The 81475-nt window shown below is 72.5% G+C and carries 71 protein-coding genes, 1 tRNA gene and 3 pseudogenes; 37 read left to right on the forward strand and 38 right to left on the reverse strand.

What is annotated here, in order from left to right:
* The 7 genes and pseudogenes from UW392_RS60065 to UW392_RS60095 form a co-directional block, all read left to right on the forward strand.
* Nucleotides 1-496 (forward strand): annotated as a pseudogene (locus UW392_RS60065) (prenyltransferase); the annotation flags it as partial.
* Nucleotides 493-1365: pseudogene (locus tag UW392_RS60070) on the forward strand (sugar phosphate isomerase/epimerase family protein); the annotation flags it as partial. The pseudogenes UW392_RS60065 and UW392_RS60070, both read left to right, overlap by 4 nt.
* Nucleotides 1366-1913: 548 nt before the next feature.
* Nucleotides 1914-2618 carry an EboA domain-containing protein gene (locus UW392_RS60075; RefSeq protein ID WP_414497593.1) on the forward strand — a complete coding sequence of 235 codons (705 nt, stop codon included), beginning with the start codon at nt 1914-1916 and terminating at the stop codon, nt 2616-2618.
* Entirely contained in the window at nt 2618-3472 is an 855-nt protein-coding gene (locus tag UW392_RS60080; RefSeq protein WP_320783962.1) for a TatD family hydrolase, read from the forward strand. Before UW392_RS60075 ends, UW392_RS60080 begins: the two co-directional genes overlap by 1 nt.
* A 3-nt stretch (nt 3473-3475) precedes the next feature.
* The gene (eboE, locus tag UW392_RS60085; protein WP_320783963.1) at nt 3476-4648 is read left to right on the forward strand and encodes a metabolite traffic protein EboE; all 1173 of its coding nucleotides are present in this window, start codon (nt 3476-3478) and stop codon (nt 4646-4648) included.
* Nucleotides 4645-6057: an alkaline phosphatase family protein gene (locus UW392_RS60090; protein ID WP_320783964.1), complete on the forward strand. Its 1413-nt coding sequence runs from the start codon at nt 4645-4647 to the stop codon at nt 6055-6057. Before eboE ends, UW392_RS60090 begins: the two co-directional genes overlap by 4 nt.
* Nucleotides 6058-6242: 185 nt before the next feature.
* On the forward strand, nt 6243-7400 hold the full coding sequence (locus tag UW392_RS60095; RefSeq protein ID WP_320784026.1) for a sugar phosphate isomerase/epimerase family protein: 1158 nt from the start codon (nt 6243-6245) through the stop codon (nt 7398-7400).
* 80 nt (nt 7401-7480) lie between these two features.
* Here UW392_RS60095 and UW392_RS60100 read toward each other — a convergent pair whose 3' ends face one another.
* The 4 genes from UW392_RS60100 to UW392_RS60115 all read right to left on the reverse strand — a co-directional run bounded on the left by UW392_RS60100 (nt 7481) and on the right by UW392_RS60115 (nt 14070).
* On the reverse strand, nt 7481-8866 hold the full coding sequence (locus UW392_RS60100) for an OFA family MFS transporter (RefSeq protein WP_320783965.1): 1386 nt from the start codon (nt 8864-8866) through the stop codon (nt 7481-7483).
* A gap of 122 nt (nt 8867-8988) precedes the next feature.
* The gene (locus UW392_RS60105) at nt 8989-11133 is read right to left on the reverse strand and encodes an acetate--CoA ligase family protein (RefSeq protein ID WP_320783966.1); all 2145 of its coding nucleotides are present in this window, start codon (nt 11131-11133) and stop codon (nt 8989-8991) included.
* A 4-nt stretch (nt 11134-11137) separates the two neighbouring features.
* Complete coding sequence (gene frc / locus UW392_RS60110) at nt 11138-12370, reverse strand: formyl-CoA transferase (protein WP_320783967.1); 1233 nt, start codon at nt 12368-12370, stop codon at nt 11138-11140.
* 11 nt (nt 12371-12381) lie between these two features.
* Nucleotides 12382-14070 carry a thiamine pyrophosphate-binding protein gene (locus UW392_RS60115; protein WP_320783968.1) on the reverse strand — a complete coding sequence of 563 codons (1689 nt, stop codon included), beginning with the start codon at nt 14068-14070 and terminating at the stop codon, nt 12382-12384.
* 206 nt (nt 14071-14276) lie between these two features.
* Here UW392_RS60115 and sucC point away from each other — a divergent pair, with 206 nt between their 5' ends.
* The 9 genes from sucC (at nt 14277) to UW392_RS60160 (ending at nt 23229) form a co-directional block, all read left to right on the forward strand.
* On the forward strand, nt 14277-15407 hold the full coding sequence (sucC, locus tag UW392_RS60120; protein WP_320783969.1) for an ADP-forming succinate--CoA ligase subunit beta: 1131 nt from the start codon (nt 14277-14279) through the stop codon (nt 15405-15407).
* Between the two features lie 14 nt (nt 15408-15421).
* The gene (gene sucD / locus UW392_RS60125; RefSeq protein ID WP_320783970.1) at nt 15422-16306 is read left to right on the forward strand and encodes a succinate--CoA ligase subunit alpha; all 885 of its coding nucleotides are present in this window, start codon (nt 15422-15424) and stop codon (nt 16304-16306) included.
* 24 nt (nt 16307-16330) lie between these two features.
* Entirely contained in the window at nt 16331-17938 is a 1608-nt protein-coding gene (locus UW392_RS60130) for an aldehyde dehydrogenase family protein (RefSeq protein ID WP_320783971.1), read from the forward strand.
* Nucleotides 17939-18039: 101 nt separating this feature from the next.
* A tRNA-Leu gene (locus UW392_RS60135) sits at nt 18040-18124 on the forward strand.
* 324 nt (nt 18125-18448) lie between these two features.
* The gene (locus UW392_RS60140) at nt 18449-19180 is read left to right on the forward strand and encodes a methyltransferase domain-containing protein (RefSeq protein ID WP_320783972.1); all 732 of its coding nucleotides are present in this window, start codon (nt 18449-18451) and stop codon (nt 19178-19180) included.
* Nucleotides 19177-20094 (forward strand): 1,4-dihydroxy-2-naphthoate polyprenyltransferase, encoded by a 918-nt coding sequence (locus UW392_RS60145; protein WP_320783973.1) that lies wholly within the window; start codon nt 19177-19179, stop codon nt 20092-20094. Before UW392_RS60140 ends, UW392_RS60145 begins: the two co-directional genes overlap by 4 nt.
* Nucleotides 20091-21596 (forward strand): NAD(P)/FAD-dependent oxidoreductase, encoded by a 1506-nt coding sequence (locus tag UW392_RS60150; protein WP_320783974.1) that lies wholly within the window; start codon nt 20091-20093, stop codon nt 21594-21596. Before UW392_RS60145 ends, UW392_RS60150 begins: the two co-directional genes overlap by 4 nt.
* A 47-nt stretch (nt 21597-21643) precedes the next feature.
* A complete protein-coding gene (locus UW392_RS60155) occupies nt 21644-22054 on the forward strand; it encodes a DUF2834 domain-containing protein (protein ID WP_320783975.1) in 411 nt (136 codons plus the stop codon).
* The gene (locus UW392_RS60160) at nt 22039-23229 is read left to right on the forward strand and encodes a 3-hydroxybenzoate 6-monooxygenase (RefSeq protein WP_320783976.1); all 1191 of its coding nucleotides are present in this window, start codon (nt 22039-22041) and stop codon (nt 23227-23229) included. The genes UW392_RS60155 and UW392_RS60160 overlap by 16 nt, the downstream gene beginning before the upstream one ends.
* Nucleotides 23230-23293: 64 nt before the next feature.
* Here UW392_RS60160 and UW392_RS60165 read toward each other — a convergent pair.
* The 3 genes and pseudogenes from UW392_RS60165 to UW392_RS60175 form a co-directional block, all read right to left on the reverse strand.
* Nucleotides 23294-25238 (reverse strand): annotated as a pseudogene (locus UW392_RS60165) (anthranilate synthase family protein).
* 13 nt (nt 25239-25251) lie between these two features.
* Complete coding sequence (locus tag UW392_RS60170) at nt 25252-25920, reverse strand: isochorismatase family protein (protein WP_320783977.1); 669 nt, start codon at nt 25918-25920, stop codon at nt 25252-25254.
* A 20-nt stretch (nt 25921-25940) separates the two neighbouring features.
* Nucleotides 25941-26711, reverse strand: coding sequence for a 2,3-dihydro-2,3-dihydroxybenzoate dehydrogenase (locus UW392_RS60175; protein WP_320783978.1), 771 nt, complete (start codon nt 26709-26711; stop codon nt 25941-25943).
* 229 nt (nt 26712-26940) lie between these two features.
* Here UW392_RS60175 and UW392_RS60180 point away from each other — a divergent pair, with 229 nt between their 5' ends.
* The 4 genes from UW392_RS60180 to UW392_RS60195 all read left to right on the forward strand — a co-directional run bounded on the left by UW392_RS60180 (nt 26941) and on the right by UW392_RS60195 (nt 30347).
* Entirely contained in the window at nt 26941-27942 is a 1002-nt protein-coding gene (locus tag UW392_RS60180) for a carbohydrate kinase family protein (RefSeq protein ID WP_320783979.1), read from the forward strand.
* Nucleotides 27939-28820, forward strand: a complete 882-nt coding sequence (metF, locus tag UW392_RS60185; RefSeq protein WP_320783980.1) for a methylenetetrahydrofolate reductase [NAD(P)H] — start codon at nt 27939-27941, stop codon at nt 28818-28820. Before UW392_RS60180 ends, metF begins: the two co-directional genes overlap by 4 nt.
* Nucleotides 28821-29236: 416 nt before the next feature.
* Nucleotides 29237-29857, forward strand: coding sequence for a response regulator transcription factor (locus UW392_RS60190; RefSeq protein WP_320783981.1), 621 nt, complete (start codon nt 29237-29239; stop codon nt 29855-29857).
* A gap of 40 nt (nt 29858-29897) precedes the next feature.
* The gene (locus UW392_RS60195; protein ID WP_320783982.1) at nt 29898-30347 is read left to right on the forward strand and encodes a nitroreductase/quinone reductase family protein; all 450 of its coding nucleotides are present in this window, start codon (nt 29898-29900) and stop codon (nt 30345-30347) included.
* A gap of 61 nt (nt 30348-30408) precedes the next feature.
* Here UW392_RS60195 and UW392_RS60200 read toward each other — a convergent pair whose 3' ends face one another.
* The 12 genes from UW392_RS60200 to UW392_RS60255 form a co-directional block, all read right to left on the reverse strand.
* The gene (locus UW392_RS60200) at nt 30409-32187 is read right to left on the reverse strand and encodes an acetyl/propionyl/methylcrotonyl-CoA carboxylase subunit alpha (protein ID WP_320783983.1); all 1779 of its coding nucleotides are present in this window, start codon (nt 32185-32187) and stop codon (nt 30409-30411) included.
* Nucleotides 32188-32265: 78 nt separating this feature from the next.
* The gene (locus UW392_RS60205) at nt 32266-32721 is read right to left on the reverse strand and encodes a hypothetical protein (protein ID WP_320783984.1); all 456 of its coding nucleotides are present in this window, start codon (nt 32719-32721) and stop codon (nt 32266-32268) included.
* 21 nt (nt 32722-32742) lie between these two features.
* Nucleotides 32743-33924 (reverse strand): FAD-dependent monooxygenase, encoded by a 1182-nt coding sequence (locus UW392_RS60210; protein ID WP_320783985.1) that lies wholly within the window; start codon nt 33922-33924, stop codon nt 32743-32745.
* 10 nt (nt 33925-33934) lie between these two features.
* Nucleotides 33935-34270 (reverse strand): antibiotic biosynthesis monooxygenase family protein, encoded by a 336-nt coding sequence (locus UW392_RS60215; protein ID WP_320783986.1) that lies wholly within the window; start codon nt 34268-34270, stop codon nt 33935-33937.
* Nucleotides 34267-34608 carry an antibiotic biosynthesis monooxygenase family protein gene (locus UW392_RS60220; RefSeq protein ID WP_320783987.1) on the reverse strand — a complete coding sequence of 114 codons (342 nt, stop codon included), beginning with the start codon at nt 34606-34608 and terminating at the stop codon, nt 34267-34269. The genes UW392_RS60215 and UW392_RS60220 overlap by 4 nt, the downstream gene beginning before the upstream one ends.
* Nucleotides 34605-34829, reverse strand: a complete 225-nt coding sequence (locus UW392_RS60225) for an acyl-CoA carboxylase epsilon subunit (protein WP_320783988.1) — start codon at nt 34827-34829, stop codon at nt 34605-34607. Before UW392_RS60225 ends, UW392_RS60220 begins: the two co-directional genes overlap by 4 nt.
* Nucleotides 34817-35137, reverse strand: a complete 321-nt coding sequence (locus UW392_RS60230) for a TcmI family type II polyketide cyclase (RefSeq protein ID WP_320783989.1) — start codon at nt 35135-35137, stop codon at nt 34817-34819. Before UW392_RS60230 ends, UW392_RS60225 begins: the two co-directional genes overlap by 13 nt.
* A gap of 145 nt (nt 35138-35282) precedes the next feature.
* Nucleotides 35283-35747 (reverse strand): SRPBCC family protein, encoded by a 465-nt coding sequence (locus UW392_RS60235; RefSeq protein ID WP_320784027.1) that lies wholly within the window; start codon nt 35745-35747, stop codon nt 35283-35285.
* A 336-nt stretch (nt 35748-36083) separates the two neighbouring features.
* Nucleotides 36084-37304 (reverse strand): ketosynthase chain-length factor, encoded by a 1221-nt coding sequence (locus UW392_RS60240; protein WP_320783990.1) that lies wholly within the window; start codon nt 37302-37304, stop codon nt 36084-36086.
* A 4-nt stretch (nt 37305-37308) separates the two neighbouring features.
* Nucleotides 37309-38583: a beta-ketoacyl-[acyl-carrier-protein] synthase family protein gene (locus UW392_RS60245; protein WP_320783991.1), complete on the reverse strand. Its 1275-nt coding sequence runs from the start codon at nt 38581-38583 to the stop codon at nt 37309-37311.
* The gene (locus UW392_RS60250) at nt 38580-39023 is read right to left on the reverse strand and encodes a cupin domain-containing protein (RefSeq protein WP_320783992.1); all 444 of its coding nucleotides are present in this window, start codon (nt 39021-39023) and stop codon (nt 38580-38582) included. The genes UW392_RS60245 and UW392_RS60250 overlap by 4 nt, the downstream gene beginning before the upstream one ends.
* Before the next feature lie 56 nt (nt 39024-39079).
* Entirely contained in the window at nt 39080-40651 is a 1572-nt protein-coding gene (locus tag UW392_RS60255) for an acyl-CoA carboxylase subunit beta (protein ID WP_414497594.1), read from the reverse strand.
* A gap of 281 nt (nt 40652-40932) precedes the next feature.
* On the opposite strand from UW392_RS60255, the gene UW392_RS60260 reads away from it, so the two are divergent.
* The 3 genes from UW392_RS60260 (at nt 40933) to UW392_RS60270 (ending at nt 43751) form a co-directional block, all read left to right on the forward strand.
* On the forward strand, nt 40933-41562 hold the full coding sequence (locus UW392_RS60260) for a cupin domain-containing protein (RefSeq protein ID WP_320783993.1): 630 nt from the start codon (nt 40933-40935) through the stop codon (nt 41560-41562).
* Nucleotides 41563-41565: 3 nt separating this feature from the next.
* Nucleotides 41566-42855, forward strand: coding sequence for a cation:proton antiporter (locus UW392_RS60265; RefSeq protein WP_320783994.1), 1290 nt, complete (start codon nt 41566-41568; stop codon nt 42853-42855).
* A 137-nt stretch (nt 42856-42992) separates the two neighbouring features.
* The gene (locus UW392_RS60270; protein ID WP_320783995.1) at nt 42993-43751 is read left to right on the forward strand and encodes an SDR family oxidoreductase; all 759 of its coding nucleotides are present in this window, start codon (nt 42993-42995) and stop codon (nt 43749-43751) included.
* 66 nt (nt 43752-43817) lie between these two features.
* On the opposite strand, the gene UW392_RS60275 is transcribed toward UW392_RS60270, so the two are convergent.
* The 8 genes from UW392_RS60275 to UW392_RS60310 all read right to left on the reverse strand — a co-directional run bounded on the left by UW392_RS60275 (nt 43818) and on the right by UW392_RS60310 (nt 51793).
* Entirely contained in the window at nt 43818-44483 is a 666-nt protein-coding gene (locus tag UW392_RS60275) for a response regulator transcription factor (protein ID WP_320783996.1), read from the reverse strand.
* A 73-nt stretch (nt 44484-44556) separates the two neighbouring features.
* Entirely contained in the window at nt 44557-45663 is a 1107-nt protein-coding gene (locus tag UW392_RS60280; RefSeq protein WP_320783997.1) for an LLM class flavin-dependent oxidoreductase, read from the reverse strand.
* Between the two features lie 142 nt (nt 45664-45805).
* On the reverse strand, nt 45806-46456 hold the full coding sequence (locus tag UW392_RS60285; protein WP_320783998.1) for a hemerythrin domain-containing protein: 651 nt from the start codon (nt 46454-46456) through the stop codon (nt 45806-45808).
* A 114-nt stretch (nt 46457-46570) separates the two neighbouring features.
* Complete coding sequence (locus tag UW392_RS60290) at nt 46571-47620, reverse strand: methyltransferase (RefSeq protein WP_320783999.1); 1050 nt, start codon at nt 47618-47620, stop codon at nt 46571-46573.
* Nucleotides 47621-47643: 23 nt separating this feature from the next.
* Nucleotides 47644-48429 (reverse strand): AfsR/SARP family transcriptional regulator, encoded by a 786-nt coding sequence (locus UW392_RS60295; protein ID WP_320784000.1) that lies wholly within the window; start codon nt 48427-48429, stop codon nt 47644-47646.
* A gap of 33 nt (nt 48430-48462) precedes the next feature.
* Entirely contained in the window at nt 48463-48978 is a 516-nt protein-coding gene (locus UW392_RS60300) for a flavin reductase family protein (protein WP_320784001.1), read from the reverse strand.
* 289 nt (nt 48979-49267) lie between these two features.
* Nucleotides 49268-50053 carry an SDR family NAD(P)-dependent oxidoreductase gene (locus UW392_RS60305; protein ID WP_320784002.1) on the reverse strand — a complete coding sequence of 262 codons (786 nt, stop codon included), beginning with the start codon at nt 50051-50053 and terminating at the stop codon, nt 49268-49270.
* Between the two features lie 33 nt (nt 50054-50086).
* Nucleotides 50087-51793, reverse strand: a complete 1707-nt coding sequence (locus tag UW392_RS60310; protein WP_320784003.1) for an MFS transporter — start codon at nt 51791-51793, stop codon at nt 50087-50089.
* Nucleotides 51794-51929: 136 nt separating this feature from the next.
* Here UW392_RS60310 and UW392_RS60315 point away from each other — a divergent pair, with 136 nt between their 5' ends.
* A complete protein-coding gene (locus UW392_RS60315; RefSeq protein ID WP_320784004.1) occupies nt 51930-52406 on the forward strand; it encodes a MarR family transcriptional regulator in 477 nt (158 codons plus the stop codon).
* Nucleotides 52407-52608: 202 nt separating this feature from the next.
* On the opposite strand, the gene UW392_RS60320 is transcribed toward UW392_RS60315, so the two are convergent.
* Complete coding sequence (locus UW392_RS60320) at nt 52609-54192, reverse strand: multicopper oxidase family protein (RefSeq protein ID WP_320784005.1); 1584 nt, start codon at nt 54190-54192, stop codon at nt 52609-52611.
* Nucleotides 54189-54614: a hypothetical protein gene (locus UW392_RS60325; protein ID WP_320784006.1), complete on the reverse strand. Its 426-nt coding sequence runs from the start codon at nt 54612-54614 to the stop codon at nt 54189-54191. The genes UW392_RS60320 and UW392_RS60325 overlap by 4 nt, the downstream gene beginning before the upstream one ends.
* A gap of 297 nt (nt 54615-54911) precedes the next feature.
* On the opposite strand from UW392_RS60325, the gene UW392_RS60330 reads away from it, so the two are divergent.
* From UW392_RS60330 to UW392_RS60360, 7 genes are all read left to right on the forward strand, one after another.
* Complete coding sequence (locus tag UW392_RS60330; protein ID WP_320784007.1) at nt 54912-55685, forward strand: thioesterase II family protein; 774 nt, start codon at nt 54912-54914, stop codon at nt 55683-55685.
* A 300-nt stretch (nt 55686-55985) separates the two neighbouring features.
* Nucleotides 55986-56789, forward strand: a complete 804-nt coding sequence (locus UW392_RS60335; RefSeq protein ID WP_320784008.1) for a methyltransferase domain-containing protein — start codon at nt 55986-55988, stop codon at nt 56787-56789.
* Nucleotides 56786-57220: an ester cyclase gene (locus UW392_RS60340; protein WP_320784009.1), complete on the forward strand. Its 435-nt coding sequence runs from the start codon at nt 56786-56788 to the stop codon at nt 57218-57220. Before UW392_RS60335 ends, UW392_RS60340 begins: the two co-directional genes overlap by 4 nt.
* A 24-nt stretch (nt 57221-57244) precedes the next feature.
* Nucleotides 57245-58927, forward strand: a complete 1683-nt coding sequence (locus tag UW392_RS60345) for an NAD(P)/FAD-dependent oxidoreductase (RefSeq protein WP_320784010.1) — start codon at nt 57245-57247, stop codon at nt 58925-58927.
* 19 nt (nt 58928-58946) lie between these two features.
* Nucleotides 58947-59291: a DUF6059 family protein gene (locus tag UW392_RS60350; protein ID WP_320784011.1), complete on the forward strand. Its 345-nt coding sequence runs from the start codon at nt 58947-58949 to the stop codon at nt 59289-59291.
* Nucleotides 59292-59377: 86 nt separating this feature from the next.
* Nucleotides 59378-60544 (forward strand): methionine adenosyltransferase, encoded by a 1167-nt coding sequence (gene metK, locus UW392_RS60355; protein WP_320784029.1) that lies wholly within the window; start codon nt 59378-59380, stop codon nt 60542-60544.
* Nucleotides 60545-60892: 348 nt separating this feature from the next.
* Nucleotides 60893-62137 carry an acyltransferase gene (locus UW392_RS60360; RefSeq protein ID WP_320784012.1) on the forward strand — a complete coding sequence of 415 codons (1245 nt, stop codon included), beginning with the start codon at nt 60893-60895 and terminating at the stop codon, nt 62135-62137.
* A gap of 104 nt (nt 62138-62241) precedes the next feature.
* Here UW392_RS60360 and UW392_RS60365 read toward each other — a convergent pair whose 3' ends face one another.
* The 3 genes from UW392_RS60365 to UW392_RS60375 all read right to left on the reverse strand — a co-directional run bounded on the left by UW392_RS60365 (nt 62242) and on the right by UW392_RS60375 (nt 66515).
* Nucleotides 62242-62925, reverse strand: a complete 684-nt coding sequence (locus UW392_RS60365) for a response regulator transcription factor (protein WP_320784013.1) — start codon at nt 62923-62925, stop codon at nt 62242-62244.
* On the reverse strand, nt 62922-64310 hold the full coding sequence (locus UW392_RS60370; RefSeq protein ID WP_414497592.1) for a sensor histidine kinase: 1389 nt from the start codon (nt 64308-64310) through the stop codon (nt 62922-62924). The genes UW392_RS60365 and UW392_RS60370 overlap by 4 nt, the downstream gene beginning before the upstream one ends.
* Nucleotides 64311-64424: 114 nt before the next feature.
* Nucleotides 64425-66515 (reverse strand): MMPL family transporter, encoded by a 2091-nt coding sequence (locus UW392_RS60375; protein ID WP_320784014.1) that lies wholly within the window; start codon nt 66513-66515, stop codon nt 64425-64427.
* Between the two features lie 251 nt (nt 66516-66766).
* Between UW392_RS60375 and UW392_RS60380 the strand changes: the two genes are divergently transcribed.
* Nucleotides 66767-67708: an NAD-dependent epimerase/dehydratase family protein gene (locus tag UW392_RS60380; RefSeq protein ID WP_320784015.1), complete on the forward strand. Its 942-nt coding sequence runs from the start codon at nt 66767-66769 to the stop codon at nt 67706-67708.
* A complete protein-coding gene (locus UW392_RS60385) occupies nt 67708-71115 on the forward strand; it encodes an aminotransferase class I/II-fold pyridoxal phosphate-dependent enzyme (RefSeq protein WP_320784016.1) in 3408 nt (1135 codons plus the stop codon). The genes UW392_RS60380 and UW392_RS60385 overlap by 1 nt, the downstream gene beginning before the upstream one ends.
* Nucleotides 71116-71143: 28 nt before the next feature.
* Here the strand turns inward: UW392_RS60385 and UW392_RS60390 are convergent, their stop codons facing one another.
* The 5 genes from UW392_RS60390 to UW392_RS60410 form a co-directional block, all read right to left on the reverse strand.
* Nucleotides 71144-71722, reverse strand: a complete 579-nt coding sequence (locus UW392_RS60390; RefSeq protein ID WP_320784017.1) for a toxin — start codon at nt 71720-71722, stop codon at nt 71144-71146.
* Nucleotides 71719-72177 carry a helix-turn-helix domain-containing protein gene (locus tag UW392_RS60395; RefSeq protein WP_320784018.1) on the reverse strand — a complete coding sequence of 153 codons (459 nt, stop codon included), beginning with the start codon at nt 72175-72177 and terminating at the stop codon, nt 71719-71721. The genes UW392_RS60390 and UW392_RS60395 overlap by 4 nt, the downstream gene beginning before the upstream one ends.
* Before the next feature lie 245 nt (nt 72178-72422).
* Nucleotides 72423-73607, reverse strand: coding sequence for an MAB_1171c family putative transporter (locus tag UW392_RS60400; RefSeq protein ID WP_320784019.1), 1185 nt, complete (start codon nt 73605-73607; stop codon nt 72423-72425).
* Nucleotides 73604-74323, reverse strand: coding sequence for a TetR-like C-terminal domain-containing protein (locus tag UW392_RS60405; RefSeq protein WP_320784020.1), 720 nt, complete (start codon nt 74321-74323; stop codon nt 73604-73606). Before UW392_RS60405 ends, UW392_RS60400 begins: the two co-directional genes overlap by 4 nt.
* A 137-nt stretch (nt 74324-74460) precedes the next feature.
* Nucleotides 74461-76302: a coagulation factor 5/8 type domain-containing protein gene (locus UW392_RS60410; RefSeq protein ID WP_320784021.1), complete on the reverse strand. Its 1842-nt coding sequence runs from the start codon at nt 76300-76302 to the stop codon at nt 74461-74463.
* Between the two features lie 228 nt (nt 76303-76530).
* On the opposite strand from UW392_RS60410, the gene UW392_RS60415 reads away from it, so the two are divergent.
* Genes UW392_RS60415 through UW392_RS60430 form a run of 4 tightly spaced genes read left to right on the forward strand, consistent with a single transcriptional unit; the run spans nt 76531 to nt 81154 of the window.
* Nucleotides 76531-77844 (forward strand): sugar ABC transporter substrate-binding protein, encoded by a 1314-nt coding sequence (locus UW392_RS60415; RefSeq protein ID WP_320784022.1) that lies wholly within the window; start codon nt 76531-76533, stop codon nt 77842-77844.
* A gap of 5 nt (nt 77845-77849) precedes the next feature.
* A complete protein-coding gene (locus UW392_RS60420) occupies nt 77850-78857 on the forward strand; it encodes a sugar ABC transporter permease (protein WP_320784023.1) in 1008 nt (335 codons plus the stop codon).
* Between the two features lie 19 nt (nt 78858-78876).
* On the forward strand, nt 78877-79716 hold the full coding sequence (locus UW392_RS60425; RefSeq protein WP_320784031.1) for a carbohydrate ABC transporter permease: 840 nt from the start codon (nt 78877-78879) through the stop codon (nt 79714-79716).
* Between the two features lie 46 nt (nt 79717-79762).
* Nucleotides 79763-81154, forward strand: a complete 1392-nt coding sequence (locus tag UW392_RS60430; RefSeq protein WP_320784024.1) for a GH1 family beta-glucosidase — start codon at nt 79763-79765, stop codon at nt 81152-81154.
* 30 nt (nt 81155-81184) lie between these two features.
* Here the strand turns inward: UW392_RS60430 and UW392_RS60435 are convergent.
* Nucleotides 81185-81475: hypothetical protein (locus UW392_RS60435; RefSeq protein ID WP_320784025.1), on the reverse strand; the 291-nt coding region annotated here is incomplete at its 5' end.

An 81475-nucleotide genomic window follows, 5' to 3' on the forward strand; every position in this document is an offset into this window, starting at 1 on the left:
CGCGGCCACCGCGGGCCGCACGCGCCCGGCGCTGCCCTCGGCGGCGCTGCTCGGCAGCCACACCCTCGCCGTCACCGCCGTCTCCCGCCGCGAGACCACGGGCGGCTCCGCCCTCGCCCCGCTGGCGGCGCTGGCCACCACCGGCCTGCTGGCCCGACTGGTCTCCGGCCGGCCCCACCGACTCCCGGCAGGCCGGCGGGCAGCAGCCGCTCCCGGCCTGCCGGGCCCGGGGCGACCGGTTCCCGTTCCGCCGGGGGCCGCGATCACCGCGGGGCTCTCCGCCGTCTACGCCCTCACGGCAGCCGGGCCCTACGCGCACGCCGCCCTGAACCCCTCACCCCCGCTCACCCAGCGCGCCGTCGGCGGCGGAATCCGCGCCACCGTCCCGCTCCAGGCCGCCCTCACCGCCCGCTCCGGGGCGCACGCCACCGCGCTGCTCGTCGCCGCCCTGGCCCCACTGGGCCGGCGTCTCGGACGGAAGGTGAGCATCACATGAGCGACCCGCAGCGGCCTCCGGCCACCGCGCCCCTCCGTCTCGGCTACGGCACCAACGGGCTCGCCGACCTCCGTCTGGACGACGCCCTCGGTCTCCTCGCCGACCTCGGCTACGACGGCGTCGGACTCACCCTCGACCACATGCACCTCGACCCGCTCGCCCCGGACCTCGCCGCCCGCACCCGCCGCGTCGCCCACCGGCTGGACTCCCTCGGCCTGGGCGTCACGGTGGAGACCGGCGCCCGCTACGTCCTCGATCCGCGCCGCAAACACGGACCCTCCCTCCTCGACGCCGACCCGGACGACCGGGGCCGCCGCACCTACCTGCTGCTGCGGGCGGTCCGGGTCGCCGCCGACCTCGGCGCCCACGCCGTCCACTGCTTCAGCGGGATCACCCCCGACGGCACCGCCACAGAGACGGCCTGGGACCGCCTGGCGGCGGCCCTCGCGCCCGTCGTCGACGCCGCGACGGCCGCCGGAGTCCCGCTCGCCGTCGAACCCGAACCCGGTCATCTCCTCGCCACCCTTGCCGACTTCCACCACCTCCGTCAGGCTCTCGGCGACCCCGAGGCCCTCGGCCTCACCCTCGACATCGGCCACTGCCAGTGCCTCGAACCGCTCCCTCCCGCCGACTGCGTACGCGCCGCCGGACCCTGGCTGCGGCACGTCCAGATCGAGGACATGCGCCGCGGCGTCCACGAACACCTTCCCTTCGGCGACGGGGAGATCGACTTCCCGCCGGTCCTCGCGGCCCTCGCCGCCACCGGCTACCAGGGCCTGACGGTCGTCGAACTGCCCCGCCACTCCCACGCCGGCCCCCACTTCGCGGCCCACTCCCTCGGCTTCCTGCGGAGGACGTCACCGGCTTCGGCGAATGCCGGACCGGCCACCTCCGCGAGGGCTGAACGGGTCGCCTCAGGGAATGCCGGACCGGCCGTCTCAGCGGTTGCCGGACCGGCCGCCTCAGCCGATGCCGGACCAGCCGCCTCAGCGGGTGGTTGGCCGGGTGCCTCAGCGAGGGCCGAACGGGTCGCCTCAGCGGATGCCGGCCCGGATGCCCCCGTGGGTGCCGACCCGGGTGTCTCCGCAGGTGTCTCCCTAACCGGGTCACCGCCCCCCGCCGGCACCACTCCCGTTGATCCTCCCGCCGCGACCGATCTCCCGGTGCGGGCCGCCCCACCTTCAGGCGTGCCCTCCGCCACCCCACAAGGGAGCCCCAGATGACACACCCGCGAGCCGCCGGGCCGCCCCGGCACCCGGACGTCACCGCCCGCGCCGCCGCCGACGTCGATGACACCACTCCCGCCACCGCCGCCGACGGCACCGCCCCCGCCGACGGCGCCCCCGTCACCACCGAGGACGCTCCCGCCGCCGACACCGGCGCCGCACCGAACGCCGCTGACTCCCGTACCGGCGCCCTGCGCGACGCCCACCACCGGCGTGACGATGCCGCCTCCCTCCCGCTCTCCGACTCCCTCGCCGACCTGCGCGCCACCCTCACCTCCCGGCTCGACGCCTCCGCCCGCACCTGGCTCGCCCGAGCCCTGGACGAGGCGTCCGCCCGCCCCGGCACCCACGGACCTATCTCCGCATGGGAGCTGCGCCTCGCCGAGGCGGGCCGCCGTTGCGGTCCCGCCCGCGCCGACGCCGCCCGCGTGCTGATCCTGCACGCGGCCCGCGCCGACACCGCCGACCTCACCCGGGTGTACGACCAGGGCACCGCCGACGAACGCCGAGCCGTCCTGCACGCCCTGCCCCACCTCGTGTCCGGCCCCGACGCCCTCCCGCTCGTGGAGGACGCCCTGCGCACCAACGACACCCGGCTGCTGGCCGCCGCCGTCGGCCCCTACGCGGCCCGGCACCTCGATCCCCACCAGTGGCGGCACGCGGTGCTGAAGTGCCTGTTCACCGGTGTGGCCGTCGACCACGTGGCGGAGCTGGACCGGCGGGCCCGCGGCGACGCCGAACTCGCCCGCATGCTCGCCGACTACGCCGCCGAACGCACCGCCGCCGACCGGCCCGTCCCCGGAGACCTGCACCGCGTCCTGGCCCTGACCGAGCCCGCGACCTCGTCGCCGCCCCCGTCGCCCGGCCCGGCAGACCCCCACGGCAAGGAGTCCTGATGCGCATCTTCGACCCCCACATCCACATGACCTCCCGCACCACCGACGACTACGAGGCCATGCACGCCGCCGGCGTCCGCGCCGTCGTCGAACCCGCCTTCTGGCTCGGCCAGCCCCGCACCTCCGTCGACTCCTTCCGTGACTACTTCGACTCCCTCCTCGGCTGGGAACCCTTCCGCGCCGCCCAGTACGGCATCGCGCACCACTGCACGATCGCCCTCAACCCCAAGGAGGCCAACGACCCCCGCTGCCTCCCCGTCCTCGACGAACTGCCCCGGTACCTCGTCAAGGACAGGGTCGTCGCCGTGGGCGAGATCGGCTACGACTCGATGACCCCCGCCGAGGACACCGCTCTCGCCGCACAGCTCCAGCTCGCCGCCGACCACGGCCTGCCCGCGCTGGTGCACACCCCGCACCGCGACAAGCTCACCGGCCTGCGCCGCACCCTCGACGCGGTCCGCGCCTCAGCGCTGCCCCTCGACCGTGTCCTGGTCGACCACCTCAACGAGACCACCGTCAAGGAGGCCAAGGACAGCGGCGCCTGGCTCGGCTTCTCCGTCTATCCCGACACCAAGATGGACGAGGCCCGCATGGTCGCCGTGCTGCGCGAGTACGGACCGGAACAGGTCCTGGTCAACTCCGCCGCCGACTGGGGCCGCAGCGACCCCCTCAAGACCCGCAAGGTCGCCGACCTGATGCTCGCCGAGGGCTTCGACGAGGACGACGTGGACCGCGTGCTGTGGCGCAACCCGGTCGCCTTCTACGGCCTGAGCGGACGCCTCGACCTCGACCTCGACGTCGGCCGGCCCGACGCCACCCACGAGGGCAACTCCATCCTGCGCGGCGGTGAGTGAGCGATGCGCTTCCGGCACCCCGACGGCTCCGTCGTCCACCTCGCCTACTGCACCAACGTGCACCCCGCCGAGACCCTCGACGGCGTCCTCGCCCAGCTCCGCGACCACTGCGAGCCCGTCCGCCGCCGCCTGGGCCGCGACCGCCTCGGCATCGGCCTGTGGCTGGCGCGCGACGCCGCCCACGCCCTCGTCACCGACCCGGCGGCGCTGCGCGGCCTGCGCGCCGAACTCGACCGGCGCGGCCTGGAGGTCGTCACCCTCAACGGCTTCCCCTACGAGGGCTTCGGCGCCGAAGAGGTCAAGTACCGCGTGTACAGACCGGACTGGGCCGACCCCGAGCGCCTGGAGCACACCACCTCCCTGGCCCGCGTCCTCGCCGGGCTGCTCCCCGACGACGTCACCGAGGGCAGCATCTCCACCCTCCCCCTGGCCTGGCGCACCGCCTACGACGACGCCCGCGCCGAGAAGTCCAGGGCCGCCCTGGTCACCCTCGCCGAACGCCTCGACGCCCTGGAGGAGCTGACCGGCCGCTCCATCCGCGTCGGCCTGGAACCCGAACCCGGGTGCGTCGTCGAGACCACCCACGACGCCATCGCCCCGCTCACCGCGATCGCCCACGACCGCATCGGCATCTGCGTCGACACCTGTCACCTCGCCACCTCCTTCGAAGAACCGGACACCGCCCTCGACGCCCTCGCCGCGGCCCGCGTCCCCGTGATCAAGTCGCAGCTCTCCGCCGCCCTGCACGCCGAACACCCCCGTTCGCCCGAGGTCCGCCAGGCCCTCGGAGCCTTCGCCGAACCCCGCTTCCTGCACCAGACCCGCACCACCACCGCCACCGGCGAGCTGCACGGCACCGACGACCTGGACCAGGCCCTGACCGGCACCGAGCTGCCCGACACGGCGCCGTGGCGCGCCCACTTCCACGTCCCGCTGCACGCGGCCCCCGCCGCGCCCCTCACCTCCACCCTCGACGTCCTCACGACCGTGCTGACCCGCCTCGTCGGCGGCCCGCATCCCCTCACCCGCCACCTGGAGGTGGAGACCTACACCTGGCAGGCCCTCCCGCCCGAGCTGCGGCCCCGGGTCCGCGCCCAGCTCACCGACGGCATCGCCGCCGAGCTGACCCTCGCCCGGGAACTCCTCACCGACCTCGGCCTGAAGGAACTGCCGTGACAGCCGCCGCCACCGGGACCGCGCCCGGCACGGACCCCACACCCCTCCTCGTCCTCGACGTCGTGGGCCTCACCCCCCGTCTGCTCGACCACATGCCGCACCTCAAGAGGCTCGCGCAGGCCGGCACCCGCGCGCCCCTCGGCACCGTCCTGCCCGCCGTCACCTGTGCCGCCCAGTCCACCTTCCTCACCGGCGCGCTCCCCGCCGAACACGGCATCGTCGGCAACGGCTGGTACTTCCGCGAACTCGGCGACGTCCTGCTGTGGCGCCAGCACAACGGCCTCGTCACCGGCGACCGCGTGTGGGACGCCGCCCGCCGCGCCCACCCCGGCTACACCGTCGCCAACATCTGCTGGTGGTACGCGATGGGCGCCGACACCGACTTCACCGTCACCCCCCGCCCCGTCTACTACGCCGACGGCCGCAAGGAACCCGACTGCTACACCCGGCCCCCGGACCTGCACGACGAACTCACCGAGAAACTGGGCACCTTCCCCCTCTTCCACTTCTGGGGACCCGGCGCCGACCTGGTCTCCAGCCAGTGGATCATCGACGCCACCCGGCACATCCTGCGCACCCGCCGGCCCGACCTGGCCCTGTGCTACCTCCCTCACCTCGACTACGACCTGCAGCGCTTCGGCCCCGACGACCCGCGCTCCCTCAAGGCGGCGGCCGACCTGGACGCGGCGGCGGCCCCGCTCCTCGACGACGCCCGCGCCGAGGGCCGCACCGTCGTCGTCCTGTCCGAGTACGGCATCACCCGGGTGGAGCGGTCCGTCGACATCAACCGCGCCCTGCGCCGCGCCGGCCTCCTGGAGGTGCACACGCAGGACGGCATGGAGTACCTCGACCCGATGGCCTCCCGCGCCTTCGCGGTCGCCGACCACCAGATCGCCCATGTCTACGTGCGCCGCCCCGAGGACCTCGCCGCCACCCGAGCGGTCCTGGAGGAACTGCCCGGGATCGACCGGCTCCTCGACGACGAGGGCAAGAAGGCCCACCACCTCGACCATCCGCGCGCCGGTGAACTCGTCGCCGTCGCGGAGCCGGACGCCTGGTTCACGTACTACTACTGGCTCGACGACGACCGCGCGCCCGACTTCGCGCAGCTCGTCGAGATCCACCGCAAACCCGGCTACGACCCGGTCGAGCTGTTCATGGACCCGCTCGACCCCTACGTCAAGGTCAAGGCGGCCACCGCCCTGGCCCGCAAGAAACTCGGCATGCGCTACCGCATGGCGGTCGTGCCGCTGGACGCCTCACCTATTCGCGGCAGCCACGGCCGCCTTCCCGCGAGCGACGACGACGGTCCGCTCCTCATCTGCTCCACCCCCCGCGCCTTCGGTGACCGCGTCGCGGCCACCGATGTCAAGCAACTCCTGCTCCGGCTGGCCGGACTCGACCGGTGAACGGCCGGGTACGGCCGTGAGTTCCAGCTACGGAAAGTGAAGCACGCACCACTGACAGTGGCCCGTCCCGCACCGTCGGAACGGGCCCCGACAGAAGGCAGGCACCCGTGACCCGCAGCCCCGACAGCCCACGCACCGATGCCACCGCCACCGCCCTCGCCGCCACCGACGGCCCCGGCGAGGCCCTGCGCCGCAGCCTCGGTGTCGGCCGCCGCCGCTTCCTGACCACCTGCACCGCCGTCGCCGGCGCCGCGATAGCGGCCCCGGTCGTCGGCGCCTCCCCGGCCCTGGCCGGGAGCGAGAACAGAACCCCCGGCCGCGACCAGGACCACGGTCACGGTCACGGACATGGCCACGGCGGCGAGGTCCTCGTCCCCGCCGGCAAGCGCGGCATCATCCTCTACACCGTCCGCGACGCCACCGCCCGCGACCCGCTCGCGAGCGACCTGCCGTCGGGCTTCCGCGAGGTGTTCAAGCAGCTCGCCCGGCACGGCTACCGCCAGGTCGAGTTCGCCGGCTACAACCAGCACGCCAACGCGCCCGGCGGCGCGAGCCTGGAGTCCGTCGAAGGCGCGAAGCTGCTGCGCCGCTGGCTGGACGAGTACGGGCTGCGCGCCCAGGGCAACCACGGCTTCATCCCGCCGTCCTGGCCGCTGACCACCGCCGACCTGGACACCTTCAAGAAGCACCTGGAGATCGCCAACATCCTCGGCATGGACCACATGGGCACCGGCGGTGACCCCACCGGCAGCGCCTACCGCGCCGACTGGGACGTCGCCGCCGACAAGTGGAACGCCATGGGGAGGATCGCCCGGCGCGAGGGCATCAAGCTCTACACCCACAACCACGACGCCGCGTACGGCTTCCTGCTCGACGGCGGCCCGCTGGACGACCAGGGCCGGCCCACCCGCTCCTCCGGCATCCGCAAGCTGGAGTACTTCCTGAAGGTGACCGACCCCGCGTACGTCTGGCTGGAGATGGACATCTTCTGGGCGCACGTGGCCCAGTACAAGTTCCACACGTACACCGCCCACGACGGCTCCACCCGCAAGCGGGTCTTCGACCCGGCCGGTGTCGTCGAACGCCACAACAGGCGCTTCCCGCTGTTCCACGCCAAGGACGGCGTCGTCAGCACGACCAACGGCATGGGCTACGACATGGTGCCCTTCGGCACCGGTGTCATCGACTACACGACGTTCTTCTCCCGGGTCGGCGAGCGGGACTACCGCAACCCGATGATCGAGGACGACAACTCGCCGAGCGCCACCGACCCCGCGCAGTCGCTGCGCGAGGCGAAGATCAGTTACGACAACCTCGCCGCCCTGCGCAAGCGCCGCCGCTGACCCCGCGGACCCGGAAACCGGGCGGCCCCTCCCGTACAGCTCGGGAGGGGCCGCCCGGTTCCGTGCGGGCACTGTACGGGTCAGGACATCTCCTCACCGAGAGGCTGCGGGTTGGGGCGGACACCACGCGGCCTCGGCCTGCCGGGCGGCGTCAGGAACAGCGCGATGAAACCGGCGAAGAACGAGATGCACCCCGCGAGGATGAAGGCACCGGAGTGCCCCCAGGCGCCGACCACCACGGAGCCCATGCCGGCGCCGAGACCGGAGACCAGCTTGGAGCTGTAGACCATGCCGTAGTTGGTCGCGTTGTTGTTCTCACCGAAGTAGTCCGCGGTGAGCGCCGCGAACATGGGGAAGATGGCGCCTCCGCCGAAGCCGGAGACCGCCGAGAAGATCAGGAACATCGGCAGGATCTTGGCCTCGGCCGACCAGATGATGCCGAACTGGGCGAGCCCCAGGATGACGCAGACGGCGAGCAGGCACTGCTTGCGGCCGTAGCGGTCGGAGAGCCAGCCGATGACTCCGCGCCCGGTGCCGTTGACGATCGCCTTGAGGGACATCGCGGTGGCCACGATGCCGCCCGCGAAACCCGCCTCCTCACCGATGTCGACCTGGAAGGCGATACCGAAGATGTTCACGCCCGACGTACAGGCGAGGCAGAACCACATCAGCGCCACCCGGCCGGTGCGCCAGGCCTCCAGCGGGGTGTACTGCTTGACCGCCGGCGGGTTCTTCTCCAGGGAACGACGCGCGCGCGGGTCCTCCGGCGGGTGCAGCGGGTCGATGCTCGCGGGCCACCAGTTCTTCGGCGGGTCCTTGAAGAACGAACCCGCCACCGCGACCATCGTGGCCAGCAGGACACCCACACCGACCAGCACCCAGCGGAAGTTGGTCAGGTCCATGTAGCCGGTGAACAGGAAGACGAACGGCACCGAGCCGTAGGCGAAGCCGCCGTTGACGAAGCCCGTCTTGCCGCCCCGGCGCTCCGGGTACCACTTGCCCACCATGTTGACGCAGGTGGCGTACACCATGCCCGCGCCCATGCCGCTGAACATGCTGAAGCCGATGTAGGCGAAGACGACGTGCGGCGCGAAGGCCAGCGACAGGTACCCAAGGAGTGTCCCGGCCGCGCCGAGCATCATCGCCCAGCGGGCGGGCAGCCTGCCGCTCTCCCGCAGCCTTCCCGCCGGGAAGGCCACCGCGGCCTGGAAGAACACCCAGACGGTCATCATCCAGAAGATGTGGCCGCTGTTCCAGTGGTGCGCGGTATGGAGGGTGTCCTCCGCGGAGGCGAACGCGTACTCGGCGGAGGAGATCCCCATCATGCCCACCCAGGGCAGGATCACCATCCATTTGCGCTTGCGCCCCATGATGTCGATATCGGTCTCACCAACCCGGTAGACCCGGCCGTTGGCGTCCGTCACCTCCCGGTACGGGACGGAGGTGGGTAGGTCGGTTGTGGTCATGACGGTCGCACCCCTTGCGTCGAAAGATCTGGCCAGCGCCCCCTGCCCAAATGGCTTCCGTGTGCGCACGGGACCTGGGTCCGGCCGACGCGCACCGCCGGCCGGACCCGCCTGAGGTCACCTCATCGACCGCCCCCCAACAGTCCCGCCGCCCTGGCCCAGCGGTACTTCGCACCGAGCACGGCCACCGGTTTCTCGGTCGTGTACGGGTACGCCACGACCCCCCGCTCGAAGAGGTACTGGGACGCCTCCTCCACCTCCACGTCACCCGCGAGCGAGGCCACCACGGGTTTCTCGACGCCCCGTTCGCGGAATTCGGCCACCACGCGCGCGGTGAGTTCCGCGAACACCATGGGAGGCGTGACGATGGTGTGCCAGTAGCCGAGGACCAGCGCGTGGACGCGCGGGTCCTCCAGGCCGAGGCGGATCGTCGCCTCGTACGTCGACGGCGGCTCGCCCCCGGTGATGTCCACCGGGTTGCCCGCGGCGCCGAAGGGCGGGATGTGGCGCCGGAAGGCCGCGTCCAGGTCCGGCGGGATCTCCATCAGCGACAGCCCGTTGTCGGTGACCGCGTCCGACAGCAGTACCCCGCTGCCCCCGGCGCCGGTGATGATGACGACGTTGTCGCCCTTCGGGGCGGGCAGCACCGGCAACGCGCGCGCGTACTCCAGCATGTCGTTCAGACCGGGCGCCCGGATCACCCCCGCCTGCCGCAGGATGTCGTCGTAGACCGCGTCGTTCCCGGCGAGCGCCCCGGTGTGCGAGCCGGCGGCCCTCGCGCCCGCCGCGGTACGGCCCGCCTTCAGCACCACGACCGGTTTCCTCGCGACCGTCGCCCGCGCGGCGTCCACGAAGGCTCGGCCGTCCTTGAGGTCCTCCAGGTGCATGGCGATGCACTCGGTGTGCGGGTCCTCGCCGAACCAGGTGAGCAGGTCGTCCTCGTCCAGGTCCGCCTTGTTGCCGAGCCCGACGATCGCCGACACACCGGTCTTCGTGGCCCGCGCGAAGCCCAGGACGGCCATGCCGATGCCGCCCGACTGGGAGGTCAGCGCGACACCGCCCTTGACGTCGTAGGGCGTGCAGAACGTGGCGCACAGGTCCTGCCACGTCGAGTAGTAGCCGTAGATGTTCGGACCCAGCAGCCGCACGCCGTACCGTTCGGCGACGGCCACGATCTCGTCCTGGAGGGCGTGCTCGCCGGTCTCCGCGAACCCGGAGGGAATCAGCACGGCGTTCGGCACACCCTTGCGCCCCACCTCCTCCAGAGCCGCGGCCACGAACCGCGCGGGTATCGCGAAGACCGCCACGTCCACCTCACCGGGCACGTCCGTGACACTCCGATACGCCTTGCGGCCCAGGATGTCATCGGCCCTGGGGTTCACCGGGTGGATGTCCCCGGCGAATCCGCCGTCGACGAGGTTGCGCATCACCGAGTTGCCGATCTTGCCGGCCTCGTTGGAGGCGCCGATCACGGCGACGGAGCGCGGCTGCATCAGCCGGCGCATCGACGTGAGGATCTCCTCGCGCGAGTAGCGGCGGCGGGGTTTGCCGGGCGCATCGCAGAGAAGCACACGGATGTCGGCGGCGACGGCCCCCTCCGCCGTCGCGATCACCGGATTGAGGTCGACCTCCGCGATCTCGGGGAAGTCCGCGACGAGTTCGGAGACGCGGCGGATCTGCTCCGCCACCGCCCACCGGTCCACGCCCTCCTGCCCGCGCACCCCGCGCAGCACCTCCGCCGCCCGGATCGAGTCCAGCATGGACAGCGCCTCGTCGGCGTCGACCGGCGCCAGCCGGAACGTGACGTCCTTCAGGACCTCGACGAGCACACCGCCGAGTCCGAACGCCACCACCTTCCCGAACGTCGGGTCGGTCACGGCGCCGACGATGACCTCCTGCCCGCGCGGCAGCAGCTCCTGCACCTGCACGCCATGGACGCGCGCCGTCGCGTCGTACGCGCGCGCGTTGGCGACGATCCGGTGGAACGCGGCGCGGACGTCGGCGGCCCCCTCGACACCGACGACCACACCCCCCGCGTCGGTCTTGTGCAGGATGTCCGGCGACACGATCTTCATCACGACGGGTCCGCCGAAGCGCGCGGCGCACGCCACCGCCTCCTCGACGTCGGCCGCCAGCTCCTCGCCGGGTACGGCGATCCCGTACGCGTCGGCGACCACCTTGCCCTCGGGCGCGGTGAGCGACGTCCGGCCCTCGGCGCGCACGGCGTCCAGCAGCGCGCGGACCCGTACCGTCCGGTCCTCGGCCATCACCTCAGATCACCCCGCTCGACTTCAGCAGGCGCAGTTCCTCGTCACCGAGGCCCAGCTCGCCGACGTAGACCTCCGCGTTGTGCTCGCCGAGCAGCGGTGAGCTGCTGACCTCGACGGGGGAGTCGGAGAGTTTGAGCGGGCTGCCGACGGTGACGAACTCGCCGCGCTCGGGGTGCGGCACGCGCACGACCATCTCGTTGTCGGCCAGCGACCGGTCCTCGATGATCTCCTTGGTGGACAGGATCGGCCCGCACGGGATGTTGCGCGCGTTGAGCCGCTCCAGCACCTCCCACTTGGGCAGCGTGGACGACCACTCCTCGATCAGCTGGAACATCTTGTTCAGCCGCGGCAGGCGCGCCCGCGGCGTCGCCCACTCGGGGTCGTCGGCCAGCTCCGGCCGGCCGATCAGCTCGGTGAGCGGCTGCCAGCCGACCGGCTGCACGATGACGTACACGTAGTCGTTGGGGCCGCCCGGCGCGCACTTGACCGCCCAGCCCGGCTGGCCGCCGCCGGACGCGTTCCCGGACCTGGGAACCTCGTCGCCGAAGTCCTCGTTGGGATATTCGGCGAGTGGACCATGGGCCAGGCGCTGCTGGTCGCGCAGCTTCACCCGGCAGAGGTTGAGCACGGCGTGCTGCATGGCCACGTTCACCCGCTGACCGCGCCCGGTGCGCTCCCGCTGGTACAGCGCCGCGAGGATGCCCGCCACGGCGTGCACGCCCGTGCCCGAGTCCCCGATCTGGGCCCCCGTCGCCAGCGGCGGCCCGTCCTCGAAACCGGTGGTGGACATCGATCCGCCCATGGCCTGCGCGACGACCTCGTACGCCTTGAACGCGATGTACGGGCCCTCGCCGAACCCCTTGATGGAGGCGTAGACGATACGCGGGTTGATCTCCTTGATCCGGTCCCAGGTGAACCCCATGCGGTCCACCGCGCCCGGCCCGAAGTTCTCGACCATGACGTCCGAGCGCCGGATCAGCTCGGTGAGGAGTTCCTTGCCGCGCTCGGTCTTGGTGTTGAGGGTGATGCTCCGCTTGTTGCAGTTGAGCATCGTGAAGTAGAGGGAGTCGACGTCCGGCAGATCCCGCAGCTGTGTGCGGGTGATGTCACCGGTGGGCGCCTCCAGTTTGACCACATCCGCGCCGAGCCAGGCGAGCAGCTGGGTCGCGGAGGGACCGGACTGGACGTGCGTCATGTCCAGGACGCGGATGCCCTCAAGAGCCCTGTCGGTCATGGGGGTTCACCTCACTTGTACATGGTCTGGTTCATGGTTCCGGGGGCGTACGCGTCCGGGTCGACCCATACGTTGATCAGCGACGGCTTGCCGGACTCGCGGGCCCGCAGCAGCGCGGGGCCGATGTCGGCGGGGTCGCGGACCTCCTCGCCGTGTCCGCCGAGCATCCGGGCGAACTCGTCGTAGGGGACGTCGCCGAGGGTGTTGCCGACCCGCTCGCGCGCCTTGCCGTACTTGGCGGCCTGGCCGTAGCGGATCTGGTTCATGGAGGAGTTGTTGCCGACGACGCCGACGAAGGGGAGGTCGTAGCGGACGAGGGTCTCGAAGTCCCAGCCGGTGAGGGAGAAGGCGCCGTCCCCGAAGAGGGCGACCACCTCCTTGTCCGGACGTGCCTGCTTGGCGGCGAGCACGAAGGGGACACCGACGCCGAGGGTGCCGAGCGGTCCCGGGTCCATCCAGTGCCCGGGTGACTTGGGCTGCACGACCTGCCCGGAGAAGGTGACGATGTCACCGCCGTCGCCGATGTAGACCGAGTCCTCGGTGAGGAAGTCGTTGATCTCGCTGACCAGCCGGTAGGGGTGGATGGGGCAGGCGTCCGACCGGAGCTGCGGCAGCCGCTTGTCCAGCGCGGCGCGCTCGGCGGCGCGCAGCTCGTCCAGCCACTCCTTGCGCTTCGCCGCGCCCCCGTTGAGCCGCCCCGAGGCCGCCTCGGTCACCGCCCGCAGCACCAGTCCGGCGTCGCCGACGATCCCGAGGTCGATGTCGCGGTTCTTGCCGACGGTGCGGTAGTCGAGGTCGATCTGGACGACGGTGGCGTCGGGGGAGAGGCGTTTGCCGTACCCCATGCGGAAGTCGAAGGGCGTGCCGACGATCACGATGACGTCCGCGCCGGAGAACGCGTACCGGCGGGAGAGCTGGAAGTGGTGCGGGTCGCCGGGCGGGAGGGTGCCGCGGCCGGCGCCGTTCATGTACGCCGGGATGTTCAGGGTGCGGACCAGTTCGACGGCCGCCTCGGTGGAGCGGGTCGTCCACACCTGGCTGCCGAGCAGGATCGCCGGTTTCTCGGCGTGCACCAGGAGGTCGGCGAGCCGCTCGACGGCCTCCGGGTCGCCGGCGGTCCGGGTCGAGGCGCGGTAGGCGCCCGCCTCGGGCACCCGGGCCTTACCGACCGGCACCTTGGCGTCCAGCACGTCGCGCGGGATCTCCAGGAAGGAGGGGCCGGGTGCGCCGTGGTAGCACTCGCGGAACGCCATCGACACCATGTCCGCCGCCCGCGCGGTGTCCGTCACGGTCGCCGCGAACTTGGTGATCGGCGCCATCATGTCGACGTGCGGCAGGTCCTGGAGCGACCCCATCCTGTGCTGTGTCAGGGCGCCCTGGCCGCCGATGAGCACCATCGGTGACTCCGCGCGGAAGGCGTTGGCGACCCCGGTGACGGCGTCGGTGGTGCCGGGACCGGCGGTGACGACCGCGCAGCCGGGTTTGCCGGTGACGCGGGCGTAGCCGTCGGCGGCGTGCGCGGCGACCTGTTCGTGGCGGACGTCGACGACCTCGATGCCCTCGTCCACGCAGCCGTCGTAGATGTCGATGATGTGGCCGCCGCAGAGGGTGTAGATGCGGTCGACCCCCTCGGCCTTGAGTGCCTTGGCCACGAGGTGGCCGCCGGATATGACGTCCTCGGACTGGGTGCCGTCGGGCATGGCGAAGTCTGTCCCTTCCAGGAGGGGTTGGGGCGTTCTCGCGGTAGATTGCATACAGTCGACGAATACTGTATGAAGCTTGTTATCCCGCATCCGGTGAGTGGTGTCCAGGGGGCGTGCGGCACTTTCGACCGCGGCGGACGCACCGCGGCGGACACGCAGCAGCGGACACACCGCGGCGGGCGCCATCGCAGACAGGAGCCGAGATGGACCTGTACGAGCACCAGGCAAGGGAACTCTTCGCGGCCCACGGCATCGTGGTGCCGCGCGCCGAGATCACCGACTCTCCCGAACGAGCCCGCGTCATCGCGCGCCGCCTCGGTGGCCGTGCCGTCGTCAAGGCCCAGGTCAAGACCGGCGGCCGCGGCAAGGCGGGCGGAGTGGCGCTCGCCGCCGACCCCGCCGGGGCCGAGGCCGAGGCCCGCCGCATCCTCGGCATGGACATCAAGGGCCACACCGTCGGCACGGTCATGCTCGCCCAACCCGTCGACATCGAGAGCGAGTTCTACGTCTCCTACGTACTCGACCGCGCCACGGGAGGTTTCCTCGCGGTCGCCTCCGCCGAGGGCGGCACGGAGATCGAGGAGGTCGCGGCCCTGCGCCCCGACGCCGTCGCCCGCGTCCCCGTCGACCCGGCCGAGGGCATGACCACCGCGAGCGCGGCCCGTCTCGCCCAGGCCGCCGGACTCCCCCCGACCACCGTCGACGTCCTCGTACGCCTCTGGGAGGTCCTGGTCCGCGAGGACGCCCTGCTCGTCGAGGTCAACCCGCTGGTGCGCACCGCGCGGGGAGACATCGTCGCGCTCGACGGCAAGGTCACCCTCGACGACAACGCCCTGTTCCGGCAGACCCGCTGGGGAGGCGAACGGCCCGCGCCGGAGGACCCGCTGGAGGCCGCCGCCGCCCGCAAGGGCCTGCACTACGTGAAGCTGGACGGCGAGGTCGGTGTCATCGGCAACGGTGCCGGACTGGTCATGTCCACCCTCGACGTGGTCGCCGGCCGCGGCGCCCGCCCCGCCGACTTCCTCGACATCGGCGGCGGCGCCTCCGCACAGGTCATGGCCGACGGCCTGGCCGTCGTCCTCGCCGACCCGGCCGTCACGTGCGTCCTCGTCAACGTCTTCGGCGGCATCACCGCCTGCGACGCGGTCGCCGACGGCATCGTGCGCGCCCTCGACGCGGTCCGCCCGACCAAACCGCTGGTCGTCCGGCTGGACGGCAACAACGCCGCGCGGGGCCGCGCCGTCCTCGACGCGCGCGCCCACCCGCTCGTCCACCAAGCCACCACGATGGACGGCGCCGCGGCCCAGGCCGCCCGCCTCGCCACCGCAGCCTGAGGGGACCGCACACCATGGCCATCTTCCTCACCGACACCAGCAAGGTCCTCGTCCAGGGCATGACCGGCGCCGAGGGCATGAGGCACACCCGGCGCATGCTCGCCGCCGGCACCGACGTCGTCGGCGGCGTCAACCCGCGCAAGGCCGGCCGCACCGTCGGCTTCGACACCCGCTCCGTCCCCGTCTTCGGCTCGGTGCGCGAGGGTGTCGAGGCCACCGGCGCGGACGTCACCGTCGTCTTCGTACCGCCCGCCTTCGCCCGCGCCGCCGTCACCGAGGCCGTCGACGCGGGCGTCGGCCTCGTTGTCGTCATCACCGAGGGCATCCCCGTCCACGACTCCGTCGCCTTCACCGCGCACGCCCGGCGCGCGGGCACCCGCGTCGTCGGCCCCAACTGCCCCGGCATCGTCAGCCCCGGACGCTCCAACGCCGGCATCATCCCCGCCGACATCACCGCACCCGGCCGCATCGGCCTGGTCTCCAAGTCCGGCACCCTCACCTACCAACTCATGTACGAGCTGCGCGCCACCGGCTTCTCCACCTGCGTCGGCATCGGCGGCGACCCGGTCGTCGGCACCAGCCACATCGACTGCCTCGCCGCGTTCCAGGACGACCCCGACACCGACCTCGTCGTCCTGATCGGCGAGATCGGCGGCGACGCGGAGGAGTGCGCGGCGGCCTACGTCCGCGACCACGTCACCAAGCCCGTCGTCGGCTACATCGCCGGTTTCACCGCACCCGAGGGCCGCACCATGGGCCACGCGGGCGCGATCGTCTCCGGCTCGTCCGGTACGGCGCGGGCGAAGCGGGCTGCGCTGGAGGCGGCCGGCGTCCGGGTCGGCGCGACCCCCACCGAAACGGCCCGCCAGGTACTGGACGCCCTCGGCAGCCTCGTCTGAAGCCTCGTCCGAAGCGGAGCACCCATGACCAGCACCCCTGCGACCACCCCAGCGACCACCTCTGTGACCACCCCCGCGACCACCCCCGGCCCCGCCCCGGTCCTCACCCTCAAATCCGGCACCGCCTGGAGCGACGCCTGGCGGCGCTGTCTCGCCGCCGCGCCCGAGGCGTTCCGGGACGACCGCGTCCTCAACCTCTGGGACGCCCGCTGGCAGGCCGACGGCCGCGCGCTGCCCGCCGTCAGCCCCGTCGACGGCGGCCCCGTCGCCGGTCCGCCACGGCTCGACGGCGACACCGCCCACCGGGCCGTACGCGCCGCCCTCGACCAGCACCGCGCCTGGCGGCACGTCCCCCTGCCCGAACGCCGGGCCCGCGTCGCCGCCACCCTCGACGCCCTCGCCGCCCACCGCGAACTGCTCGCCCTGCTCCTGGTCTGGGAGATCGGCAAGCCCTGGCGGCTCGCGAGGGCGGACGTCGACCGGGCGATCGACGGCGTGCGCTGGTACGTCGACGGCATCGACACGATGCTCACCGGCCGCACCCCGCTGGACGGCCCCGTCTCCAACATCGCCAGCTGGAACTACCCGATGAGCGTGCTCGTCCACGCGGTACTGGTCCAGGCCCTCGCGGGCAACGCGGTCGTCGCCAAGACCCCGACCGACGGCGGTGTCGCCTGCCTCACCCTCGCCTGCGCGCTCGCCGCCCGCGAAGGCGTCCCCGTCACTCTGGTCAGCGGTAGCGGCGGCGAGCTGTCCCCGGCGCTGGTGCGGGCGCCGGAGATCGGCTGCGTCTCCTTCGTCGGCGGCCGCGACACCGGCGCCGCCGTCGCCACGGCCGTCGCCGACCTCGGCAAACGGCACATCCTCGAACAGGAGGGACTCAACACCTGGGGCATCTGGCACCACTCCGACTGGGCGGCGCTCACGGCCGTCGTTCCCAAGCTGTTCGACTACGGCAAGCAGCGCTGCACGGCGTACCCGCGCTTCGTCGTCCAGCGTGAGCTGTTCGACGACTTCCTCGCCGCCTACCTCCCGGCCGTGCGCACCCTGCGCGTCGGCCACCCGCTCGCTGTCGAGAACCCGGCCGACCCCGCGCCGCGCCTGGACCTCGGCCCGGTGATCAGCGCAGCCAAGGCCAAGGAGCTGCACGACCAGGTCACCGAGGCCGTCGACCGAGGCGCCGTCCCGCTGCACCGCGGCCGGCCCTCCGACGCCCGCTTCCTGCCCGGCCAGGACAGCTCGGCCTACGTCCACCCCGTCACGCTGCTGAACCCGCCGCCGTCCTCCCCGCTGCACCACGCGGAACCCTTCGGCCCCGTCGACACCATCGTCCTGGTCGACACCGAGGCGGAGCTGCTGGCCGCGATGAACGCCTCCAACGGTGCCCTGGTCGCCACGGTCTCCACCGACGACCGGGCGACGTTCGACCGGCTGGCGCCGCAGATCCGCGCCTTCAAGGTCGGCCACGGCGTGCCCCGCTCCCGGGGCGACCGCGACGAGCTCTTCGGCGGCCTCGGCGGCTCCTGGAGCGGCGCCTTCGTCGGCGGCGAGCTGCTGGTGCGGGCCGTGACCCAGGGTCCGGCGGGGGAGCGGCCACCGGGGAACTTCCCCGCCTACCGCCTCCTGCCGTAGCCGCCAGGGGGGACGTAAACCCAGGTGAAGGGCACCGCGAAACCTTGGTATGGTTGTCCATGTCGCCGCGGGGAACACCCCCGACGGACGGCAGACACCTAGTCCGGGTGGCGGAATGGCAGACGCGCTAGCTTGAGGTGCTAGTGCCCTTTATCGGGCGTGGGGGTTCAAGTCCCCCCTCGGACACATCATGAAGGCCCCGACCGCAAGGTCGGGGCCTTCTTCGTGTTCCGGTATCCCGCGGGCGTCGATGAATGCCGGAGAATTCGACCGGATGTTCCGGTCGCCGTCGGCTGTTTATCTGGCTCGGTTACGTGCGCCGGTCCCCCTCCCCCGTCGAACCACTTTAGGGAAGTCACCCCCCGCCGCACAACACAGGTCATCCGTGCTGTGGGCGCATGAACATCTCACCTTTCTCTCTTTTCGTGAAGCTGCGATCAAGCCGCGATCAAGCCGGGATCAAGTCGCGATAAATCCGCGACAGGAAACGCGTTAAAGGGGAATCAAATAGTGCCTGCGCGCGACCGGAAGACTTCGGAAATCCGCAAGGACTTCATCTCCGACTACGACGGGCTCGCCGACCAGTGGTGGGACCCCCGCGGGGCGCTCGCCCCGCTCGGCTGGATCGCCCGCGCCCGCGCCGACTTCGTGCCGGCCGCCCGGCGGGACGGCGCCGTCCTCCTCGACATCGCCTGCGGCGGCGGCCTCTTCGGCCCGCACGCGGTGGCCAAGGGCTACCGCGCGGTCGGCGTCGACCTCTCCGAGCTGTCGCTCCGCGAGGCGCTGAGACACGGCTTCGACGAGGTGGTCCGGGCGGACGTCACCGAGCTGCCGTTCGACGACGCGTCCTTCGACGTCGTCACCGCCGGACAGTGCCTGGAACACGTACCCGACCCCTACGCGGTGGTGGCGGAGGCGTGCCGGGTCCTGCGCCCCGGCGGCACACTCGTCGTCGACACCATCGCCGACACCAGGGTGGCCCGGTTCGCCTCCATCACCCTCGCCGAGAACGTCCCGGTGCCCGGCCACCCGCCCCGGGGCACCCACGACCACCGGCTCTTCGTCAACCGCGAACGGCTCACCCGTACCGCCCGGACCCACGGGGTGGAACTGCGGCTGCTCGGCCTGCGCCCCCGGATGCGGGAGATGGCCCGCTACGCGCTCGGGCGCCTGGACGAGGTCCGCATGGTGCGCACCGGCTCCACCGCCGTCCTCTTCCTCGGGACGGGGACGAAGAAGTGAGCCTCCAGCGACCCCAGCGACCCCAGCGACCCCAGCGGTCCCGGCGACGCGGCGCCCTGCACGACTGGGTGATCGGCGCCCGGCTCAAGACCCTCCCCGTCAGCTACGCACCGCTGGCCGTGGCCCTCGCCGTCGCCCACGCCGACGGCCCCCTCGACCCGGCGCGGGCCGTACTGTCCGTGGTGCTCGTCCTCGGCTTCGTCCTCGGCACCAACTTCTTCAACGACTACAGCGACGGCATCCGCGGCACCGACGACCACCGCGAGGGACCCACCCGGGTCGTCGCCTCCGGCCGGGCCACGCCCCGGCAGGTCTTCCGCCACGGCGCGGTCCTCTACGGCATCGGCGCCCTCGCCGGGATCGCGCTGGCCGTCCTGGTCTCCTGGTGGATGCTGGCGGTGACCGTGCTCATCGCGCTCGGCGGCTGGTTCTACACCGGCGGCTCCCGCCCGTACGGCTACCGCGGCCTCGGCGAGATCAGCATCTTCCTCTACCACGGCGTGGTCTTCGTCTGCGCCCCCGTCTACGTACAGACCGGCCACGTCTCCGCGACGGCGCTGCTCGCCTCCGTGCCCGTGGGACTGCTCGCCTGCGCGCTGCTCACCACCAACAACCTGCGCGACATCCCCACCGACGCCGCCGCCGGGAAGATCACCCTGGCGGTCCGGATGGGCGCGCCCCGCACCCGCCTGTTCTACCTGGGCTGCGTCGCCGGGGCGTTCGTGACCGCGCTGCTCCCGGCCGGCAGCCACCCCTGGACGCTCCTCGTTCTCGGCGCCCTGCCGTTCGCGGTCCCCCCGGCGCGCCGGGTGCTGGGCGGAGCCGCCGGGCGCGCGCTGATCCCGGCGCTGGAACAGACGTGTCTGCTGCTGCTCGTCTTCGGCACCCTCCAGGCGATCGGAGTGGCCCTGTGACCCCCGGGACCGGGCGGCCGGCCCCCGACCACGAGGTACTGGTGATCGGCGCGGGGTTCTCCGGCATCGGCACCGCCATCGGCCTCCGCCGCGCCGGCATCGACGACTTCGCCGTCCTGGAACAGCGGGACGACCTCGGCGGCAGCTGGCACGCCAACAGGTACCCCGGCATAGCCGTGGACATCTCGGCGTTCTCCTACTCCTTCGCCTCCGACCCCTTCCCGTCCTGGTCACGGCTGTTCCCGCCGGGGCAGGAGCTGAAGGCGTACGCCGACCACTGCGTCGACAAGTACGGCCTGCGCCCCCACCTCCGCTTCGACGCCGAGGTCGTCCGGGCCGCGTACGACGAAGAGGACCACCTGTGGCGGGTGTCGCTGCGCGACGGCACCTCCCTGTCGGCGCGCTTCGTGATCTGCGCCAGCGGCTGGCTCACCCGGCCGAAGAGACCCGCCATCCCCGGCCTCGACCGCTTCCGCGGCGAGGTCGTGCACACCGCCGAGTGGGACCCGGAGCTGAAACTGGACGGGCGGCGCGTCGCGGTGATCGGCACCGGCGCCTCCGGCGTGCAGGTGGTGCCGGAGATCGCACCCCGCGTGGAGCGGCTCCACGTCTTCCAGCGCACCCCCATATGGCTCCTGCCGAAGCCCGACGTCGCGGTCCCGGGGGCCGTCCGCCGGCTGTTCGCGGCGGCCCCGTGGACCCAGCGCACGGTCCGGCTGCTCACGGACGCGGTCACGGAGCTGAGCTTCGTCCTCGCCATGGTCCACTACCGCCGCTTCCCGTACCTGGTGAAGGCCGGCGAGGCCGCCTCCCGGTTCTACCTGCGCCGCCAGGTCCGGGGCGACCGCGAGCTGATGCGCAAGCTCACACCCGAGTACCGCGTGGGCTGCAAGCGCCCCTCCCTCGCCAAGGGGTACTGGCGCGCCTTCACCCGGGACAACGTCGACCTCGTCACCGAACCCATCGAGGAGATCACCGAGAAGGGCATCCGCACGGCCGACGGCGAGGAGCACACCTTCGACGTGCTGATCCTGGCCACCGGCTTCCACGTCCTGGACAACCTCCCCCCGTTCCCCACCCACGGCAGAGGCGGCCGGGACCTCAGGGAGTTCTGGGCGACCGAGCGGTTCCAGACGTACGAGGGAACGTCGATCAAGGGCTACCCCAACCTGTGGTTCATCGTCGGGCCGTACTCCTTCACCGGCGGCTCCTGGTTCGGGATGATCGACTACCAGGTCACCCACGCCCTCCGCGTGATCGGGGAGGCCCGCAGACGCCGGGCCACGGAGGCGGCCGTCCGCGCCGAGAAGCACGACGCGTCGTTCCGCAGGACCCTGCGTCGGCAGCGGAACACCGTCTTCCTCGACCCGAGCTGCAGGAACTCCAACACCTACTACCTCGACGAGCACGGGGACGCGCCGGCCGTCCGCCCCGCCTCCACCTACGAGGCGGCCCGCCGCGCCCGCCGCTTCGACCTGGACGACTACCGGTACGAACGATGACCCCGCGGCCCGGCACGGCCGCTCCGCAACCACCACCAGGGGGACCGATGCGACTGCGCGACACCCGCGGAAGAGACCGCTCGTTGTGCGTCCTGTACGGCACGTGCGCCATCATCGGCTTCATCGCCATGGGGGCGATGGCCGTCGCCTTCGTCGTGGGCCACGCCGACGCCGGACCCACCGGCGTCGTCACCGAGTTCATCGACGACGCCACCTCGAACCTGGCATCCCGCTTCGTCTACGCCGACCTGGTCCTGACCTGGGCGGCGCTGGGGGCCTACATGATCGTCGAAGGGCGGCGGTTCGGCATCCGGCACGTCTGGGCGTACATCGTCGGAGCACCCGCCCTCGCGCTGATCGCCAGCTACGGACTGTTCATGGTGGTCCGTCAGCTGAAGATCGCGGACCGGGCCGGGACACCGGCGGACAGCCGGGCGGGGACATGGCCCACGCGCTGATAGCCGGCGGCGGCATCGGCGGCCTCGCCACCGCGCTGTCGCTGGCCCGGCACGGACACCGGGTCACCGTCCTCGAACGCCGGGACACCTTCGCGGAGATCGGCGCCGGGATACAGCTCGGACCCAACGCCTTCCACGCCCTCGACCTCCTCGGCGTCAGCCGGAGCGTGCGCGAGCGCGCGGTGTACATCGACGAACTCCGGCTCATGAACGGCGTGACCGGCGACACGATCGTCACCATGCCGCTCACCGGCCGCTACCGCGAGCGGTTCAAGAACCCCTACGCCGTCGTGCAGCGCGTCGACCTCTACCGGCCGCTGCTCGCGGCGTGCCGGGCGGCCGACGCCGTCGCACTCGTCCCCGGCACCGCCGTCCGCACCTACGCCCAGACCGGCACGGGGGTCACGGTGACGACCGCGGACGGCCGGACGTTCACCGCGGACCTGCTCGTCGGGGCCGACGGAATGCACTCGGCCGTCCGCGCCCGGCTCGTCGGCGACGGCGCCCCCAGGATCTCCGGACACACCATCTACCGGTCGGTCATCCCGATCGAGAAGGTGCCGGACGCGCTGCGGTGGAACGCCGTGACCCTGTGGGCGGGACCGAAGTGGCACTTCGTCCACTACATCATCGGCGACGGCCGGTTCCTCAACCTCGCGGCGACGCTCGACGACGGCGCCCGCGTCCCGGTCGCCGGCCGCCCCGCCCCCCGGGAACTGGTGCTGGACCGCTTCCGCCGGCTCGGGCACACCGCCCGGCACCTCCTCGAACTGGGCGAGGACTGGCACGAGTGGGTGCTGTGCGACCGGGACCCCGTGGACGTCTGGTCCGACGGCCGGGTGACGCTGGTCGGGGACGCCGCGCACGCCATGCTCCAGTACGCCGCCCAGGGGGCGTGCCAGGCGCTGGAGGACGCGGTGGCGCTCGGGGCCGTACTCGCCGGAGCCACCGACGACGTACCGCGGCGCCTGGAGCGGTACAACGCCGAGCGGCGGGGCCGGACCGCGCGGGTCCAGCTCCTCGCGCGGGCGATGGGCGAGCGGCTCTACCACCCCGCCGGCCCGGCGGCGCGGGAGCGCGACGCGATGCTGGGGGCGCTGCGCGAGGACGACCTGCACGACCATGTGGCGTGGCTGCACGGGGCGCGGGACTTCCTCGCGTCCGCGGCGGACTGAGGCCGGTCCGCCGCCGGCCGGGGCGTGCCGTGCGCGGCACGAGCGCCCCGGCCGGCGGCGCCGGTCACGGCCGGGGCAGCAGACTCCCGTACGGCTCGCGCACCGGGACGTGCGCGGCGGGCGGCGGGCCGGACACGTGCCGCAGCAGCGCGCCGAGGATGTCCGGGCCGTCCTCGGTCAGCACGGACTCGGCGTGGAACTGCACCGACGCGAACCGGCCCGCCCGCAGCGCGTGCACCTCGTCCGTCGCCGCGTCCCGGCTCACCTCGACCGGCCCGCACAGCGGGTGGGTGAAGGAGTCCGCGCCCCACCGGGCGGCGTAGGTGTTGTAGAAACCCACCCGCGCCCTGCCGCCGAACAGCCCGAACAGGTCGATGGTGTGCCGGGCCCCCTGGTTGGGGAGCTCGCGGCGCCGCAGGGGCAGGTCAAGGAGGGTGCTGAGCACCTGGTGGCTCAGGCACACGGCGAGGAAGGGCCGCCGCTCGCGCAGCAGCCGGACCAGCCCCGACCGCAGGTGTGCGATCTTCGGGTGCGCCGCCTGCCGCGGGTCGCCCGGCCCCGGGCCCATGACCACCAGGTCGTAGCCGTGGACGTCGTACGGCTCGTCGAAGCGCCGCACCACCGTCTCGCAGCCGAGCGACCTGATCTGGTGGGCGATCATCTCGGTGAAGGTGTCCTCGGCGTCGACCACCAGGACGCTGCGGCCGGCCGGGGGCCCGGTGCGGGGCGCGGCACCGGCCCGGTCCTTCAGCCAGAACCGGGCCATGCCGTCGTTGCGGGCGTCGAGCGCCGCGCGCACCGCCGGGTGCGAGGCGAACCGGGCCGGTCCGCCGCCGAGCGCCGCCAGCAGTCCGGCGGCCTTGGCCCGGGTCTCCCGTGCCTCCCGGACGGGGTCGGGTTGGGCGCACCAGCGTCGCGCCCACCCCGATCCGCAGCGTCCCGGCGGTGTCGATGTCGGCGGTGCGGATCAGGACCGCGGAGTCCAGGGTGCGGCCGCCCGCGGCGTCCCGTCCGACGAGCGCGGCCACCCCGCTGTAGTAGCCGCGCCCCCGCGGCTCGTAGCGGCTGATGACCCGGGCGGCGCTCTCCAGCGGGGACCCGGTCACCGTCGGCGCGAACAGCGTCTCGCGCAGGACGTGACGCACGTCGAGGTCGGTCCGGCCCTCGATGAGGTACTCGGTGTGGGCGAGGTGGGCCATCTCCTTCAGGTACGGGCCCGTCAGACGGCCCCCGCCGGGGCAGATCCGGCCCATCATCTTCAGCTCCTCGTCGACGACCATGTACAGCTCGTCGGCCTCCTTGGGGTCGGCGAGGAAGGCCATCACACCGGCCAGGTCGGGGCCGGAGGCGGGGTAGCGGTAGGTGCCGCTGACCGGGTTCATCACCGCCCGCCCGTCCCGGACGCTGATGTGCCGCTCGGGGGTGGCCCCCACGAACGTCCGCTCACCGGCCCGGATCAGGAAGGTCCAGTACGCGCCCGCCTCCCGTTCGACGAGCCGGCGGAAGAAGGACAGCGCGGCCCGCGGGCCGAAGCCGGGCAGCCGGGCGGTGAAGGACCGCTTCACCACGAAGTTGGCGCCCTCGCCCCGGCCGATCTCGTCGGTGACGATCCTGCGCACCGTCTCGGCGTACTCGTCGTCGTCGATGTCGAACCGGCCCTCGACCGTCCGCACCGGGTCGTCCGGCAGCAGCGGCAGGTGCTCGCGCAGCCCCACCGTGCCCTGGTCGCGGACCCGCATCGCGAGCAGCGGGTGGCCGTCGTCGGGGGCCTCGAAGCCCCGTTCGGCCAGCTGCCGGTACGGGATCAGCACCAGCAGCTCCTGGCCGGCGCCCCCGCCCGGCGCGGTGTCGAGGTCGAGGTCGGCGAGGGCGCCGGCTTCGGTCACCTCACCGGCCAGTACGTCGAGCGTGTCGTCGCCCGACACCTCGGGACGGTGCAGGAGCGCGAACGTCTCCTCCGCGCCGTCGAGAATGCGCGACAGCAGCGCCGCGCCCCCCGTTCGCGTCATGGTCGCCTCCCGCTCAGGTCGCGCTCAGCGCGCTGCCGCGGTGGTCGTCGAGGTCGGCCAGGGCCGCGTCGGCCGTGACGACCCGCGCGGCGCGCTCGGCGGCGTAGGTGAGGGCCATCCGGTGGTAGTGCGCGGAGAAGTCCGCCACCGCGTCGGCCACCACGAACGGCTGGATGTCGTTGGTGTACGCCTCCACCGCCGTCATCAACACGCCCACGTGCGCGTACACCCCGCAGAGCACCAACTGGTCCCGGCCGTGCGCGCGCATCCGGTCCAGCAGGTCCGTCCTGAAGAAGGCGCTGTAGCGCCACTTGGTGAACGTCCAGTCGCCGTCGTCCGGCTCCAGCGGGGGGACCACCGCGCGGTGTTCGGGCGTGGCCCGCATGCCGGGGCCCCAGAAGTCCGCGAGGAGCCCGCGCTGCTCCGGGGTCATGTCGCCGGGCTGCGCGGTGTAGGCGACGGGGACGTCCAGGGCCCTGGCCCGTGCGCGCAGCCGCGCCGTGTTGCGGACCATGGATCGGCCGGGTTCGGCGGTGCGCGGGAAGGGGCGCAGGAAGTACTCCTGCATGTCGTGCAGGAGCAGTACCGCGCGCCCGGGGTCGAGCCGCCAGCCGGCCGTGTTCTCGGGGAGCTGGTCCGCGGTGGGCAGGGGATAGGGGTCGACGGGAGGGATGCCGGTCATGGGGCCGTTGCCTTTCGCTCTCAGACGCCGAGGGTGGCCCCGCCGTCCACGGTCAGTTCGTGCATGGTGATGTGCCCGGCGTCCTCCGACAGCAGGAAGGCGACGGTCCGCGCGATGTCCTCCGGCCGGGCCACCTTGCCCAGCGGGATGCCGACCCGGAACTGCTCCGGGCTGCCCGCGACGGAGGCGGCGACGGCGGCGCCGTCGGTGTGCATGCCGCGCAGCATCGGGGTGTCGGTGGAGCCCGGCGCCACCACGTTGCAGCGGATGCCGGCGTGCGCGACCTCAAGACCCAGGCACTTGGTGTACGCGGTGGCCGCGGCCTTGGACGCAGCATAGGCCGCCATGTCCGCCCGCGCGGTGCCCGCGGCGTTGGACGCCACGGTGACGATCGCGCCCCGCCGACGGGGGACCATGCGGTTCGCCACGGCGCGCGACACGTGGAAGACGCCGGTGGCGTTCACGGCCAGCGTGGCGTTCCAGTCCTCGTCGGACAGGGCGTGCGCCCGGCCCGTACGCAGCACTCCCGCGGCGTTCACCAGATGCAGCACCGGGCCGATCCGGTGCTCCACCTCGTCGACGAGGCGGTCCACGGCCGCACTCGACGTGACATCCGCCGTGAAGGCCGTCACCTTTGCGCCCTCGGCGCGCGACCGCTCCGCCAGCGCGCTCACACGCGCCCCGTCCAGGTCGACGGCGGCCACCTCGGCTCCGCGCCCGGCGAGCAGCCGGACGACGGCCTCTCCGATCCCGCCCGCGGCCCCGGTGACCAGGGCGACTGTTCCTCGCACGGCTTCAACCTCCAGCAGGCAAAGGGGAGTCGAGAGCGGAGGAGATCCGCTCCGCCAGCCCGAGGCTACCCAGACGGCCCGCCGCGGATCCGCCGCTCTGGCACGAAAGAGGCGCGGTGGTGGCCTCGTCTTATCCCGGCTTAAGCGCGGGACCGAATGATGACGGCGGCGGCCCGGTTCGCGCCGGTACGCCACCGCCGACTTCCGAGCCACGAGGCAGGGGCAAGTGATGAAGATCGCCGTGACGGGTTCGATCGCCGAGGACCATCTCATGGTCTATCCGGGCAGGTTCAGCGAACAGTTCCTCGCCGGCAGCCTCGACAAGGTGTCGCTGTCGTTCCTCGTGGACGAGCTGGAGATACGTCCCGGGGGAGTGGCCGCCAACATCGCCCACGGCCTCGGGCTGCTCGGGCTGCGGCCGTACCTCGTCGGCGCGGTCGGCGAGGGGTTCGAGCGGTACCGCGCCCGGCTGGAGCGGCGGGGGGTCGACACCGCCTCGGTCCGGGTGAGCGAGCGGCTGCACACCGCGCGGTTCGTCTGCACCACCGACGCCGACCACAACCAGATCGGCTCCTTCTACGCGGGTGCCATGAGCGAGGCCCGCCACATCGACCTGCGGCCGCTGCGGGCGCGGGCGGGCGGCCTCGACCTCGTCGTGGTCTCCCCCGACGACCCCGAGGCCATGGTCCTCCACACCCGTCAGTGTGTCGAGCTGGGCGTCCCCTTCGTCGCCGACCCCTCGCAGCAGCTGGCGCGGCTCGACCGCGATCAGGCGCGCGCGCTGCTCACGGGTCCCGAGCTGCTGTTCACCAACGAGTACGAGAGCGTGCTCGTCCAGGAGCGCACCGGCTGGACGGAACAGCAGATCCTGGGGCGGGTGGGCAGCTGGGTGGTCACCCGCGGGGCCGAGGGGGCCGTCGTCCAGCGGGCGGGCCGCCGTACGGTCACCGTGAAGTCCGTGCCGCCCGCCGGGCCCGCCGAACCCACCGGCGCGGGCGACGCGTTCCGGGTCGGGTTCCTCGCGGCGACCGCCTGGGGGCTGGGCCACCGCCGCGCCGCGCAGCTGGGCAGCGCGGTGGCCACCACCGTCCTTGAGTCCACCGGCTCCCAGCCGCCGTCGCTGTCGGGCCACTCCCTGCTGGCGCGGGTGCGGGACGCCTACGGTGTGTCGGCGGCGGAGGAGCTGGCCGGACACCTGACGGCCGCGCCCGGGGCGGGCGGCCGCTCATGACCGCGGCACCCGCCCTCTTCGACAGCGGCAGGCCGTCGTTCTCCTTCGAGTTCTTCCCGCCCAGGACCGACCGGGGCGCCGGCCTGCTGTGGGACACCGTCCGCCGGGTGGAGGCCCTCGCGCCGTCCTTCGTGTCCGTCACCTACGGCGCGGGCGGCTCGTCCCGGGAGCGCACCGTCGACGTGACGCGCCGCATCGCCGCGGAGACCACCCTGCGCCCGGTCGCGCACCTCACGGCGGTCGGGCACTCGGTGGCCGAGCTGCGCCACATCGTCGGCCGGTACGCGGACGCGGGCATCCGCGACGTGCTGGCGCTGCGCGGCGACCCGCCGGGCGATCCGAACGGCCCCTGGGTGGAGCACCCGGACGGTCTGCGCCACGCCGCCGAGCTGATCGAACTCGTGCGTGGGCTGGGCGAGTTCACCATCGGTGTGGCCGCCTTCCCCGAGTCGCACCCGCGCTCGCCCGACCTGGAGTCCGACATCCGGCACTTCGTCGCCAAGTGCCGCGCGGGCGCCGACTACGCCATCACCCAGATGTTCTTCCACGTCGAGGACTATCTGCGGCTGCGGGACCGGGTCGCCGCGGCGGGCTGCGACACACCGATCATCCCGGAGATCATGCCGGCCACCGACGTCCGGCAGATCCGCCGCTTCGCCGAACTCTCCCACGCGGCGTTCCCCGAGGACCTCGCCCACCGGCTGGAGGCGGCCCGGGACCGGCCCGCCGACGGCCACCGCATCGGCGTGGAGTACGCCGCCGCCATGGCCGCGCGACTGCTCGCCGAGGGCGCTCCGGGGCTGCACTACATCACCCTCAACCGGTCCACCGCCGCCCTCGACATCCACCGCGAGGTCCTCGCCGGCCTCCGGGTGTGAGGGTGCCGGGGTTCCCGCGCCGGCCGGGCCCTGACCGGCGCGGGGCCTCGGATTCCGGTCAGGACAACCCATGGTTTCCGGCCACGGGCGACGCGGCGCCGAAGGGCGGTGCCACGATGGCGCGGAAGTCACCGAACCGCCCCGGCGGGACGGAGGACGCGGCGGGGGACAGGGGGGACGGACCCGCGTTGACAGGGGAGGACCCCCATGTCACTCTTAAATAGTTCGCTACGTAATGAATCTGCCGGTCTTCGACGCCGGGACATGGCGAACCCGCCGGGCGGCCGAGCGCCGATCACTGGAGGAGAGTCTCAGTGCGCCGAGAATTACCTGACGTGCCGAGTGAGGACGGGTCGCTGACGCGGGTCGTCGTACTGGGCGGCAGTCTCTTCAGTAGGATCGAGACCGTCGCGGTCGTGTCCGGGGAAGAGGGACTGCGCGCGGTGGGGTGCACGGCGGACCCCGCCAACGTGCGGCGCATGGTCGCCGAGCACCGTCCCCATGTCGTGGTCGTCCTCGACGACGGCGACACCCGGTCCGCCGTCCAGGCACTCGCCGGGAGCGTTCCCCGGCCCCGTGTCCTGGCGGTCTCCGCGGGCCGGAGGCGGGCAGCGCAGGAGAACGCCCGGGACGGCGTGGACCTGCCCGTCAACCGCATCGACCGGGCGAGCCTGATCCCGGCGATCCGGCTCGTGCGGTCCGGCTACCAAGTGGCCGCGGGACGGCCGGATGCCGAGGAGAGCGCGCCACCGCAGCGCCGCTCCGACGTGGCCCGCCGCTTCGACCAGCTCACCGCCCGCGAGACGGACGTCGTCCAGCTCATGCTGCGCGGCTGGAGCAACGACGAGATCGCGGCGGCGCTGGAGCTGAGCAGGGCCACGGTCAAGAGCCATGTGCACAGCCTCATGGGCAAGCTGGACCTGAACAGCCGCATCGACGTGATCACCATGGCCTACCGGACCGGCCTGGTGCGCCCCGGCGGCTCCATGGCCTCGGCCCGCCCGTGTTCCGCGCCCACCACCGGCAGCGTCGCCTGACAACCGATACGTGCCCGAAGCAACAGAGATGAGCGAGAGCATGTCCACATCCACTCGTCCGAAGGTGTCCGCGTTCCTGAAGTTCGGGAACAAGATGATGGGGCTGTTCCACGGCATCGGCCTGCCGGTCGGCCCCATGCACCTGCTGCGCGTCAAGGGCCGTGTCTCCGGGCGGGAGTTCACCAACCCCGTCGCCCCGGTGAAGGTCGACGGCAGCATGTACATCCTCCAGGCCTTCCCTCAGTCGGACTGGGTGAAGAACGTGCGCGCCGCCGGCGAGGGCACCCTCGTCCGCGGCCGCAAGGCCACCGCGGTGCGGCTCGTCGAGGTCCCCGCCGCCGAACGGGCGGCGATCGCCCGCCAGTTCCCCACCCAGGTGCCCATGGGTGCCGGGATCTTCGTGAAGAACGGCGTGGTCGCCGACAAGTCCCCCGAGAGCTTCGCGCAGGCGGCACCCGGCATCCCCGTCTTCCGCGTCGTCCCCGTGTGACCACGAGACCCGGGCCCGCCGGTGCGGGCCCGGGTCTCGCCGGTACAGGTGCTCGAAACCCTCACGCCGCCGCGCGGATCTCGCACAGCGCGGCGCCCCGGGACACGCTCGCCCCCACCGAGACACCGACCGCGTGCACCACACCGGCGCGGTGGGCCTTGATCTGCTGCTCCATCTTCATCGCCTCGATGACGAAGAGGACATCGCCCTCGGCGACGTCCGAGCCCTCCACGGCGGCCACCTTCACCACGGTGCCGACCATCGGACTGCTCAGCGCGTTCCCGTCGGGCCGGGCGGCGGACGACGACGCCCGCGGTCTGCGGCGCGGCGCGCTCCCGCCCGGCCCGGCCACCGCGGGCCCCACCGCCGCCAGCGCCTGGGGGAGCGCCACCTCCAGCCGGCGGCCGCCCACCTCGACGGTGTATGACAGCCGGTCAGGGACCGCCGGGCCGTCGCCGGCGTCACCGCCCTCCCACGGCTCGATCCGCACCGGGCAGTCCGTCTCCAGCCACCGCGTGTGCACGGCGAACCCGGTCCCCGGCTCCTCGGCCGTGAACTCCGGGACGTCCAGGAGCGCCCGCGCCAGCGGCAGCGTCGTCGGCACCCCCTCGACCGTGAACTCCTCAAGCGCCCGCCGCGCCCGCGCCAGCGCCTGCCGGCGGTCCGCGCCGGTGACGACCAGCTTGGCGAGCATCGAGTCGAAGGCGCCGTCGACCACGGTGCCCTCCACCATGCCCGTGTCGACCCGGACCCCCGGCCCCGCCGGCGGGCTCCAGCGCGTCACCGTGCCGGGCGTGGGCAGGAAACCCCGCCCGACGTCCTCGCCGTTGACCCGGAACTCGATGGAGTGACCGCGCCGCGGCACCGGGTCCGAGCAGCGGAGCGCCTCCCCGTCGGCGATCCGGAACTGCTCAAGGACCAGGTCGATCCCGGTGATCTCCTCGGTGACCGGATGCTCCACCTGGAGCCGGGTGTTGACCTCCAGGAACGACAGGGTGCCGTCCTCGCCGAGCAGGAACTCGCAGGTGCCCGCGCCCACGTACCCGGCCTCGGCGAGGATCGCCCGGGACGCCGACCGCAGCGTCTCCTCCTGCTCGGGGGTGAGGAAGGGGGCGGGCGCCTCCTCGATCAGCTTCTGGTGGCGGCGCTGCACCGAGCAGTCCCGGGTGGAGACCACCACGACGGTGCCGTGCCGGTCCGCCAGGCACTGCGTCTCGATGTGCCGCGCCCGGTCCAGGTACTTCTCCACGAAGCAGTCGCCCCGCCCGAACGCGGCCGCCGCCTCCCGCGACGCCGACTCCAGCAGCTCGGGGATCTCCTCCAGCGTGCGGGCCACCTTCAGACCGCGTCCGCCGCCGCCGCCCACCGCCTTGACGGCCAGCGGCAGACCGTGGAGCCGGGCGAACTCCAGCACCTCCTCGGGCCCCTCCACGGGCCGGTCGGTGCCGGGCGCCAGCGGCGCGTCCACCCGGCGGGCGATCTCCCGCGCGGCGACCTTGTCACCGAGCCGCTCGATCGCCTCCGGCGGCGGCCCGATCCAGGTGAGTCCCGCCGCCAGCACCGCCCGCGCGAAACCGGCGTCCTCCGAGAGGAAGCCGTACCCGGGGTGGACGGCGTCCGCCCCGGACTCCGCGGCCGTGGCCAGCAGCTTGGCCACGTCGAGGTAGGTCTCCGCCGCCGTGCCGCCGCGCAGCGCGAACGCCTCGTCGGCGAGCCGGGCGTGCGGCGCGTCACGGTCCTGGTCGGCGTAGACCGCGACGGACGCGAGGCCCGCGTCCCGGCAGGCCCGCACGACGCGTACCGCTATCTCGCCGCGATTGGCTATCAGTACTTTCCTCATCCGATCCGTTCCCTGTTCTCGACGAGGGCGTCCGCCGCGGGGCGGCCGGCCCGGGTGTGCGGATGCCGGTCGGCCGCCTCAGACGAGGCAGGTGCCGGCGATCGCCGCGACGAAGCCCGCCAGACCGATCCAGGTGCGGCTGCGGTTGGAGCGGGCCCACCGGGCGCGGGTCTCGGCCCAGCCCTGCGGGAGACGGTCGGTCTCCCAGGTGTCGATGGACCGGTTGATCCGTACGTTGGACAGTTCGGAGACGAGCGCGACACCGATCAGGCCCGCCTCCGCCACGATGAACGCGCCCTTCGCCGCCCACCCGGGCGCCAGCACCACCAGGAGCAGGCCGACCCCCAGCGCCACCTTGTCGACGGTCGGCATGAGCGGGTCGAAACGCGGGTCGAGCAACCGGTGGACCTGCACGTACCGGTGGCCCGGCAGCTCCGCCAGCATCGGCACCACCGCGATCTCGACGGCGACGAGCACACCCGCGAGCGCGCCGGTGAGCAGGACGAGCAGCGCCGCCAGGAGGTCGACGTACACGGCAGCGGCCTCCCTTCGCAGTCAGTGGTCGAAGTTCATCATCAGGCGGTAGGTGCCCTTCTTCGCGAAGGTGCCGAAGAACGCGCGCATGAACAGGTCGCGCGCGCCGCAGGCCACGGAGCTCTTCCACTTGCCGAGTTCACCGATGCGGTACGCGCCGCGCACCATCGACTCCACCCGCTGCCTGCGCAGTTCCTCGTAGCGCCGCAGCGCCGTCGCGAGGTCCGGCTCCCTGCCGAGCAGGCCGGAGAGGACCGCCCCGTCCTCGATGGCCTGTCCGGCGCCCTGGCTGAGGTTGAGCGTCATGGCGTGCGCCGCGTCGCCGACCAGGACGACCCGGCCGTGGCTCCACGCCCGGTCCCGGGCCGGCGGCCGGTCCGCGATGTCGATCGGCAGGATCGCCTCGTCGCGCGTCGCCGCCAGGATGCGGGGGATGGGGTCCTGCCAGGACGCGTACGTCTCGCTCATCACCTCGCGCTTGTCCTTGCGGAACATGTCGAAGGCGGTGCTCGCCTCGTCCGAGGTGATGGCGTCCCAGTAGACCTCGCGGTCGTTGAGCCGGCAGTACAGGAAGCGCAGACCGCCCTTGCCCCACAGGTTGAAGAAGGTTCCGCTCGGCACGATGTCCTCGCCCGGCAGCTCGGCGATGGCCTGCCAGGCGGTGTAGCCGGCGTAGCGGGGCGGCAGGTCGTGCCCGTGCCGCAGCGCGCCGCGGACCGCGGAGCGCATCCCGTCGGCGCCGATCAGCACGTCGGCGCGCTCGACGGAGCCGTCCGCGAAGCGGGCCGTCACCCCGTCGGCGTCCTGCTCGAAACCGACGCACTGCGCGCCCATCACCACCGTGTCACCGGCCTCCTCCAGCAGGAGGGAGTTGAGGTCGGAGCGGCGCAGGGCCACGGCGGGCGCGCCGATGCGGGCGGCCTCGGGACCGATCGCCCAGCGGGCCAGCGTACGGCCGTCCGCGGAGCGGAACTCGTGGAAGAGGATCTCCGAACTGGCCTTGCTCACCCGGTCGTCGAGCCCCAGCTGCCGCAGGGCGACGAAGGCGTTGTGCCACAGCATGAAGCCGCCGCCGGTCAGCAGCCGGCTCGGCTCGGTCCTGCGCTCGAACACCTTGACGTCGACGCCGGCCTGCCGCAGGCCGATCGCCGTGGTGAGGCCGCCGATCCCGGCCCCGATCACCACCGCCTTCTGGACGGGCATGACTCTCCTCTCAACCGGCCGCGGGCGCCGGGCCCGGCGTCTCGTAGGACGTGAGCGTCGCGCGGACCTCGTGGACGGACCGCTGGAAGGTGTCGGCCCAGAACGGGAACATGGCGGCCGACTGCCGCATGTGCTCGGGGTCGTCGGCCCAGGCACGGAACCGCTCCTCGTCCTCCCACTCGGCGAGGAGCGAGTACTTCGTGGGGTCGGAGGTGTCGCGCAGCAGCGCGTCGCGGATGTGCCCGGGGGTGCCGCGGACCTTGCTGGTGACGTCGGTGTACGCCTTCTCGAAGGCGTCGAAGTCCTCGGGCCTGATCGTCGCGGTCATGATGACGCGGATGGTCATGCGATGCCTTTCTCGGGGGCGGAACCGGACGCCGCGGGCGCGGCGGGATCGACGTGGGCGACCACTTCGAGGAGGGCCTTGGCCGCCGACTCGCGCAGCCGGTCCAGCGCGGCCGAGAGCGCCACGCGGTCCGCGCTGAGCTGGTAGCCGGCGAGGTCCCCGCGCGAGGACCAGTCCGCCGTGATGGTGTAGAGCAGCGGGTCGTCGGGGGCGCGCAGCATGGTCTGGCCGAGCGAGCCGGGGTAGCGGGCGGCCACCGCGGCGGACTCGCGCCAGGTGCGCTCGAACTCCTCGGCGCAGCCGGGCCGGACCCGCATGTCGAGGACGGTGCGGATCATGTGTTCCTCCAGCCGCCCGGGGCGTGCTCGGTGAACGGTTCCCAGACGGGCCGGACGGCCGGCCGCGGCTCCTCCTGGCGGGCGGCGCCGCCGAGCCGGGCGAGCAGGACGAGGAGGGCGGCCGTCTCGTGCGCGTCGGGCGTTCCGCGCAGGACGCGCACCGTCCCGGTCTCCGCCGCCCCGGTCTCCTCCGGCCCGGTCTCCCGCGTCACGCGTTCCACGAGTAGAACTCCGTGGCCATGGCGTCGGCGGGGCCGCGCCAGGTGAGCGGGTCGTAGGCGTCGATGTGCGGCTTGAGCTTCTCGTTGACGTCCAGGAAGAGGGGGTGGCCGCGCACCTCCTCGATGCGGTCGCCGACGCCCTCCTCGGAGCCGATGAGCTGGAAGTACAGGCCCTGGAACCGGAAGAGCCGGCGGTGCTTCACCCCGACCATGTGGGGCAGGTCCGTGGCGTCGGACTCCGCCCAGATGCCGGCCACCCGCTCACTGTCCTGCGGGGCCATGCGCGCGACGATCAGCGTGTACTGCATGGAGGCTCCTCTCGCTGTGCGAGTGAGATACGTCGAACTAGATAGGTTGCTGGCTAACGTTTTGCGTTAGAGTGCTCCCAAGGGCTGCCGCCGCACATCCCCCGCCGGCGGCAGCCCTTTCCCGTGGAGCTGCGCGTGCGTGCCGTCAGACGGCGGTCAGGCCGGACCGCTCCTGCACCCGGCCGCGGATCAGCGCCATCTGCAGCGCGGAGTTGGTGGTGATCCGGGCCGTCATCGTGGCGGTGTCCACCGGAGCCGCCGGCTTCATCCGGAACTCCTGCGTCCAGCGCATCTCGACGCCGCCCTCGACCTCGCGGTAGGTCCAGACGATGTCCATGAACTCGAACGGGCCGGTCTCCACCCGGCGGGCCCGCACCGTCCCCGTCGCGCGCTCCGTCGTCCGCTCGGAGACCCAGCTCCACACGGTGCCGTTCTCGTCGGGGTGCATGCTGAGCCGGAAGGTGACCGTGTTCCCGGATGTCTGAAGGATCTCCGCCGCGGCGTACTCGCTGAACAGGTCCGGCCAGGCGGCCACGTCGTTGGTCTGCCGCCACACCTCGTCGAAGGGCGCGTCGATGACGATGCTCTGCTCGGTACGGCCCTCTGCCAGCAGCCCCTCGTCGACCAGCCGCCGGTTGATGCCGAGCAGCAGCTCGAAGGGGGTCCGGGTGCCGTCGGCGCCGCTGTCCGGCTCCAGGCCCAGGCGCAGCTCCAGCTCGGAGACGACGCCGAGACCGCCGAGCGAGTCGACGCCGAGCGACTCGAAGGTGACGGCGGGGTCGACGAGGTCCGCGGCGGTGATCCCGGCGCCGGAGGCGCGGTTGATCAGCTCGGCGTACTCGTCCAGGGTGATCACGGAGGTGGTCACGTCAGTGCCTTCCTGTTGGAAATGCCCGACCGGGGCGGTCCGAACGCCCGGCCGGAGCGGTGGGGAGAGTCGCCCGCCCTAGCAGGCCTTGACGACGACTGCTGCGTTGAAGCCCTCGAAACCGCGGGCCAGGACGAGCGCGGTGCGCACGGGGGTCTGGCGCGTCTCACGGACAAGGTCCAGGCCGATGCCGGGGGCGAGTTCGGTGACGGTGGGGGTGCCCGGGACGACGGAGTCCCGGATGGACAGCAGCGCCATCGCCACGTCCAGCGGCGCCCCGCCCGCGTGCAACCGGCCGACCAGGCACTTGGGCACCGTCACCGGCACCCGCCCCGCACCGAACACGGCGTTGATCGCGTCCGCCTCCGCACGGTCCGCCTCGGGCACACCGAGCCCGTCGGCGAAGACCACGTCGACATCGGCGGGGTCGACCCGGGCGTCGGCGAGGGCCGCCACGACGGCGCGCCGCAGCCCGGGTTCGCGGCCCGAGCCGGGACGCGGGTCGAAGGTCGCCGCGTAGCCGGCGAGCACCCCGTAGCCGCGCTCCGCGTCCCGGGCGCGCAGGGTGTCCTCGGCCTCGACGATGAAGATCGCCCCGCCCTCGCCCGCCACGTAACCGTCCGCCCCGGCGTCGAAGGGACGGTAGGCGCGCACCGGGTCCCGGCTGCCGGTCATCAGACCGGCCGAGGTGTGGCAGGCCAGGGCGTACGGGCCGAGCGGCGCGTCGGTGCCGCCGCTCACCACCACCGACGCGTCGTCGCGCAGGGCGCGGCGCGCCTGCCCCAGGGCGTCCAGACCGCCGGCCTGCTCGCCCACCAGGACCCCGCAGGCGCCCTTCATCCCGTGCCGGATGGAGATCTGCCCGGTGGTCGCCGCGTAGAACCAGGCGATGGACTGGTAGGGGCCCACGAAGCGCGAGCCCTTGTCCCAGAGCTTCTCGATCTCCCGCTGCCCGAACTCGTTGCCGCCCGAGGAGGTCGCGGTGATCACGGACATCTCGTACTCGTCGAGCCGCTCCGGTTCGATGCCCGCGTCCTCCAGCGCACGCCCGGCCGCGACCAGGCCGAACTGCGTCCACCGGTCCGTCTGGACCATCAGCCGGCCGTCGACCGTCTCGCGCGGCGCGAAGTCGGCGACCTCGCCCGCCACGTGGACCGGATAGCCGGAGGCGTCGAAGGAGCGGACCGGGCCGATCCCGCTGACGCCGTCGAGGGTCGCGTCCCAGAACTCCTTGGTCGTCGACCCGTTGGGAGCGATCACTGACACACCACTGAACACGGTGCGACGGTTCCTGGTCATGCCGTCACTTCCTGGTTCCGAGTCCGGGCCTGGCCAGCAGCATCGCCGACTGGAAGCCGCCGAATCCGCTGCCCACGCTCAGCACGATGTCGTTGACGTGTCCGCGCGCGGTCAGCGGCACGTAGTCGAGGTCGAGCGCCGGGTCCTGCTCGCGCAGGTTGGCGGTGGGCGGCACGACGTCGTGCTCGATCGCCAGCGCGCAGGCGGCGGCCTCCAGGGCCCCGATGGCGCCCAGCGAGTGCCCGATCATCGACTTGATCGAGCTGACGGGGACGTCGTACACCGACTTGCCCAGGGACCTCTTCAGCGCGGCCGTCTCGTGACGGTCGTTCTGCGCGGTGCCCGAACCGTGCGCGTTGACATGGCTGATCATGTCGGGGGTGATGCCGGCCCGTCGCATGGCGACCTCGATGGCCTCCGCCATGTCGAGCCCGTCCGGCTTCAGACCGGTCATGTGGAAGGCGTTGCTGCGCTGCGCGAAGCCGATGATGTCGGCGTAGGCGCGGGCGCCGCGCCGGGCCGCGTGCTCCCTGCTCTCCAGCACCAGGACGGCCGAGCCCTCACCGAGCACGAACCCGTCGCGGTCCTTGTGGAAGGGGCGCGAGGCGTGCGCCGCGTCGTCGTTGTTGCGCGACGTCGCGCCGATGGCGTCGAAGCAGGCGACGGTGATCGGGGAGATCGGCGCGTCCGTCGCGCCGGCGATCACCACGTCCGCCGAGCCCTCCGAGATCAGCTGGACGCCGTGCGCGACCGCGTCCAGACCGGAGGTGCAGCCCGTGGACACCACCGTCGAGGGGCCCTCGGCGTCCGCCGCCCAGGCCACCTCGACCGCCAGGGTGCTCGGTACCAGCGCGCGGTAGAGGTGCTCGGTGGCCAGCTCGGGAGCGACCTCCCAGTGCTTGCCGCGCTCGCTGACCACCACGTACTCGTCCTCGAGGCGGGTGGTGCAGCCGACCGCGCTGCCGATGCTGACCCCGGTGCGCTCCGGGCCCGCGTCCCCGGGGCCGAGCCCCGCGTCCGCGAGCGCCTCCCGCGCCGCGACCACCGCGAACTGGGCGGCGCGGTCCATGCGCGCGACCTCGTCCGGGGTGAGGCCCGACGCCGTGGGGTCGAAGTCGACCTCCGCCGCGATACGGGACCGGAACCCGGTCGCGTCGAACAGGGTGATGCCCCGGGTGGCGGTACGGCCCGCCGTCAGCAGGTCCCAGTAGGCGTCCCGGCCGACGGCACCGGGCGCGACCACGCCGATGCCGGTGACAAGGGCTCCCCAGTCGCTCATCGAGGCTCCCCCGCGGGGGCCAGACCCGGGAACGGCAGCTCCTCGGTGTCCACGTGGCCGAGGTCGGGGCGGGGGGCGAGCGGGCCCAGGTGGTAGACGAGCTCGGCCGGCACGTCGCCGCGGTTCTCCAGCCGGTGGCGGACCTCGATCGGCACCAGGATGCCTTCCTGGGCACCGACCTCGGTCTCCTGACCGTCCAGGCGGATGACGACCGCCCCGGAGAGCACGTACACGAACTCCTCCGAGTACGGGTGGTAGTGCTCGCTGATGTACTCGCCGGGCTCCAGCCGGGCATGGCCCATGAAGCCGCTGGTGGCACCCACGTTGCCGGGACCGAGCAGGGTGCGCAGGGCGCCGCCCCGGTGCTTGTTGACCGGGACCTCGTCGAACGCGACCTTGCGGGGCGCGGTACGCGGCTCTCCGGTGATCTCGTGCCTCATGGGAACTCTCTCCTTGTGGATGTGAGCGGATTGCGGGGTCCGGGCGGAGCGTCCGGTCACAGCGGTGAGTTGCCGTGCTTGCGCTTGGGCAGGTCCACGCGCTTGGAGCGGAGCATCAGCAGCCCCTGGTGGATCGCCGACCGGGTGTCACGGGGATCGATGACGTCGTCGACCAGGCCGCGCTCCGCCCCGTAGTAGGGGTGCATCAGCGTGCGCCGGTACTCCTCGACCAGCTCGCCCCGGGTCCGGTGCGGGTCCTCGGCCGCCGAGATGGCCCGGCGGTGGATGACGTTGGTGGCGGCCTCCGCGCCCATGACCGCCACCTCGTTGGAGGGCCAGGCGAAGGAGAGGTCGGTGCCGATGGACCGCGAGTCCATGACGATGTACGCGCCGCCGTACGCCTTGCGCATCAGGACCTGCACGCGGGGCACCGTCGCCTCGCAGTACGCGTACAGCAGCTTGGCCCCGTTGCGGATGATGGCGTTGTGCTCCTGGTCGACGCCGGGCAGGAAGCCGGGGACGTCCACCAGGGACACCAGCGGGATGTTGAACGAGTCGCAGAACCGGATGAACCGGGCCGCCTTCTGCGAGGCGTCTATGTCCAGCACACCGGCGAGGACCAGCGGCTGGTTGGCGACCAGACCGACGGACTGCCCGCCGATCCGGGCGAGGCCGATGACGATGTTGCCCGCCCACGCCTCCTGCAACTCCAGGAACTCACCGTGGTCGACGATCTCCTCGATGACCCGGCGCACGTCGTAGGGCTGGTTGGGGGAGCTGGGCACGAGGTCGAGGAGGGCGTCGCAGGACCGGTCGACGGGGTCGTCGGCGGGCACCTCCGGCGGCAGCTCCCGGTTGTTCTGCGGCAGGAACGACAGCAGCCAGCGCAGGGTGTCGAACGCGTCGTCCTCGTCGTCGTGGACGGTCGTCGCCTGACCGGAGCGGGCGTGCACCTCCGCGCCGCCGAGCCCCTCGAAGTCGATCTCCTCGCCGGTGACGGCCTTGATCACGTCCGGCCCGGTCACGTACATGCTCGCCGTCCCGCGCGTCATCAGCACGAAGTCGGTGAGCGCGGGGGAGTAGGCGGCGCCGCCAGCGCAGGGGCCGAGCATGACGCTGATCTGCGGGATCACCCCGGAGGACCGGACGTTGCGGCGGAAGATGCCGCCGTAGCCGGCCAGGGCCATGACGCCCTCCTGGATGCGGGCACCGGCACCGTCGTTGAGGCCGATCAGCGGGGCGCCCGCGCTCTCCGCGAGGTCCATCACCTTGTGGATCTTGGCGGCGTGGGCCTCCCCGAGGGAACCGCCGAAGATCCCGAAGTCGTGCGCGTAGACGAAGACCCGGCGGCCCTCGACCGTGCCCCAGCCGGTGATCACACCGTCCGTGTAGGGGCGCTTGGCGTCCATGCCGAAGTCGGTCGCGCGGTGTCTGCGCAACATCTCCAGCTCGTTGAAGGACCCCGCGTCGAGGAGGCGGGCGATCCGCTCCCGCGCGGTCGACTTGCCGAGCCGGTGCTGCCGCTGTGCGGACTCCTCGTCGAGCCCCTCCACCACGCGCTGTCTGATGACGGCGAGTTCCGCCGTCCGGTCCGCCAGCCCCTCGGCCGGCAGCTCCTCGGCCGGCAGCCCCTGCGGGGCGGCCGGCGCCGGGCGCACCTCCTTGACGGCGGTGCCATGCCGTTCCACCTCCGACACGCCACTCACGCTCCCTCCAGCCGATGTGCTCACGCGTGTCCGGCCACGGTCGGCCGGCACTCGTCGGAGTCTGCTGCGGCCGCGAAAAGTTCCTGTGAGGCGAACGCAAAGCCGGACCGGGTCCCCGCTGCTTATCCGGCGCTTTACCGGGAGCCGCAACGGCGGTTCCGATACTCGACGCATCCATACGGCCCCGGAGAAAGGGACGGACTGTGACGGCTACGCGTGGACGCGTCGTCCAACTGGACGGCGTCAAGCCCATCAGATGGGCCGGCGAGACGGGGCGCTGGCTGCTCCGCGGTGAGGACACCGGCGGCCTCTACTCGTTCTTCGAGGTGACGACCCCGCCCGGCGGCGGCCCGCCGCTCCACATCCACGAGGACGTCGACGAGTCCTTCTACGTGGTCGAGGGCGAGTACGAGATCGAGCTGGACGGCGAGAAGCACAAGGCGCCGGCCGGCAGCCTGGTGTACGGACCGCGCGGTGTCGGGCACGCCTTCGTGAACACCTGGAACCGCCCGAGCAAGATGCTGTGCGTCGCCACCCCGGGCGGCGTGGAGAACTGGTTCGAGGAGCTGGGCTCGCTGATCGACGGGCAGGGCCCGCCGGACTGGGAGAAGATGCAGGCCCTCGCCACCAAGCACCACATCGTGGGCTTCCGCCCGAAGCGGGGGCCGATGGCGGCCGGCCATGGCGGGCCTGGTGGGCCTGGTGGGGCTGGTGGGCCGGGTGGCCCCGCTGGCTCCGGTGGTCCCGGTGGTACCCCCGGCCCCGGTGGTCCCGCCGGGCACGGTGGTCCCGGTGGTGCCGGTGGTGCCGGGGCGCGCGGCGGGCGGGGCTAGCGGGTGGCTCAGGACCCGGCCACCGTGCTCGCCGAGACGGTCGCGGGGGTGTCGGTCATCCTGGTGGCGGGGTCCGTGCTCGTACCGCTGCTGCGGCGGCTGCGCCAGCCGCCGGTGATCGCCGAGATCCTCGCGGGCATCGCCCTCGGCCCCAGCCTGCTCGGCCTGCTCCCGGGGGACCTGCCCGCCCTGCTGTTCCCGCCCGAGGCGCGCGCGGGTCTGTCGGCCGTCTCCCAGATCGGCATCCTGCTCTTCATGTTCCTGATCGGGTGGGAGATCGACCTGCGGCAGATCCGCAGCCACAAGAACGCCGTGCTCGGCATCTCCCTCTCGGCGATCGCCGTCCCCTTCGGCACCGGCGTGGCCCTCGCGGTCTGGCTGTACGGCAACCACGACACCGTGGCCGGGCACCCCGTGGGACAGACACCCTTCGTGCTCTTCGTCGGCACCGCGATGGCCATCACCGCCTTCCCGGTGCTGGCCAGGATCATCCTCGAACACCGGCTCCAGCACACCCGTGTCGGCACCCTCGCCCTGGCCAGTGCCGCCGTGGGCGACGCCCTCGCCTGGTGCATGCTGGCGTTCGTCTCGGTGATCGCCGTGGCCGGCGACTCCGGTCACGTCTGGACGGTGCTCGGCGGCACCCTGGTGTACGCCGTCGTCCTGGTCGCGGTCGTGCGCCCGCTGCTGCACCGGCTGGTCCGGGCGATGACACGCGGCGACGTCGTCTCACCGCGGCTGCTCCCGCTGATCGCGGCCGGCGCCCTCGGGTGCGCGTTCGTCACCCATCGGATCGGACTCGACGCGATCTTCGGGGCGTTCACCTTCGGACTGGTCATGCCCCGGGGCTCGGTGAAGCTGCTGAAGTCCGCGGTGAGCGTGCCGTTCGAGCACGTCACCACCCTGCTGATGCCGATCTTCTTCATCACCACCGGCCTCGCCGTCGACGTCACCCGGCTCGGCGGCGCCGGGGCCCTGGAGCTGGTCGCGATCGTCTCCGTCGCCTGCTTCGGCAAGCTGGCCGGCGCCACCGGGGCGGCCCGCGTCGCCGGACTGACCTGGAAGGACTCCTCGGTCATCGGGGTCCTGATGAACACCAGGGGACTCACCGAACTGATCATCCTGAACGCCGGGGTGAGCATGGGCGTCCTGGACGACCGCATGTTCACCATGATGGTGCTGATGGCGCTCGTCACCACGGCCCTGGCCGGCCCGCTCGTCCCCCGCAAGTCCTACGCCCGCGGCGACGCCGATCTGCCGCTGCCCGAGGCGGTGCTGCCCGGGACCAAGTGACACCGGCGCGAGGCCCGTCACGGTACCCGCCGCGACGGGCCTCGCCCGCACCGGTCCCCGCGCCCCGCCGTATCCGCCCGCCTTCCCTCCCAGGCCCGTTGGAGACCGAGATGTCCTATCCCTACAGAAATGCCCTCGTGACCGGAGCGTCGAGCGGGATCGGCGCGGAGTTCGCCGTGCGGCTGGCCCGCGCGGGTGCCGACCTGACCCTGGTGGCCCGCCGCGAGGACCGCCTCAAGCAGCTGGCCGCCGACCTGGCCGAGGCCCACGGGGTGCGGGTGGACGTCCTCGCCCTCGACCTCGGCGACGAGGCCGGTCTGGAGACGGCGTGCGCGCGGCTGGCCGAGACGGGCGACCACGCGGTCGACCTGCTCGTCAACTGCGCCGGCTACGGCTCGACCGGGTACTTCCGCGAGCTGTCCCTGGAGCGCGAGACCCACCAGATCCGGGTCAACCTGCTGGCGCCGGTCGCGCTCACGCACGCCGCCCTGGACCGGATGAGCGGCCGGGGACACGGCGGCATCCTCAACGTCTCCTCCATCGTCTCCGGGCTGCCGATGCCCAAGTCGGCCGTGTACGGGGCCTCCAAGGCGTTCCTCGGCTCGTTCGGGGAGAGCCTGTACATGGAGGCGCGCCGCAGCGGCGTCCACGTCACCACCGTACGCACCGGCCTGGTCCGCACGGAGTTCCACGACGCGGCGGGACTCGACACCGCGGGGCTGCCCAAGATGGCCTGGCTGACACCGGAGCAGGTCGTGGCGCCGGCCCTGAAGGCCGTCGCCAAGGGCCGCGCGTTCGTCACCCCCGGCGCCATGAACCGTATGCAGCCCTACTTCCTGGCGGCCACCCCGCGGCCGCTGCTCCAGGCGGTGGTGCGGCGCATGTACCGCGTGTGACGGACGCGGTGGCGCGCGCGGCGGCGGCCCCGGCACCTGGTGTGCCGGGGCCGCCGCGCGTACCGCTCACTTCTGACGGGCCAGGGAGGCCGCCGCCCGCGCGCCGGCGACAACGGTGTCGTCGAGGTCGACAAGGCCCAGTTCGAGAGCGAAGATGACCAGGCACAGCCGGTTGCGCAGCCCCAGTTTCCGCATCAGGCGCTGGACGTGGGAGCGCACGGTGTTCACGCTCACCCAGAGCAGGTCCGCGATCTCGGTGTTGTCCCGGCCGCTGCCGATGAGGGCGAGGACCTCGCGTTCCCGCTCGGACATGACGCTGAGCGTGGCGCGGGCGTCCCGGTTGACCGTCCACTCGAAGGCGAGGTTGCCGGTGCTGAGCTGGTCGCAGTGGAGGACCTCCTCCGCCATGACGGTGCAGCCCTGCGTCACCAGGAGCGCCGCGTCGGCCAGTTCCCGGTCCGGGGCGGTGCTCAGGGCGATGCCGCGGGCCCCGAACCACATGGCCCCGGACAGCTCCCTGAACGGCTCGTCCGCGACGAAGAGCGTCGGCGCGTGCGGAGCCGACGGGTGCGACGTGTACCGGTGCGCCAGCATCATGCTGTCCCGGTCGACGGCGGCCACCACCAGCTCCACCTCCGGCAGCGGTTCCCGGTCGTGCGGCCGTACGACGAACCCGTCGAGTCCGGCGAACCGCTCCTCCAGGGCGCGGCGTCTGACTTCGTCACTTCCCATGATGCGCACGGATATCAATGACTCCCCCTGATCATCGACGACTGCTCGGCCCCGAGCCGGGCCGCGGGCCCCGTTACCTCCTCACCGTCCGCCGCACACCTGCCTTCTCCAGCCGCGGCAGGACCTCGGCGGAGAAGTACTCAAGTTCGCCAAGATAGTCGACAAACGACAGCGCGAGGCCGGAAACGCCGGCTTCGGCGAACTGGACGATGCTGTCAGCTATTTCATCCGGTGTGCCGACCAGCGGGAATCCACCGTGCCCCGCCGCGAAGCGCGGGCGGAACATCGCTATTTGCTCCTGGCTAAACGACTGGGCGTTGATTCCCTGGCCGCTCATCACCGTGTCCACACCGGCCCAGTCGGCGTTCTCGTCCGCGTAGTGACGCAGGTATTCCTCGGCCTCGCGGTGCGTGGGACGGCACACCACGTACGCGTTCGACAGGACCCCGACCCGGCGGCCGCCGGCGCGGGCCGCCGCCTCCTCGACGCTGTCCACCAGCGCGGCGCCCCGCCGCGGATCGAAGGTGGCGGTCAGCAGGAAGTCGGCGTTGCGGGTGGCGAAGGAGCGGCCCGCCGGGGACACGGCCGCGTTGATGACCGGCAGCCGCCCGGCGACGGGCCGGGGGCTCGTGTGCAGCCCGCGCAGCCCCGGGAAGAAGGTGCCGTCGTGGTCGAAGGGCTCCTCGCTGCTCCAGAGCCGGCTCACCACGTCCCACCACTCCTGCGCGTGCGCGTAGCGCTGGTCGGGGCTGCCCGGCAGGTCGAGCCCGAACGCCTCGTACTCCGCCCGGTACCAGCCGGCGACGATGTTCAGCCCGGCCCGGCCGCCGCCGATCCGGTCCAGGGTGGCCAGCTGCTTGGCGGCGACCACGGGCGGCAGCAGCGCGCTGTGCACCGTGGCGAAGACGGAGATGTGCTCGGTGGCCGCGAGCAGGCCGGCGGCCCAGGTGACCGTCTCCAGGACGCTGTCGTGGAAGGCCGTCCCCTCCCAGCCGATCCAGCGGCCCACGGGGAGCAGGAAGTCGATGCCCGACCGGTCCGCGAGCCGCGCCAGCCGGAGGTTCTCCTCCCAGCTGCCCGACCAGCGTTCGGGGACCGTGGTGATGGCCAGGCCGGATGATGCGTTGGGCGCGAACAGCCCCAGCTTGAAACCGCTCTCTACGGACATCGCGTGTGCCATGGAACCCTCTCCGGGTGCTCGATGCTCGGAAGCCCCTCCAGGGGCCCGGGGGAGCCGTGGAAGGGCATATTCACCGTGGCAGACGGCGATTAAGGCGCCGTAAGAGCTGTGCAGTGCCGAGCGGAGAGGGGTGCCGCGGCGGTCAGCCGGACCAGGTGTTCCGTGCGCGGTAGGCGGGGGCCCAGAGGGTCTTCATGGCCATCCGCATCGGCGCGGGCATGAACTCCCGTACCCGGCGCAGGTTCTCCTCGGACGCCTCGTCGAGCAGCCAGGGGAACAGTTCGGCGGCCCCGGCCGGGCCGAGACTCTCGCGCTGTACGGCGGTGAACTCCTTCCACTGCGCGGCGGTGAGCGCCTCCTCGATGTACGGCAGGCCCTCCGTCTCCTCGTGCTCCAGGTGCGACTCCAGGCACGCGGCGAGCGCGGCGACCGCCCCCTCGGCCCGGTCCGCCGGGGCGAGCGGATCGGCGAGCACGGCGTCCACCCGGGCAAGGAGCGGATCGAGCAGCTCGTGCTCGGCCTCCAGGTCCCGGAGCGTGGCGAGGGTGCCGGGGCGGTGGGCGAGGCCCGCGGCCATCCGGGGCCACAGGTCCCGGTCCTCGCCCTCGTGGTGGATGTGCAGCTGCGCCTTGAAGATCTGCCAGCCCGTCGCGACCCGCTCGCGGGCCAGCGGGTCGCCGCCGGGCCCCCGGCCGGCCGCGGCCCGCTCAAGGCGTCGCAGATCGCGGCGGAAGGCGTCGTGGCTGACCAGCATGATGGTGAGGTCGACGTGGCTCTTGGTGCTCCTGGCCATCCTTGCTCTCCGTTTCGTTTCCCGTCGCGGGTTCCCGTCGTACCGGTGGGCGGTGGCATGCCGATGGGCGGCCGGGAAGGGGAGGCCGGCCGCCCATCGGGTCCACGGAACGGGTCAGGCGCGCTTGCGCCCCACCACGGCCGTCCCGTGCGCGGGGAGCCGCAGCACCTCCTCGACCTCCAGACCGGCCTCCTCCATCCAGCCCCGGCACTCCGCCGGCGTGTACTCGTTGCCGGCGGGGGACTGCATCATCATCGTGAGGCTCATCAGGAGGGTGTCGGCGTCCCGGCGGTCGTCGTCGATCATCGGGTCGTAGACGATGACGGCGCCACCGGCCGGGACGCGCGCGGCGGCCTGGGCGATCAGGCCCTTGCGGGTGGCCACCGGGGTGTCGTGCAGGACGTTGCCGAAGATGACGACGTCCGCGCCGGGGATCTCGTCGTGGTAGAAGTCACCGCCGTGGAACGTCATCCGGTCGAGCACCCCGCGCTCGTCGGCCAGCTCCTCCAGGAACGGCTTCATCACCGGGCGGTCGAAGACCCCGCCGCGCAGGTGCGGGTGGGCCTGGAGCAGCGTGCCGGCGAGGTTGCCGCGGGCGCCGCCGATGTCCACGAACGACGTGTGCCGCGACCAGTCGTAGACCCGGGCCAGCTCCGGGCCGATCGCGCTGTTGAGGCTGTCCATGGCGCTGAGGAACTGGCGCAGCCGCTCCGGGTCGCGGAAGATCTGCGCGAAGGGCACCTTCTGCGCGTCCTGGCCGTGGGCGTCACCGGTGCGCAGCATGTTGGCCAGCGACTCCGGGTCGGCGCCCAGGAAACCCGACGTCATCCGCAGGAAGCCGCCGACGTAGCCCTGCTGGCCGGGGATCAGGTTGCGGGCGGCGGCGGGGCCGTTGGCGTAGACCCCGGCGGCGTCGCGGGAGAGCAGCCCGAGCGCGGTCAGCGAATCGAGGAAGTCGGGCACCCCGCGTTCGTTCAGACCCAGGCGCTCCGTTATCTGCGCCGCCGTGCCCTGCTCCTTGCTGAGCGCCTCGAACACACCCATGTCCATGGCCGTCATGAGCAGCTTGCTGCGCATGAACGACCAGCCGATCAGCATGATGTCGAACGCGTCGTCCAGAGGGGCGCCAGGGGTCGCCGACACGGTCTTTTCCGACGTGGTCATGGAAATTTCCTTTCGATTCACGGTTAGGCCGTCCACATGCCGACGTTTTCCAGGGCCGCCCGGTCGGAGTCCAGAACGATCCGGTGCACGAGGCGGAGATCGTCACCCGGCTCGATCCCGAGCTCGTCCACGAGGCACTGCCGTGTGGACCGGTACACCTGCAGGGCCTCGCCACTGCGTCCCGACAGGAACAGGGCGACCATCAGCAGCGCGTGCAGACGCTCGTTGTAGGGGTTGGCCGCGACCAGCTCCCGCAGCCGGGCGATGGCTTCGCCGCGCCGCCGGCCGAGCCGCACCTCCAGGGAGATACGGCCCTCCTCGACGCCGATCCACGACTCCTCCAGGCGGGACGCGGCGCTCTGCACCAGCATTCCCTCGCGCAGCCCCACCAGGGGGGCGCCGCGCCACAGTTTCGACGCCTTGGAGAAATGCTGGAGCGCCGATTCCGCGTCGTGGTTCTCCAGGGCGACCATGGCCAGTTCGCGATGCCGGTCGAATTCGACGATGTCGAGCATTCCGTCGCCGATGGAAAGATAGTAACCCGGAGGTTCACCGATGAGGAAGAGATCTCCGCCGGCGCTGCTGCTGTGCAGCATTTTCCGGAGCTGCGAGACATATACGCGCAGCGCCTGGAGTGCCGTGCGGGGCGGGCCCTGCGGCCAGAGCTCGTCGATGAGGGATTCGATGGAGAGAACCCGGTGGTGATTGACCAGAAGGGCCGCGAGAAGTGCCCGGAGCTTATGTGCCTGTGGGGTGAGTATTCGATCCCCGTCGTGCACTTGCAATTGTCCCAGAAGCTTGAAACGCACGTTGACGAATCCCCCGTTGCGGATCGGCGGCGACTATTGGTACGGCTGCAGCTTGTGCATGGCTCCGGCGAAGAATCCGAGCGGTCGCCCGTCGCGTCGCAGCAGACCGGTGTCGATGACCCGGCCCACGACGATCACGTGGTCGCCGCCGGGGATCTGCTGCGCCACCTCACAGGTGACGTACGCCAGGGAGTTGGTGAGCACAGGGCTGCCGCCCAGGCCCGGCAGGGAGTTGACCTTGAGGAACCGGTCGACTCCGGAGGCGAAGAGGCCGGCGATGCCGCGCTGCTCCTCGGACAGGATGTTCACGGTGAACGACGAGCCGACGTCGAGGGCGGCCCGGAACGACGACCGGTCGTGCAGGCAGAACAGGACCAGCGGGGGGTCGAGCGACAGGGACGTGAACGAGTTCACGGTGACTCCGAAAAGCTCTCCGGAGTAATTCGCCGTAATGACCGTCACGCCGGTCGCGAAACGCCCGAATATCGCGCGTAGCTGCCGCTGGTCGATAATGCCGTCCACTTCGGGCGCGGTGGCTTGCTGTGCCATCGGGGCTTCTCTTCCTGCTTCATATCGAGAGGCGTATGTCGAGAGGCGTATTGAATGTCCGAGGGGATGGGAAAGGAGTCCGCCCCGCTCATTGCGCGCTGACCACAGGAACTAGGTATTTCGCTCTTCGATGGCTTGAAGCTACCAGAGCCCGGCTGGGGTCGGCATCAACCTCTCGGACGAACCGCGTCCGCCCTAAGCCGGCGGGCCGGGAGAAACGGTGCGGCCCGGGACACGAGCATGTCCCGGGCCGCACCCGTATTTCGCGCGAGTTTCGAGGATGTGCCGGTCAGAGCATCGCGGTGCCCCCGTCCACCAGGAGGTGGCTGCCGGTCAGGTACGACGAGCGCTGCGACGCGAGGAACGCGATGGCCTCCGCGACGTCCTCGGGCGTCCCGTTGCGCTTCACGGCGGTCCGGTCCGCGTTGGCCTTGCGGACGTGCTCCGGCACGTCCGACGCCGCCGAGCTGAGGATGAGGCCCGGCGCGACCAGGTTGACCCGCACGCCGGCGGGACCCACCTCGCGGGCGAGGGTGCGGGCCGCGGCCTCCAGCGCCGCCTTCGCCATGGAGAGCGCCCCGAACCCCTCCGGCGAGCGCCGGGCGAGGGTCGCGCCGACGGCCACCACGGCACCGCCGGCACCGCGGTCGACCATCCCCGGAACCAGCGCGTGCACCGGGTTGAGGAACGCCGCCAGCTGCGCCTGCACCACGTGCGGGGCCTGGGTGCGGGGGGCCTTGAGGAGCGGGCCGGGACGGGCGGTCCTGGCGTCGACGCCGGCGGCGTTGGCGATCAGGATGTCGACCGGCCCGAGTCTCTCCTGCGCCAGGGCGGCGAGCCGGTCGGTCTCCTCGGCGCGGGTGACGTCGGCCCGCAGCGCCACCGCGGTGCCGCCGCCGGCCTCGATCTCCTCGACCACCCGGCGCGCGGACTCCTCGTCCGACCGGTAGTTGACCGCCACGGCCGCGCCCTCACGGGCGAGGAGGAGCGCGGTGGCGGCGCCGATGCCGCTGCCGCCGCCGGTGACCAGGGCCGTCTTTCCGGCGAAGGCGCCGGGCAGTGCTGTGTCGTTCATCGGGAGTGCTTCCTTCCATGAGTGCGGTCCGGGTCAGCGCCCGGACCCGGCCTTGATCCGGCGGAGCGGGAGCAGGAAGACGAGCAGGAACACCAGGCCGTAGACGACGACCTCGTAGCGCAGGCTGGTCCTCATCGAGTCCGAGAAGTGCTGCTCCCGCGCCGTCCGAAGGGACGCGTGCACCAGGCGTGGCACGGCGGGGTCCCCGGTCCGCCGGGCCTGTTCGTCGAGCGCGACGCACCGGGGCACCGGCGCGCCGCGGTCGTCGGTGCGCGCCTGGGCGGTGAAGCAGTCGACCAGGGAGCGCTCCAGCTCCCGGGCGTCGTGCGCGGACACCGACAGCTGCCTCAGCCCGGCGTCCAGACGCGGTACCTCGTGCTGTGCCTGGGCCTGTGCGTTGCCGCTCAGCAGGCCGAAGAAGAGGGCGCCGAGCACCGCGACGCCGACCGCGTTGCCGGACTGGCCCACCATGGCCTTGACGCCGGCCGCCGAGCCGGCGCTCGGGCCGACCGCCTCGGCGAGCACGACGTCGTTGACGGTGGTGACGATCAGACCGAGTCCGAGGCCGACCACGAGACCGGCGGGCGCGAGCCGCCAGAAGGACAGGTCGGTCGGGTAGGCGTCGAGGGTGGCCATCAGCGCCACCATGCCGAGCGCCATCACGGCGGCCCCGGCCTGCACCAGGCGCTTGCCGAACCGGGGCATGAGCGGGATGGCGATGCCGGAGGCCAGCCCCGTGCCGAGCGCGATGGGCAGGAAGGCCAGCCCCGTGCGGAGCGCGGACCACTCGTAGCCGGCCTGCAGTTCGACGGCGAGCACCAGGAAGAACGCGGAGATGCCCGCGAAGCTCATGAACTGGACGACCAGACCGGTCCCGAAGGAGCCGCCCCGGAACAGGGCCAGGTCGACGACCGGCGAGCCGCCCCGCCGCTCCAGCGACCGCTGGTGCAGCAGGAACAGCCCGAGGACCGGCACGGCGAGCGCCAGCATCGTCCAGATCCACCAGGACCACCCGGCGTCCCGGCCCTGGATCAGGGGGAAGGTCACCAGGGCCACCGCGGCGGTGCCGAGCAGCGTGCCCACCGGGTCCAGGCCGGGGCGCTGGGGCGAGCGCCGCTCCGTCACCAGCAGCGTCGCGCCGACCGCGGCGAGCACCCCGATGGGCACGTTGATCAGGAAGATCATCCGCCAGCCGGAGCCGAACAGGTCGAGGTCGACCAGCGCACCGCCGACCAGCGGTCCGGCGATGCCGGCGAGACCGGTGACGCCGCCGAGCGCGCCGAACGCCGCCGCGCGGTGCTTCCCCGTGAACGTGACGTGGATGATCGCCTGGACCTGCGGGAACATCAGCGCCGCCGCGAGGCCCTGGAGGAGCCGGTACACCACGATCTGGGTGGAGCCGGTGGCGGTGCCGCAGAGCAGGGAGGCCGCGGCGAACGCCAGCACCCCCCAGACGAAGACCCGGCGGCAGCCGAAGATGTCGCCGAGCCGGCCGCCGGCCACCAGCCCGGCCGCGAAGGTGAGTTGGTAGCCCGCGAGCATCCACTGCACCTCGGCGTAGCCGGCGTGGAAGGAGGTCTGGATCTCGGGGGACGCGACGGTGACGACGGTGACGTCGAGCAGTTCCATGAAGGCGGCCAGCAGAATGACGGCCAGTCCGAGCCAGGCGCGTCGCGAGGGCGGCGGCGGTGGGTCGGCCGGGGAGGTCGGGGCCGCGGTGCCTGACTTGAGTTCACTCACGAAGGGCTCCCGCAGGTTGCCTGACGAGCAAATAGTTAGTACCCTAACGAACGTTTTACCGGAGGGTCAACCGGCTTTGCCCGCCGCTTCGGCGGCAGGGGATACTGTGGTGACCAGGCAGTGAGCGGAGGTGCGGGTGCCCAAGCAAGAGGCCGAACAGGCACGGGCCCAGGACGACGTGGGTCCCGTCTGGCTACGGAAAAGCATCGCCCCCAAGCTGCGGCTGGCGGCCAAGGAGTCGCGCGGCTTCTTCGAGGACGAGCTCGGCAAGTCCGGGGTCACCTTCGCGACGTGGACGATCCTCGCGACGCTGAAGCTGGAAGGCTCCATGATCCAGCGCACCCTCGCGCAGTACCTCAGCATCGAGGGGCCGACGCTCTCCCGGCACCTGGAGACGATGGAGCGGCGCGGGCTGGTGACCCGTACCCGTGACGGCGCCGACCGCAGGACGGCCGTGGTCGCCCTGACCGACGAGGGCACCGCGCGGTACGCGGAGATCGAGTCCGTCGCCCTGCGCAGCCAGGAGCGGATGCTGCGCGGGCTCAGCGACACCGACGTGGCCCAGCTGAGCACGCTGCTGGAGAAGATCCGGTCCAACGTCCGGCCCGACTGAGCGGTCTTCGACGACGACGTCGGCATGGGGTCCTCACCTCGACGGCACGTACCGGCGCGCTCGCGCGCCCTGGTTCCTGTGCCGCATCTCAGCCGACGGCTGTGAAGCGCCCCTCAAGCGGGTGAAAAAACGCGGGCGGGCCGGGTGCCCGCGACACGGTCGAGGTGTCGCGGGCGCCCGGCCCGCCGGTCGTCCGGCCGGCTCACTCGGTGACGAAGTCGCCCATCATCGCCATGTCCTCGTGCTCCAGGTTGTGGCAGTGGATCATGAACGCGCCGGTGTAGTCGGTGAACCGGGTGACGATCTCGACGGCCTCGGCCGGACGCAGATCGACCGTGTCCTTCCAGCCGTGGTCGTACGCCCCCGGGGCGCGGTTGTTGCGGGAGACCACCTGGAAGTGGTCCAGGTGCAGGTGGACCGGGTGGTGGAAGTTGGTGGTGAAGCGCCACACCTCCGTCCGGCCGAGCCGGGGCCTGGCCAGCGCGCGGCCCGGCTCGTACTCCTTGCCGTTGATCGTCCACCCCGCGGTGGAGCCGCGGAAGTGGAAGTCGCGGGTGACGACGGCGCCGTGCGGATCGAGCCGGGCCACCTCGGAGAGCCTCTCCGGTACGCGCGTGTCGTCCTTCGGTGACCCCGAGCCGACGTCGAAGCGCATGACCTCCGCGGTGGAGCCGTCCCCGAAACGGTTGAGAAGGCGCACCCGCGTGCCGGGGCGGTAGCGGGCGAAGTCGACGACGACGTCGAAACGTTCGGCCGGGGCCAGCTCCAGGGCGTCGTGGCCGCGCGGCCGGTCGAGGAGGCCGCCGTCGCTGCCGATCTGCGTGAACGCGTCGCCGCCGGGCGGCTGCGGGTCCAGTTCCAGCTTGTACAGGCGGGCGTTGGAGGCGTTCAGGAACCGCAGCCGGTAGCGCAGCCGTTCCGTCTCCAGGACCGGCCAGGGTGCCCCGTTGACCAGGACGACGTCGCCGAGGACGCCGTTCATGTAGGCGTCGGTGACCCCGGGCGTGTGCAGCTCCGGATCGATCCAGGGGTAGCGGAACTGCCCGTCCGCGGTGAAGGAGCGGTCCGCGATCATCAGCGGGATGTCCCGCTCGCCCCGGGGCAGCGGCAGCCGCTCCTCCTCGTCGTCGTGGACCAGGTGGAAGCCGGCCAGGCCCATCCAGACCGCCGCGCCGGTGTATCCCATGCGGTGGTCGTGGTACCAGAGCGTGGCGGCCCGCTGGTCGAACGGGTACGTGTAGCTGCGCGTCCCCTCGGCCAGGTCCATCGCGCCGTGGTCCATGGCCATGCCGTGGTCGCCGCCGGACATGTCCATCGCGGCCCGGTGGGCGTCGTAGGAACCGTCCGCCGGGAGGATCAGCGACGTCGGATAGCCGTCGCTCGCCGCCGGGGTGTGACCGCCGTGCAGGTGGACCACGGCGGGCCGGTCCAGGTCGTTGCGGTGCCTGACCACGGTGCGGCGGCCGGAGCGCGAGACGAGGGTGGGGCCCGGGAAGGTGCCGCCGTAGGTCCACGCCCTTGTCTTCAGGCCGGGCAGGATGTCCAGTTCGGCGGCGCGCTGGGTGATCTCGTAGGTGTCCGTGGAGCCGCTGGACGACACCGGTTCGAGGACCGGCGGCACCGGCAGCGGGACCTGATAGCGCTTCGGCGGTTCGACGGCGCTGGTGAGCAGCCGGCCGGGACGTCCTTCGGCGGCCCAGTCGCTCAGCGCCGGCCAGCCCGCCGCGGTGACGGCGCCCACGCCGAGGACCGCGCCGCCCGCCCCCAGGAAGGCGCGCCGCCTCACGGGACCAGCTCCGTGGACGGGGCCTTCTCCCGCACGGGCGCGGCGGTGCGGGCGGCCGGCAGGGGAGTGGTCATCGCGCGCTGCGACAGCACGGCGACGGCCGAGACCAGGATGACGCCGAGCAGGACGTGCGAGGCGACACTGCGGTTCAGGCCCAGCATCATCTGGCCGATGAGCGCGAGCAGCACCACCAGGGAGGCCGGGAACACCGTCTTCGGGCCACCGGAGCGGCGGACGAGGAACGCCGCCACCGCCATCAGCAGGGCGACGACCACGATGCCGCGGCCGAGCAGGCCGTGCATCCGCAGCATGTCGAAGTGGCCGCCGAGGAAGCCGCCCGCCAGGGCGGTCTGAGCGAGCATCAGGACGGACTGGAGCAGCGCGAGGACGCGCAGCGAGATCAAGGACTTACGTAACGACATGGGTGTTCCTCAACGGCGTCGTGGGACAGAGGCGCATGTGCCCAACAGTTCGTGAGCTATCAAATCGTCTAGTCGTACCCGTGCGCAACCCCGAACGCCCGCGCGCGGGCGCGGAACCGGAGTCCGGTCGATCTTGGGCCGGACCGGTAAAGCGGCGATGAAGCGGCAGTTCGACGCGGGATGAAGCCGCGCCCGACGGCCGTTCCCCGACAGCGGCCGCGCTGCCTACGCTGCTCCGCGTCACCCCGCCCCATCCATGGACCGGCGACCCATGCCGTCCCGACCGGAGGCACCACGATGTCGGCGCACACCCCTGCCCAGACCCCTTGGATACGACGGCTCGTCAGCACGCCCGCCGGACGCCCGCGGCTGGTGTGCTTCCCGCACGCCGGCGGCTCCGCCGGCTACTTCCGGCCCCTGGCGGTCGCGCTGTCGCCGCACCTGGAGACGGTCGCGGTGCAGTACCCCGGACGGCAGGAGCGACGCGGCGAGGCCCCGCTGGAGAGCGTCGGCCGGCTCGCGGACGAGGCGTTCGCGGCACTGGCCCCGGCCCTGTCCGGCCCCTTCGCCTTCTTCGGGCACAGCCTCGGCGCGCTGGTCGCCTTCGAGGTCGCCCGGCGGTTCGAGGCGGCGGGGGAGACCGGGCCCGCACGGCTCTTCGCCTCCGCCGTGTGCGCGCCCTCGGTGCTGCGCCGGCCCACGGCACACCTCGCCGACGACGAGACGCTCGTCGCCGAACTCCGCGCCCTGGCCGGGGCCGACCGGGGCGGACTGTCGGCGGCCGAGGTCCGCGGCCTGCCGCTGCCCGCCGTCCGCGCCGACTACCGGGCCGTCGAGCACTACCGGGTCGAGCCCGGCGCCCGGATCGGCGCCCCGGTGACCGCGCTCGTCGGCACCGAGGACCCGATCGTCTCCCGCGACGACGCCGCCGCGTGGGCCGGGCACACCACCGCGGGCGGCACCCTGCGGGTCTTCGACGGCGGCCACTTCTACCTCGACCACCAGGTGCACCGCGTCGCGGAGACCGTCGTCGCGGCGTTCGCGCCGCGGGCCGCCGCCCTCGCGCCGTGAGAGCCGGGGCGCCCCGGCTCCCGGGCCGGTTCACGGCCGCCCGTCACCGTGCTTTCGCACCGCTTAATCGGCCCTGCCTACCGTCGAGGAGCCGTCGCAACCGGGCCGCACGGACGTATCGCACGGATGTGCGACATGGACGTACGACACGGACGTACCGCACGGACCTACCGCACGGACGAACCGCACGGACGTACGAGACAGACGTACCGCGGCCGACGGCGCCGCGCCGCGCCGGCGGTCACCGCCCTCCGGCGGGCACTACCGACCCACCCGGACACACCTTTGGAGAGCCGATCGATGACCACTGTCCCTGGCCAGGTCAAGCCCGCCGACGTGTGGCGGAAGGCGGACGACGCCAAAGAGTTCCTCGACCGGGCGGCGATCGAGCTGGCGTCGGTCAAGGAGGAACTCGACCGGATGCTCCGGGTGACCGCCGGCAGCCACGTGCTGGACGTCGGCTGCGGCACGGGCAACGACGTACGGGCGATCGCCGAGCGGGTGGGCCCCACCGGCCGGGTCGTCGGTCTCGACTCCAGCGCGGAGCAGATCGAACGCGCCGTCCCCGCCGCGCCCGGCGCCGCCCCCACCGAGTTCCTGCACGGACAGGCCGACGCCCTGCCGTTCGCCGACGCCACCTTCGACGCGGCCCGCGCCGAGCGCGTCATCGAGCACGTGCCCGACCCCGCCGCGGCCGTCGCCGAGATGGTCCGGGTCGTCAAGCCCGGCGGACAGATCCTGATCACCGACCCCGACCACGGCCTGTGGGCCCCCGACCTGAGCGACCACCGGCTGACCCGCACCGTCATGAACTGGTGGAGCGACCACGTCCCCAACCCGTGGGCCGCGCGCCGGCTGCGCGGACTGCTCACCGCCGCCGGTGCCGCGGACGTCACCGTGCGGCTCCAGCCGGTCGTGCTCACCAGCCTGGCCGCCGCCCACTCCCTCACCTGGATCGGCAAGGCGGCGGCGGTGGCCGGCGCCCAGGGCGTCGTCGACGCCGCCGCCGCCCGCGCCTGGGGCGAGGAACTGCTGCGCCGGGACGCCGAGGGCACCTTCCTGATGTTCGGCACCTTCGTCGTCGTCACCGGGACCAAGCGGTGAACGCCCCGGCCGGCCCGGACGCCCACGCGCGGCTCGCCCAGCACTGGTTCGGCCGGGCCTGGGCCGGCGGCGACGTCACCATCGCCGACGAGGTCTTCGCCGCCGACTTCGTGCTCAACGGCCGGACGGTGGGCCCGGACGGGCCGCGGCGCAGCGTCCGCGCCGTGCACAGCGCCTTCTCCGACATCGGCGTCGACCTGGACCTGATCATCACCGACGGCTCGCACGTCGTGACCCACTACACCACGACCGCCCGGCACACCGGCACCTACCGGGGCGTCCCGGCGTCGGACCGCTGGATCAAGGTCTCCGGAATCGTCATCTGGGAGATCCGCGGCGGCAAGGTCGTACGCGACTGGAACGTGTTCGACACCGGCGAGGTCGTCGCGCAGATCTCCGCGCCGGCCGCCACCGCCGCCCACGCCAAGTGACCCGAGGAACGAGGAGCGAGTGACATGAGCGAAACCGGTACGGCCCCCACGGGCCTCCACGACTACGACGTCATCATCCTCGGCGCGGCCAGCGCCGGCTCGACCCTCGGTGCCATCCTGGCCAACCACGGCACGCGGGTCCTGCTCATCGACGCCGCGGTCCACCCGAAGTTCGCCGTGGGCGAGTCCACGACGCTGTACACCCTCAAGGGCTACCGCCAGCTCGCCGAGCGGTACGGCATCCCCGAGCTGGAGTACCTGACGTCCTACGAGTCGGGACTGGAGAACATCGGACCGACGTCCGGCGTCAAGAAGCACTTCGGCTTCATGCTGCACAAGGAGGGCGAGGAGCCGGACCCGCTGGAGGTCAACCAGTTCAGCCCGCCGTCGAAGGCGCTCCAGACCGGCCACCTGTTCCGGCAGGACACCGACGCCTTCCTCTTCCACACCGCGATCAAGTACGGCTGCTCCGTGCGCCAGGGCTTCCGGGTGGCCGACATCGAGCTGGGCGAGGACGAGGTCGCCGTCTCCGACGCGCGCGGCGAACGGTTCACGGCCCGCTACCTCGTCGACGGCAGCGGCTTCCGCTCCCCGGTCGCCGACAAGCTCGGCCTGCGCGAGGGCCCCGACGCCCTCAAACACCACTCGCGCTCCATGTTCACGCACATGATCGGTGTGAAGCCCACCGACGACGTGCTGCGCATGGAGCCGGAGGACCTGCCGCCCATCCCGTGGGTCGAGGGCACCATGCACCACATGTTCGAGCGGGGCTGGATCTGGTCCATCCCGTTCAACAACGAACCCCGGTCGAAGAACCCGCTGGTGAGCGTCGGCCTCACCTTCGACGAGCGGCTCTACCCCAAGCCCGAGGGCGTCACGCCCGAGGAGGAGTTCCGGCAGTTCATCAAGCGGTTCCCCGCCGTGGAGCGGATCTTCGCCGACGCGGTGACCGTCCGGCCCTGGACCTCCACCGGCCGCCTCCAGTACACCTCCAAGGAGACCGTCGGCCACCGCTGGTGCCTGATGTCGCACGCGGCCGGCTTCCTCGACCCGCTGTACTCCCGCGGCCTGACCAACACCACCGAACTCATCAACGCCTTCGCCTGGCGCCTCCTGGACGCGCTGCGCGAGGACGACTTCGACGTGGCGCGCTTCCGCTACGTCGACACCCTCCAGAAGGGCCTCATCAAGTACAACGACGCCCTGGTCAACGCCTCGTTCATCGGGTTCTCCGACTACGAGCTGTGGAACGCCGTCTACCGGGTGTGGGCCGCCGCCGAGGTACCCATCAACCTGCGCTTCGACCGCTACATCGAGCGGTACCGCGCGACCGGCGACGACCAGGTCTTCAAGGACATGGAGGACGTCGAGTTCCCCGGCCTGCTCCTGCCCGACCAGCCCGAGTACAAGGCCGTCTTCGACGAGATGGTGGTCCTGTGCGACGCGGTCGACCGCGGGGAGCTGCCCGCCGCCGTGGCCGGCCGCAAACTCATGGCGGCCATCGAGGCATCGCCCGGCATCATGCGCGGCATCGGGGTGGAGGACAGGAACCGGCGGTTCATGTTCCCCGGCATCCCCGAGCTGAAGGCCATGTCCGCCTGGCTCCTGGACGAGGCGCCCGAGGAGATGCGCTACCTCGCCCCGACGGAGCCGGCCGTCGGCGCGGGCACCGGGACCGCCGTACGCGAAGTGATCATCCCCGAATAGCGCGGAAGGCGGGCACACGGTGGCGGACGGGAAGCGGGGAGCCGGGCACGGCCGGCGGCCGGGGATCGTCGTCGTCCTGGCGAGAGGCGTCCTCTTCTGCGCGGGCCGCCTCGGCCGGGTCGTCTACGAGGGGCTGCGGGCGGCGGGCTCCATGTGGGTCTACGTCCCGCCCGACGACGAGTACGACGACCATGACGCGGGAGACGCGGGCGACGCGGACCAGGCGGTCGACGCCACCGGCGGCGGCGCGCGGCCGCGGATCCTCGACGCCCCGCCCGAGGGGCACCCCGAGCGGCTGCCGGCCCGCACCTCCCCGTCCCCCGAGGAACAGGACCTGTGGGCGCGCTTCTACGCCGACGACTGACCGGTCCCCGCCTTCTGTCTGCGCTCCCCGCCCCCTTCCTTCCGCCCTCCTCGTGCTGTCTCGTGCTAGCTGCAACGGAGTTGATGATGGACAAACGACTGTTCACCTCGGAGTCGGTGACCGAGGGACACCCCGACAAGATCGCCGACCGGATCAGCGACACGATCCTCGACGCGCTGCTGCGCCAGGACCCGGCGGCACGCGTCGCGGTCGAGACACTGATCACCACCGGGCAGGTGCACGTCGCGGGCGAGGTCACCACGACCGCGTACGCCGACATCGCCGCCCTGGTGCGCGAGACCGTCCTGGAGATCGGCTACGACTCCTCGGCCAAGGGCTTCGACGGCGCCTCCTGCGGGGTGTCGGTGTCGATCGGCGCCCAGTCGCCGGACATCGCCCAGGGCGTGGACACCGGGGGCGCCGGCGACCAGGGTCTGATGTTCGGCTACGCGAGCGACGAGACCCCGAACCTGATGCCGCTGCCGATCGAGCTGGCCCACCGGCTCTCCCGCCGCCTGGCCCAGGTGCGCCGCGACGGCACCGTTCCCTACCTGCGCCCCGACGGCAAGACCCAGGTGACCGTCGAGTACGACGGCGACCGGGCAGTCCGCCTGGACACGGTGGTCGTCTCCACCCAGCACGCCGCCGGGGTCGACCTGGAGGCGCTGCTCACCCCGGACGTGCGCGAACACGTCGTCGAGCACGTCCTGTCCCAGCTGGCCGGCGACGGCATCAAGGTGGAGACGGACGACTACCGCCTCCTGGTCAACCCGACGGGCCGGTTCGAGATCGGCGGTCCGATGGGCGACGCGGGCCTGACCGGCCGCAAGATCATCATCGATACGTACGGCGGCATGGCCCGGCACGGCGGCGGGGCGTTCTCCGGCAAGGACCCCTCCAAGGTGGACCGCTCCGCCGCGTACGCGATGCGCTGGGTGGCGAAGAACGTCGTCGCGGCGGGCCTCGCGCGGCGCTGCGAGGTCCAGGTCGCCTACGCCATCGGCAAGGCGGAGCCGGTGGGCCTGTTCGTGGAGACCTTCGGGACCGGCACCGTTCCCGTCGACGTCCTCCAGCGGGCGATCGGCGAGGTCTTCGACCTGCGCCCGGCCGCCGTCATCCGCGACCTGGACCTGCTGCGGCCCATCTACGCGCAGACCGCCGCCTACGGTCACTTCGGGCGCGAACTCGCGGACTTCACCTGGGAGCGGACGGACCGCGCGGCCGCCCTGAGCGCGGCGGCCGGCCGGCCGTAGCCCGGGTCCGTCCCCGAACCCCAGCAGTCAGGAGGAGCCATGCACGAGGAAGCGGAGGAGCAGCAGCTCGAACGGGACCGGTCGGCGGCGCCGCCGCTCGTCCTCGCCGGCGTGGAGGAAGACCCCGGGGAGCGGCACATCGTCCGCGGCATCGACTGAACCGGCACCGCGCCCCCGCCCACCGCACCGTTCACCGCACCACGCAGCGCAGTCCGCGGCACCGGCCGCGGGCTGCGCTGTCCGCGCTGCCGGAACCGGTCGCGCGGCTGGTTTTCCGGGGGTTGATGGGGACTTTGCGCCGCACTGGGACGGTCGACGGGTCGGTCCCGAATCTTCAGTGAGGCGAATATGGCCAAGTCCGTCAACGCAGAGCTGGAACCACCGCCGCTGCGGAACGTCCGGTCCCTCACGGGCCTGCGGTTCCTGATGTCCATCACCGTGTTCATCTCCCACCTCGCGGTGATGATGCCGGTGCCGCACGTCAACGACGTCCTCGGGCTCGCCGGGTCCGGCGGTACGTTCTTCCTGGTGCTCTCCGGCTTCGCGCTCACCTGGAGCTTCCGGGGCAACGACACCCTCGGGTGGTTCATGGGCCGCCGCATGGCCCGGATCTGGCCCACCCTGGTGATCGCCGTCGCGCTGCCCCTCGGCTTCGCCCTCGCCGCCCCGGGGACCGACGCCGGGCACATGATCGGCGCGGCCTTCGCCAGCGTCTTCTTCGTACAGGCGTGGATACCCGGGGTGGTCCTGGAGACGACCAACCCCGTGACCTGGATGCTGTCCTGCGTCGTCTTCTTCTACGCGATCTTCCTGTGGGTCGGCCGCTACGCGCTGCGGCGCAGCCTCCGCCAGCTCGCCTGGCTCGCGGTCCTGACCCTCGCCTACGGCTGGGTGCTGCGGATCGCGCTGTGGTTCGCCTACCCGCCCAGCGAGCCGCTCGCCCTGGACGACGCCGACGGGCTGACCTTCGGCATCTACTCGCCCCCGGGCCGCATCCACGAGTTCCTGTTCGGCGTGCTGATGGCGGCGGCCATGCGGCGCGGCCTGCGCATCCGCTTCACCGTCGGCCAGGTCACCGCGGTCATCGCCGTCGCCCTCGGTGTCATGTGGCTGCTCGCCGGCGCCTCGATCCGCAGTGCCGTGCCGCACGACCCGCTGGACCTCGTCATGGCCCCGCTGTACGCCCTGCTGCTCGCCGCCTACACCCAGCGCGAGATCGACGGCCGCTCCTCGCTGTGGGCCCGGCCCGCGCTGGTCTCGCTCGGCAAGATCTCCATGGGTGTCTACCTGTTCCACTTCACCGTGATCTTCACCGTCGCCGCCATGGTGTACCCGGACAAGGAGATGGTGGACTTCTTCCTCGACCCGGTGACCCCGGTGAACTCGCACTGGCTGTGGGGAGCCGTGAGCCTCGTGGTCTCCCTGCTCGTCGGCTGGCTGGCACACCGTTTCTACGAGGACCCCGTCGAACGCAGGCTCAGGGCGTACCTCGACGCGCGTTCGGGGAGCGGCCGCTCCACCGGAGCCTCGCGGAAGCCGGCCGACGGCCGCGAGGCACTCGTCGGTTCGTCCGGAGCCGCGGGCCCCGAGTAGTCGGCAGCCCCTTCCGCTCCACCGCATGTGAGCTTCGCACGACGGCCCGGGGGCCGGCCGGCGGTCACGGGTCCGCCGGCCGGCCCCCGGGCCGTCACCGTGCCTCACCCGTCGCCGGGCTGGACGATCCCCGACTCGTAGGCCGCGATGACCAGTTGGGCCCGGTCCCGGGCGTCCAGCTTGCCCATGATGCGGCTCACGTGGGTCTTGGCGGTCAGCGGACTGAGTCCGAGCGACTCGGCGATGTCCGCGTTGTTCAGGCCGCGGGCCACCAGGACGAGGACCTGGCGCTCCCGGGGGGTGAGCGCGGCGAGCCGGGCCGGTGCCGCGCGGAGGGTGCCGCCGGTGCCGGGCGCCCGCAGCACCTGCGCGATGAGCCGGGCGGTCGGGCCGGGGGAGAGGAGGGACTCGCCGACGGCCACCGTGCGGATGGCGTCGAGGAGTTCGGCGGGCCGGGTGTCCTTGACGAGGTAGCCGGAGGCGCCGGCCCGCAGCGCCTCCACGACGTGCTCGTCGGTGTCGTAGGTCGTCAGGATCAGGACCTTGACGCCGGCGAGGTCCTCCTCCTCGGCGAGCAGCCGGGTCGCCTCGATGCCGTCCAGGTCGGGCATGCGGACATCCATGACGACCAGGTCGGCACGGGTGGCGCGGGCCAGTTCGACGGCCTCCTTGCCGGTGCCGGCCTCGCCCACGACGACCATGTCGGGGGCGGATTCGACGAGCATGGCGAAGGCGGCCCGTACGAGGGTCTGGTCGTCGGCGAGCAGTACGCGGATCGGGGTGGTCATCGGGTCGCCCTCTCTCCGTCCGGACCGGTGACCGCCACCGGTCCGCCGCCGTGTGTGCCTGCGGCGGCGACGGCGAAGGACAGGGCGGGCGGCGTGCCGGGTGGTGTGCCGGGTGGTGCGGCAGGGGTCGTGACGGGTGTCGCGCCGGTCTTCGGCCTGCGGCGGGCGGGCTGCCCCGGCAGGCCGGGCGCCGTTGTCAGCGGCAGGACCGCGCTCACCTCGAACCGGCCGTCGGTCCGCGGCCCGGCCTCCAGGGTGCCGCCGACGCTGCGGGCCTGTTCCCGTATGCCCACAAGACCGAACCCCGGCGGGTGCGTCGAGGGCGGTACGGCCCCGGTGGCCCGGTTGGTGACCCGGACGCGCAGCGCGTCGACCTCCTCCCGCACGAGGAGGTCGACCTCGGGCCGCGGCCCGCCGTGCCGCACCGCGTTGGTGAGCGCCTCCTGCACGATGCGGTAGGCGGCCGCGCCGACGGCGGGCGGCGTCCGCCGCGCGGCGGACTCCCCGGGGACCCGCAGGGTGACCGCGGCCCCCGCGGTGCGGGCGGCGGCGGCCAGGTCGGGCAGGGCGTTGAGGCCGGGCAGCGGACCCCGCCCGTGGTCGGGACCGGACCTGAGGACCTGCAAGGTGGCGCGGATCTCGGTGCGCGTCGCACGGCAGGTCTCGGCGATGTCCTCCAGCGCCCGCGCCACGGCGGCCCGGTCCAGCCGCTCCGGGTCGGCGTTCAGTACGTGGGCGGCGACGGAGGTGCGCACGCCGACGAGGGTGATGCTGTGGGCCAGCAGGTCGTGCAGGTCCCGGGCGATGCGCAGCCGCTCCTCCACGACCCGGCGGCGCACCTCCTCCTCGCGGGACTGCTCGGCGCGCTCGGCGCGTTCGACGGCGGCGGCGACGTTCTGCCGGTGGTAGCGGAGGCAGATGCCGAAGGCCAGGAAGGCGACGATCCAGCCGGAGACCCGCAGCGCGTCGGCGCCCTGCGGCAGCCCCTGGGAGAACTTCACGGCGAGCATCAGACCGACGACGCCCGCGCCGGCGACGACGGAGCGCAGCACCGGCCCGGTCGAGGCGACGGTGTAGAGGGCGGCCATCGAGACCACCATCAGGGCCCCGTGGTGGTAGTCGAGGGCGTGGTACGGCACCAGGAAGCCGACCAGCGCGAGGAACGACAGCAGCGGGGCCCGGCGGCGCCACACCATGGGGAGGTGGGCGCCGAGCAGCAGCGCCCAGCCGGCGGGGTCGAGGGCGCGGCCGTCGTCCTGCCCGAGGTGGCCGACGGCCACGGCGACGACGGCCATCGGCACCGCCAGGAGCGCGTCGTCGCGCAGCGTCCGGCGGTCGCGGAGGGCATCATCGGCGAACCGCCGCACCGCATCGCTCACGTTCACGTCCGCATCGTCTCCGCTCGGGTTCGTCGTCGTACGTCTGCCGCCGTTGCCCCGCGAGGGACGGGCGGCGAAGGACGGGCGCCCCCCGGGGGAGGAGGGGCGCCCGTGGCTCGGTCACGGAGCCGGTGTCAGCTTCCGTTCGCGTCCGGCCGGTGCCGTCGCCCGCTGCCGGGACAGGGGACCCGGCCACCACACCTTGCGGCCCAGCGCCACACTCGCGCTGGTCACCAGGTACGTGCGGACCAGGAAGGTGTCGAGCAGCACCCCGACCGCGATCACGAAGCCCAGCTCGACGAGGGTGACCACCGGCATCGCCGTGAGCACGGCGAAGGTGCCGGCGAGGACGAGCCCGGCCGAGGCGATGACGCCGCCGGTCGTGCGCAGCGCGGTGAGCGCCGCGGTGCCGGGTTCCTCGCCGCCGAGGCACTCCTCGCGCATCCGGTGCAGCAGGAAGATGCCGTAGTCGACGCCGAGGGCGACGAGGAACACGAAGGAGAGCAGGGCCAGGGCCGGGTCGGTGCCCTCGAAGCCGAAGAGCGGCTCGAAGACCAGGCCCGCGATGCCCAGCGAGGCGCCCCACACGGCGACGACCGCGGTGAGCAGGATCAGCGGCGCGACGAGGCTGCGCAGCAGGGCGACGAGGATGAGCAGGACGGCGGCCAGGACGATCGGCACGACGATGACGCGGTCCCGGTCGTTGGTGTCGCGCAGGTCGAGCTGCTCGGCGCTGAGCCCGCCCACGTACGCTTCCTGCCCGTCGAGTTCGGAGCGCAGCGCCTCGATCGTCGCGGTCTCGCCCGGGGTCTGCGGCACCGAGTCGGTGATGACGGAGATCTCGGTCCAGCCGCCGCTGCTGCGCCCGCGCTCGGCGCTCTCCACCCCGGAGGTGGCCTCCACGGTCCGCATGACCTCGTCGGCCCGGTCGGTCGCCGCGGCGATGACGAGGGGTTCGGTGCCCCGGGACGGGAACGCCTCGGCCAGTGTCTGCGTGGCGGCGATCGACTCGGGCGTCTTGGTGTAGGAGTCCTCCTGCTTGAGGCTCTCGGGCAGGTTGAACGCGCCGAGGGCGAGCGCGCCGAGCAGGACGGCGCCGGAGGCCAGCACCGTGAGGGGCCGGCGGCCGGCGGACGCGCCCATCGCGGAGAAGAGCGAGCGGCGGGCCTTGGGCCGGGACCCGTACACGGGCACGGACGGCCAGAAGACGCGCCGGCCGAGCAGGACGAGGACGGCGGGCAGCAGCGTCATCATCGCGGCCAGCGCGCACAGGACGCCGAGGGCGCCGAGCGGGCCCATGCCGCGGCTGCTGCCGAGGTCGGCGAAGAGCAGGCAGAGCAGACCGACCGCGACGGTCCCGGAGGAGGCGAGCACGGCGGGGCCGCAGCCGCGCAGGGTGGCCCGCATGGCGTCGTACGGCTGGGCCGCGCGCCGTAGTTCCTCGCGGTAGCGGGAGACGATGAGCAGCGCGTAGTCGGTGCCCGCGCCGAACACCAGGATGGTCATGACGCTGGAGCTCTGGCTGCTGATGGTGGTGTCGAAGACGCGGTTGAGGCCGTAGGCGGCGCCCATGGACAGGAAGTCGGCGATGCCGGCGACGATCAGCGGCACCAGCCAGAGGAACGGGCTGCGGTAGATGAGGATCAGCAGGATCGCCACGACGGCGACGGTGGTGTAGAGCACCGGTCCGCCCACCGAGCCGTAGAGGCCCCGCGCGTCGCTGGAGATGGCGTCGGGGCCGCCCACCTGGACGTCCAGGCCGTCCGCGCCGCGGGTCACCTCCCGTACGTCGGCGACGAAGGTGTCGCGTTTCTCGTCGTCCTGGCCGGGTGCCGTGGTGCTGACCGGGTACATCAGCGTGGTGCCGTCCTCGGACGGCACCGCCCGCGGCGTGCCGGTCAGGTCGAACTCGCCCTCCAGCCGCGCGATCTGCTCGGCGGCCGTCGAGCGGTCGGCCTCGGTCAGGGCGTCGTCGCGGTGGTAGACCACGACGATCGAGGTGGCCTCGCCGCCCGGCATCGCGTCCTGGATGCGCGCGACCTGGGTGGAGTCGGCGCTCTTCGGCAGGTAGTCGACCGCACGGTTCACCTGTACGTCGCCGAGTTTCGTCGCGAACGGCGCGACGCAGGCCAGCAGCACGATCCACAGACCGAGCACGGCCCAGGGCAGGGCCTTGCGGCGCTTGCCGCCTCTGTGCTCCACGCCTCCCATGCGGGGGCCTCCTTAGTTCTCTATTTATTCGTTAGCTATCGATGTTAATAGACGCCTCCAGTCTCGGGCGGCGGAAGCGGTAAATCGTCGCGCCGCGGGCTGATTCGGCCGGTACTCCCCAGGGAGGCGCGCGGCCCGTCCTACTCCCCGGGGAGTACGCTCCGCCGCGTACGGCCCGCCCGTGGCGCGTGTGGCATGCTCGTGACACCGCCGTCACCTTTCGCGGCGGACCCGCACGTTAGGGTGCGCGCGTGAATCTTCATGCAGTCATCGGTTCAGGCCCCGCCGGCGCGGCCACCGCGCGGCTCCTCGCCGAACAAGGGCATTCCGTACGGGTCATCACCAGGTCGGGCCGCGGCCCCGAACCCGGCATCGAGCACATCGCGCTGGACGCCTCCGACAGCGCCGCGCTGACCGAGGCCACCCGGGGCGCGGCCGTCGTCTACGGCTGCGCGGCGCCGCCGTACCACCGCTGGTCCGCCGACTGGCCCCCGCTGGCCGCGTCGCTGCACGCGGCGGCCGAGGCCAACGACGCCGTCCTCGTCATGCTGGGCAACCTCTACGGATACGGCCCGGTCGACGGCCCGTTGACCGAGGAGCTGCCGCTCGCCGCGACCGGCACCAAGGGCCGGGTGCGCGCCGCCGTGTGGGAGAGCACCCGGGAACTCGCCGCGCAAGGGCGCGTCAAGGCCGTCGAGGTGCGGGCGTCCGACTTCTTCGGACCGGGCGTGACCGACGGCGGACACCTCGCCGCGCGCGTCGTCCCGCGCGTGCTGCGCGGCAAGCCGGTCTCCGTACTCGGCGACCCCGACGCGCCGCACAGCTGGACCTATCTCCCCGACGTGGCGCGGGCGCTGACCGAGGTCGCGGCCGAGGAACGGGCCTGGGGCAGGGCCTGGCACGTGCCGACCCGACCCGCGCTCTCCGCGCGGAAGATGACGGACCTCCTCGCCGCCGAGGCCGGCACGGGACCCGTCGCCGTCCGCGGTCTGCCGTCCGCCGTCCTCGGTGTCGCGGGGCTCTTCTCCCCGCTGCTGCGCGAACTCCGCGAGGTCCGGTACCAGTTCGACCGGCCCTTCGTCGTCGACTCCGGCGCGTACGAGGCCGAGTTCGCGGTACGGGCCACCCCCCTCGACGAACAGATCAAGGCGACCGTCGACTGGTGGCGCACGAGACAGGGCGGGGCACAGTGATGTCCGAGGAGGTAAGCGCGCCGAGCGCGCGGCACGGTGACATCGCGGTCGTGGGCATGGCCTGCCGGTTCCCGGGCGCGGCCGACGTCAACCAGTACTGGCGCCTGCTGACCGACCCCCGCCCCCAGTTCTCCCGCATACCCGACGAGCGGTGGCGGGCCGCCGCCTTCCTCGGCGACAGCTTCCGCGACTCCTCCGCCGCCTACACCGACACCATGGCGCTGCTGCCCGACGTCGGCCACTTCGACGCCGCGCACTACGGCATCCCGCCGCGCCGCGCCAGGGCGATGGACCCCCAGCACCGGCTCCTCGTCGACCTCGCCCGCGAGGCGGTCCAGGACGCCGGGTGGGAGACCGAGGGCTTCGACCGCGAGGAGACCTCGGTGATCACCTCGCTCACCGAGAGCGGCTACCGGGAGATCAGCACCCTGCGGGTCCGGATGCGCCAGCTGACCGGCGGCGAGTTCGGCACCGGCGCGAGCGACCCCGCCGCCCCGGAGATGGTCCGCGCCGTCGACGGACTGCACGGCACCTCCGTGGCCGGGCTCCTGCTCAACATGGGCCCGAGCACCGTCAGTTCCGTCTTCGACCTGCACGGCGAGAGCTACGCCCTGGACTCGGCGTGCTCCGGCGGACTCATGGCCGTCGCCAACGCCGTGACCGCGCTGCGCGCCGGACGGTGCCGCATCGCCCTCGCCGGCGGCGCCCAACTGGTGCTCACCCCCGACCTGCTGGTGGGACTGTGCAGGATCGGCGCCATCTCGCGCACCGCCCGCTGCCTGCCGTTCGGCGCGGAGGCCGACGGCTTCGTGCTCGGCGAGGGCGCCGGGATGCTCGTACTGCGCCCGCTCGCCGACGCGCTCGCGGCCGGGGACCGGGTCTACGCCGTGATCCGCGGCGTCGGCACCGCCAACGACGGCACCGTGCAGGGCGGGATGCACCCGCAGGCCGCCGGCCAGTTGCGCGCCCTGCGCCGCGCCTACCGCGACGCGGGCCTGGCCCCGGACTCGATCGGGTTCCTGGAGGCGCACGGCACGGCCACCACGGTCGGGGACCCGGTGGAGATCGGTGCCCTGCGCGAACTGCGCGGCCCGGACGCGGCCCCCGCCTACCTCGGGTCGGTGAAGGCGGTCGTCGGGCACTCGCTCGCCGCCGCCGGGGTGGCCGGGCTGATCAAGGCCGTCCTCGCCGTGCACCGCGGGGTCGTCCCGCCGCAGCCGCGGTTCGGCCTCGCGGACGCGCCCGGCCTCGGCGGAGCGGGACTGACCGTACCCACGGAGCCCGCCGCGTGGCCGCTTCCCGGACCGGCGCGCCGGGCCGGGGTCAGCGCCTTCGGATTCGGCGGCACCGGCGTCCACCTGGTCCTGGAACAGAGCGGTCCGCCGGCCGGCCCGGAGACGGACGAGAAGGGACCCCACGTCCTGCTGCTCAGCGCCAGGGACCGTACCGGACTGGCCCGGCACGCCCGCGAACTCGCCGAGGTCATCGCCGACGACAAGCCCTCGCTGGCCCGGGTCGCCGACACCCTGGCCCGCCGGACACCCCTCACGGAACGGATGTCCCTGCCGGTGGACGACCACGCCGACGCCGTCACCGCGCTGACCGAGGCGGCCCGCGCCCTCGCCGAAGGACGGGAGGTGGCCGCGGACGCCGCGCAGCCCCGCGCCGGGGAGCGCGGGCAGCCCCTGACCCTGCCGCCCAGCCCGCTCGCCCCGCGCCGGCACTGGGTCGTCGACGCGGACCGCCGCGACGCCGGGAACACCCCGACCGAGCCCCTGCCGCAGGACCCGGTGACGGTCGTCGGGCCGCTGCCGCACGGTCCGGCGAGGACCGCCGAGCCGCTGCCGCACGACCCGGTGAGGCCCCCCGGGCCGCCGCCGTACGACCCGGTGCCGGCCACCGCGCCCCCGCCGCCCGTCGGCACCGCCCCGTCGTCCGCCGTCGTGCTCGAAGAGGTCGCGCGGATCGGGGTCTTCCCGCCCTCCGACGTCGGCGTGCGGATGGCCCTCGGCACCGACCTCGGCTTCGACTCGCTGATGCTGGAGGAGCTGGAGACCCGGATAGGACAGCGCATACCGGGGTTCCGCACCGACGAGATGTACGAACCCGGGCTCACCGTGGAACGCCTCATCACCCTCGCCGGCGGACGGGCCGCCGACGCCGTCCCCGCGGCGGCGGTGCCGGAACCCGCCTGGGACCCCGCGACCGCCCGCGTCGACGACTTCCCCGAGGTGCGGCGGTTCGAGGACCGGTTCCACGCGGTCGCCGACAGCGGCGCGGCCTACCCGTACTTCCGGGTCCACCAGGGCAACGTCCGCGACACCACCGTCGTCGACGGCCGGACCTACCTGTCCTTCGGCAGCTACAACTACCTCGGGCTCTCCGGCCACCCGGCGGTCGACGCGGCCGCGCACCGCGCGGTGGACCGCTACGGCACCTCGGTCTCCGCCAGCCGCGTGCTCTCCGGCGAACGGGAGCTGACCGTACGGCTGGAGCGCGCCCTCGCCGGCTTCCTGGGCGTCGAGGACTGCGTGGCCCTGGTCAGCGGGCACGCCACCAACGTCACCGCGGTGGGACACCTCGTCGGCCGGGGCGACCTGGTGCTGCACGACGCGCTCGCCCACGACAGCATCCTGCAGGGGGTCGCGCTGTCCGGCGCGGCGCGGCGCCCGTTCGCCCACAACGACACCGCACAGCTGGAACACCTGCTGCGCGTCAACCGGGGCCGCTTCCGCCGCGTCCTGATCGCCGTCGAGGGCGCCTACAGCATGGACGGCGACCTCGTGGACCTGCCGGCCGTGATCGGGCTGAAGCGGCGCTACGGCGCGCTGCTCCTGGTCGACGAGGCGCACAGCATCGGCACGGTCGGCGAACGGGGGCGCGGCGTCGGCGAGTTCCACGGGGTGCGCCGGGCGGACGTCGACCTGTGGATGGGCACCCTCTCCAAGGCGTTCGCGAGCTGCGGCGGCTACCTCGGCGGCTCGGCCCGGATGGTGCGCTGGCTGCGCCACACCCTGCCGGGCTTCGTCTACAGCGTCGGCCTGACCCCGGCCAACGCCGCGGCCGCGCTCGCCGCCACCGAGCTGATCGTCGCCGAACCGCACCGCGTCCGGGACCTGCGGCGCAACGCGGACCTCTTCCGCTCCCTGGCCCGGTCGGCGGGGCTGGCGACGGGCGACAGCGCCCACACCCCGATCGTGCCCTGCGTGCTGGGGGACTCGGCGCGGACCCTGCGGGTCGCCGACCGGCTCTACGCCCGCGGCGTCATCGCCGATCCCATCTTCCATCCGGCCGTCGAGGAGGGCCTGTCGAGGCTGCGGTTCTTCGTCACCAGCGAGCACCGGGAGGAGGACATACGGCGGGTCGTGCCGCTCCTGGCCGAGGAGGTGGCGTCCGCCGGAGGCTGACCGGGTCATCTCACGTCACCCGGCCCACTCAGATCAGGGTGCGTTCGATACGGCTGAGCACGGCGTTCCCCTCGGGGGCGGACCCGTCCTGGCCGGTCTCCTCCACGGGGGTGCCCTTGTGCTCCCGGGTGGTGCCCACCCGCTGGGAGAGCAGATAGGCGATGATCTCCGCCTCCTGCTCCTGGACGTCGTCGTAGGTGGCGCGCAGGAGCATGTCGCGGACCACGTCGGGGTCGAGGTTGGGGAAGAGGAGACGCGCGGTCCCCTCGTCCAGCAGACCGGCCCCGCGGTGACAGCAGATGATGTGGCCCAGCTCGTGCAAGATGATGTGCTCCTGATGCGCGCTGGTGGTGTCGGCGTCGTAGAAGATGAGGTCCTCGTCGCGGGCGGCGACCCACATGCCGCACGGGTGCGACGCCGGCATCCGCATCGGGAGCAGCACGATCGGACGGCCGCGCACGTTGCCGAGGTGGGCGCAGAGCTCGGCGACGTCGGCCACGTCCGGGAGTTCCAGGTCGGCCAGGCGCCGGGCGCCGTCCTTGCGCAGCCTCTTCAGCCGGCCGCGGCGGTCGTCCTCGGCCGGCCCGGCCTTCCGCCACCCTCTCACCGCTTCGGACCACCGCCCTCCGCCTCGGGCGGGTCGGTGACCGGCGGAAGGCCCTGCAACTGCCGGTACTGGTCCATGATGGCCGTGATGGCCTGGAGGTTCTCCCGCTTCATGCCCGCCGCCCGCATCGCCACGGCGCGCACCCCCGCCTGCCGCAGCGCCTCGACCGCCGCCAGCTCGCCCAGCACCGACTCGGCGACCTGGTCGTCGAAGAAGTAGGCCACGGAGACACCGAAGAACTTCGCCAGGGCCGCCAGCAGGTCCGGTGAGGGGTTGGAGCGCTTGCCCGTGCGCAGCTGCGACAGGTAGACGCCGCCGACCTTCAGGTCGGGGCTGCTCCGCTTCAGCTCCTCCGCCACTTCGGCGTTGGTCCAGTGCCTGCCCTTGGGGCGGACGGTCCTGAAGAGGTCGTCCAGGCGGGTGGCGAGCAGCGGCCGCTCCTCGGGCTCGGTCACGCGCGTTCCCCCCTTCGATCACCCCCGCGGTCATGCTCCTGACTGCACCGCAGTTTTCCAGATTAGCTGGCAGTTGACAATTGGGCATGTCTCGGCCAACGTTGGAGCCCGCCGATAGCTGGCAGTTAACTTGGCTCGCGGGGGTGGCCGAGTTGCATGCCGGGGGAATCGGCCCTGGCCGGCCCTCGGGGGATGGGTCGGCCCGGCCCGCCCGGTCTGCCGGAAGACAGACCGGGCGGGAACCCTCAACCAGCCTTCGCGAGCTTGCGGTAGGCCGCCGCGACCTGGGTCAGCCAGGCGATCTCCGCCGGGAAGTTGTCCGGATCACGGTCCTCGAACCCCGCGGCGTACGCGGCGTCCGCGCCGTCGGCCGTGTCCAGGCTGTCGGCGGGCACGGTGCCGACCCGCTTGGCGCGCAGGGCCTGCCGGATGCGGGCGGCCTCGGCGAACGCCTGCCGGGACTCCGCGCTCGCCTCCGGCCCCGCGGCGCCCGTGCCGTCGGCGGTCCGGTCGATGTACGGACGCAGGTCCCGCCAGCCGTCCCGTATCTCGACCACCCGCCGGTGCAGGCGGTAGTCGAGGTCGGAGACCGCCGCGGCCCCCTGCGGCTCCAGCACGATGTCCGGGGAGGACTCGTACAGATCGCGCCAGAGCGGGTACAGCGTCCGGTACGAGCGGTAGCTGTCCGACCAGTCCAGGAGCCGGACGGCCGGCGCGCCCCAGGACGGCACGGTCAGGCTGACGGAGAGCAGCAGGATGCCCGCCGCGCTGAAGACGTTCGAGGCGAGCGTCCAGGCGCCGATGTCGAGGCCCGCGGCCGCGGTGAGGATGTTGACCGTCCGGGCCGCGCAGTACAGGAACAGCACCACCGCGGCGACCGACAGCAGCCGCAGCGCCTGCCGCAGCGACGGCTTGTCGGTCATCCGGGCGTACGGCCCGCACTGCCGGAAGATGGTCACGCAGGGCACCGCCTGCGAGACGATGAACAGCAGCAGGTAGGTGAGGACCAGCGGCTGCCCGCTGCCGGTGTCGAAGTCGGACGACGGCCGCCCGGTCCCGTCCGCGACGAGGAAGAGCACCGCCAGCACCGTGTCCAGGGCGATCCCCGTGATCAGCCAGTACCGGGTCCTGCGCGCCGCCTCCTCCTCGGCGGCCGCCCACTGCAGCAGGATGATCTGCGCGCTGACGCAGAACGCCACCGCCGACAGGTGCATCACCAGGATCGCGAGGTTGCCCACCCCGAGGAAGGCACCGTCGCCCATGGCGACCGCGCCCATCGTGAAGGTCAGGCACTGCAGCAGCAGCGTGATCACCAGCGTGCGCCAGGCCCGGTCCCGCCAGGCGCGCCGCGCCTGGCAGAGCCGGTAGACGAGGGCGGCGTACGAGGAGAGCGCCGCGATGACGAAGCCGAGCGTTCTGACGGTGTTCACGGCCCCGTCGGCACCTCGAGGCCGATGGACTCGGCCGTGACGGCGACGGCGAAGTCGAAGAAGGTCCGCTCGTCGCTGACGCTGTCGTGGGTACGGCTGAACACCTGGAAGACCAGCAGTCCGATCAGACCGCTCCACAGCACGATGCCGCGCTCCACGAGGTCCGCGTACGGGGCCTCGGGCACTCCGCCGAACAGCGCCAGGGCCTCCGGCCGCAGCAGCGGCGGACCGGGCACCGCCCGCCGGGGCGGGGTGAGTTCACCGGCCTCCAGGGCGGCGCGCACGATACCGGCCAGCACGGCGGGGGTGCGCGAGGCGGGCGGGACGGTGTCCTGCGGAGCCTGGTAGCCCGGCACGGGCGAACCGTAGATCAGTGTGAACTCGGGGGTGTGGTCGAAGGACCACTGCCGCAGCGCCCGCGCCACGGCGAGCAGCCGGGCGCCGGCCGGCGCACCGGCGTCGACGGCGGCCCGGTCGGCCTCCTCCATCGCGGCCGCGGACGCGTTGTAGGCGTCGATGACCAGGGCGGTCAGCAGGTCGTCGCGGTGCGGGAAGGCGGCCTCGACGGCCGTGCGGGAGTGACCGCCGGCCTCGGCGACGGCGTCGAGCGACAACTGCCCGGCCCCCAGCGTGCCCAGCAGTCGGCGTGCGGTGTCCTTGATGGCCGCCGTGGCCCCGACGGTCTCGTCGGCGGCGGGACTCGTTCCGGATTCCATGGTCGAACCGTACCTGTCGGTGGCCCTTCAACGGCACGGTAGGCGGGGAAAAACCGGCGTGCGACGGGTCCCGGGCCGGCCCTCCTCCCCAAGTCCGGGAGGAGGGCCGCGACGAGGGCCGCCGGGACCCCTGTCCGTCAGGGGTACGAGACCACCTTCGACGGAACCGTCGACGTTCCCGACGTCGGCGACCCCGTGTCGTTGATGACGCGTTCGTACTGGCCGTTGCCGCCGAGCGAGACGACCAGCAGGCCGTGGAAGCGGACCCCCGGCGTGTTCGGGGCGGCGAAGCCGTGGTGCTGCACGATGGCCGGGTCGACGTTGTAGTAGCAGTAGCTGCCCAGTCCCCAGCCCTCGTGCTGCGTCACCTGGTCGCCGACCTTGTACGCGGCGTACCCCTTGAGCGAGCCGTTCTGGATCGCGGCCTGGTTCGGGGCGTCGTACGCCTTCTCGTTCTGGAAGAAGATCGTGCGGCCCCGCTGGCCGTTCCACTGCACGTCGTACCTGTTGAAGTGCTCCACGAAGAGGCCGGTGGCCAGGACGTCGTCGCCGTTGACGACGACGCCGTGGTCGGCCCGGTTGGTCTCCCAGCCGACGCCCTCGCCGTGGTCGGCGCGCCAGACCCAGGTGTGGTCGACGATCGTGTGCCGGCTGTTGATCACCATGCTGGTGGTGGCCTTGCCGGGGCCCGCCCCGCCGATGCGGATGAACACGTCCTGGACGGTGGTCGGGTCGGCGGAGTGATCCCGCGAGGCGCCCCGCGGGCCGACCTCCAGCAGCGTCTCGGAGTTGACCGGACCGGCGTCGACGAGGAACCCGGCGAGGCGCACCCCGTCGACGTCGGCGAGCTTCAGCGCGGTCACCCCGTTGTCGGGGATGAGCGTCGCGTAGCCGAGGCCGAGCACCACCGTGCCGGCGCGGTCCACCTCGACCGGCCGGTCCAGGTGGTAGACGCCGGGGGTGAGCAGCAGGTGCAGCCCCTCGTCGAGCGCCTGGTTGAGGGTGGCGGCGGTGACACCGGGACGTGCCACGTAGAACGCCGTCAGCGGCAGCGACGTACCGCGCGGGGTGCCGTTGCCCCAGGAGACACCGCGGGCGTCCGTGCGCTTCTCCGGCAGGAACACCCGGTACTCGCTGCCCTGGAGGTACAGGAACGGCTTCTCGCGGGAGACGGGGGTGGTGGCGAGCGTGGTGTACGGCGGCTCCGGGAAGCTCTGCGCGGGGGCGCCCTCGACGCCGGAGAAGACCATGTTCCAGACGGCGTTGAGCCAGCCGCCGACGGAGCTGTCCCGGGTGTACCACTGCTGCTGGGAGTACGGACCGACCTGGCCGTCGATCCGGCTGTCGGCGATGTAGCCGCCGCTCGCCCAGCCGTAGCCGGCGGGCGCGAGGTCGAGCCCGCCGCGTACGTGCATCCGGCGGAACGGCGCCGCCTGCGACACCGCCCAGCGGTTGGTGCCGTTGACCGGGACCAGCGCGAGGTTCTCCGCCGAACGCCAGAAGTTCTGGGTCGCGTTGCCGTTGAACCAGCCCGCGTCGACCGTGACGTCACCGTTGATGGTCGTGTCGTCGGGAGAGAGTCCCAGACCGGCGATGGAGGTGTAGAAGCCGATCTGCGCGTTGAGGCCGTTGTACGTGCCCGGCTTGAAGAACAGGGCGTAGCGGCCGGTGCCGAACTGCGCCGACTCCTGCTGGCGGAAGATCTCGTCCAGCCGGGCCTGGATGCCGGGGGTCGAGGGGTCGAAGACGATGACGTTCGGGCCGAGGTCGCCGCCGCCGGGGAGGGCGGCGCGGGGCTTGTTCCGGCCGGCCCGCGCCGTGGTGGCGGTGCCGGCGGGAGCGGTGGCCGCGGTGCCGGCGGGGGCGGCGGACGCCGGGGCGGCGGACGCCAGCGCGGCGAGCACGGGGGCGGCAGCGGCGGCCCCGAGGACGGCTCTGCGGCCGGGGGCGGGCATGCCGGAACCGGTGGGGGAGGACATGGGCGGCTCTCCAGTCTGTTCAGGAAGTGAACGGTGGGGGAGAAGGGAGCGCTCTCTCGCCGGGGCATGCTTCAGCCTTCCGAACGCGGGCGTCAAGGGGTGCGACGCATGTCCGCGAAGTGTGTCCGGGCCCTTGACGGGGTCGGTCGCCCCGGTTTAACTCACGTCCTAAATTAAGCCGTGATGGACCATCGTGGCGTGCACTCCCCGAAGGGACACCGAGAAGCCATGCGCATCCGAGCCGCGGCCGCAGGCGCCGTCACCCTGTCTCTCGCCCTCGCCGCCTCGGCCTGCGGCGGCGGGTCACCGACCGGCGGCGGGTCCGACGACTCGCCGAAGACCCTGACGTACTGGGCCTCCAACCAGGGCGCGAGCGTCGAGGTCGACAAGAAGGTCCTCCAGCCGGAACTCGACAAGTTCGAGAAGGAGACCGGCATCGAGGTGAAGCTGGAGGTCGTGCCCTGGTCCGACCTGCTCAACCGCATCCTCACCGCGACCACGTCAGGACAGGGCCCCGACGTCCTCAACATCGGCAACACCTGGAGCGCCTCGCTCCAGGCCACCGGCGCCCTGCTGCCGTGGGACGCGAAGAATTTCGACGCGATCGGCGGCAGGGACCGCTTCGTCGACGCCGCCCTCGCCTCCACCGGCGCCGAGGGCAAGGACCCGGCCGCCGTCCCCCTGTACTCCATGGCCTACGCGCTCTACTACAACAAGAAGATGTTCGCCGACGCCGGCATCAGCGAACCCCCCGCCACCTGGGACGACCTCGTCGCCGCCGGCCGGAAGCTGTCCAAGGACGGCACATGGGGCCTGGGCGCGGAGGGTTCCAACGTCTCCGAGAACATCCACCACACCTTCGTCTTCGCCGAGCAGCACGGCGCGAAGTTCTTCACCCCCGACGGCACGGCCGACTTCGCGAACGACGGGGTCGTCACGGCGGTCAAGGAGTACGTCGACCTGATGGCCGCCGACAAGGTCATCGCCCCCGGCAACGCCGAGTACGCGCAGAACCAGTCCGTGAGCGACTTCGCCAAGGGCAAGAACGCCATGCTCCTCTGGCAGTCCGCCTCCGCCAACCTCAAGAGCCAGGGCATGGACGAGGACGCCTACGGGGTGGCCCCCGTACCCGTCCGCTCGGGCACACCCGGCGGCGGCACCCAGGCCAACTCCATGGTGGCCGGCATCAACATGGCCGTCTTCAAGAACACCGACAACCTCGACGGCGCGCGGAAGTTCGTGAAGTTCATGACGAGCGACGCCGAACAGACCGTCCTCAACAAGGCGTACAGCTCCATACCGCCGGTGAAGGCCGCCCAGTCCGACCCGGCCTTCGACACCCCCGCCAACGCCGTCCTCAAGGACACCCTCGCCAAGAGCGCCGTCGCCCTGCCGCAGGTCGCCGCCGAGTCCCAGTTCGAGACGGCCGTCGGCACCGCCGTCAAGGAGCTGTTCGCCGACGCCGCCGCCGGCCGCGCCGTCACCACCGCGTCGGTGAAGGCGAAGCTGGAGAAGGCCGAGCAGCAGATGCCGGCGGAGTGACCACCGTGACGACGACCGCTCCCGAGAGGGCCGGCGGCCCCGCGCCGCACGGCGGCCCCCCGTCCGGTGCGGCGACGGGCGGCCCCCGCCGCCGCACCGGCCGCGTCCGCCGGATCTCCCTGCCCTACCTGCTCCTCCTGCCCGCCCTGCTCCTCGAACTCCTCGTCCACCTGGTGCCGATGGTCATCGGCTCCGTGATGAGCTTCAAGGAACTGACCCAGTTCTTCATCCGCGACTGGGGCACCGCCCCCTGGTCCGGCCTGGACAACTACCGCGTCGCCGTCGACTTCGACGCCCCGGTCGGCGAGGAACTGCTCCACTCCTTCCTCGTCACCCTCGGCTTCACCCTCCTCTCGGTGGGCCTGTGCTGGGCCGTCGGCACCGCCGCCGCGATCTGCATGCAGGACGCCTTCCGCGGCCGGGGCCTGCTCCGCGCGCTGTTCCTCGTCCCGTACGCGCTGCCCGTCTACGCCGCCGTCATCACCTGGGTCTTCATGTTCCAGCACGACAACGGCCTGGTGAACCACGTCCTGCACGACCAGCTCGGCCTCACCGACAAGCCCTCCTTCTGGCTGATCGGCGACAACGCCTTCGTCGCCCTGCTGACGGTCTCCGTCTGGAAGGGCTGGCCGTTCGCCTTCCTCATCGTCATGGCCGGCCTGCAGAACATCCCCAAGGAGCTGTACGAGGCCGCCGCCCTGGACGGCGCGGGCACCTGGCAGCAGATCCGCCGCATCACCCTGCCGTCGCTGAGCGCCGTCAACCAGGTCCTCGTCCTGGTGCTCTTCCTGTGGACGTTCAACGACTTCAACACGCCGTACGTGCTCTTCGGCAAAACCGCCCCCGCCTCGGCCGACCTGATCTCCGTCCACATCTACCAGGAGTCCTTCGCCACCTGGAACTTCGGCCGCGGCTCCGCCATGTCGGTCCTGCTGCTGCTCTTCCTGCTCGTCGTGACGGGGATCTACCTGGCCGTCACCTCCCGCGGACGGAGGGTCCGTACCCGTGTCTGACACCGCGCCCCGCTCACCGATGGCCCCGCCCCGCTCCTTCCTCTGGACCCGGCGGATCTTCCTGACCCTCCTCACGGGCTTCGTCCTGCTCCCCGTCCACGTCATGGTCTCCAGCTCGCTCAAGCCCCTCGCGGACGTCACGAGCACGTTCCGCTGGCTGCCCAGCGAACTGACCGTCCGCCCCTACATCGACATCTGGTCCACCGTCCCCCTCGCCAAGTACTTCGTGAACTCCCTGATCGTGGCGGGCGCGGCGACCGTCTGCTCGGTCGTCGTCGCGGTCTTCGCCGCCTACGCCGTCAGCCGCTACGACTTCCGCGGCAAACGCGTCTTCACGGTCACGGTCCTGTCGACGCAGATGTTCCCCGGCATCCTCTTCCTGCTGCCCCTGTTCCTCATCTACGTCAACATCGGCAACGCCACCGGCATCGCCCTGTTCGGCTCCCGCGGCGGCCTGATCCTCACCTACCTCACCTTCTCCCTGCCGTTCTCCATCTGGATGCTGATCGGGTACTTCGACTCGGTTCCGCGCGACCTGGACGAGGCGGCGCTCGTCGACGGCTGCGGCCCGCTGCGCGCCCTCTTCCGCGTCGTCGTCCCCGCCGCGATCCCGGGCATCGTCGCCGTCGCCGTCTACGCCTTCATGACCGCCTGGGGCGAGGTGCTCTTCGCGTCGGTGATGACCAACGACACCACCCGCACCCTCGCCGTCGGCCTCCAGGGCTACTCCACCCTCAACGACGTCTACTGGAACCAGATCATGGCCGCCTCCCTCGTGGTGAGCGTCCCCGTGGTCGCCGGTTTCCTCCTGCTCCAGCGGTACCTCGTCGCCGGCCTGACCGCCGGCGCCGTCAAGTGACCCACACCCCCACGCCCACCCCCGCACCCCCTCGGAAGGGACCTACGTGACCATCGACCTCGCCGCTCTCCCGCACGACTTCCTGTGGGGCACGGCCACTTCGGCCTACCAGATCGAGGGAGCCGTCGCCGAGGACGGCCGCTCCCCGTCGATCTGGGACACCTTCTCCCACACCCCAGGGAAGACCGCCGGTGACGACCACGGCGACACGGCCTGCGACCACTACCACCGCTGGCGCGAGGACATCGCCCTGATGCGACGCCTCGGCACCAACGCCTACCGGCTGTCGGTGGCCTGGCCGCGCGTCGTGCCCGGCGGTGCCGGCGAGGTCAACACCCGTGGCCTGGACTTCTACGACCGCCTGGTCGACGCCCTCCTGGAAGCGGGCATCACCCCGTCCGTCACCCTCTACCACTGGGACCTGCCGCAAGTGCTCCAGGACCGCGGCGGCTGGCCCGAGCGCGACACCGCCGAACACTTCGCCTCGTACGCCTCCGTGGTCGCGGAGCGCCTCGGCGACCGCGTCACCCACTGGGCGACGCTCAACGAACCCCTCTGCTCCGCCTGGATCGGTCACCTGGAGGGCACCATGGCCCCCGGCTGGACCGACCTGACGGCGGCCGTCCGCGCCTCCTACCACCTCCTCCTCGCCCACGGCCTCGGCATGCGGGCGATCCGGGACAACGCCCCCGGCGCCCAGGTCGGCATCGTCAACAACCTCTCCACCATTCACCCCGCCTCCGGCCGCGACGAGGACCTCGCGGCCGCCCGCCGCATGGACGGCCACACCAACCGCTGGTGGCTCGACCCCGTCCACGGCCGCGGCTTCCCCAGCGACATGCGCGAGCTGTACGGCGTCGACCTGCCCGAACGCCCCGGCGACCTCGACCTCATCGGCGCCGGCCTCGACTGGCTCGGGCTGAACTACTACTTCCCGCAGACCGTCGCCGACGACCCCGCCGCCCCCGCCCCCCACGTCCGCACCGTCCGCCGTGACGGCGTCCCCCGCACCGGCATGGACTGGGAGATCGACCCGAGCGGCATCGAGGAACTGCTGCTCCGCCTGGCGGACGAGTACGGCGCGCGGAAGCTGTACGTCACGGAGAACGGCTCCTCCTTCCCGGACACCGTCCGCCCCGACGGCACCGTGGACGACCCCGAACGGGCGGACTACCTCACCTCCCACCTCGCCGCCTGCGCCTCCGCCGCCCGCCGGGGCGCCCCGCTGGCCGGGTACTTCGCCTGGTCCCTGCTGGACAACTTCGAGTGGGCGTACGGCTACGACAAGCGGTTCGGCCTCGTCCACGTCGACTACCGGACCCAGGTCCGCACGGTCAAGGGCAGCGGACGGCGGTACGCGGAGATCATCGACGCCCACGGGCGGGAGCGGGAGGGGCGTGCGGAGCGGGAGGGGAAGGGCGGACGGGAGGCTGCCTGAGTCTCCCGTCTCCGTCCCCCTTCCCTTTCCTCAGGTGCGCGCCAGCAGGGCCTCCACGGCCGTGGGTGTCGCCGGGTGCCGTCCCACCAGGACGGCGCCTGCCGGGGACGCGCCTGCCGAGGACGCGCCCGACGGGGACGCGCCGGTCGGCGCCCATCCGTCGTCGCACCCCAGTAGGCCGGCCACCGCGTCGCACGCCGCGGGGTGCGCGGCGAGCAGCCGCAGCCCCCGGGCGGCGGCGGGGGACGGGTCCTCCGCCGCCCACCCGTCGTCGCAGCCCAGCAGCGCGGCGAGCGCGTCGCACGTCTCCGGGCGGGCGGC

The sequence above is a fragment of the Streptomyces sp. CRN 30 genome (assembly GCF_034105845.1).

Excerpts from the sequence above, each read along its gene's own strand:
- UW392_RS60335 (WP_320784008.1), top strand. The coding sequence starts at position 55,986 with ATGACCACTGTCCCTGGCCAGGTCAAGCCCGCCGACGTGTGGCGGAAG.
- UW392_RS60305 (WP_320784002.1), bottom strand. The coding sequence starts at position 50,053 with ATGAACGACACAGCACTGCCCGGCGCCTTCGCCGGAAAGACGGCCCTG.
- UW392_RS60115 (WP_320783968.1), bottom strand. The coding sequence starts at position 14,070 with ATGCCCGACGGCACCCAGTCCGAGGACGTCATATCCGGCGGCCACCTC.
- metK (WP_320784029.1), top strand. The coding sequence starts at position 59,378 with ATGGACAAACGACTGTTCACCTCGGAGTCGGTGACCGAGGGACACCCC.
- UW392_RS60330 (WP_320784007.1), top strand. The coding sequence starts at position 54,912 with ATGTCGGCGCACACCCCTGCCCAGACCCCTTGGATACGACGGCTCGTC.
- UW392_RS60345 (WP_320784010.1), top strand. The coding sequence starts at position 57,245 with ATGAGCGAAACCGGTACGGCCCCCACGGGCCTCCACGACTACGACGTC.
- UW392_RS60200 (WP_320783983.1), bottom strand. The coding sequence starts at position 32,187 with ATGAGGAAAGTACTGATAGCCAATCGCGGCGAGATAGCGGTACGCGTC.
- UW392_RS60365 (WP_320784013.1), bottom strand. The coding sequence starts at position 62,925 with ATGACCACCCCGATCCGCGTACTGCTCGCCGACGACCAGACCCTCGTA.
- UW392_RS60360 (WP_320784012.1), top strand. The coding sequence starts at position 60,893 with ATGGCCAAGTCCGTCAACGCAGAGCTGGAACCACCGCCGCTGCGGAAC.
- UW392_RS60385 (WP_320784016.1), top strand. The coding sequence starts at position 67,708 with ATGTCCGAGGAGGTAAGCGCGCCGAGCGCGCGGCACGGTGACATCGCG.
- sucC (WP_320783969.1), top strand. The coding sequence starts at position 14,277 with ATGGACCTGTACGAGCACCAGGCAAGGGAACTCTTCGCGGCCCACGGC.
- UW392_RS60425 (WP_320784031.1), top strand. The coding sequence starts at position 78,877 with ATGGCCCCGCCCCGCTCCTTCCTCTGGACCCGGCGGATCTTCCTGACC.
- UW392_RS60210 (WP_320783985.1), bottom strand. The coding sequence starts at position 33,924 with ATGCCCGTCCAGAAGGCGGTGGTGATCGGGGCCGGGATCGGCGGCCTC.
- UW392_RS60105 (WP_320783966.1), bottom strand. The coding sequence starts at position 11,133 with ATGGCCGAGGACCGGACGGTACGGGTCCGCGCGCTGCTGGACGCCGTG.
- UW392_RS60325 (WP_320784006.1), bottom strand. The coding sequence starts at position 54,614 with ATGTCGTTACGTAAGTCCTTGATCTCGCTGCGCGTCCTCGCGCTGCTC.
- UW392_RS60285 (WP_320783998.1), bottom strand. The coding sequence starts at position 46,456 with ATGGCCAGGAGCACCAAGAGCCACGTCGACCTCACCATCATGCTGGTC.
- frc (WP_320783967.1), bottom strand. The coding sequence starts at position 12,370 with ATGACCGACAGGGCTCTTGAGGGCATCCGCGTCCTGGACATGACGCAC.
- UW392_RS60155 (WP_320783975.1), top strand. The coding sequence starts at position 21,644 with ATGCGACTGCGCGACACCCGCGGAAGAGACCGCTCGTTGTGCGTCCTG.
- UW392_RS60410 (WP_320784021.1), bottom strand. The coding sequence starts at position 76,302 with ATGTCCTCCCCCACCGGTTCCGGCATGCCCGCCCCCGGCCGCAGAGCC.
- UW392_RS60280 (WP_320783997.1), bottom strand. The coding sequence starts at position 45,663 with ATGGCACACGCGATGTCCGTAGAGAGCGGTTTCAAGCTGGGGCTGTTC.
- UW392_RS60170 (WP_320783977.1), bottom strand. The coding sequence starts at position 25,920 with ATGACCGGCATCCCTCCCGTCGACCCCTATCCCCTGCCCACCGCGGAC.
- metF (WP_320783980.1), top strand. The coding sequence starts at position 27,939 with ATGACCGCGGCACCCGCCCTCTTCGACAGCGGCAGGCCGTCGTTCTCC.
- UW392_RS60275 (WP_320783996.1), bottom strand. The coding sequence starts at position 44,483 with ATGGGAAGTGACGAAGTCAGACGCCGCGCCCTGGAGGAGCGGTTCGCC.
- UW392_RS60130 (WP_320783971.1), top strand. The coding sequence starts at position 16,331 with ATGACCAGCACCCCTGCGACCACCCCAGCGACCACCTCTGTGACCACC.
- UW392_RS60080 (WP_320783962.1), top strand. The coding sequence starts at position 2,618 with ATGCGCATCTTCGACCCCCACATCCACATGACCTCCCGCACCACCGAC.
- UW392_RS60240 (WP_320783990.1), bottom strand. The coding sequence starts at position 37,304 with ATGACCAGGAACCGTCGCACCGTGTTCAGTGGTGTGTCAGTGATCGCT.
- UW392_RS60180 (WP_320783979.1), top strand. The coding sequence starts at position 26,941 with ATGAAGATCGCCGTGACGGGTTCGATCGCCGAGGACCATCTCATGGTC.
- UW392_RS60415 (WP_320784022.1), top strand. The coding sequence starts at position 76,531 with ATGCGCATCCGAGCCGCGGCCGCAGGCGCCGTCACCCTGTCTCTCGCC.
- UW392_RS60290 (WP_320783999.1), bottom strand. The coding sequence starts at position 47,620 with ATGACCACGTCGGAAAAGACCGTGTCGGCGACCCCTGGCGCCCCTCTG.
- UW392_RS60245 (WP_320783991.1), bottom strand. The coding sequence starts at position 38,583 with ATGAGCGACTGGGGAGCCCTTGTCACCGGCATCGGCGTGGTCGCGCCC.
- UW392_RS60250 (WP_320783992.1), bottom strand. The coding sequence starts at position 39,023 with ATGAGGCACGAGATCACCGGAGAGCCGCGTACCGCGCCCCGCAAGGTC.
- UW392_RS60220 (WP_320783987.1), bottom strand. The coding sequence starts at position 34,608 with ATGATCCGCACCGTCCTCGACATGCGGGTCCGGCCCGGCTGCGCCGAG.
- UW392_RS60195 (WP_320783982.1), top strand. The coding sequence starts at position 29,898 with ATGTCCACATCCACTCGTCCGAAGGTGTCCGCGTTCCTGAAGTTCGGG.
- UW392_RS60100 (WP_320783965.1), bottom strand. The coding sequence starts at position 8,866 with ATGACCACAACCGACCTACCCACCTCCGTCCCGTACCGGGAGGTGACG.
- UW392_RS60375 (WP_320784014.1), bottom strand. The coding sequence starts at position 66,515 with ATGGGAGGCGTGGAGCACAGAGGCGGCAAGCGCCGCAAGGCCCTGCCC.
- UW392_RS60230 (WP_320783989.1), bottom strand. The coding sequence starts at position 35,137 with ATGCAGTACACGCTGATCGTCGCGCGCATGGCCCCGCAGGACAGTGAG.
- UW392_RS60215 (WP_320783986.1), bottom strand. The coding sequence starts at position 34,270 with ATGACCATCCGCGTCATCATGACCGCGACGATCAGGCCCGAGGACTTC.
- UW392_RS60160 (WP_320783976.1), top strand. The coding sequence starts at position 22,039 with ATGGCCCACGCGCTGATAGCCGGCGGCGGCATCGGCGGCCTCGCCACC.
- sucD (WP_320783970.1), top strand. The coding sequence starts at position 15,422 with ATGGCCATCTTCCTCACCGACACCAGCAAGGTCCTCGTCCAGGGCATG.
- eboE (WP_320783963.1), top strand. The coding sequence starts at position 3,476 with ATGCGCTTCCGGCACCCCGACGGCTCCGTCGTCCACCTCGCCTACTGC.
- UW392_RS60405 (WP_320784020.1), bottom strand. The coding sequence starts at position 74,323 with ATGGAATCCGGAACGAGTCCCGCCGCCGACGAGACCGTCGGGGCCACG.
- UW392_RS60300 (WP_320784001.1), bottom strand. The coding sequence starts at position 48,978 with ATGGCACAGCAAGCCACCGCGCCCGAAGTGGACGGCATTATCGACCAG.